The 81,973-nt window shown below is 44.3% G+C and carries 96 protein-coding genes and 5 pseudogenes; 35 read left to right on the plus strand and 66 right to left on the minus strand.

The window, feature by feature from the left end; all coding sequences use genetic code 11:
• The 17 genes and pseudogenes from AB204_RS20725 to AB204_RS02160 form a co-directional block, all read right to left on the minus strand.
• Positions 1-1,080, minus strand: a pseudogene (locus tag AB204_RS20725) (hypothetical protein); the annotation flags it as partial.
• Positions 1,080-1,529 (minus strand): hypothetical protein, encoded by a 450-nt coding sequence (locus AB204_RS22975; RefSeq protein ID WP_047961723.1) that lies wholly within the window; start codon positions 1,527-1,529, stop codon positions 1,080-1,082. The pseudogene AB204_RS20725 and the gene AB204_RS22975, both read right to left, overlap by 1 nt.
• A 216-nt stretch (positions 1,530-1,745) precedes the next feature.
• Positions 1,746-1,973, minus strand: a complete 228-nt coding sequence (locus AB204_RS22980; RefSeq protein WP_047961724.1) for a hypothetical protein — start codon at positions 1,971-1,973, stop codon at positions 1,746-1,748.
• A 57-nt stretch (positions 1,974-2,030) separates the two neighbouring features.
• A complete protein-coding gene (locus AB204_RS02095) occupies positions 2,031-2,480 on the minus strand; it encodes a phage protein NinX family protein (RefSeq protein WP_047961725.1) in 450 nt (149 codons plus the stop codon).
• A complete protein-coding gene (locus AB204_RS02100; RefSeq protein WP_047961726.1) occupies positions 2,480-2,815 on the minus strand; it encodes a nucleoside triphosphate pyrophosphohydrolase family protein in 336 nt (111 codons plus the stop codon). The genes AB204_RS02095 and AB204_RS02100 overlap by 1 nt, the downstream gene beginning before the upstream one ends.
• A gap of 42 nt (positions 2,816-2,857) precedes the next feature.
• On the minus strand, positions 2,858-4,885 hold the full coding sequence (locus tag AB204_RS20730; RefSeq protein ID WP_152671481.1) for a hypothetical protein: 2,028 nt from the start codon (positions 4,883-4,885) through the stop codon (positions 2,858-2,860).
• A gap of 8 nt (positions 4,886-4,893) precedes the next feature.
• On the minus strand, positions 4,894-6,306 hold the full coding sequence (locus tag AB204_RS02110) for a baseplate J/gp47 family protein (protein WP_047961727.1): 1,413 nt from the start codon (positions 6,304-6,306) through the stop codon (positions 4,894-4,896).
• Entirely contained in the window at positions 6,306-6,659 is a 354-nt protein-coding gene (locus AB204_RS02115) for a hypothetical protein (protein ID WP_047961728.1), read from the minus strand. Before AB204_RS02115 ends, AB204_RS02110 begins: the two co-directional genes overlap by 1 nt.
• 2 nt (positions 6,660-6,661) lie before the next feature.
• Positions 6,662-10,612 (minus strand): hypothetical protein, encoded by a 3,951-nt coding sequence (locus AB204_RS20735; protein ID WP_053067810.1) that lies wholly within the window; start codon positions 10,610-10,612, stop codon positions 6,662-6,664.
• A gap of 122 nt (positions 10,613-10,734) precedes the next feature.
• Entirely contained in the window at positions 10,735-11,568 is an 834-nt protein-coding gene (locus tag AB204_RS02125; protein ID WP_047961729.1) for a hypothetical protein, read from the minus strand.
• A gap of 11 nt (positions 11,569-11,579) precedes the next feature.
• On the minus strand, positions 11,580-12,299 hold the full coding sequence (locus AB204_RS02130) for a hypothetical protein (RefSeq protein ID WP_053067811.1): 720 nt from the start codon (positions 12,297-12,299) through the stop codon (positions 11,580-11,582).
• A 9-nt stretch (positions 12,300-12,308) separates the two neighbouring features.
• On the minus strand, positions 12,309-12,863 hold the full coding sequence (locus AB204_RS02135; protein ID WP_047961730.1) for a hypothetical protein: 555 nt from the start codon (positions 12,861-12,863) through the stop codon (positions 12,309-12,311).
• A gap of 3 nt (positions 12,864-12,866) precedes the next feature.
• The gene (locus AB204_RS02140) at positions 12,867-13,358 is read right to left on the minus strand and encodes a baseplate protein (protein ID WP_047961731.1); all 492 of its coding nucleotides are present in this window, start codon (positions 13,356-13,358) and stop codon (positions 12,867-12,869) included.
• Positions 13,359-13,370: 12 nt separating this feature from the next.
• Positions 13,371-13,946, minus strand: a complete 576-nt coding sequence (locus AB204_RS02145; RefSeq protein WP_084728505.1) for a hypothetical protein — start codon at positions 13,944-13,946, stop codon at positions 13,371-13,373.
• Between the two features lie 45 nt (positions 13,947-13,991).
• Positions 13,992-14,639 (minus strand): hypothetical protein, encoded by a 648-nt coding sequence (locus AB204_RS02150; RefSeq protein WP_152671482.1) that lies wholly within the window; start codon positions 14,637-14,639, stop codon positions 13,992-13,994.
• A 105-nt stretch (positions 14,640-14,744) separates the two neighbouring features.
• Entirely contained in the window at positions 14,745-16,322 is a 1,578-nt protein-coding gene (locus tag AB204_RS02155) for a hypothetical protein (RefSeq protein ID WP_047961732.1), read from the minus strand.
• Positions 16,323-16,372: 50 nt separating this feature from the next.
• Complete coding sequence (locus AB204_RS02160; RefSeq protein ID WP_047961733.1) at positions 16,373-18,169, minus strand: hypothetical protein; 1,797 nt, start codon at positions 18,167-18,169, stop codon at positions 16,373-16,375.
• A gap of 180 nt (positions 18,170-18,349) precedes the next feature.
• Between AB204_RS02160 and AB204_RS02165 the strand changes: the two genes are divergently transcribed.
• Complete coding sequence (locus tag AB204_RS02165) at positions 18,350-18,766, plus strand: hypothetical protein (protein ID WP_047961734.1); 417 nt, start codon at positions 18,350-18,352, stop codon at positions 18,764-18,766.
• A 204-nt stretch (positions 18,767-18,970) separates the two neighbouring features.
• Positions 18,971-19,246, plus strand: coding sequence for a hypothetical protein (locus AB204_RS02170; RefSeq protein ID WP_047961735.1), 276 nt, complete (start codon positions 18,971-18,973; stop codon positions 19,244-19,246).
• A gap of 68 nt (positions 19,247-19,314) precedes the next feature.
• Here AB204_RS02170 and AB204_RS02175 read toward each other — a convergent pair whose 3' ends face one another.
• The gene (locus tag AB204_RS02175; RefSeq protein WP_047961736.1) at positions 19,315-19,533 is read right to left on the minus strand and encodes a helix-turn-helix domain-containing protein; all 219 of its coding nucleotides are present in this window, start codon (positions 19,531-19,533) and stop codon (positions 19,315-19,317) included.
• A 293-nt stretch (positions 19,534-19,826) separates the two neighbouring features.
• On the opposite strand from AB204_RS02175, the gene AB204_RS02180 reads away from it, so the two are divergent.
• Positions 19,827-20,222: a helix-turn-helix domain-containing protein gene (locus AB204_RS02180; protein WP_053067813.1), complete on the plus strand. Its 396-nt coding sequence runs from the start codon at positions 19,827-19,829 to the stop codon at positions 20,220-20,222.
• Between the two features lie 229 nt (positions 20,223-20,451).
• Here the strand turns inward: AB204_RS02180 and lysC are convergent, their stop codons facing one another.
• From lysC to AB204_RS02210, 6 genes are read right to left on the minus strand one after another with little or no spacing between them, the layout of a single operon-like run.
• Positions 20,452-20,718, minus strand: a complete 267-nt coding sequence (lysC, locus tag AB204_RS24100) for an Rz1-like lysis system protein LysC (RefSeq protein WP_422645871.1) — start codon at positions 20,716-20,718, stop codon at positions 20,452-20,454.
• Entirely contained in the window at positions 20,627-21,079 is a 453-nt protein-coding gene (locus tag AB204_RS02190; RefSeq protein ID WP_047961739.1) for a hypothetical protein, read from the minus strand. The genes lysC and AB204_RS02190 overlap by 92 nt, the downstream gene beginning before the upstream one ends.
• An 8-nt stretch (positions 21,080-21,087) precedes the next feature.
• Positions 21,088-21,834 carry a hypothetical protein gene (locus AB204_RS02195; RefSeq protein WP_047961740.1) on the minus strand — a complete coding sequence of 249 codons (747 nt, stop codon included), beginning with the start codon at positions 21,832-21,834 and terminating at the stop codon, positions 21,088-21,090.
• 1 nt (position 21,835) lies between these two features.
• A complete protein-coding gene (locus AB204_RS23335; protein WP_047961741.1) occupies positions 21,836-22,120 on the minus strand; it encodes a PAAR domain-containing protein in 285 nt (94 codons plus the stop codon).
• A 2-nt stretch (positions 22,121-22,122) separates the two neighbouring features.
• Complete coding sequence (locus AB204_RS02205; RefSeq protein ID WP_084728506.1) at positions 22,123-22,965, minus strand: DNA adenine methylase; 843 nt, start codon at positions 22,963-22,965, stop codon at positions 22,123-22,125.
• A complete protein-coding gene (locus AB204_RS02210; protein WP_047961743.1) occupies positions 22,958-23,890 on the minus strand; it encodes a recombination-associated protein RdgC in 933 nt (310 codons plus the stop codon). Before AB204_RS02210 ends, AB204_RS02205 begins: the two co-directional genes overlap by 8 nt.
• 203 nt (positions 23,891-24,093) lie before the next feature.
• On the opposite strand from AB204_RS02210, the pseudogene AB204_RS02215 reads away from it, so the two are divergent.
• The 5 genes and pseudogenes from AB204_RS02215 to mazF all read left to right on the plus strand — a co-directional run.
• Positions 24,094-24,306 (plus strand): annotated as a pseudogene (locus AB204_RS02215) (type II toxin-antitoxin system HigB family toxin); the annotation flags it as partial.
• Positions 24,303-24,722: a helix-turn-helix domain-containing protein gene (locus AB204_RS02220; protein WP_047961744.1), complete on the plus strand. Its 420-nt coding sequence runs from the start codon at positions 24,303-24,305 to the stop codon at positions 24,720-24,722. The pseudogene AB204_RS02215 and the gene AB204_RS02220, both read left to right, overlap by 4 nt.
• A gap of 36 nt (positions 24,723-24,758) precedes the next feature.
• Entirely contained in the window at positions 24,759-25,010 is a 252-nt protein-coding gene (locus AB204_RS02225; protein ID WP_047961745.1) for a hypothetical protein, read from the plus strand.
• A gap of 150 nt (positions 25,011-25,160) precedes the next feature.
• The gene (locus AB204_RS02230; protein ID WP_047961746.1) at positions 25,161-25,406 is read left to right on the plus strand and encodes an AbrB/MazE/SpoVT family DNA-binding domain-containing protein; all 246 of its coding nucleotides are present in this window, start codon (positions 25,161-25,163) and stop codon (positions 25,404-25,406) included.
• Complete coding sequence (mazF, locus tag AB204_RS02235; RefSeq protein WP_047961747.1) at positions 25,406-25,738, plus strand: endoribonuclease MazF; 333 nt, start codon at positions 25,406-25,408, stop codon at positions 25,736-25,738. Before AB204_RS02230 ends, mazF begins: the two co-directional genes overlap by 1 nt.
• A gap of 114 nt (positions 25,739-25,852) precedes the next feature.
• On the opposite strand, the gene AB204_RS02240 is transcribed toward mazF, so the two are convergent.
• From AB204_RS02240 to AB204_RS02270, 7 genes are read right to left on the minus strand one after another with little or no spacing between them, the layout of a single operon-like run.
• Positions 25,853-26,461, minus strand: coding sequence for a baseplate protein (locus AB204_RS02240; RefSeq protein ID WP_072061375.1), 609 nt, complete (start codon positions 26,459-26,461; stop codon positions 25,853-25,855).
• Positions 26,454-27,434 carry a hypothetical protein gene (locus tag AB204_RS02245; protein WP_047961748.1) on the minus strand — a complete coding sequence of 327 codons (981 nt, stop codon included), beginning with the start codon at positions 27,432-27,434 and terminating at the stop codon, positions 26,454-26,456. Before AB204_RS02245 ends, AB204_RS02240 begins: the two co-directional genes overlap by 8 nt.
• The gene (locus AB204_RS02250; protein WP_047961749.1) at positions 27,418-28,218 is read right to left on the minus strand and encodes a hypothetical protein; all 801 of its coding nucleotides are present in this window, start codon (positions 28,216-28,218) and stop codon (positions 27,418-27,420) included. The genes AB204_RS02245 and AB204_RS02250 overlap by 17 nt, the downstream gene beginning before the upstream one ends.
• The gene (locus tag AB204_RS23340) at positions 28,205-28,945 is read right to left on the minus strand and encodes a hypothetical protein (protein WP_053067814.1); all 741 of its coding nucleotides are present in this window, start codon (positions 28,943-28,945) and stop codon (positions 28,205-28,207) included. The genes AB204_RS02250 and AB204_RS23340 overlap by 14 nt, the downstream gene beginning before the upstream one ends.
• Entirely contained in the window at positions 28,942-30,156 is a 1,215-nt protein-coding gene (locus AB204_RS02260; RefSeq protein WP_047961750.1) for a tail stability protein, read from the minus strand. The genes AB204_RS23340 and AB204_RS02260 overlap by 4 nt, the downstream gene beginning before the upstream one ends.
• Complete coding sequence (locus AB204_RS02265; RefSeq protein ID WP_047961751.1) at positions 30,149-30,481, minus strand: hypothetical protein; 333 nt, start codon at positions 30,479-30,481, stop codon at positions 30,149-30,151. The genes AB204_RS02260 and AB204_RS02265 overlap by 8 nt, the downstream gene beginning before the upstream one ends.
• A complete protein-coding gene (locus AB204_RS02270; RefSeq protein WP_053067815.1) occupies positions 30,478-31,131 on the minus strand; it encodes a hypothetical protein in 654 nt (217 codons plus the stop codon). The genes AB204_RS02265 and AB204_RS02270 overlap by 4 nt, the downstream gene beginning before the upstream one ends.
• A gap of 349 nt (positions 31,132-31,480) precedes the next feature.
• On the opposite strand from AB204_RS02270, the gene AB204_RS02275 reads away from it, so the two are divergent.
• The gene (locus tag AB204_RS02275) at positions 31,481-31,786 is read left to right on the plus strand and encodes a HigA family addiction module antitoxin (RefSeq protein WP_047961752.1); all 306 of its coding nucleotides are present in this window, start codon (positions 31,481-31,483) and stop codon (positions 31,784-31,786) included.
• A 52-nt stretch (positions 31,787-31,838) separates the two neighbouring features.
• Here AB204_RS02275 and AB204_RS02280 read toward each other — a convergent pair whose 3' ends face one another.
• On the minus strand, positions 31,839-32,582 hold the full coding sequence (locus AB204_RS02280) for a hypothetical protein (RefSeq protein ID WP_047961753.1): 744 nt from the start codon (positions 32,580-32,582) through the stop codon (positions 31,839-31,841).
• Between the two features lie 8 nt (positions 32,583-32,590).
• Positions 32,591-33,115, minus strand: a complete 525-nt coding sequence (locus AB204_RS02285; protein WP_053067816.1) for a dUTP diphosphatase — start codon at positions 33,113-33,115, stop codon at positions 32,591-32,593.
• 542 nt (positions 33,116-33,657) lie between these two features.
• On the opposite strand from AB204_RS02285, the gene AB204_RS21105 reads away from it, so the two are divergent.
• The 3 genes from AB204_RS21105 to AB204_RS02300 all read left to right on the plus strand — a co-directional run bounded on the left by AB204_RS21105 (position 33,658) and on the right by AB204_RS02300 (position 35,411).
• Entirely contained in the window at positions 33,658-34,188 is a 531-nt protein-coding gene (locus AB204_RS21105) for a helix-turn-helix domain-containing protein (protein WP_072061376.1), read from the plus strand.
• Between the two features lie 390 nt (positions 34,189-34,578).
• Positions 34,579-34,920: a hypothetical protein gene (locus AB204_RS02295; RefSeq protein ID WP_047961754.1), complete on the plus strand. Its 342-nt coding sequence runs from the start codon at positions 34,579-34,581 to the stop codon at positions 34,918-34,920.
• Positions 34,921-35,132: 212 nt separating this feature from the next.
• Positions 35,133-35,411: a hypothetical protein gene (locus tag AB204_RS02300; RefSeq protein WP_047961755.1), complete on the plus strand. Its 279-nt coding sequence runs from the start codon at positions 35,133-35,135 to the stop codon at positions 35,409-35,411.
• A 122-nt stretch (positions 35,412-35,533) separates the two neighbouring features.
• Here AB204_RS02300 and AB204_RS02305 read toward each other — a convergent pair whose 3' ends face one another.
• Entirely contained in the window at positions 35,534-35,830 is a 297-nt protein-coding gene (locus AB204_RS02305; protein ID WP_047961756.1) for a hypothetical protein, read from the minus strand.
• Positions 35,831-36,022: 192 nt separating this feature from the next.
• On the opposite strand from AB204_RS02305, the gene AB204_RS02310 reads away from it, so the two are divergent.
• Complete coding sequence (locus AB204_RS02310) at positions 36,023-36,202, plus strand: type II toxin-antitoxin system HicA family toxin (protein WP_047961757.1); 180 nt, start codon at positions 36,023-36,025, stop codon at positions 36,200-36,202.
• A 58-nt stretch (positions 36,203-36,260) separates the two neighbouring features.
• Positions 36,261-36,680: a type II toxin-antitoxin system HicB family antitoxin gene (locus AB204_RS02315; protein ID WP_047961758.1), complete on the plus strand. Its 420-nt coding sequence runs from the start codon at positions 36,261-36,263 to the stop codon at positions 36,678-36,680.
• Positions 36,681-36,885: 205 nt separating this feature from the next.
• On the opposite strand, the gene AB204_RS02320 is transcribed toward AB204_RS02315, so the two are convergent.
• On the minus strand, positions 36,886-37,311 hold the full coding sequence (locus tag AB204_RS02320; protein ID WP_047961759.1) for a hypothetical protein: 426 nt from the start codon (positions 37,309-37,311) through the stop codon (positions 36,886-36,888).
• A 100-nt stretch (positions 37,312-37,411) separates the two neighbouring features.
• Positions 37,412-38,464 (minus strand): tyrosine-type recombinase/integrase, encoded by a 1,053-nt coding sequence (locus tag AB204_RS02325; protein WP_053067817.1) that lies wholly within the window; start codon positions 38,462-38,464, stop codon positions 37,412-37,414.
• Between the two features lie 345 nt (positions 38,465-38,809).
• Between AB204_RS02325 and AB204_RS22210 the strand changes: the two genes are divergently transcribed.
• Positions 38,810-39,001, plus strand: a complete 192-nt coding sequence (locus tag AB204_RS22210; protein WP_152671484.1) for a hypothetical protein — start codon at positions 38,810-38,812, stop codon at positions 38,999-39,001.
• A gap of 114 nt (positions 39,002-39,115) precedes the next feature.
• Positions 39,116-40,021: a hypothetical protein gene (locus AB204_RS02335; RefSeq protein WP_047961761.1), complete on the plus strand. Its 906-nt coding sequence runs from the start codon at positions 39,116-39,118 to the stop codon at positions 40,019-40,021.
• 13 nt (positions 40,022-40,034) lie between these two features.
• Here the strand turns inward: AB204_RS02335 and AB204_RS02340 are convergent, their stop codons facing one another.
• Positions 40,035-41,549, minus strand: a complete 1,515-nt coding sequence (locus AB204_RS02340; RefSeq protein WP_235428010.1) for a terminase — start codon at positions 41,547-41,549, stop codon at positions 40,035-40,037.
• Complete coding sequence (locus AB204_RS02345) at positions 41,549-42,703, minus strand: hypothetical protein (protein ID WP_047961762.1); 1,155 nt, start codon at positions 42,701-42,703, stop codon at positions 41,549-41,551. The genes AB204_RS02340 and AB204_RS02345 overlap by 1 nt, the downstream gene beginning before the upstream one ends.
• A gap of 316 nt (positions 42,704-43,019) precedes the next feature.
• Between AB204_RS02345 and parM the strand changes: the two genes are divergently transcribed.
• Positions 43,020-44,201: a ParM/StbA family protein gene (gene parM / locus AB204_RS02350; RefSeq protein ID WP_047961763.1), complete on the plus strand. Its 1,182-nt coding sequence runs from the start codon at positions 43,020-43,022 to the stop codon at positions 44,199-44,201.
• 34 nt (positions 44,202-44,235) lie between these two features.
• Positions 44,236-44,763: a hypothetical protein gene (locus tag AB204_RS02355; RefSeq protein ID WP_047961764.1), complete on the plus strand. Its 528-nt coding sequence runs from the start codon at positions 44,236-44,238 to the stop codon at positions 44,761-44,763.
• Here the strand turns inward: AB204_RS02355 and AB204_RS02360 are convergent.
• From AB204_RS02360 to AB204_RS21110, 4 genes and pseudogenes are all read right to left on the minus strand, one after another.
• Positions 44,753-45,148, minus strand: a complete 396-nt coding sequence (locus tag AB204_RS02360; protein WP_047961765.1) for a hypothetical protein — start codon at positions 45,146-45,148, stop codon at positions 44,753-44,755. The genes AB204_RS02355 and AB204_RS02360 overlap by 11 nt on opposite strands.
• A 158-nt stretch (positions 45,149-45,306) precedes the next feature.
• The gene (locus AB204_RS02365; protein ID WP_047961766.1) at positions 45,307-45,681 is read right to left on the minus strand and encodes a helix-turn-helix domain-containing protein; all 375 of its coding nucleotides are present in this window, start codon (positions 45,679-45,681) and stop codon (positions 45,307-45,309) included.
• A 72-nt stretch (positions 45,682-45,753) separates the two neighbouring features.
• Complete coding sequence (locus tag AB204_RS02370) at positions 45,754-46,014, minus strand: type II toxin-antitoxin system RelE family toxin (RefSeq protein WP_047961767.1); 261 nt, start codon at positions 46,012-46,014, stop codon at positions 45,754-45,756.
• Positions 46,015-46,132: 118 nt separating this feature from the next.
• Positions 46,133-46,312 (minus strand): annotated as a pseudogene (locus tag AB204_RS21110) (DNA cytosine methyltransferase); the annotation flags it as partial.
• 472 nt (positions 46,313-46,784) lie between these two features.
• Between AB204_RS21110 and AB204_RS02380 the strand changes: the two are divergent.
• Both AB204_RS02380 and AB204_RS02385 read left to right on the plus strand, forming a co-directional pair.
• Positions 46,785-47,354 carry a helix-turn-helix transcriptional regulator gene (locus AB204_RS02380; protein WP_053067818.1) on the plus strand — a complete coding sequence of 190 codons (570 nt, stop codon included), beginning with the start codon at positions 46,785-46,787 and terminating at the stop codon, positions 47,352-47,354.
• Between the two features lie 156 nt (positions 47,355-47,510).
• A complete protein-coding gene (locus tag AB204_RS02385) occupies positions 47,511-47,951 on the plus strand; it encodes a hypothetical protein (protein ID WP_047961768.1) in 441 nt (146 codons plus the stop codon).
• Positions 47,952-48,134: 183 nt separating this feature from the next.
• Here the strand turns inward: AB204_RS02385 and AB204_RS02390 are convergent, their stop codons facing one another.
• The 4 genes from AB204_RS02390 to AB204_RS02405 form a co-directional block, all read right to left on the minus strand.
• A complete protein-coding gene (locus AB204_RS02390; protein ID WP_047961769.1) occupies positions 48,135-48,410 on the minus strand; it encodes a hypothetical protein in 276 nt (91 codons plus the stop codon).
• A gap of 4 nt (positions 48,411-48,414) precedes the next feature.
• On the minus strand, positions 48,415-48,678 hold the full coding sequence (locus AB204_RS02395; protein ID WP_047961770.1) for a hypothetical protein: 264 nt from the start codon (positions 48,676-48,678) through the stop codon (positions 48,415-48,417).
• Positions 48,679-48,809: 131 nt separating this feature from the next.
• Positions 48,810-49,352, minus strand: a complete 543-nt coding sequence (locus AB204_RS02400) for a hypothetical protein (protein ID WP_047961771.1) — start codon at positions 49,350-49,352, stop codon at positions 48,810-48,812.
• Positions 49,353-49,480: 128 nt separating this feature from the next.
• Positions 49,481-51,049: a DUF6973 domain-containing protein gene (locus tag AB204_RS02405; protein ID WP_047961772.1), complete on the minus strand. Its 1,569-nt coding sequence runs from the start codon at positions 51,047-51,049 to the stop codon at positions 49,481-49,483.
• Positions 51,050-51,511: 462 nt separating this feature from the next.
• On the opposite strand from AB204_RS02405, the gene AB204_RS02410 reads away from it, so the two are divergent.
• On the plus strand, positions 51,512-51,853 hold the full coding sequence (locus tag AB204_RS02410) for a hypothetical protein (protein ID WP_047961773.1): 342 nt from the start codon (positions 51,512-51,514) through the stop codon (positions 51,851-51,853).
• A 316-nt stretch (positions 51,854-52,169) separates the two neighbouring features.
• Here the strand turns inward: AB204_RS02410 and AB204_RS02415 are convergent, their stop codons facing one another.
• The 6 genes from AB204_RS02415 to AB204_RS02440 form a co-directional block, all read right to left on the minus strand.
• Entirely contained in the window at positions 52,170-52,379 is a 210-nt protein-coding gene (locus AB204_RS02415; protein WP_047961774.1) for a hypothetical protein, read from the minus strand.
• A gap of 190 nt (positions 52,380-52,569) precedes the next feature.
• Positions 52,570-53,154, minus strand: a complete 585-nt coding sequence (locus AB204_RS02420) for a Thoeris anti-defense Tad2 family protein (RefSeq protein ID WP_047961775.1) — start codon at positions 53,152-53,154, stop codon at positions 52,570-52,572.
• Positions 53,155-53,157: 3 nt separating this feature from the next.
• On the minus strand, positions 53,158-53,745 hold the full coding sequence (locus AB204_RS02425) for a VRR-NUC domain-containing protein (protein ID WP_047961776.1): 588 nt from the start codon (positions 53,743-53,745) through the stop codon (positions 53,158-53,160).
• A 366-nt stretch (positions 53,746-54,111) separates the two neighbouring features.
• Positions 54,112-54,381 carry a hypothetical protein gene (locus AB204_RS02430; RefSeq protein ID WP_047961777.1) on the minus strand — a complete coding sequence of 90 codons (270 nt, stop codon included), beginning with the start codon at positions 54,379-54,381 and terminating at the stop codon, positions 54,112-54,114.
• On the minus strand, positions 54,378-54,821 hold the full coding sequence (locus AB204_RS02435) for a hypothetical protein (protein ID WP_047961778.1): 444 nt from the start codon (positions 54,819-54,821) through the stop codon (positions 54,378-54,380). The genes AB204_RS02430 and AB204_RS02435 overlap by 4 nt, the downstream gene beginning before the upstream one ends.
• A 42-nt stretch (positions 54,822-54,863) precedes the next feature.
• Positions 54,864-61,601 (minus strand): SNF2-related protein, encoded by a 6,738-nt coding sequence (locus AB204_RS02440; RefSeq protein WP_053067819.1) that lies wholly within the window; start codon positions 61,599-61,601, stop codon positions 54,864-54,866.
• A 79-nt stretch (positions 61,602-61,680) separates the two neighbouring features.
• Between AB204_RS02440 and AB204_RS22220 the strand changes: the two genes are divergently transcribed.
• From AB204_RS22220 to AB204_RS02470, 6 genes are all read left to right on the plus strand, one after another.
• Positions 61,681-63,351, plus strand: coding sequence for a hypothetical protein (locus AB204_RS22220; protein ID WP_053067820.1), 1,671 nt, complete (start codon positions 61,681-61,683; stop codon positions 63,349-63,351).
• Between the two features lie 33 nt (positions 63,352-63,384).
• Entirely contained in the window at positions 63,385-64,416 is a 1,032-nt protein-coding gene (locus tag AB204_RS02450) for a hypothetical protein (protein WP_047961779.1), read from the plus strand.
• Positions 64,417-64,673: 257 nt separating this feature from the next.
• Positions 64,674-65,561, plus strand: a complete 888-nt coding sequence (locus AB204_RS02455) for a DNA-processing protein DprA (RefSeq protein WP_047961780.1) — start codon at positions 64,674-64,676, stop codon at positions 65,559-65,561.
• A 229-nt stretch (positions 65,562-65,790) separates the two neighbouring features.
• Positions 65,791-66,171 carry a hypothetical protein gene (locus tag AB204_RS02460; protein ID WP_047961781.1) on the plus strand — a complete coding sequence of 127 codons (381 nt, stop codon included), beginning with the start codon at positions 65,791-65,793 and terminating at the stop codon, positions 66,169-66,171.
• 62 nt (positions 66,172-66,233) lie between these two features.
• Positions 66,234-66,434 carry a hypothetical protein gene (locus tag AB204_RS02465; RefSeq protein WP_047961782.1) on the plus strand — a complete coding sequence of 67 codons (201 nt, stop codon included), beginning with the start codon at positions 66,234-66,236 and terminating at the stop codon, positions 66,432-66,434.
• 57 nt (positions 66,435-66,491) lie between these two features.
• On the plus strand, positions 66,492-66,881 hold the full coding sequence (locus AB204_RS02470) for a hypothetical protein (RefSeq protein WP_047961783.1): 390 nt from the start codon (positions 66,492-66,494) through the stop codon (positions 66,879-66,881).
• A gap of 466 nt (positions 66,882-67,347) precedes the next feature.
• Here the strand turns inward: AB204_RS02470 and AB204_RS02480 are convergent, their stop codons facing one another.
• Together AB204_RS02480 and AB204_RS02485 are read right to left on the minus strand one after the other, a co-directional pair.
• Positions 67,348-67,599, minus strand: a complete 252-nt coding sequence (locus AB204_RS02480) for a hypothetical protein (protein ID WP_047961785.1) — start codon at positions 67,597-67,599, stop codon at positions 67,348-67,350.
• 464 nt (positions 67,600-68,063) lie between these two features.
• The gene (locus AB204_RS02485; protein ID WP_047961786.1) at positions 68,064-68,267 is read right to left on the minus strand and encodes a host cell division inhibitor Icd-like protein; all 204 of its coding nucleotides are present in this window, start codon (positions 68,265-68,267) and stop codon (positions 68,064-68,066) included.
• A 645-nt stretch (positions 68,268-68,912) separates the two neighbouring features.
• On the opposite strand from AB204_RS02485, the gene AB204_RS02490 reads away from it, so the two are divergent.
• The 4 genes from AB204_RS02490 (at position 68,913) to AB204_RS02505 (ending at position 70,896) form a co-directional block, all read left to right on the plus strand.
• Complete coding sequence (locus AB204_RS02490; protein WP_047961787.1) at positions 68,913-69,845, plus strand: hypothetical protein; 933 nt, start codon at positions 68,913-68,915, stop codon at positions 69,843-69,845.
• Positions 69,846-69,976: 131 nt separating this feature from the next.
• Positions 69,977-70,195 carry a type II toxin-antitoxin system antitoxin CcdA gene (gene ccdA, locus AB204_RS02495; protein WP_047961788.1) on the plus strand — a complete coding sequence of 73 codons (219 nt, stop codon included), beginning with the start codon at positions 69,977-69,979 and terminating at the stop codon, positions 70,193-70,195.
• A complete protein-coding gene (gene ccdB / locus AB204_RS02500; protein WP_047961789.1) occupies positions 70,196-70,504 on the plus strand; it encodes a type II toxin-antitoxin system toxin CcdB in 309 nt (102 codons plus the stop codon). It abuts the gene before it with no gap.
• A gap of 38 nt (positions 70,505-70,542) precedes the next feature.
• Entirely contained in the window at positions 70,543-70,896 is a 354-nt protein-coding gene (locus AB204_RS02505; RefSeq protein WP_047961790.1) for a hypothetical protein, read from the plus strand.
• Between the two features lie 514 nt (positions 70,897-71,410).
• Here AB204_RS02505 and AB204_RS22670 read toward each other — a convergent pair.
• The 4 genes from AB204_RS22670 to AB204_RS02525 all read right to left on the minus strand — a co-directional run bounded on the left by AB204_RS22670 (position 71,411) and on the right by AB204_RS02525 (position 73,844).
• Positions 71,411-71,737 (minus strand): hypothetical protein, encoded by a 327-nt coding sequence (locus AB204_RS22670; protein WP_053067821.1) that lies wholly within the window; start codon positions 71,735-71,737, stop codon positions 71,411-71,413.
• A 123-nt stretch (positions 71,738-71,860) separates the two neighbouring features.
• The gene (locus tag AB204_RS02515; protein WP_152671485.1) at positions 71,861-72,190 is read right to left on the minus strand and encodes a hypothetical protein; all 330 of its coding nucleotides are present in this window, start codon (positions 72,188-72,190) and stop codon (positions 71,861-71,863) included.
• Positions 72,191-72,288: 98 nt separating this feature from the next.
• Positions 72,289-72,669: a hypothetical protein gene (locus AB204_RS02520; protein WP_047961792.1), complete on the minus strand. Its 381-nt coding sequence runs from the start codon at positions 72,667-72,669 to the stop codon at positions 72,289-72,291.
• Between the two features lie 728 nt (positions 72,670-73,397).
• Positions 73,398-73,844 carry a hypothetical protein gene (locus AB204_RS02525; protein ID WP_047961793.1) on the minus strand — a complete coding sequence of 149 codons (447 nt, stop codon included), beginning with the start codon at positions 73,842-73,844 and terminating at the stop codon, positions 73,398-73,400.
• Here AB204_RS02525 and AB204_RS02530 point away from each other — a divergent pair.
• From AB204_RS02530 to AB204_RS02545, 4 genes and pseudogenes are all read left to right on the plus strand, one after another.
• Positions 73,825-74,061, plus strand: coding sequence for a hypothetical protein (locus tag AB204_RS02530; protein WP_047961794.1), 237 nt, complete (start codon positions 73,825-73,827; stop codon positions 74,059-74,061). The genes AB204_RS02525 and AB204_RS02530 overlap by 20 nt on opposite strands.
• A gap of 172 nt (positions 74,062-74,233) precedes the next feature.
• A pseudogene (locus AB204_RS23350) lies at positions 74,234-74,743 on the plus strand (DNA adenine methylase); the annotation flags it as partial.
• A gap of 276 nt (positions 74,744-75,019) precedes the next feature.
• Complete coding sequence (locus AB204_RS23355; protein ID WP_047961820.1) at positions 75,020-75,271, plus strand: type II toxin-antitoxin system Phd/YefM family antitoxin; 252 nt, start codon at positions 75,020-75,022, stop codon at positions 75,269-75,271.
• On the plus strand, positions 75,268-75,555 hold the full coding sequence (locus AB204_RS02545; RefSeq protein WP_047961795.1) for a type II toxin-antitoxin system RelE family toxin: 288 nt from the start codon (positions 75,268-75,270) through the stop codon (positions 75,553-75,555). Before AB204_RS23355 ends, AB204_RS02545 begins: the two co-directional genes overlap by 4 nt.
• A gap of 368 nt (positions 75,556-75,923) precedes the next feature.
• On the opposite strand, the gene AB204_RS02550 is transcribed toward AB204_RS02545, so the two are convergent.
• From AB204_RS02550 to AB204_RS02585, 8 genes and pseudogenes are all read right to left on the minus strand, one after another.
• Positions 75,924-76,799 (minus strand): RepB family plasmid replication initiator protein, encoded by an 876-nt coding sequence (locus AB204_RS02550; protein WP_200898191.1) that lies wholly within the window; start codon positions 76,797-76,799, stop codon positions 75,924-75,926.
• Between the two features lie 357 nt (positions 76,800-77,156).
• A complete protein-coding gene (locus AB204_RS02555; RefSeq protein WP_047961822.1) occupies positions 77,157-77,660 on the minus strand; it encodes a TIGR02594 family protein in 504 nt (167 codons plus the stop codon).
• Positions 77,661-77,776: 116 nt separating this feature from the next.
• Positions 77,777-78,235 (minus strand): annotated as a pseudogene (locus AB204_RS02560) (hypothetical protein); the annotation flags it as partial.
• A 130-nt stretch (positions 78,236-78,365) separates the two neighbouring features.
• A complete protein-coding gene (locus AB204_RS02565; protein WP_047961797.1) occupies positions 78,366-78,749 on the minus strand; it encodes a hypothetical protein in 384 nt (127 codons plus the stop codon).
• A 2-nt stretch (positions 78,750-78,751) separates the two neighbouring features.
• Entirely contained in the window at positions 78,752-79,918 is a 1,167-nt protein-coding gene (darA, locus tag AB204_RS02570; protein WP_053067822.1) for an antirestriction phage head protein DarA, read from the minus strand.
• Complete coding sequence (locus tag AB204_RS02575) at positions 79,915-80,547, minus strand: defense against restriction DarA-related protein (RefSeq protein ID WP_053067823.1); 633 nt, start codon at positions 80,545-80,547, stop codon at positions 79,915-79,917. Before AB204_RS02575 ends, darA begins: the two co-directional genes overlap by 4 nt.
• Positions 80,547-80,975 (minus strand): hypothetical protein, encoded by a 429-nt coding sequence (locus tag AB204_RS02580; RefSeq protein ID WP_047961798.1) that lies wholly within the window; start codon positions 80,973-80,975, stop codon positions 80,547-80,549. Before AB204_RS02580 ends, AB204_RS02575 begins: the two co-directional genes overlap by 1 nt.
• Complete coding sequence (locus AB204_RS02585; RefSeq protein WP_047961799.1) at positions 80,975-81,280, minus strand: hypothetical protein; 306 nt, start codon at positions 81,278-81,280, stop codon at positions 80,975-80,977. Before AB204_RS02585 ends, AB204_RS02580 begins: the two co-directional genes overlap by 1 nt.
• Positions 81,281-81,973: the final 693 nt, after the last annotated feature.

Raw genomic sequence — 81,973 nt, forward strand, 5'->3', positions numbered from 1 at the left:
GGCGGCGGCAGTTTTGGCATCATTGACCTGTTTGTCTGTCTCGGCCCTGCTGTACGTCTCGCCCTTGCCGTAGGCCCCGACATCGGCGGCATTGGGTTTGGTGGTGGATGAATAGATCGCAGTCCATCCGATCCATTTAGCCCCGTTGTCCCAGGATTGTCGTACTGCGACTTGTCCATTATGGGCAGTGTAACGCTGGGCAATGACGCCATTGCTATTGTGTACTTCCAGAATACCGTAACCGTAAAACCCTGCCGGTGCATCGGCAACCGCCGCGATATTCTTAATTCCCACCTTGTAAAAACCGCTCGATAAGCAATGTTGAAATTTGCCCGTGTCATCAAGAAAAGCTACTTCCTGTTTTGACATCTTCCCCGATAACGCATTGTTCGTCGTTTCAGCAAAGTTTTTATTTCCGCCAAGCGATTTTGCCAGCTGGCCGAAGGTGTTTAAGCCATTAGGGGCATCACCAAGCAATGTTTTCCTGAGAATATTGACGGCTTTGGGATTGGCGGCAATCCCTTCATCATCACTGTCGATCTTTTCGCTTAATGTGATACCAACAGTTTGCGCCACACGATGTGAGGTATCAATCATGGCATGTGTCACAGCCTTAGCGTCCATAGGGACGTTAACACGGCATAACTCTAACTGATTGCCTGATATACCCTGAGAAACGTCTACCACGACGATATGAGCCGCGTTAAGCGTGGAGGATGAATCTACTTGGTTGGTGACTTTGCCAAATTCAAAATTGGCCTCCAGCGCAATGATGCTGGTTTTACTGGCCGGAACCGGAACAATGACATCTTTCACCTGTTGAATGGAAATCTGACTTTTACCGACGTTGATTGATGCTGCGCCCTGCCCGTCTTTCTCTGAGGCGGAGGTGATCATCACTGACAGTCCAGCACCCGCTTTGGGGTGAAATCCGGCATAAATACCTGCCCGTAAGATCCCTTTCAGCTTACGATTTAAGGCGCTTGATGTGTATGGCTCCAAATATTGTACATCGGCCAACAGTGGCAGGGAGCCGCTTTCACTGGAAAGCACGACGGCTTCATTGATTACCTGAGACATTAGGCTACCTTCTGCTCGATTGTCATTAATGCGGTAAATAATTTGCCCTTATGCAGCGTGTCTTGCTGACAGCACAACACACCGAAAATATTGCCTTTGTTATCCACCAGTGCCAGTGTGTTGAAATCAAAGGCTTTATCTTCAGGAAGATCGGCTTCAGGCAATGTCGCATTGATTGAGATGGTGCTACCGGATACGGTACAGATAAGCGAACATTCAGCGAATTTCTTCAGAAGATCTTTATTTGCAAAATCCAAGGGAATATTGGCAATATCCCAACCACCGGTCGGGTTGGCGGTGACCAGCGAGGAAGTACCAAACCAGCCTTTGGTAATTAAAAATTGGCCGTTAACACCGATTGCAGATTCAGCACGGCGGCTGTAGTAATAGTTCAGTAATTGACCTTTGTAGAGCTTTCCGTTTGATACGGAGGCGAGAGCATCTGCCATAAAACAACCTCATTCTGTGTATTTTACGGCAGTATATTGGAACTATAATTTCTCAATAAACCCATAGGGCATTCTGAGATAGATAGTGAGCGTTTTTTTCTGTAGGGTTTGACTGAGATACTGAGTTTTTGGTGAGTGTCGAGTAGTTGTTTTAGATTTTCGTAAAATAGTTTTTTATTCGATTCATGCAGGCAAAAATTATCCATCTAACCTCCGTTATATCCCTTCGAAAATAGCCTTTTCTTGCCATTTCAGTAGTTCATCCTCAGAGCATCGTTGGTAACACGGCGGCTCAACTTTTGATTTATAACCAGCCCACCAATACCAGCCGCTGCGGTGCTCTGCTGTACCACACCCTTTACAGAGGTGAACCCGACACATTTCTGACCACTGATAATTATGGCCTGCTGAATTGTTCAGTCGCTCAATCGCTGCTCTGGTCATCGTTATTTGCCCTCTGGTTCCATGCCTGAATAACTGTCAATTAATCCCCGCAGTTTTTTAACTTTCTCCCTCCATCAGTTCATCCGGTATCTCTACCTCGTCGCCTAACTGTGCAGCGACGACAGCACGACAGATGGCAATTTGTGGTGTGTCACCATCTTCAATTACACTTTCAAGCTCTTCGAAATTAAATATGTATGCCGACCACTCTTCACTGACTGAATTGAAGTTTAATTCAACATGGTGCTTCTCAATCAACGGCCCGCACCGCGCCCAATCGGTTGATGGTGAATACGGTTTTGATTCAGCTTCGAATTCAATATGCACGTCATTACACAATCCAACCGTGATAATCGGTTTTTCAAATGCTGCCTGTCTAACTCTACCATTACCAATCCATTTGTACTCATTATCATGGTGATTTACCATATAAATATCCATACCAACAGCCCTAGCCACAGCCCAGTCCAACGCCCGTCCCGTCAGTTCGCTTGTTTTGATTTTCATTAAAATGCCTTACCGCCAGTCTTGGTGCGATTCTCTCGTTTATGGTCTGCCCGGTGTCTGTTGTATGCTAACTTTTCAGCAATCGCGCTCTCGATGTCATAACCAAATGCCTCTGCATAATCTAAAATTCGAATCACTGCATCAGCCAATTCGACCTCAGACATAGGACGATGAGGCAAATGGTCGTCCATCAAATTTTTACGCTCTCCCTCCATTGCCTCGCTGATTTCTGAGTGAATTAAACAAAGTAACGTGCCTCGTTCTCTTGGATTGTCACACCAATCCGCATCAACATTTTGCTGGTGAATTTGCTGTTGTAATTCAGTTAGTTTCATCTCAAAAGTCCTTCTTGTGGGGTTTATTTGGTCTAGCGTTGACTAGATAAAGACGATCTTCACTATATCGTTAAATGAATGTAAACCATCGCTTGGCAGCTGCACTTCAGTGGTTCCCATCGGGAACTCATAACTGCTCATTTTACCGTCTGAGTAACTGACCAAACAGCCTCGCTGTCCTGTTGTTTCAAGGATGACCCGGCCGGATACTTCCCTAAGACGGGGATCACCCATAAAGACAGGCGGCGCGAGGACGTTGACATCAAGCGCCCACATGTCTAATGGCACTTCGTCCATTTTCATTTTCAAATGGGTAGTTTGGGCGTTGAATTCGACAGGTGCCATGTTGGATGAAAGTTCGGCACCCACTTGCATCTTGTTAACCGTGTCGCGTTTTTCCGGTACTGTACTGACGCGGACTTGCTTAGTCGAGTGTTTAAAACGGATGATGTCACTGCGATCATGCAGTTGAGCGATGTAAAACAGACGCGTTTCCGCCATGTTCAGGCGGGTGAGTGTCTGGAATTCGACCGGCGCTATCTTGGACGACAGTTCGGTGTTGAATCGCATTCTTTCAACCGTGTCACTCTTTTCCGGTATGGCGCTGATACGCACTTGTTCGGTTGTCCGTTCAAGGCGAACGGTATCCCGCTTATTATGTAGCTGTACCGCGTAGAAAAGGCGTATTTCCGTCATATTCAGGCGGGTGAAGGTGTTGAATTCGACAGGTGCGATGGTGGATGAGAGCCCCGTGTTAAACCATATACTTTCGATCGTCTCACTTTTTTCCGGTATGGCGCTGACACGTATCTGTTCAGCCATGTGTTGCAGGCGAGTGATATCGCTGTCATCTTTCAGCTGAATATTGGGTGAGAGCTGGGTGTTAAAGCGTATGCTTTCAACTGTGTCGAGCTTTTCTGGTATGGCGCTGATACGCACCTGTTCTGCTGTTTGCTTCAGGCGAACGGCATCGTTGTGTTCCGCAAGCTGGGATTCATAAAGAAGAAATTCTGGCATGACACAGTAGATTATTTTTTCTACCTGTGCGATCTGTTCAGCGGGAATAGGTAAACACGCCTTTTTCGCCCATGATGGAAATGAATAGCGTTTTATCCCTGCCCCTTTCAGTGACACAAGACACCCATAATGGCCTTCAGTGGATATCCATATTTTGTTATCAATGAGGATCAGCCGTGGATCATTTTGCGTGCCAAAAGGGACGGGAATAATAGGGGGCGTTTGGTGTAAATCTAACGCCCACGCATCAAGGGGCATTTCATCAAAGCGATGTATGCGCTGTTTCAGCGGGCGGATAATGGCGCTGATGGTCTGATTTGGCAGTCTTAACTGGCGGGTATATCCCGATAATGTGTTGGTGACATCCTGAAGTTTAAATTGCGCATCGATGAATATGCGGAGCTGTTTGAGGATCAGTAATTCCGCTTCTTCCGTGATGGTGAAGTAGAAAAAAAAATGAAAGCCGTTATACACGATTTCCAATGGAATAAGAGGCGCAATAACCTGATCAAATTGTTCCGTTAATCTTCTGAACAGCTTTGCCTGCTCTTTGTAGCCATATTGTTCATACAGCGTGTTGAGTGACAATTGGATTACCCCCCGCGAGGTCAGAAAAAACTCGCCATAGCGTGATTTGGCGGTTTCTACCAGCTCCTGCGGAAGAAACACTGTCCCATAGGGAAAGTGCTCTTGATCCAGAGGGGCCCATAAAGGCGTCCATTTGGCCGGCAGGTTGTTAAATTCCCGCCAAAAGGTGGAGGAAATGGGCCTTTCCGTGCCCTTAAAATGGATCTCATCAAGACGCTGAGAGAGCAAAATTGGTTTGCTTTTCTCGTTTTCCGTCCGAATGATGAAAAATTTCCCCAGCTCTGCGATGCGCTTATCCAGGTCTTCAGGGTGCATTGTAAAGATCGACTTCCTATTGGAAAGGCGCTCCAACAATGGCTCTACCGTTTTTTCTAAAACGGCTTGTAAGCTGTCTGTAAACTCACACCACAGTTTTGATTTTTGCTTTTCTGGTGTAAGCCTGTTCTTTAACCAATCCTTAATCATGTCTGGCCTTAATAAGCGATTTCGAACACTGAATTCTCAGTATCGAGATAGATAAAATCATTCAGCTGTTTTGCCTCCGTCATACCAATAACCTCAATGTTGAATTCAGCCAGTACATCCAACGATTCAACACAAGCCCACAGGTTATTGACCCGGATCTGTTCAAAATCACCGGCGCTGTTTGAATCAAAGCTGGTGGCATCGCGCCCGAACTGGGTATTTAACTGATCACGGATTTTGGTTTTTGCATCTGAAATAATGACGCTTTTGATAGCAACCCCTGTGAGCTTTATCGTGAAGGGCAGTTCGTTAGATTCGACATAAACGAACTTTTTGTTCAGCGCATTGGGAATGGATTCTAGGGCATCTAAAATTTCTTTTTTCAATGATCCCTGCGTTGATTGGGGCTTATGGCCACAAATGAAAATCGCGTTAATATTATTCAGATCCTTAATGCCGGTGGATTTTTCCTGTTGCTGCTCTCCCCAGATGTTAAGCCATGACGTGCCGACAATTTTTGACTTCAAATAAAATTTGTAGTCCCCACCCCAAACCACCTGATCGTCATAGGCAATGTAGTATTGAGCGCGGTTTCGGATTTCTTCCGTTGTTTCACTCCCTGCACCGTTGGTGATAGGGGTTGTGGTGATAATTTCTAAATTATTGGTGTAGGCAGAAAATGAATTCGACGGTATCAACTTTTGTCCTTCTACCAACGTGATATCCCCGGCACTGCACCAAACGTGAATATCGATGATACTGCCCTCTGGGGGTTTTTTCCCGATAGACCCATCGCCAAAGCGAATGCCTAATTGTTCTGTTGGTTTATAAAACAGGACGTAGTTTTGACTTGTCCCTGTTGCGAGGCGGAATTGCGGGTTTTCTTCCCATAATGCTTCGACACCATCAATGGTGACGTAGACGTCAATCTTCACGCATTCAGCGGTCAGATTTTTAGGCAGAATGACAGACGTAAAATCTTCTTCCAGCTGGACGTTTTTTGTGACTTTAACAATCTCCATCTGTTTAATATTGATATCTGTAATCGTTTCGCCAGCGGGGATATCTAACACATCCATGATCATGTATGGATACTGATGATCGGATAAGTAAGTCGAAAACGCCGGTAACTGAATGCGGTTGGATGTCTTATTTCGCACGGACGCTAACCCACTGCTGGGGGTAATTAATCGGCCTACATAGCCCTTATCTTCAGCGGCGGCCAAGATGGATGAACGTTTGGTCGCTGTTGAAATAAATCCCTCCGCTAAGGCGCGTTCAGCAAAGGTTTGCGCATAATAAATAACTTGTGCGCCAAAAATTACCATCATTTTGACGAACTGGCTGTTCGTGAAACGCGCCCACCAGCTATTCTGCTGAAGTGTTTCATTAAATTTGTCGAGTAAATCCTGAATAGTCATTAATTCCCCTTTTGCAGCCCAATCGTGACTGTACCGGTTTGTATTTGGAATGTGATTACATACATATCTATGGCATCGTTAGCGGGTGCGCAGCGTATCCCAGACAGGCTGATTTCGGGAACATCAGTCCGTAATTTGGAGATCAAACGATTCTCAATGAAGACGGCCACAAGCTGGTTGGTTGGCTCATGTTTGAATTCCACTAAAGGATTGCCCCACTCAGGTAAGCCATAAATACTCCCAATGGGAGTACGTAACCATTCCTCTAACCGTGCTGGCAAGGCTTCGCTTTCTCCTGACTTGAGGGTTAAGCCACCAGCATCGATACGTAGTAAGCAGTCAATCTCATTCATTCCTAGTGATTCCTGTCTCTGAGCATTTCGGATAGTGCGTCGTTTGCGGCACCCAGCGGAATATCGCTTCTCGGTGCTGGTTGCGCGGAATTCTCGGTTGTATTGGGGTCTTTTCCATTGTTATTTGCTTCTTTTTGAACGCCGATCAGTTTTTCGATAGACGCCGATATTTTTTGCAACTGGGTAAGCATGGCGCTATCTGTATTGCTGGACGATTTATCGCGTGTGACCGGCGTTTTTACCCCACTGGCAGCGAGATCCGTCACGGTGGGCAGACGACTGGGCATGGTCATGCTGACCGGTTGACGGACCGTATTGGCAACGGTATCTACCATTCCATGCACACCGCTATCAATTTGTTGGGATATAAAGCCCGTGAGGGGAGAAAATGCGCTAGTTTGGCTGTTATCCAATCCAAGTGTGCCTAGCATATCGTCAAGCATTCCACTGCTGGAAAAACCTTGTGTCATGCTCTTAGCGGTATCGGCCATGCTAGGCAAGACAATATCCGCTAACGTTTGTGAAAAACTGCCAGAAGCCGGTTTAGGTTCTGGTAACGGCTCATTTACATTCTTTGCCAGGGCAACTGAAATACTGCCCTTGTTAGCCGATGTTATGGCAGATACGGGGATATTTTCTCTGTAACTTTGTGTTTGTTCTAGCGGGTTGTAAGCCCGATTTTCGACACGTTTCGTTTTATGTGCCAGGGCAATCTGATCGGCGGGCAGCATGGCCGTTCGTAATCCGGCAGGCAGATTTTTCGCACTGGCATTCGCTGGGAGTGTTAACCCTGCATCCGGTCTATTCAGGCGAATACCGGCAACATTATTGCCTTCTAACACGTTAGTGATCTTTTCATCCGCGATATTACGCGCATCCTTGATACTGTCCCAATAGCCTGTTTTTTTATCATCCGACGTTTTAACATCTTTGGCTTCTTGGTGCTCTTGGTGCTCTTGGTGCTCTTGGTATTTTGTTTTTGATTCAGGTGCTGTCGTCGCCAGTGATGCGACAGACGCCATGTTTCCTTTCGCCTGAGCCGTTGTGCCTATGGTTTCAGGCGCACTAAATTGTTCACCTGAATGAATGGCTGTCAGCCCATTTTCTGCTCGTGCTTTGTTCACATGGGCCAATGTTTCTGGGCTAAACTTACCGACCCATGAATTGGCTGATTCGTCACGAGTACCGATTGCATTTTTGATAAATTCATCGGTTACTTGGGGGTTTCCCCCTTCAATGGTGGAAATAGCCCTGATCATCTTTGTCATGACTTCAGGGTTTGATAGATCCAGTTGCTGATCGGCTTTAACATCTAACGCGTTTGATAAATTGTCTATATACGCTTCGGTGTTATTTTCATTTTTGGGCGCATATTTAGTAATGATGGATTCAACGGTATTGAGTTTTTGATAACCGACCGCTTTTGACGTTCCGTTAGCATATGCCGTAATTTGATTGGCAAGCGCCCTCATGCCCTCTTCTGGGGTATCAAACTTAGCGAAAGTACGCTCGCCTTTTGCATTGGCATCTTCAAGGCGAGCGCCCTTCTGCCCGACATAGACCAAGTTACCAAAATTATTATTGCGGAAATTTCGGTTGCTGGCGTTTTTACCCCCAATATTCAAGCCGTCACCAAAATTATTTTGAAGCGGTGTAGTTGGAGACACAGTAGGCACTGTCTTACCATCTTGTCCCATTTCAGCACCAAGCAGGGGAATTTGATTGGCTAAACTGTTTACGGCCTGAGTTGTTTTGTCTGCGCCTTCAGTGATAGCCTGAACCAACTCAATATTTTCTGATTCGCTTTGTTTAAGCTGTTGTGCATCTTTTTTATTTTGGTCATCAGAAGAGAACAAATTAAGGACACCGGTCACTTTATTGTCTAATGCCTTAGCAATGTCACCGGCATCAAATGTCAATGCGTCGGACGCGCTGTCCATGCCCAGCCATTTAGCCCCATCCGCCAACAATCCGGCAGAGCCAGACACTAATCCCCCGAGATCAGCCACGTTTGCCAGGGCATACTCTGTTTTTTGACGGGTTGTGGCTTCCTGGCCGTCTTTTAGGCCAAAGGTTTCACGTTGTGCGTCGGTATCTGTAAAACCGTCATAGGCATCCCAACCTGCGCCTAAAACTGTTCCAACAACCGGAACCGCTTTAAGTGCTGTTTTGGCTGCGAGTTTTCCCGCTGCTTTGGCGGCGCTTTTTCCTGCCCCTGCTTTTGTCGTTTTTTCCGCACTGCTCTCTGCCGCTTTTTCCGCCCCTTTTGTTGCGGTTTTTTGGGTTGCATTTTCACTGATCTTATCTTCGGCACTGTCAAGGATTGCTTTGCCCGCCAGTATTGTACCCGTTGAACTCGCCACAGCAGCTGTTGTTTTTGCTGCACCTTTTCCTATGTTTTTTATGGTTTTTTTGTTTTTTGTTTTTGTTTTTGTTTTTGTTTTCTTTTTATCGCGCCCGTCAACGTCAATATCAATACCGCTGTCATCGGTGCCGCCGGATCTGAATTTGGATATCAGCGATTTGATTTTACCCAGCGCCAGCGCAGACAGAATTGCCGCCCCGAGTTTGCCCCCGATTTTTTTTCCGATGGCTTTGATCGCCAGCGCACTGAAGAGTGTCCCCAGAATGCCATCACCATTCTTCTCTTTATTCTTATCAACGAGATCTTCAAGCAGGCTAATGACCTTTTCATCATTGGCTTGCGTTAATTTGGTCTGTTCTTTGATAACTTTTGTTTGGTTGTTTTGGTCTTGTGCTGAGAATGCGTTGGCTGATTTCGTCTGTTTTTCACCACCTAATGCCGGGGCGGGAATAGAGGGACGGGTTATGGCGGCTTGTTTTGTTGCCGGCTGAGTTTTCTCACGCTTACCGTTAACCCAATCATGCAGTGAAACCACGTTATTGACGGCATTAGAGGTGACATTTGCGGCTTCTTTTCCCGCTTTCCAGAAAGAGCCACCAGCGGACCCCATAACATCTACTGCGCCCCCCTCCTTTGTGTCTGTCAGTGTCTTGCCTGACGCTCCCATTATCCCACCGAGCTTACGCAGAAAACCGGCCTGCATTTTCGCGTTGTCTTTTTTTTCCTGTTGCTGTGCTTTATTGGTTTTGAGTGATTCGTTTTTGTCTTTTGACGCAAAACGCCCTGAAGCTGTGCGGGGCTGTTCGGTTTTGTTGCCGCTATTGGGACGTGTAGAGGTTGCCGGGACAGTATCATTTCCCGTTTTGATATTTTTTGCGGCTACCGACGCGAGCGCTTTTTGGTTTCCATTTAGCGCCTTTTTGTTCGCCAAATAGGATTTCAATGAAACGGTGTTAGGGGGATTGTCAGTGCCATTATTTTTGTGTGTTGCTTGTTTGTCATTTGCGATATAAACATCGTTTATTTGATTATCGTTTGCCGTGCGTTTTGTTTTACCAACCGTTTGGTGTGCGCTTGGATAACGAACGTTGTTTATTTGCTTGTCGTTTGTGATGCGAACATCGTTTATTTGATTATCGTTTGCCGTGCGTTTTGTTTTACCAACCGTTTGGCGTGCATTTGGATAACGAACGTTGTTTATTTGCTTGTCATTTGTGATGCGAACATCGTTTATTTGATTATCGTTTGCCGTGTGTTTTATTTTACCAACCGTTTGGTGTGCATTTGGATGACGAACATTATCCGTTTGTTCGCTATTTGAGTTTTGCGTGTCGCTGGCTGGTGGTGCTTTTTCCGCCGCAATGAGTTTTAGGCCAAGAGAATTAGGCGGGTTTTTTTTTGATACGCTGCGTGATGGCCGGCTGATAATTAACCCATCGTCACCCGCATTGACCTTGCCGTTTTTGCTGAACAGATTGCGGATATCGGTTCGGATATCCGCAAGGGCCGATAATTCCGCATCACTGGCTTTTTCAATCGCATTGATGATGCGTTCCTGTTCTTGTAGCTTTAATGCTGTGTTGACCATGTAGTTATCACCATCACGTATTTTTCTTGAACTTTTCTTCTAGTGATTCATTCATCTTGAAGGCACGCCATTCAGGTAGCCTGTCTATATCACCGGTGGGCTGATTACCGTAAAGTGCCAGATTAGTTGTTAATACCAGCCATCCATTGAGATCTAAAGTCTGGAAAGAAGTTGTGATTCCGAAATGGGGTGTACAGCTGAGTGTATTGACTGGCCGTACCCTCCTTACCTGAATTAGGGCAAACATGTTTTGGTAGCAGCAGGTTAGCGACCCCTTTTTCAATTTTCATGGCGAGCCCATGAGCCAGGCGGCGATTCATCAGCTCAATACTGGCGACTAACGGTGGAAACTCCGTATCCAGTGCCATTTGTTTTATGAGTTCATAACGGATTTGGGCGGCTTTCATGAAGTCTTCCGGTTGTTCATGCAAATGAGCCTGGTGCGTTAATTCCATGACCCTGAGATTAATCAGTTCCTTGCGATAAGAAGGGTCATTCTGGGGTGGCAGGTTATTGCGTGCGGTTTCGAGGTGTTCCATTGCCCGACCATCTAATGGCTTCAATACCCAGTCTTTGGGTTGGCCGTTTACGGGAATAGAGACGGTTTCAAAGGCTTCAACGGTAAGCACGCCCGCTGTCATATCCAGTTCTCTTGCATCGTAGTCGTAATAATGGTCTTTTTGGCAATGGGAGCACACATAAGAAACAGTTAATGTCGTGTTGATTCTGGAATTACAGAAGATCCACCATAACGCGGTGCGCCGGTCTTGGGCCGTCCAAAGCGCAGCATCATGCTTATTCTCTCCACACTGAATTTCATTCAAATAACGCGTTGTCAGGGCTTCTTCCTGATCAGGATCAGTGCCACAATATGACATGGCATCGGCGACATCAGACATTCGGAACCGAATTTCCACATTGGGATTAGAGGGCAGGGGGAAATCAGGAATTTGCATACATAACCCATTTAAAATTTAATAATATTATTTGTGCTAACCGCCCCAGACGCTGCATTACGTAGGGCGCTACCCATGATTGATGTCGTGCTTGTTTCAATGGATGACATCTTAATGAAGGTCAGAGGGTAGGAAAGAAATTCTGTCACCTGATCACGGGCTCGCGTAGTTTCTCCGCGAGAAATCGGAAAGACGTCAAATTCACTCTCCAGCTCGATGCCGCCGCTTTGCATCACACGATATATGCGTATTCCCATCGCGTATTGAGACGGAAGATTGACGGTGCCATCTCCATTGGTGACACGATCTGCTCTTTCATCAAACCAATGCGCAATGGCACCCTCTTCGGAATCACGAACGGTAATCGTGATTGTGCCCGCTTCCCGGTGTGTGGGTTTGTTGAAAACGACCGCACCAATCTGTTTAGCCTCTGTTTCTATCGTGACGGAATCGTAAGTAATGTCTTTGACAAACATATCTAAGCCATTCAGTCCGTCCGCTTCGATAGCCCATTGCCAGCCTTGCGCGTAGCGAATACGCAGGGCAGAGTGGGCGATGGATTTCGCATGGCGAAGTTCATCACTTAGACTTCTCGTACCGCCCGCGTTGCCGGAGAGTATGGAGGTTGAACGTTCCAGAACTTTGCCAATAAAATTATTGCTTGCGGCTTTACCGAAGCTGGACAGGCTGTTGTAGCCTAGCGACTTTCCTACTCCGCTGAAGATCCCCATGTCGTCTCCTTACGGCATTAAGCTGGCACCGGTGATAATGGCTCTGTTGGACGACATTTTGTCTTCCAGATCAATTTTACGTTGATACAGCGTGGTTTCATCAGGAAGGTGACTAACATCAAGTTTGCCTGATACCGACACTCGCCGCTTACGTTCTGTGTTTTGAATATCGATCAGGCACTCCAGGTAGTTTTCCAGTACACCACAGAGGCTGGGGGGAATAACCCAATTATCTAAATCACAATCCCGCATATTGGCGAGATACACTAACGTCAACGGGTAGCGTTCACCGCCCAGTAAATCAAGCTGTAGCTGATCGGCATAAGGCTCGGCAAAAACGAGTGAGCTACGGTTATCAATGACATGGACTAACTCAAGATAATCATCAGGATAGGGCAGGGATGTCCCTGCCTCTTTCGCTAAATGAATCCGTTTAATGAGTCCTGCGCGATCTTGATATTCGGTCAGTGCCTTAACCAGCATCCCTTTTAGCGTGTTTTCTTCCACAACAAGGAGTGGCCTGAATCGCGTTTTAACAGAATCCAAGAGTTGCATCGGTGTCATTTATTATTCCTGCCAGTTGTACACAGCACGCATAGAAGGGCGAACAACCGCCGTAATATCTTCAGACGCCAGATCAACGGCGTCACAGTACAACTTCACCATTTCATATGAACGAATGGGATTGCCTGATCCACCATCTTTCGATTCACTGGCGAGGTAAATATCAATGTCGATATACGCTTTTTCCAACACCCATTCTTTGACTGCGGCCAACACAACGCCTTCAATGGTTTCTGCACACTGAAACTGAAATTCGCCCTGATTTCTAAATACGCCGTGCTGGTTGATTTTGATACCGGAAGGCGCATAATCCTCAACGTCTTCCCGGGTAAACTCCCCGAGCTGTGTAGTACGAATAAGGATAGAGAGGTGTTCGTAGCCTTTGATTACCATCCAATAATCCGCGCCGATGAGTCGTTCACCCGCCGCTTTGGATTGGTTAAAACGTTTTTTCAAAAACGCCTTATTCGCTTTACTATTACTGAATCCAGCCATTAATTAACTCCATCAAATAAACATGTAAGGAATTTCTGATCTGTTCTGAACCTGCATACCGGAGAGCGAAAGTGTCACCGTGTTATGTGTGTAATACCCCTCAGCCGTTTTAGGTGCATCGAGTTCGAAGTTTACTTCCTGAATTACAACATCAGTGAGTTTTAACCGGCGTCCTATATCGATCACCACGGGTTCAGGGCGTCTTCCTCCGGGCATTGCCACTCCCAACTCAGGCGAGGCCATTTGCAATAACGTCATAATGGCTGACTGGACCTCGATCTGAGCGTCTTGCTTCGCCATAAAATGCAAAGGCAGGGTGATTTGCGGTGGTTTTTGACCTTGCCAAACCATTAATGAGTTAATACGGGTGATGGAGGTACTGTCTGTCATGACCTGTGCGCCATTGGCGATAGTCGATATCCCCGCCATCGAACCAATGGAATCATTCTCGAAAGGTGATTCCCAGAGGGATTGTAGCGTTGCCGTCGCACCGTCACCGATATAGCCGACAACCATCGAGTCTTCGTTAGTAATATAAGCCTTTAAAAATGGACTGATACCATCCGGCATGACCGCACCACAAATCATGAAACTCCCCTTATACCACCAGCTAAAATGCGGGTGGCATCGTTGTTACAAACCCCGTTTTTTACGAACAAGGTTGGATTTTTTACGCGCTTTCTTGGCCGACGCGGTTTGGGCTTTCATGCGGGCTTTTTTCAACGCACTTTTTTGGGCCGCACTGAGGCGACGCGGACGCGGCTGTTTGCGGATCAACTTAACGACTCCGCCGCGTACGACCTTGATGCTGGCTTCCATCATTGCCCCTTCATCGCCACCGGTGACCGAAAACTCAGCAATGATGTTATCTTCGTCGTCTGGTGACACATCAATGGCAGAAAGAACGGCATCAGCGGCATCATCATCGGCGTTGTCGATCATGGCTGTTACGTCGCTTTGATCTGCGCCCATAGCCACTGCCGCATCTGCCATGAGCCCTAACCACATGTTGTAGTCGTCGATTTGCTCATCGGTCAGTGCTTCATCGTTATCTTGAAGAAGATCGGCCAGTCCCAGCGCAAATTCATCAAATGAATCGAAAGTGCCCTCGCCATTTTGAACCCAATCAATCACCGCTGCGGCGGCAATCCCGCGAGAGTCTTGTTCTGCCTTTTTGTATACAGCTTCCAGCAGCATATCCTCTGATGTGTTGCTATCCCCCATTGGGGACGCCGGTTGAACCGCGTTGCCAGCGATCTTGGCCTGATTGGACTCCATCATTGCCACCTGACCCACGGGAGTGGCGAATGCCCTCAAACGAGATGTCAGCAGCGCTCCGCGTGTGAAAAGACCTTTACTTATACTCATTTTTCCTCACCTACTTAATTACGGAATTAACACCGGTTCAGCTACGATCCGGCGTGATACACCGGTTGGACAGGCTTCGTATCTGATATGCCACATATCAAATTCATCCTGTGTGACGGTAACAACGTATGGCGCGGTGCCATTGGCCGCATTACGCGGTGCCACCAATGCTTCAGAGGCAACAAAGCGATCAAGCAGCTTAGGGATTTCCCTTTCTAGGCCACGTCGGGTAATGCCATCCGGTTCATGTTTCAACGCATTGCCGATGTCATAAACAAGGCGAGCAATCGCATTGAATGTGCTATTGACGTGCTGGAATCGGAGGTAGTTTTTCTTGGCATACGTAGTGAGTGCGTCATCGATCATGACAGAGCCATCGGAGGCAAAACCAACGGTATTGATCCCACTCGCTGCGTAGAGTTCGCGGTCAATGTCAGCCGCCGCCGGACGTGGCTTGATGTTTTGTCGGAGCAATACGCCGCGTGACTGCCCAGCGGGTGAGAGATGATAGCCACCTACGTCTGACACCATCGCAACACCTTTGGCTTTAGCGGTAAACGCATCACCAGATAGGCCATAAACGACCTGTGCACCGGAGAAAGTATCACGGCAGCTGTAAGGAAGATGGTAACGGCAAATATGTGCGTAACTACCAAATCCCTGTTCCTGAGCCGTTTTAATCGCGTCAGATGGCATAGACGCTGGTGGCAAATCGCAAAACATGTCTACACGAACATCATTAGCTAATTTAGCTAATTGGGACAGGGCGGTGCTGTCATAACAACCTAATGATAAAATGGCGGTGTAATTCACCATTGAAGCACTGAGCGCCTTGATCGCTTGCGCATACGCTTCACTGGTGATCTTGCTCATGTCACCGTCTGATCCGCCAACAAAAGGCTGATCTTCGAAGCCCTGATAGTAGTCTGGAAAACGCGATACACGACTGCCCATAACCGCACGTAAACGATGTGTGTTGTTTTCCAGGGCAATAGGTAAGTAAGCGGGTTGCCCCATATCATCAATAGCGTCAGGCTGAAGCGATACCTGAATCGTATCTAGTGTGTGTTGTTTACCAAAACTGTCTGTCTCTTTTAGCGTGAGGGTAAAAAAGAACCCTTTTTGGTTTTCATCCTTAATCAAGGATAACGTGCGATTGGCGGACGCATCACCGTCATTAACATAGATTTCGAAGAAAGAGTCATCGTTTAGTTCTATGTCATCACTGGGAGGTACATTTTTTGCGAAAGGGATCGCTTTGCCATATTCTCTTTCTTGAGCCACCCCAATGACCGGAATTCTCATGTTCGGCGTTTCGACGCGCACTATATAGCCATTACCCCCGTTTAACGCCTGATAAACATGGCGATACGGTTCAAAGTGTTGGCCTGCATGAGGATGGATCGGATCACCTAACACTTTTTGCAATGTATCCGGTGTGACGTATTGTACGGTGTTTGGTTTACCCCGTTTGGCAACAACCACACCGGCAAAAACGGATGATCCACCCGTCGCATTTGTAAATGTGGCATCCGCGTTGGGTGGCATAATGGCAACACCGGTGGCTTGACCAATAGCGAAAGGAATTTTATTCATTTGTTTGTTATTCCTTATGGCGCCATTTCTGGCGCCGTAATCAATGAAATTTAATCAAGGTTTTTTTTGTCGTTCTTTTTGTCGTTCTTTTTGTCGTTATCCACGGTTGTAGACGTCGCATTTGTCTGGCTTTCGCTATGACCATCGGTGATGAGTTTGCCGGTGAGCATATCGATAGCGCCAATCTTGGTGTTGGTTAGCGTGAGCTTGGTGAAATACTTCTCGCCGTTTCTGGGGTGAATTTCATTCACCGCTGAACCCCACAGTGTGGTGCGGTTGATCAGTGACGTTGTCGTTGGATGCACAAAGGGAATGGCAGGAACGGCATCACCGGCAACTAAACCGGCATCGCCGATATTGTCACCACGGCCGTAGAAGAAAATGTCGTTGGCAGAAAACTTACACCCTTCGTTGGACAGCTGTTCACAGACCGTTTCCGGCACTTCAAAAATACGGTATACGCCGAACAGCGTACCGATGAACTGAATGCGCGGAGACTGGACATAACCTTCAGCAGGTTTGAAGTAAGTTTCCGGCATAGATTTAATGAAGTTAGCCGCAGCCCCCCCCGCAAACCCGCCACGAATTCCCGTTTTTTTGGTACGGTTGGTCATTTGGGTGGATTCGTTCGTGATGGCCGATTTCAGCAACGCAACGTAGGAATCCCATTGCTGGGTTGTTGGCAAGGCAATATCAAATTCACTGCCGTGGATGGTATGAAAGACGATCTTGCGTAGACGCATCATGTCAATTTCATGGGATAGCCAGCTGCGCACGGCTGAGAATTGCATGGAAGCCAAATCCAGACCAAACTCCCGTTTAGCATCCATCAGCGACTGGATGGTGTGTTCCGCTGCCAGTACGTATTGGGACGGTACAACCGTCCATTTACGCATCCCGTGATTAACCAATGGGATCAGGTCGGCTTTTTTCTCAATATCAATTTCAAGCGCAACGGCTAACTCAGTCCCTTTTGCTGGGATATTGTCGCCATTAAATTCAACCGTGATCTCACCTTTGGCATAATCAATCGTGCCGGTGACGGAATAAGTCACACCGGAATGATCCTGACCGTCAAAGTAGACCTTGCCGGATTTGTTGTCACGGTCAGAACGTTTGCGGTTGACCATCAGCACCGTGCGACCCGCCCGGATAGGCATTCCCTGGCCTTCCTGAGTCTCAGCCAACTCGAATTTGAAGGACTTTTTTGTGCCATCGGGTTGCTGTTTATCGGGGAAAATATAGGTACGGCTCATTTGCGAGTAAACACCGGCAGACTGCATGTTCAGTTCGTCACCGATGTTATAGGAGCCAAATTTAGAACCCGCCACGTTGAAGACTTCATAGACGTTTGATTCGTCACGTTCGCACGGGACGAAAGTACAGGCATCGCCTGTGGAAGCGCCTAATGCCGTCGGCAGGATCAGCGCCGCAAAAAGCGCCTGACGCATAATACCATCGCTGGTGGACATATCCGCTTTGACACTTTCGAACATGGCGGCACCGACCCCTTCATGTTTCTCCGCCGCCGCTTCCAAGATCAGGCGTTCACACGCATGATGGCAGTTAGCAATAATTTCAGATGAGGGGTAGTGACCATTGCGATCACTGTATTCCGCCAGACTATCAGCCCAAGCACTAGAAACTTGTCCAACGTATTCAGCATTGACGCCTTCAAACATCGGGACAGTTTTAGCCGCAGCTAAGATACTATCGTAACGTTCTTGTGGATCGTCGATGAACACACCATCCCTGAACTGTGCATGTGCTGCGAACGAAAGGACTTGTGCAGCGCGTTCATTTACGTCTTTCTGACGCTCTTTGAATTCTTTAATATTATTACTCACCGTAATGGCCCTTTTCAGAGTGCGAAGATACGGGAGTCAGCTTTTCGACGTGCTTAGGATAGGTTAACTACAATATCCTGCCATAATCCTAACGCCGTGTTTTTTTGTATTTTTTCCAAAAAAAATCATTTAGAATTTTCAGCAGTTAGTCTAATTGAGTTAATAGTAAATAAGGAAATTATGAGCTATCGCGTTTACCTGACATATGACAACGGTCGCCAGAGTCATCTATACTTCACACGCGACAGAAAGGTGATCCATCAACATATTGAATCCGTGTTGACCGATGCTGATTTGCGCGAAACAGCGAAAGAAATTGTGCTTGAATACAAAAATAGGCTCTTGTTTAGCTTCAGTATGCGTGATGTGGACGATAAAACGATGGGGAAGATCCCTTGGCCGAAGTTGGGTAAGAAGCGCACCTTGAAAACCCCGAAAATTGCGTCTTTGTCGATGCCGACCCAGATGTATGCGTTCTTACAGGAAATAGGGGGAGGAAGTGCCAGTAAGGGGATTCAGGAGATGTGTCTGGAAAAAATGGGCGATAAAGCCCCGATGGATGACATGTTTTACCATTGGCGTGATAGTTCATCATAAGTGCGGGCCGTTAATGGATAAATACTGCAACATGCTCGGCATGGCTCAGGATCACAGCGGATTGAACCGACAGACAAATCTTCCAGCCTAAAATACCGGCTATGATAGAAATGCCCACATGATGATTCAGTTGGTATAGAGTTAACTTTCATGTGTTATATCTACAAAAGCAAATCAGAAAACAACAAAACGAAGGGGCTATAAATGGAAGACAGGCTAAAATTTAAAGCGTTTATTCAGAGACATGACCCAGAGTTCGTTGAGTTTTGGGATTGGAAGGCCGGTAATCTTCTTAAAGAGAAAGTCGAAGAGAAGATAGATCTATTAAGCCCAGGTGAAAAACACATGCTTAAATTTTATCTTGGTGTTTGGACGCGTGATAATGAATATAATTTCGATTTTATTCAAGCCATGCGTTACCTCGATGACAAACATTCCTCTGCTATTCGTGAATGGGTGAATAACCCGATCTGGCCTTAATAAGTTAGCTCAGGCTGAATCAGTCATATAGGGATCGGTTCCGGTAGGGGGCGATCCCGATTATTGCTTTATTTCTGAATCTTTCCCTCGTATCGACTCGGCCAGATTTCTGACGGATGCACGCCGATATGTTCTGCAATGAGCCGCTGGCCTTTCGGATAGCGACGGTGTATAGCATTTTGTAACGTCGCTGAACTCAAACCAGATCGGCGTGATAACTCAGATAAACTGATCCCTGTTTTGCGTACTGCGGCTACAATATCAGCGGGATGCCAATCACTCTTCATAATCAGCCCTTATTTTAGCGTCATTAATGAATATTCCAGAATAAGTGTAGCCAGTAACCGATAAAATGGTAAAACGCCCATTTCCCCGAACGCCGCCTAAAGATAATGTAGAGATAAAATAGGTTTAAACAGCAGGGAAATGCGAGTCGTTACCCATCGCATCTTGTTAAATTTTTCTGCCAAAAAGTCCATGAAATGAAAAAGGTCACATTGATATTATTTTCTACAATTGATATCTATAAAAGAGTAAATCGATAGTAATACCTTAATTTTAGGCAGTTATGGGAGATCTTATGGTTCATTCTATTTGTAGAAATGTAGGTGAACGTATCAGAAAACAGCGAAAAAAGAAGGGGGTAACAACCCAATATTTGGCTGAAAGAATGGGCCTTTCCCAACAGCAAGTAGCTAGGTTTGAGAAAGGGATCAATAAAATCAATGTGGGTTATCTTGCTATAATCGCCCGTGAATTAAATACGCCTATTAGCTGGTTTTTTTCCGATTGTTATGCTGACTTAGAAGATAAAGATTTCCCTTCTAATTTAGCAGGCAGTGAAACCAGTATTACTTCATATGAACTGGCGAAAGATGTAGAGCTAAAAGAACAAATTGATCAAATTTGGTCGAGATTAACATATAAGCAACGTCGAACTCTGATATTACGTTTGAATGAGTTACTCAATGACTAATATCGGTATTGCTGATTTTAGTATAAATACCAGTATTTATACTATCAGCATAATTCTACTCATAGACATTGACAACCGAATAATCCTAATCTCAATGAGTACTAAATCAGGAACAAGATTTAGTACTTGTAGACACAACGGCTAATCAGTGCGTAGCCAGAGCTTTATAGAAATTAGGGTTGTCTTGGATGATAGCTAACACCTTTGCTGCGAGTCCTGTCGGAGACAGTTATAGCTTCGCATTCATCTCATTTGTTCGTTGATTCTTACTATTACACTCTGCCAGCGACCGCCTAACTTTTTCCTTATAAACCACATTATCCCCCCAAAGCGCCGTGTTGTCGGCTGGTAGGGTACACATCACCGCTTTTATAGCGGGTGGTCGTTTAGTTTCCATCCGCTTTTCAACCACCATAACGCCGGTTGAAGTCGGCTGTGCGTTGGTGTTGCAACCGGATAATGTCATCAGGCATACGCTGATTAGCGCACTGAGCATGAGCCAGCATGGTTTTAAATTGTCTGATAGCACTATTACTTTCCTCTTGTTGCTGCTTAATTTCTTTCTCTAAATTTTTCTGAGATTCTTCTAATTCAATTAACCGGTTATCGCGTGCGGCAATATCACCATTCAGGAGGCGTATATTTTCATTTTGAGAACCGATAACGGTTTTTAGGCTGTTATTCTCATTGGATAATACAGAATTAGCCTTATTTAGCGCTGTAACACTCTTTGTGAGGCTTTCGTATTTGCTGTAGGCAAGATATCCGCCAAGACAGAGAGCACCCAGTATCATGCCAATGCAGCCGAATTTGAGTGATTTTACGGTAGAAAATGGACTCATCCCGCCAAGTAACATGATGGCTCCTATGACAATGCCGAAATGACAGATGCAGGCGTCACTGCTTTTAAGGCATCAACCATGACAGGGCTTTCAATCAAACCGGAAATGATTGAAACGCTGACGGCATCACTAAAGGATTTTTGCGCGTGATTGGCAGAATCATTAGCCTGAGTTGCTAATCGATTAATGGCCTCCGTTGCTTTATTCAGGCTGTCCAGCGAACGTGCTAATGCTTCGGCGGCGTGGTTAAGCCTGCTCGTCTGCTCGTCAGTCAGTCTTGAAACAAGACCACCAGCCCCAAGGCTATTAGCCAAGATTGGATTGATCTCATCCATTGCCGCCTTGATATCGCCAGTTTGGATGCCTGCAACAAGCTGGTTTTGTACGGTGGTGATTTCGGTATCAGCAATAGCCTCAATCAAATGAAATGGGGTACTGTCAGGTAAAAGGTTGCCTTTTAAATAACATGTCCAGCCAATCCGCATTTGGATCAATTGGGACGGATTTTGATAGCTATTGATTGCATTATGGAAAGCATTTGCCGCGTTTGCAGAAACCGTTAATTTGCCGATGGCATCAGTGATCTTGCTCAAGGCGTGAGTTACTGACGCTGGATAGGTCGTTTCCTTCTTCACGAGTTTACGAAGCGATGAGGCTTTTTCGATGGCACTGGCTGCTGTCGATTTGGATATGGTCAGTGCGGCTGGTGGGTGTAGTCCTTCAGCGCCCAACGCCCTGAATGCGGCGATTTGTTTTTCATTGTCTAACATATTAACTCACCTTAAAAGAAGCGTCCCCAGACACCACAACAGAGCCACACGAAACCGGATCATCAACACAACAAATGGCTTTCCCGTTCACCGTAAACCACGGTCTTGTGCTGATGGCTGTTCCATTATGCGTACTGTTACTATCAGAGTGATCAGGAAATACATTCCCGTCTACAAGCACAGGAATACCATTGATTTTTACCAGAGCTTCACCTTCAGATGAAGGGCGGGGCGGAAATCCACCGTGCCCGGAACAAATCGAATTCTGAGTACCAACGGCTGACATGTTTAACCTTCCATAAAACAAATGAGATCGCTTATTGCACCACGAGTTGCACTTTTACAACTTATCGTTCTGCGCGCATTGAGCGGATGTATTTTGAATCTCAGGGACTCGTACATTTCACGGATTTTTGGCGCTGAACTATTGGTCATGACGATATGCGCCCCACGTTGATGAGCATGAACCAGTTCGTTTGCCAGTGTGCATTGATCTTGGAATGTGAATCCACCCGCGACATAGTTTGTGAATCCGGTCGTGTCTGGCAGGGGTTCATAGGGCGGATCGCAAAATATCACATCTCCGGCCCCGGCACGGCGGATCGTGTCACTATAGTGGGCATGGGAAAATTCACAGCGGGGCGCAATGGAGGCAAAATGCGTTAGCTCCGCTTTAGGGAAATAAGGCGGTTTTTTGTAACGGCCATAGGCAACGTTATATTTTCCGTTTCGGTTATATCGGGTCAATCCGTTAAAACAGTGGCGGTTTAAGTACAAAAACGCCGCTGCCCGTTCCAATGATGTATAGCTCATGGCATTGAATTTTGCCCGCACATCCAGAAAGGCTTCTTGACTCTTGTTTTGCTTAAAAAAGCACTCTGCTTTATCGATCAGCACTTCATTGCTGGTGGTGGCTACCTGATAGAGATTAATCAGATCACGGTTAATATCTGCCAGTAGGTAACGCTCAAACCCCCCCGCATTCAGGAACACAGAGCCACCCCCGACAAAGGGCTCAATCAGGCGATTCCGGTGGGGCAAACGATGAAGGATTTGCTTGAGTACAGCATATTTTCCCCCCGCCCACTTCAGAAAAGGGCGATTGTATTCATTCACGGCTGGTTTACACATTGTCCTTCCCTGCATTCAGCAAGCCACCCATGGCATTAAAAATGATGTTGTAGGCAATGCGTAGCTCATTCACCATTAAGATGAAATCTGCGTATTCGCGGGATAACTCGTCTTCTTCAGCATTATTTTGCGTTGAAAATTCATCACCAAACTGGAGTTTTTTGAATTTGCATGAATCGGTGAGTTCTAAATCAAATCCGAATTGCGTCTTAACATGAATGCCAAGTGTGCAAACCTGACGGCCTTGATCTAACAGGATGGATACGGCTTCATCGTTGGTCAGCATATCTTCTTTGTTGAAACGGACTTCCCCATCGTCATAAATCAGATCGGCTTTTTTTATCTTTTCACTGAGGCGTAATTGGGCCGGAAGGGTATCCGCCTCTTTTAACCAGCCAGTCATCACCCGTTTAAATGGATTTGCGGTTGCAATAGGGATAACAGGCAGTGAGCCAAGTGTGCGGCGCAAAAGTGCGAGTACATGCTCCGCTGTACGGGGGGAGGTGGTATCTATTGAGATTAAACCGTTATCAATGTCAATCCATATTTGAAGGGTACTTCGCTTCGGGAATGCACGAGGTAACAGTTCCTGGATAACGTCATCTTTGATTTGAGCTATTTCAGTACGGCGTAACTTGCGACATTGCACAGACTCGAATTTATCACGCTTTGCATGAAGGTGTTCTTTGATAATTGCGGCTGGGAGGTCTTTACTCTCTCTCTCGGCCACAATAAGCAGGTTATTGCCGTGAACAAACATCGCTGGACGATCATCATCCATCAACCAGCCGATACGGGAAGCATCATGCGGGCCACAAGGAGAAAAAGCAAAATGCGGAATAAGGGCACGTAATTCATCTTCAGTGAGGTTTGGCACTTCTCGTGATAACTGGTAGATGAGCGCGTTTTTAAAAACCTTGAACATCAAAGTGATACCTATTTAGCCATTTGGGTATCGATTGTAACAAAAATAAAAAAGTATTTAGAATTTTGTGTAATGGTAAAACACATAACCATTTTCTTACAGTTTACATCTTGTAAACCATGACGCTCAGTGTTACAGTGTTTACATTATGTAAACGGAGTGGGTGGGTATGCACGTTATTTCCAAGGAGCCATTTGATAAAGAATTTTGATAGTCCTATGGAGCTACAAAAACTGTTTCCTCGCCTTGATAATTTTAAATACAGAAATAAATGGTGGGTAATAGACATAGGTGGGAACAACTTACGTATGATCGCCTATATCAATTTCACAAATAAACGCTTCTACGTTAAGCACATAGCCACCCACAAAGAGTATGATAAATTAACAAAGAAATATCGGGAGACAAAAGAATGATAAGAGAACCTGCCAAAGCCATTCAAGCAGCTACAGCCTTGGTTGCCGCTATTCCCTTTTTAGGAAATAGCGCTTCTGAAAATGACTACAGAGATGCGCTGGCAATGGTTGAATATCTCATCGAAAATGATGCTGAGAGTCCATTGATCGATATATTGGCTGCAAAAATAGCGGAGTATGAAAACAATAGCGAACATTTTGCTGAGTTTAACAAAGCAGTTGAAAATATGCCTACTGGCGTAGCTGCTTTGCGTGTATTGATGGATCAGCATGGCCTGTCGTACTCAGATTTGAAAAAAGAGATTGGCTCAAAATCACTTATCAGCCAAATTTTTTCTGGCAAACGCTCATTAACTATTGCACATATTAAGGCACTTTCCGAACGTTTTGATGTGAAGCCAGATATCTTTCTCTGAGAGAAGATAAGCCTTAAATAAGCAGGAGAAAAAATTATGACTAAAAATGAAAAGCAGTTTGTTGAAGATATGATTCGCCAGCGCGGTATAGACTTTGTGCGTATTGGCATGATGGTCGAGGTGTATGGTGATATTGGGACTATTACCGGTATGAATAGTAGTGCAAACCTTGATGTTGTTTTTGCTAATCAACAGAAATATGGCAAGCACTCGCATAACTGCCACCCTACAGCCAATATTAAATATTTTGATAATCAAGGTAAGGTCATTGCCTCTTATCCTGAATAAATCCCTATTAGCGGTGACTTCCCCCTGAGATTTTATTGTCGTTTTGCCGCCTTATTCAGAAAAAAATCACCGGTCGAGTATCGACAAAGTTGACACTTAAAATTACAATTGATAGTGTATCTTCATTGTTGATACATTGAGGGTTTAAAAATGGCACAAGTAGTCGTGAAAAAATGGGGCAACAGCCCATCAGTACGCCTTCCGGTAGCTATCATGCAAGCTGCCTCACTAAATGTTGATGATATTGTTGATATTGCTGTCGAAGATGGGCGAATTATTATTATTCCAGTAAAGGCGAAAGAGTATTCTCTCGATACGCTATTAGCCGGAATCACACCGGAAAACATTCATGAAAAAATGGATTTTGGTTTTCCAGTGGGTAAGGAATTGATCTGATGGTTTCTCGTTTTGTGCCCGATTCCGGCGATATTATCTGGATTGACTTTGATCCAGTGACTGGACACGAACAGGGAGGCCATCGCCCCGCAGTAGTGCTGAGTCCATTTGCATATAACAATAAAGTGGGGTTACTCCTCTGTGTTCCTTGCACCACAAAGGCAAAAAACTATCCTTTTGAAGTTGAACTGTCAGGAAGCCGTGATAGTGTCGCCTTAGCCGACCAAGTAACATGCGTTGATTGGCGAGCCAGAACAGTGACAAAGAAAGGTCATGTTAATTCTTCAGAACTGGAAGACATAAGAGCTAAAGCAAAAGCGCTTATCGGATAACGGGGTTTTTTATACCGGCTGACAAATGCGGGAGAAATAGGAGGGTTGACGCTCAGTGGAACGTCAACCCCTATCTGAATGGCGGGTAATGCTTCAATATGGGGTCATTAACTTTCATTGCGAAAAACTGAACGCGGGTGCTTTCGCTCTGAATCCCGCCGCACTCTCAACGATGACTTCCCCCTGAGATTTTATTGTCGTTTTGCCGCCTACATTCAGAAAAAAATCACCGGTAGCATGGTGGAATACATCACCGGCTTCATTCATCCCTATACACGCCCCGCTTGCCATATTGGTAATCGATATACCGCCACCAGCGGTATGGATAACAAGTAAGTTATTGCGCTTATACACGAAGTCTTTTGTGGGCGATAAAGCCGGCAGGGGCGGGGCACCTTCAACGGCTGGGGGGTCATAGGCTCCGCTTTGACCGGATGCTTCCGGGGCGACGTTCGGGATACCATTGGGGGCATCCTGTGCTGCACCGGTGATCATTGGGTAGCGACTGTCGCCCCCATAGGGAAACTCAACCCACACCAGATCGCCTGTCACGGCGGGGGTAAATGCACCGCCAATTGACAGGCGATACTCAGCCCACGGCAAAGCATCATCGGGCACACCCTCCCATAATGGTAACAGCTTCACTTTTGCTTTCATGAGCCCCGCTGGGTGCTCTGTAGCGACGATGATGGCCCGATGACTACCATAGATAGCATTATTCACTGGGAACCCCCAAAATCATTCTGGTGCTGTAGGCAACACGTTCTTCAAACTGCGTCACGCGCTCCACAATCATATTCTTGGGTATCGATTCATCAATGCGGTTATCAGGATCATAACGATGAATAACCACTTGTATGACGGAACCCGCCTGAATCGCGGGATTTCCCGCACATTCAATGTCTAACTTTGGGATCAGAACCCGCCCCATGTTTTGCAGTGTCCCTAATTCTGCATCAGATACCATTTTCACCGGCAGTGAAGCATCCCCGAATGAACGATAGCCATCCGTCATGGAATAACCGACATAACGATGCTGCTTTGACGCTGTAACCGCGAAATCTGAATTAAGGTTTCTCAGCTTTGTTATGCGGTACTTCGCTTGGGGATTGTTGTACTCGTATGTGAAAGCGGGTTTTGTTTTGATAAGGTTACTCATCGACTTCAAATGGATTTTACCTCTGGCCGTCCATGCCAACGCACCATGATCTTTTGCCACTTGTCGAACCAGGGTGGCAGGTTTTTGCCCCATGTTTAAATGATAGGTTCCAAGGCGGTTAAAGGGCTCAGTCACCGGCTTTAACCCTTTTGCCAGCGTGCGAATAATCTTCTCTGGTTCAGCATCGGCAAAAAAACGGGGAGTGCCGGTGGGGATCAGAAGAGTCCGCATAGCCGTAGAGATGCTGGTGATTGTCACGGTATCCATATTGAGTGGGGCAGAAACGATATAGAAATCCTCTTTAAATAATGCCTGTTCCCCTCCGGGATCGCCAAGCGTGACCGTGATCACTGCACCTTCTTTTACACCCATGTTATCCAGAACGTAGCCGGTCACATCACGGATATTCAGTAGTAAAAGTGGGGCTGCTAATTTGGCAATTTCTATATACGCTACGGAGGTGACAGATTCTCGCGGTAATACCTCACCGTTGATCTCAATAGTCTGTAAAAGAAACTGATTAGATTGCTGTGCCATGACTGTCTCTGCGTATTGTCTGTGGTGCGGTGGTGACGACGGTTTTCTCAATCTGTGGAACAACGGCATGTGCCATAATGATATCGGCCTGTACCTTTATACTGGCTTTGGCACCAAAAATGCGATCTTCCATGACAGGCAATGATACATCAGAAAAAGAAATTTCTCGGGCGGCATTGAACGCACATTCAATGTCCACCTCGGCATTGGCCATCTTTACTGACGCATGAAAGCTGGTGGCAATCATACTGGCAAAGTGGACAGCAATGGCATTACACAGGAGTGATAAAGGCTCTTTCTCTGCTGACAATACAAAAATATCGTAAACAAGGTTGACTGGATGTGCGTCTAACACCGCAATGATCGTATCGCCTTCAAAAACTTCCCCGTATCTGTCCCGCCTTATCTGCCTGTCGTTCGGCATCACATCATAATCCATCGTGCGGGAGAGATTAATCACAGGCAGGGCTTCAGGGTTGGCATATTTGTTATCTGACTGGCTTTTTCTACCGGCTTTCGCTTGTCGCATGGTTCTAATGAAATCTTTAATGTCGTCGAAACGGCCAAGCAGGACCTGATCGCTTGATGGGCGATTGATAAACTCGACGAACCCCTGATTATGCAGATCTGGATGATTAACTTTGAGCCCTTTTAGGCTTGATGCGATGTGATTCCCGACAGCAATATCAATGCCACGAAATCCACTGACTTCCCTTTCGCCAATGGGGTTCAGCTTCAGCGACTTAATACGCATTAAAATGTCGTGGCCTTCATCTTTGCTCATGGTCTGTCCCTAATGCTGACTGACTAAAATTTCTGGCCGGTATGCAGTAATAGAGTGAACCCACGGATGCCGTACCATACGTGAAAATACGTAGCACATACCAAAATCGGCGGGCTAATTGACCATCGGATAATTCTTCGTTCCATTCAAATATTGAGCCTATCGATACGCCTGTCGCGGCGGCTCTGATAACTAAAAAATCATCGATACCACCATCTTGATCGCCATCAGAATCAACGGCAGTAAATGATTCCCGTTCATCAGGACAGTCCAACACCTTCACTTTTTGAGGATCGGTGTATGAAAGTTCTCTTTGATGGTTATTGAACTCAGTGAAAACCGGTATCTCAAGGCCATCGTCATTCGCCTTTGTGGGGGCATCATCCCGGGGGCGATATAACAAAGCATCATAACTGTCTGGATCTTCCTCAATCATTTTTATCCAGTCCTGACGAACGAGATCATTGAGGGGCGTGTGCCCTCTGTATCGGGGGCTCAGGTTTAAGTCTGGCTCTCTTGTGGACAGGTGTTGTGGCAGAACGGCTTGCGCCGCTACGTCCTCATTTTCGACCAACGTCACGGTAGCGGGGGGCGGTGGCATATCATCTAAATCCACCAGCTCTGCATCCTGCGCTGATATGTGCGTGGTTGGCTGTAGCGGAGTGGAGCCCATTCCTGTGATTTCATTGTCTGGCCTCTCATCCAGCCATTCGTCATAGCGGCTCATGCGTTATTACCCCTAATCTGTTTTTTCATATACTCGTTAAATGCGGCTTCAGCTTGTTCTTGATCATTTCCTGACATAATGAGCGCATCAATGAAGGATTGTTTTTTCAGATTGAAAGCATCTTTCAGCTGCTGTTTTAACAGTTGTTCCTGGGCTTTCATTCGGTTGATTTGTTCCTGCTTCTTTTGCAGTTTTAAACGTTGTGAATCAGTAAGCCTTTTCGCTTTCTTCAGCTGTGAGCGTAAGGCATCAATTTTCTTCGGATCTTGAGTCAGTTTTCTTTCCAGTGCCTCCATGCGTTGTTGATAACGCCGGTATTCACTTTTTATCGCGTTGTGACTGGTTTTGCTTTTCCGGTTTCTGTTCAGTTGTTTTAGTTGCTCTTTCCCAAAAAACTCAGTTGTCTTTCTCTTATCATCCCCAAAGCTGGTGGTACGGGCATTTTTCTGTAACAGGCGGCCAACCTGCATTTGCCATGTTCCGGCCTGCATTCTGGTCATCGCATGAATAACGTGTTTACAGGCCACCCCTTTTAAGTTCGGGTTTCTGATTTTGGGGTAGATGTATTCTTTCGGGGGGCTAACCGCGAAATTCCCCGCTGTAGCAATATAGCGATACCAATAATGATGACGGCCACAATCGCAATCAAATGACACTCGGCCAGTACACAACTGACGTACTACACGGGCGGTGTTGTTTTCTTTTTTTGACAGGTCTTCCATCGCGGTATCCCATTCCTCAAAGCGGATCTTCACGCGGTGGTGTTTGTCTTCAGACTTGTCAGACGCAGTGACGCTGATAATAGCAACGTTGTGTTCCATACCGATAAATGAAGCTATTTTGATGCCTGATCCATCATCAACCGCATTATTTGCCCGCTTGACGTCAATATTGGTGCAATTCGCTATCAGCTGGATATAGGTAATTCCGGCGATGTTAGTATTGAATCCAGACCGAACTTTTTGTCGGTTTTTTTCAAACGCCTTAAGATCTTCTTTTGTGAAGAACGTCCCGTCGCGCTTCTTTCCCAAGGCAATAACATCATCAAAACTTTTATTTTTTAAAAGAGAAGGGGTGAGAAGCCGGGCAACCTTACGGCGGCGTTTGGCCTGCTGGTCGTTAGTGATTTGATTAAATAGCCGGTTAAATTCTTTTGGCATTAAACCATCAGTATCATACCGACCTGTTTCTGTGCGAGGAAAATTAATCATTCGTTACCTCCGGCGTGTCAGCATAGTGTCTGATCCTGTCGCGTATCCAGGCGGCAGAAGGTAAGGAGAGGTTATCGCCTATCGGCAGGGGCTCTAATTCGCTTTCATGACCGGCCACCAGCCTGACAACCCAACGTAACACGGAATTTTTATAAACCCGATAGGCCACCAGATCGGCCCTAAATTCCTCATCGGGTTTAATGGTGTATGAGATGTTACTCGCGTGGTCGTATAACTGAGACTGGGCGATAATTTCGCGGTGTAGATAAGCACGAATGATGGGATCAGTAATACAGCGGTCATCCAGTCGTGAATATTCACTCATAAGATCACCGTATTGTTATCAATGCGTGTGCCGGTTAATGTTGATGTGGCCGTTTCTTTTTCGGCTTTTTTGTCATAAGCACTGACAATATTAAAAAGCGATGTTAAGCGGGAAGGGGGCTCATCTACCGCTGCGGATTGCATGGCTTTAATGTACGCATCAGAGGCCACATTGTTGAACATGGTGCTGTAAACAACAAGCAGCATCAGGATATGTTCGGATGTAAGGGATTCCCAGTCAATACGATAGACAGGCTCACCCGCTGGATTGAATTCAACATCAATAAGGGATGGCGAGATCTCGTATAAGTTTTTTCCCTTGGGGGGATAAATGATACTGCCTTGCCGTTTCAGCTCATTATAGCGACCGGTTGCAACCACAATAACGGGACGGCCATCATGGTGTTTGTCGCTCAGCCTGACATTGATGGCCCCGATATGCTGAGCAATTTCGCCGCTGATCTCGTCCACCAACACCTTAAACCCGGCTCTTACCATTTTCGGAACATCTTTTGATAGCTCGTTCAGCATCGCTTTTCGTTTTGGCGGAAGTATTTTCCGGTCTTCCAAAATCAAATCACCCTCTTTAAAGACAGCACGTACCATAACGGTTTTTTTCATTGTGCTGATCACTGCAATTCTCTGAATCATAGTTCTCCCAAAAATAAAAAGGCCGCACTGGGCGGCCTCTGCTTTCAGGTATCTGGTTTCGCGCTGATATCAAAGTTATGCAATCGTCGAAAAAGCTAACCTCACCTTCCAGAACCGCCCTTAAGCGGGAGAAATCGTAGCGCAACGACATGTTCGACAGCAACAAAAAAACGCATTCCAACTTAAAAATAAAGTCTATTATTCAATATATTAGTGTAATTTACATTATTAACAATAAATGCCCGTTCAACGTTTAATCGTATTAATATGGTCTTGAGATATTGATATGAAATTACCCGTGTCGCAAGCGACGGGAAATTCAACCCAAAAAAGATTAACAGGGGGCGTTATGGATACAATTTTAAGAGAACCGACGACTGTGGGTGAAATGCTCTCAGAAGAATTTTTAAAGCCACTGAATATTACTCAGGCAAAATTAGGCGAGGCACTTAATCTTTCCCGCCCGCGCATTGCTGAAATTATCAATGGAAAACGCCGGATCAGCATCGAAGAGGCTGTAATGTTGGCAGCATTGTTTGAAACGGACTCTGACTTCTGGATTAACGTACAAACCAGCCATGATCGCTGGGAAGCGCGGCAGCTGATGGCTCAGAAAACCAGTGTCAAACCTATCACGGCATTATTGGCGAGATGACTTCAGCTGCTAATGAGGGGGCGCGTAAGTGCCCCCTTGATTAAGTTACTTTTCACAAAACTCCATCAATCGACTCTGACGCATTTTCCCGCTTGTATTCAGCCATCTGAACCACCAGCGCTAATTTGGCTTTTTCAACAGCCAGTCGCTCTTCCTCTTCAGGAACGCCTATCACGGCATATTGATCAAGTTCAGCAACGCGGACGCAATACGCCCAGAAAGAAGAATCTTGTTTGATGGCCTCGGCTGTTTGCGGTGAGATAAAGACCACATCATAGGTTTCCATATCCTGTTGAAAATACAGATAGGCGTTGCGGCCAATCCCTGCCTGCATTAAGCCATTATGTACGATGGCTTCTGTCATACTTTCGGATTGGGTCACACAGAATTCAGGAAGCTTGTGTTGAAAAGCCGTAGTGAAATTGATGCCGGTTGATGCCCCATTTGATGCAACGCGCCACTGTCCAACCAAATTGCCGTTTACCGTGACGACAGGATCAATAGTCATTGGGTACTCCCGCATGATGAAGCGCGTAAACAACTCGTGAGTCATAGGGTTGTAGCAGGAACAGTTATATTGTTTCGCTAATTCTTTTTCACGCGCCAAATCGTGATTTTTTGCGATAATCCAGCTTAATCCATTGGGCGCTTTCATCATGGCATCGCCTTCATTGGTCATGCCTTCGAGCTTAGAGCCTGCCAGTAATGCTGTGGCTATGTTGAGATCGAATGCGGAGTAGGTGCCTTCTTCACTACGATTAAGCGTAAAGTTATCAGCAAGAATATAACCGGTCATGAAAATCCTTATTTATCCGTTTTTGATTTTGTGTTCTTGCCGTTTTCAGCTGAACTGGTTTCAGTCTCTGCTGCTTTATCCGTATTCACAGAACCAGTTTCGGCACGTTCTGCAAATTTTTCCTCTGAGACATCCTCAAATGAGGCCCTCGTGACTTCTTCAATTAATCCCTGGGCAACCAACATGCCGTCTTTGACAGTCAGTGGGAATGCACCAGATTCAACAATCAATTTAATGATGATTTCATCACGATAATCAGAATCGACAACACCGACGCATTCCGCAGGGCGTGCATGATGTTCCTGTCCAAGGTCTTTACGTGCATAAATCTTCATGCAATACCCATCAGGTATCGCAACTTTTATCCCTGTCCGAATGATGTAGGCGAGGTGTGATCTTCCGTCGTCAATTGTGGTATATAACGTGCAATCTACAGCGGTCAGATCGAACCCAGATGCACCTTCAGTGCGATAGGTAGGGATAACGGCCTTGGGGTGTGTGCGGCAGATAATGACAGGGACATGCTTAGTCATGAGGGGACTCTCCTATTATGAAACGGCTGAATTCATATTAGAGTTGAGCTTTACTTTAAAAGTAAATTTCTATTTAGAATTTTATTTATATGTCTTGTTGTGAACTTAAGAAGTGTGCAATAACCCATCGGTAAGGATTACGGTTGCAATTATGAAAGCGCATTCTATCTTGTTTCGATGATTTAAATACACAGCCAATAATCGTGATCAAGATCGATCAACAGAGTATCAGGCGTACATTTAGGGTGAGATGAAATCAAAAAAATAGAAAAGCCGATGCTCACGCATCGGCCTCCTACTAATCGCACAAATCCAACCAAAACAGAGCATTTTTGCTGAATTATGGGATCAGGATACCATTAAAAAGTTGCTCTTTTCCAGAGATCTCTTGTCATGTGAATTTAATTTTTTCCTAGTTTAACTGTTTTATTTACATCACCAATAAATCTGCAAAGAAAGAACCTTGACTTTATTTCATATTATTCCTATTCCTATAATGGAAACTATTATCATAGCTATAAATTATAGAGAGTTTTATTTATATGATTGATGAAATCGATGTAAAAATAGGAAATAGGATTAGAGTTAAACGAAAGGAAATAAGGCTATCAGCACAAATTTTGGCTGAACGGATAGGCACGTCTCAACAACAACTATCTAGGTATGAGCGCGGAACTAATAAAATTGGCGCAGCTCACCTTGTTCAAATTGCAATTCAATTAGGCACACCAATTGGCTGGTTTTTTTTAGATGTTTATAAACATAAGATTAATAATCCCCTTAAATTATCTCTATCACAAGCAAAATTTGCGGCAATAGTAAGTGATTACCCTAATATTGCCGAATTCTGGAATTGGCATAAGCGTGAGATTGATTTAGATTTGTGGTCAAGAAAAAAGGATTCACTGAGTGTCAGTGAGAAAACATTAGCTAAATTCTTTATATTTGTTTGGACGAGCAAAAATAGCTGTAATTTTGATGTTTCGGATGCGGCAGTTTTCTTAGGCAAGCAAGAACGACAGTTAATTGCAAACTGGATACTTGAACCTTTTTGGCCTTCATCAGGGCCATAATCCGCGTTGTATGCAGCCGCTTCATATTTTAAATAGGCCGTGTTTGGTAAAGTCTGTGGGGTGTCTGTTATCTAGATCTCAATCACAATATCCCAAAATAACTACACTTTTCTTTAATTCATGTTTTTTTTAATAAGAAAAAGAGTAGCTAAAAAATTTTCTATTGGGTAGAATGTTCACACTAACCTACCTTCATGGGTTAGTCGAGGAATAGCAGCCTCGTTTAAATCATCTACAAACCACACTGGTAAAGTTTTTTTGTATTTACCAGTGTTCTAAGGCTTGGCCGAGTCAGCTCTCTATGGCGATTTGGCGGGAATAGATCCGTTTGTAGATGGGATCGACTGCTAAAATTCTCGTTAGATCGCCACCATCAGGGAGATTTTTTTGATGACAGTGCCAAAAGAGTTATTCAATCAAGTTGTCCAAACTGAAACCGACGTGAACTTCAATAGAATTAAGGCGTTGGTATTAAATAGATCCTCATCACAAATATGTAAGTTAGTCACTGATTCTGTTTCTGTCTGCGATTTAGCTATGGCTCTCGATTATTTTGTCTCTTTACAAAAAAAGAGAGATGCTAAAGATGATTTCGCATCTAAAGAACCAGGCTTTAATGAAAACTTCGATGACTTTTCAAAGACAATTAAAAATATTCGCCGGGCTCTTTGCGTTCTATCACCCCCTCCAATACCAGAAGAACCAGAAAAAAAACATCAAACTTTGAATTAAAATAATCCCAACTTTTTCTGGATAAATAGTAAGTTATTTATCAGTTTATTTATTTTTATTGCTCTTTAACTTAATTAAAATTAGGGATAATAAGCCCCTAATTACTGATTTCTCATCAGGGAATATTATTCACCGTCCATTACTACAATAATATACATCTAACCAACCCATTCCCCCTTCTCTGGGGGTTTTTTTTAGAAAAATAGTAGAAAATGACCTCACATATTAATAAAAAAATAAATGCGGGCTTGGCAATCAGAGAGCGCTTGGAAGAGTTAGATTGGGAATTTGATAATATTTGGAATATTGCCGATCAAATATGCGACATAATTTCATCATCTCAGAATGAGACTGGAGTAGGCATGGAATGTATTTTCATACTATTGACTGGATTAGGCGAAAACAATGTGTCAGAAGACATTAAATCTAAACAACAAACTATAGCATCATTAGTACTCAGCCAATTTAGTTCGAATAATTATAAGCATTAGATATGCTACCAATCATGCTTTAACAGTGACGTATTCTTCCATAAAAGAAATGGCTAATTTACATCCCCGTTTGCCATTATTAGCTACCCCATTTTGGCCTCTTAACCGTCCTGAAACCCCGATCAATTACTGTCTTTATCACAGATTTTCTTTGCTTGTTGCTTTCCATCAGGCGTAAGTTTGTATGCTAGGCGTAATGTTTTGGGATGGCGATATTGATTCAACATGCCTCTCTTAACCAAAGTTTGACAAGATTTGCGATAATTGCTTGCCGCTATCGTGTGTTGGGTGTTTTTTGCAACCATCTCGAAAAGTGCGGTTGCAGGGACAGGCAAATGATCCTTACCTTGCCGTTCATTAAGCCAGTAGAGTATTTTGAGCGTTTTTTTCTGAATATCAGAGATACGGTGGTCAGCCATGACGATTATCCTTATTCATATCAAGAATGAATAAGGATAATACCAAGAACAATAGAAAACAGCGATAGGTTATGTCAAAAGTGGTAAAGAAAACCGTTAGAGATTAAATAGAGTTATCGGGGTTATTTTTTTGTTGACTCGTGGAGTTATCGGGGTTATTATACTTCCCAAGTTAAACAGATAGGAGTTAATTTGAGAAGTGCGGATTTAATCAAAGAGGTTGAGAAAAGAGGGTGGGTGCTGGTGAGAATCAACGGGAGCCATCATCATTTTAAACACCCTGAACATAACGACCTGCTGACAATTCCACACCCGAAGCAAGAAATTAAAGTGGGATTGCTCAGGAAAATACAGAAACAAGTGGGGCTATAAGCCCCCTTATCTGCACCTGCACTAATCAAGTTCTTAAAAATTATTGGAGGAATATAACGTGTTATACCCTATTGCGATTGAAATCGGTGATGAGAATCACGCTTACGGTGTGGTTGTGCCCGATATATCAGGCTGTTTCTCTGCGGGTGATTCAATGGAAGAGGCAATAAAAAACGCTAAAGAGGCTATCACAGGGCATTTAGAGTTATTGGCCGAAATGAACCAACTCCCCCCTGAAGCAAACTCATTGGATTACTGGATCAAAGACGCAGAGTACGCAGGATGGGCATGGGCTGTGATTGAGGTTGATGTGGAACCGTACTTAGGTAAATCGACCAAATTCAATGTAACTTTGCCTGACTTGTTATCAAAAAAAATCGATGATCAGGTTAAAGCCAGCCCAAACCTGTACAAGAACCGTAGCCACTTTTTGCAAGTAGCTGCTTTGCATGAGTTGCAAAACGGTATTCAGCAATAACTATCATTTGATAATAGATTGAGTGCAATCTCTGCACGGATACAACAGGTAAAGACAGGGGGTTCTTCCACTGAACCCCCTTCATATTCAAAACCGTTTACTGTAGGCTCGCCCCCATCCACTATCAAATCAAATTGGTCGAGATAACTCAATTTCGCTATTATCTTGTATCCGTATAATTTGTTACGATGCTTAACACATCAGGTCACTTGATGATAGATTGAGTCCAATCTGCATTTTTGAGATTTTCCCACATCCTGTCGAGCGCTTCTGTTGGTGTTTTTCCTTCGGATATCACAGTAATTTCATGGTCTGGGCGCTGTTCTTCTCTAATCATTAAAAAACCATCTGGCTCTTCACTAATAACTGGCTTTTCTCTTTTTTCCAGAAATTTCGCCTGCCTCTCTTGCGCCAGCAAACAGGCAGAATCATAGTCTTTAGTAACCCCCAAACGAGAGGGACTACTCAAATCCCCCCCATTGAGACAATAGATCGCAATGGAGCCATCTTCCTGCGTTATCCCGTAAGGATGATCCCACCAACAATCCAGTTCATGTTTTGATCGTTTGTCGCTCGGCGTATCGTAAAAATGGTGGGGTAATTCGGGATCTAACGGGATTCGATTAGCCATAATTATGCCTTCTTAACCTATCAACGGTATAACGGTGTCGTATGTGTAAAAAACCGTAGCAAAAATTCGTTCATTATCAATGAGACTTACGCAAATAACATCAGTCAATTGCATCATATCGTCCCTCAACCAAATCAATCATCACGCTCTTTTCGGCCCGGAGATTGCGGGTATAGCCCACCACCGTTTCCGGTTTTTTCCAGGTGCCCTCGTGCATGATCTGGGCCAGCGAATAGTTCGCTTCCGTCATGTCCTGCGCGGCCCCGACCCGGGCACTGTGGCCGGTCCAGGTCGCATACCGGCCTTTATTGGCGGCCCCGGTCTTTTCCCCGTGCACCACCGTCCAGGCGGCCGCGAAAATCCGCTCCAGATTGGACAGCGATAACGGTTTGCCGTGCACGTTGGCCCGGTTCCCCCGGCGGACCGGGCAAAAAACATACGCGTCTGAATGCGCCAGCAAGTCGGCGGCCGTCAGCCACTGGATCAGACTGGCCGCCGCGCGCGGACTGAGCGCCTTGGTGATGCCGTAGCCGTCCATGATGGTTTTGGTGTGGCCGACGTTCAGCAGGAGGTGGCCGTCGGGCTGAAAAACCAGGTCTTTCACTTTCAGGCGGGCAATATTGGAAACACGCAACAGCGTGTTGTAAGCGACAAACAAAAACGCCCGGTTGCGCATGACCTTCAACTGATCAGAGTCTTGCCAGGCGGCATCCACCCGGTTGAGGTCGGCGATCCGAAACGGGATCGCCTGGCCGACCGTCTGCCCGCTGACCACAGCCAGGCGGCTGATTTTTTTCAATGTCCGTTGCACCTTCTGACTGTCACCGGCGGGGATCAGGCCCGCCTGCCGGTGCAGCATGTTCAGCATCCTGACATGGTTCTTGAGGGTGGACGGGGCCCGCCCGTTCTCATGCAACTCCAGCAGATAATCACGCAGGTAGTCCGCCTCCACCGGCAAATAGGCCCGGCCTTTGACAATACACCAGCGACACCACTGCCGGGCCACCTGCATCAGCTGCTTCCAGGTGTTGTCCGCAAACGCCTCCCGGTCTTTGACGAACGCATTCAGGTTGCGGATCACCTCGTCATTCAGATCCGGATTGTCCGGGATCAGTACCGCATCACGCCCCATCAGGGCCAGTCCCCCTGCCATCAATACACCCCTCGCTGTTTTGGTGACGCTACGTAAAAAGTGGGGCTAACGCCCCGCCATATTCTTCAGATTTCACGTAGGCGCATCCTTTGTTATTAATAAAAAAAGCCCGCGCTGAATCACGCCCCGTCATCCTAGCCCGCCGCCGCCGCCAGTCCGAGTGCATAGTAGAACATAATCCCCATTATGTACTATTAGAAAATTTTAGCGACTTCCGCCGCGAAGTCAAGCGGATGGGGATAGTGACCATAAGAAATAGAAGAATACAGATATAATCACGGCGATTTTTATTTAGCGCGGTACTTTTACCGCTTGGCCGTTCATCATCCCTTGGAAATTTAATACATGGATATTAGAGACTACACTACAGAAAATATCATCACTCTGGTCAACGAACTGCACCTTGATCCGCACGACTGCGCCCTGCCGCACATTCTGGCCCGTCATGTCTACACCCTGCGCGAGGCCACTCATGACGATGGCTCTCCCTGTGATTACAAAACCATTTTGGTTCATATGCTGAAAAGTTTGAAATAAAGCGCTATTCCGTCATTTTTAACAGGTAAATTCTAACTAAATTTTTATTACTTTTGTCAAACCTGATAAAGTTATAAATATGTATGTTTAAGATGTACCCTGTTAGGAGTAGTTATGGATGCTTTCAGTGACAGCATTTTTGAAGCAAAGTACAAAGAGTTTCTAAAAGTGCGTAGTGAATGGTTGAAGATCGTATTCAAACACGCGGTTTATACCGATATAAATACGCAGGGCGAGGCTTGCCGCCCTGTGGCGATACTGGCTGATCAGGAAGTGCTGCATGAGGTGGAAACACTGCTGCTGGCATGGCAACAGTTTGCTGCATTTGCCGAGCACAAGCGGGCCGCGGGTCTGTCTGCCGTCTCTTCGCAAATCTATTTGCCGGTACCCGCCATACTGAGGAATGTGAACAGTTTTACCATTGGTGCTTTTGAGTCCTCCGCCACCGTTAATTTTGTCCGCGAAGAGATCCTGAGAAAAATAGATAAGAAACTCAACCAGCTGCACAGGACGAAAAACAAAGACCATTTAACCATTACCGAACTGGAACTGGATAAGGAACTGATTGGCTTCTACCCGGAAGGGACACGCTTTCGCCGACGCACGACGGGTTACAGAGACATTGTGTTAGATATCGGCGGTGATGAATCTTATCGTGTTGGGGCGTATGGCGTTATCGTTGATGGTAACAGCTTAACGCAGCCCGATGCTTACGACATCAACACAGGTGATAAATACGCGGTGTCTGACAGCTATTATAACATGATATCGCCGGTACGGTGCTCGTTGTTTGCAGGATCTAGCCTGTATCTCATTGAGAAGATAGAAGAAGCTAAGCAAGCCCGCAATACCGTCTCCCGGCAAAAATTAAAAGAAAGCCGGAAGCAAACCTACCTCCGTCGAAGGGATCAAGATTTGCTTGATCAACAGCGGGCTCAACAAGAAGCCATACGCCTCAACAAAATTGCCGTGGAAAAACAGAAAGCACAACGCTATGGGCAACAAAAAAAGCGGGATTAATGCTTTTAGGCTGTCAGCTTTCATCGTCATAATCATCAAGATACTTCATGGCCTCAGAGCGGGTAGCGGCTTCTTCAAAACCGACATCTTCACAGGCCGGTACAAAATCACACAACATCCCAAAACAATATGTATCCCATCTATCCGGAGAGCGAATATTGAGTTTCGCTCTCATCATCTCTTTTTTCATGATCACCCAGCGCCCGTTCTCATCAATCTTGACCGGTATTTTCGAGGCTTGTTCTGATGTCTTGAGGCTTTTATCCAGGCGCATTCGGCCACTGCGGATCGCACGTTGCGCGGCCACATTTGCGTAGGCGCGTTGATTAATGTACCGGCTGCGGTCATATCTGCTGAACATCGGCTTACCCCACCGGATACGCTGTACATCGCGGCCACGACGCTCTAATACACTCGCCGTATCGGAACCGACGCCATCACTGTCTACCACGAGACTGATATTGGGGTAAATGGCCGGATCACACGTCAAATGAATAAACTCCCCAAACTCCACCGGATCACAGGAGCCATCCATTTCCAGCATTTTGTAGTTCACCAGACGGCGTTTATCGCCACGGGTGCCCGATATTTTGCAAAGATTCATAATGGACTTATCCCGGCCGTTACCGACGTCACACAGGGCAACCCATCCCCAGCCTTTTTCAAGGTGGATTTTACGTCTCGCGGCTCTGTCACATTCATCACGCCCTAACAGATAGCCGGTGACTGATTTAGGAAACTGGCCTAATACCTTGATCTGGTATTCAACACTGTCACGGCCACCGTATTCTGCCAGCTTCATTTTAATAAATTCAGGCTCAACGAGGGGGGACTCTTCAGAGTTCAGCATGATAGCCACATACAGGCCGTTGGGGTTATCAGGATGTCTGGCGAGGCTATGGTGCGTATCGTAGAAATACCCGCTGGGGCGCGTCGGCTGGGAAAGTAACAGGATGCGGTTATCTTTCTGAGTCAAGGCACCGGTGATAATACCAAAGGCTTTGTCTGATACTCCTGATGCCTCATCCACAATGTAAAACAGGTATTCCGCGTGTTCACCGGCCAAGGCTTCTTCGTTACCCAAACGAAACCCCTTGGGGATGACGGTCCAGACGCCTTTTCCCCCCACCGCGTAAAACGACGTATCCGTAATGACAAAGTAATTTTGCAGCCACGGGAACCGCCGGACACATTCATGCCAGTTGACCTTCAGGTACTTAAATATCCCCGTCATGACCTGCTGGATTTTGTTGGCAATGATGATCACACGGGCATTGGGATGAAACAGAATGAAACACAGGATCATGATACTGGTCATATCCGATTTGCCCGTACCATGCCCCGACGTCACGCTGGTTTTGCTGCCACCTTCCTGTACAGACTCAAGAATCAGATCTTGTTGCCATGTGGGGGTTTTACCAAACAGCTGTACCGCCGCCAGCCCCCAGTCGTACCGGTATTTGATCACCATATCCCGCCAACGGGGATCACTGACAACACTGCGTTGTTTTTTCTGTCGGGATGCCACTAACTTTCACCCTCATCATCATACATATCGCTGGTGGCTTCATAGTCATAATCCGGTTCTTCTTCTAACGCATCCAGCGACTCGCCTTCGCGCCCCTCGCCCTGACTATCCCGATCGCCATAACCGCCTTTATCGACAATGTCATCAACCAGCTGGCGCTTTGTCGCCAGATAGGTGTCCCGTCCGGCCTGCTTCTCCCGATATGCTCTGGCCTGCCTGTCCAGTTCGTCCGGATCAATGACTGCATTATCCACGTCCTCGCCCTGATCCTGTTTCATCTCGTGGCGCAATTTCTCCAATAAAGCGGCGGGGACCTTACCGCCTTGGGATTCGATGTAAGCCGCCGTTTGCAGGGCATCCCATTCATTTTCCTGCTGGCGTTGATAGGCGTTGGCGATCACCGTCGTTTCGCCCATCTTGGCCGCATGTTTTTCCTCGTCACGGCGGTTTTTCAGCCACCCCTGTTTCATTGACGTCATGGTGCGCATGAAATCGGTCATGGCATAGGAACAGTCGTTCAGCATCTTGAGCTGCTTAAACGCCGGATGCAGCGCCCCGTCGTCGGGATTAAATTCGGCTTCCTGTTTCTCAAGTTCTTCGATGGAGCGATCACGTATCCGTTCAACAAGTTCAAAGTGGGCTAATGCCCGTCGCATCAAATCCACTTCCAACACGTCGAAATAGCCCGCCTCCATCAAGGCGTCTGCCTGATCTAAATCAACACTTCTGGGGGTAGCGTACCGGCCATGTTTCATGGCCGCTTCATTCCCCACGGTCAAGCGACGTCCTTCCCCCCGGGATAATTTTTGATGTGTGATGATCGCCGCAGGCGAAATGATCATTTTCGCGTTCTGACTTTTGGCGCTTTTGGCCTGCGGATGTCGCTCGCCGCCCGTTTTCCTTCCCGGCTTAACACCCGTATTCACACGGAATTGCGCGGATTTTCCCTTTTCTTGTCCGGCCTTTTTTAGGGGAATGACTTGATCATGTGTTGCGGCATGATCATGATCATCTGACGGGGCGGGATTGGCCGAACGCAGATAGCGACGGGCGGTGTTGGGATTCAGGTTGTAATGTTCGGCATATTCACGGATGCTGATTCCATTTTCAGCGCGTAGCCTATTGAAATTAGATACGTGTTCCTGCCAGTTCATCCCTATCTACCAAAGTCAACCCTCAATGAATCTGATGATACACAAGCATTAATATGTTTAATTAACGTAATTTACTCCCGCCACCATGACCATTGACCATCATTTCTCCCCTTCCTCATCTCCATACCGGCCGCTATTTGTGCTTTCCCAAGATGTTCTTTAATCCTCATTTTTTTGCTTAGAAAAAAAATGAATAACGTTTGTTATCCAAATGAATAGCAAATACTTGATGTTTTCCCTTTAATCTATCAAACTTACTCACGCACAAATCTGACTTAAATGTCTTAATCGTTAATATCTAAAACAGGGAAATATCATGAAGAAGCCTACTGGCTCTGATAACACTGCTGTTCAAAAACCTGCCTTGGTCGCCGTCGATACGGATTCAGGCGACACGATGGTTGAACAGCCTATTTTAGTCGCCGTTGATGCAGGTTCCGGCAATATCGCTATTCGCTTTGAACGTAATGGGGAAATTGAAAATCACATCATTCCTGCACGGGTACGCCAAGGTAATGCTCAATCAATGGCGTTAGAAGCGGGAACCTCATGGGAAACCGAAGGGGATCACGGGGAAAATGTGGTATTTTCTGTTGTCAGTGGTGGTAACGACCTCGTTAATACCTGTGATCCAAACTACCAATCCAGTCCTGCACATCGTGCCTTGGTTATCAATGCACTGGCACAACTGGGGTTAGGCGGACAGGAAATTATTCTGGCGGACACGCTGCCGATTAATCAGTTTTACAGTGACTTGGGGAAAATTGACCAAAAACGTATTAACGCCAAGCGTAATAGCTTAATGAAGCGGATTAACAATGTCTCCGGCCAGTATAAAGCACCACACATTATTGACGTTATGGTCTACCCTGAAGCGGTTCCCGCCTATGTGTCAGCTTCCGTCACGCCTGATATGAAAGCCAACCCTGAACTTGAAGGCGCGGAGAGCATCATGGTGGTTGATGTAGGGCGGTTTACCTGTGATATCGCCGTGCTGGATAAAACTCACCAAATTGTGAGGCGAGGAACCTTTGAACACGGTGTCTATATGATGTTAGATCGTGTTCACGCGTTGCTTCAGGAAAACGCAGAAAAACTCAACATTGCTGAACCCAAAGAAATTCACCTTGAGTCCATTGATACATTTATCCGCCAAGGTTATATCGGTTCCCGTCTGAAATCAGCCGCAGACAAACGCATTAAAATTGATGAGATCGTCCAACAGGCGGCAGAGGAATTTGCTGAAATCATTCGAAATGATATTCGTAACGTTCATCGCAATCTGAGTGATATTGATGTGCTTATTCTGGTTGGTGGCGGTGCCAATTTGATAGGCGGCAAACTGGAATACCTTAAAAATTGTACAACAGAATGGGGATGTCCTGTCTATATCCCTGATCATCCTGAATATGCCATTGTTCGCGGTGTTCATATAGCATTTAAAAGAGATGCGCAGGAAATCATTAAGGAATGGCTGATTAAGGCAGGTACAAAATGAAAAGGCTAAGCTACTGGAAGAAAAAGGGGCTTAAATGTCATCTTTATTAGCCATTAAAGCGCAAGCACTCAACGAAGCAGGCATTGCTACCACAAAGTTTCGGGAAGATTATCAAAGCCTGACCGGTCATCACAGCAAACGGAAAATGATGATGAGCGCGATTCGTTGCGGCTACATTATCGAGAAAGCGGGGTTAGCGCCCCTGCTGTCACTGCTCGATACAGAAGCATTTTTCGCTGCTGATCAAAACACACGTAAGCAGATGGTCATGCGGGTGCTGGCGTTAAGTAATATGGAAGAAACCCCCACCACTCCCGTTGAGCCAGACATGACAACCGTGGAAATTGAAACACCACCCGCAACAGCAAAAGCGATAATTCAACCGGAAGAACCAGCGAATAACGGCACAGGGGCTCCGTCTGAGAATACCACCAGCATAATCAAACACGAGAAACGAGAGGATGGTTCAGCGACGTTAATTGAACGTTCAACCAATAAACAACCGCCGCCTTCAACGCTATCAGCAATGTCAGCACTCAGAGGAAACGTGACTAAGAAATAGGATCTATCATTCTTTTTCGGATCATGTCATCCCAAATCTTACGTAAGGCTGCATTCTGTAATGCAGCCTTGTTTTCATCGCCCTTCAGCCCACCAGCGGGAATCACTGTTTTTGAGAAATCAATGGATATGCCATGGCGCGGCTTAAAGTGGGCCTGTGTAATGTATTTCATTTCATATTTTCTTGGCCGAACACGGGTATCCATGAGGCAAACAATGTTTTTGGACGAACAAAACACGTTAAGTCGTGCGTAGACAAAATCCTTGTCTATTTTGACATGGGGGTAATAGCGGCGAATGGCATCCATGACCTCTTTGGCGGTCAGAGGGCGGTTTTCTCTCAGAAGCACATCTGCCAAATGGATATTGGAGATTTTTTCTTTCACGCTCTTTTCCAAGGAAATTCTAAATGATTTTTTATATTACATAAAAAGCAGAAAAGAAGAAGAAAATACCTTCAATTACAATAAGTTAATAATAAAATAGGCAGTGGTTATATAGACTAATAAGAAAAGGCCGCATTAAGCGGCCTCTGTGATTAATCTTAATCCAAGATTAATTGTGTCGGTCTACACGCATAAAACGCCGCCAATTTTTCCAGCGTAGCTTGGCGTGGACGTTCTGCTCTTTCAAATTGAGAGACGGCGGCTTGTGTAATTCCCAGCCTCTCGGCCACCTCTGTCTGTGATAAACGTCGATATATACGCCATGCTGCATGAAGTGTCACATCTTCATCAACCATAATACTAATGACGTCATGGGGAATGGTTTCATCATCATTAGCCCCCTTGGGGTAAGGGATACTGACGTAATCTTCATCACGATCCAGCGCTGCAAGCAAGCGTTCATACTCCGCAATAGGAAGTACTACAGCCTGCTTGTTGCCGTTCTCATCTGTAATAAACTGGATACCAGCCATATTATCTCCGATATTGTATTGGCCATAACGCGAATAGAGGAAAAAGCAGGCGGGTATTCCCCGCCGTGCCAGTCAATATGTCTTTGTTTGTCTCCGCTTAACTTCCTGCACTTCCAAAATCTTCGGCTCTTTACCTGAAAGCTCAAACAGAATTCGGTAGTCACCTACTCTCAATCTGTATTGAGTTTCCGTTCCCGTTAATTTTTTGATATCCAAATCCACCAGCGGAAAACCCGTAAGCAAACCCACTTTATTTTTGATTGCTTTCTGGTATCGCGTGTCGATCCTGACTAGCTGTTTGGTTGCCGCTTTAGACCAAACCACTTTGACCATCATTTCCCCTATTTTTAAAGAGCATCTCCGTTTTCAGGATAGGTGTAATATAAGCCTTATGGCTTATATTGTCAATATAACACTTATATTATTATAAGTATTTCGAATGCCCCATTAAAATTCGTTTCCCAATCCATGCCATCACAGGTACGGCCATTGAATTACCGATTGCCCGGTAACGATGACCATCGGGGCAGTCAGCCGTTGCCTTACCATTCCACGGAATTTGGGTGTGATTATCGGGGAAACCTTGCAACCGCTCGCACTCTACGGGTGTTAAACGGCGCACGGTATAACCGTATCGATTTTTATATTACAAGAAGATTGCGGGTCATTAATGCGTGGCTAGTCAATCAGTATAAACTTGAAGATCGGTAATGATTGTTGACAAATAATCTATAAATGGTTACTATTGTTACCGTTGGCTGGCGACTTTGGCCGGTTACGTTCTTTAACAAAGTGAGACTTAATTTAAAAGGAGTGTTATCTATCGCGTATCATAAAAATAAGGAGATCAATGCGGCAATTGCATATGCCGTGTCTCAAGGCTGGGCTTACATCAAACGGAAAGGAAAAGGCCATGCTGTAGGAGTTTTGCGATGTGGACGTGAAGATAAGTGCCACCAAAAATCAGTGTGGGGAACACCGGATAGCCCCCAAGACCACGCAAAAGATATAATCTCATTAGTGGATAAATGCAAATAATATCAAGGCCGTCAATCGGCGGCCTTTTTTATATCAGTCTCACATCTAATGATAGGAAAAAGGATATGAGAAAATACAGTTTTAGCATCGTGGTGGGTGGAAAGAAAATCACTACTGACGATGATTTGTTTGATATCTCAGACGCTTTGTATGAAGCAGGATGCAGCGACGCCCACCCCGCTGCATACAACGGTACATTGTACGTTAATTTTACACGCAACGGCGAAAATTACGCCAAATCAGTGTCATCTGCCATCTCTGATATTGAGTCAGTTTCTGGATTAACTTGTTTATCTGTAGATATTGGTGATGTAGTCAGTTTAAGTGATGCTGCTGAACTGGCAGGAACCACCAAAGCGGCGTTATCTCGATACAGTAAGGGGAGCCGTGGAGCCGGTGATTTTCCGACACCAATTCTACGCGTAGATAGCAGTCGCCCGTTATGGTCATGGGCGGATATTGCTGAATGGCTCGAAAAAAACCAGCTCATCGACAATGAGCTGGTGGAGCAAGCACGGATGACTGGAGCCATTAACACAGCACTGTCAATTCGAAACACTAATTCAATGGATACAGTATTTCAATTTCTGTACGCATTGAAATCCAATAATAACCACACAATAATCACGGCGTAGTTAACAATAATTCTTTTAAAAGATAAGTCTCACACATTCGGCCGTCTAAATGATGGCCTTTTTTTTTATTTCACGACACCTTCTGAAATTGAATATAAAATAACCCCTAACAAGGGTTATTTATTCAGTGTTTAAATGTAAATTTAAGGTGGTGTTATGGGAATTACAGAGAAAATAGCGACAGCATTTTGCACTCGTGAATCAAATCAGAACGTAGAACCTGATTTACTGGCACCAATAATCACAAAAGTAGTAAGCAGCTTTCCAGACACTCAACGCTTATCTGTGATAGTGAGTCTAGTGGGACTGAATAAGAGAAAATCTTATCGATTATTTATAGATATTCTCCATAATGGAGAGAGTTGTGTAAAATTTCAGGAAAATCCTTATGGTGATGAAGGAGAAGAATTCACTGTTGAAAACATCAGATTACCGGAGGATCAAGTTACTGCTATTTTTAGTGCCGTATTTGACCAGATAGAGTTCCCTGAACCCGGCATCTATGAAATAAAGGTGAAATTAAGAAATCAAGAAAAGCAAGTCATTGATGAGGACTCCTACTATTTTTATGTTTTGGATAAAAAGGATTACAAATAGGGAATTACGGAGCGGGTGATGTCCCAACACCCATTCTACGTATAGACAGTCACTGTCCATTATGGCCGTGGACTGATATTGCCAACAAATAATCTCATCGACAATGCGCTGGTGGAACAAGCACGGATGACCGGTGCTATTAACACGGCACTATCAATGCGAAACACAATTCACCTATACACATTAGAATCCAAGAATATTTAATCGATTATTTAATTCACGAATACGGTCTGATTCAGTTCGGAACGGTGGACACAGATCGTTATTAGCTTGATCCAATACATACATGCCAAACCATGTAATGCTATAAATACCATGCCGGTGATAACAAACAACGCCCAGTTCCGCTAATCTGTGCATAATTTCACGGGAAACATCGTACCCTTCTCCATCATCCGACGTCGCTTTAAAACGCCGTAATGCCGCCAAATCCTCTGGTTGCAGGTAGTTGATACTCATTCTTTTAGCTCTTCTGATATGACGCTGTAAATGTTGGGTTATATTCTTGCACGACCCTGAATACACCGAGAGATTTCCCCTCAGTAAATACCACGATATCAATCGGCCAGTAAGCTCCCCATCCCTCATGATTATCATTATAATCTTTAGCGCACATCTCAGCTAGATGCTTAGGGGACAGGACATCCGGCTTATCATTTTTCAGAGCGTATCGATCTGTCAGGTCATCAAAATTATTTTTGCCTACTACTGCATATTCGATTGTCATTCTAACGTCCCAAATCACATACCCAAATGAGTTATTAAATATTTTTATCTCTCTTAATACAAATCGTTTCCCCTGTGACGGCTTAAACGAATTCGGGTTATTTACGGGTTCTTCCACAGAACCCGATTTATCTAATCCACCCTCGCCACTTGATTTTCATTCGCATATGAAAACCAATAATAAGCTCTATTATCAGGCACTTTTTCCTTTTTCATCAAAACGTTTGCATTATCTTTTGATATGACGTAATACTTAATATATTTTTTTTCCTTTTTTCTAACATCAAAATTTAATACTAATGTTTTTTCGGAACCCGAAATATCAATATAATGCTCAAGATAAACAAGTTTGTTGTCTTTAACAAAGATGATTTTTGAAAATATATCTAAATCCCCATCAATTTTTAAGTTGATGAAACTTTCAACAGCTTTACGTTCAAATCCATTATCTATTACATACATGTAATCCCACTCAAATGGTGTGATGCTTTTCATATTGACAATACATTCATCATTAACATGACAATATTTATCAGTATAATCAAATATACCTTCAGCTATATTAACCTCCCTGCAACTGGACAAATAAAACACAGAGAAAAACATAATAAACAAAGTAACTAATTGACTTTTTCGCCCTAGCAAATAACCGTCTGGGTTAAAAACTATCATCATCGCCTCTCTCTACGTTGCCCATTCATATAAAAAAGTCGGCTTTTTGTCGGCGGTAGTATCGCGCTTAATTGCATATCCATGACAACCGAAAAAGCCGAGCTTAAATTTACATTATTTTTAAGTCGTTATCATTGATAATCGACAATGGGTTCTTTTCGCTTCCCAGCTGCTAACTGTTCGGGTGAAAAACCTTCATTATCACCTCTATCAAATTGACTCTTCATATAAGAAAATTGTTCATCTGAAATTTTCTCTTTCACCACTGAAAATCCAGAGGCATTCTCTTTGGCAACGTAGAGACCTTCTTTATGAAAATGGTTTAATATTGCTTTAGCCTGCTCTTTCATTGACGTATTGGCGTTTGCCATTCCAATTTGGCGACCTGTTCGGTTATTCAGCATATCAATCGTTTCATCAGCATCTGCGGACGTTTTGAAATGGCGAACACTCAAATCTAACGTGTCATATCGTTCATGTGCATCAGCCACACGAGAGGCTATTTCCTTACCGTATTTAGCGGTAATTGCAGATTGCCATAGTGTATGTCGAAAGGCATTAACCTGGCTACCCTCCCTGCGATCATTGTCCTGAAGTACTCCGTAAGGGTTTGTCTCACGCGATCCCTGCGTTGAAAAACGCAGTGCGCTAGTTGTCATATTCGTACTGCCTTGAGAAATCCCCCCTATATTGAAGACCTTGTCTAGGTTACTAACGGCAAACATGTATTGTTGTATGTCTCGCTGCAAATTAGTTTTCTTTCCCGAGAAAAAATCATATTGGTTTTTAACAAGATCTTTATGGTCGCTATTGCTAAAGTCACTTTTAAGAAAATCTGTAGTTAACTTACCAATATTTTTTACATATGTACTCATTTGACCAAATTTATCGAACTCTTTGACAAGTTCATCTAGTACGAAAATATTTTTTAATGTTGGAGCCATATTGTTATATAATTCTTTAATGGCTGAATTAAAATCCCTTTTACCCCATTGGGTACTCCTTCCAGTACCTTCCACACTACCCATATGGTGGTAAAAGTTATCATATTTTGATTTCCTGGATTCATTTCCATAAGCAAATATTTGTAATGTGGTTTGAGCATTAGATGATAAGCTCTTAAATGAACCTATTCTGTTATCTAGTAAATATCTATCTTCAAAAAGCCCTTTTAGATTATCCATGGTTGAATAAAACCGCTTACCTTCAAGCATAGATAAATGGCTCATCACAACAGGCGCTGTAGAGTTAAACATATTTTTGATATTTAATAATGGTTGAGTAAAATGGTAATCACTCCTCATTAGCGCGAATGTCTCACCATTAGGCTTATTACGATATTTGTCCAGTAGTCCCAATGCCTTATTTATTTCCTTTTCTATAAAAGGACACTGTTTTCTTGAACAAACTGGACATATTCCCTCCTTTCCATTAGCTTGCCAAAGTTTAGCCATATCATGAGCGCTAATTCCTCCACCTGGTGTGTAAAGGGCACCATCCGTTAGAGTTTCACGCGGCTTCGCATAGGAACCATACCCAATACCAGGAAAAATGTTAGGAGTAGATGGCATAAAACTAGATTTCAATCTGTTTAAAACGTCTCTCCCGCTGATTGTCGCCGGGATAATTTTAAGAATTCTCTTTCCATCCGCAGTATATGGAATACCATTTTCATAATATGCAATTAAATTATATGACATCTCTATATCCTTAACTTATTTATTTTCAAGATAAAATTAATCCCTTTATGAAAGGGGAAAAAAATTTACAGCAACTCTAATTTTAAAATCAATAAATAAAAATTATAAAAGCAAGTATGGAAATTATTTTTTGATAAATTTATTATTAATTTTAAAATATAAGAATTTCTTTTGGCAGTTCGTATCGTCGCCGCACTGGGAAGTACACCTTAGTTCTGAGTTCTGGTTACATCTCCAGGGTGCTTATGACCGGCGTCAGCTAGAAGACCAAGGGATCGTTTTATATGGTGAACATGATGATACGTTGCAGGCTACTTCAAATCATTAATAAATACGGGCTGTTATAACCCGTTTTTAATTTTGAAACTCAATAGTCTCAATTTCGATTTTTGATACGGATATATGATATCTTAAGTTAATTAATACACACCAGCGCACTCGGAAACGAAAAGAGGTGTAGTTATGGGGAAGGTACCTGGTTATTTCGTGGGTTATAGAAAGTTTGTCGTTGATCCAGACTGGCTTAGGGATATGAGAGAGAGGAATTGCCAGAAACGGCTTGAACGGTTCAAACAGTGGTCAAAGACGTGGATCACAGTAACGCGTCTCAAAGAGACAAGGCTTTGGACGGATTGGGCGATTAGGCAATGGCTAGGTCAACCGAAAAAACAAGGTAAATATAAAGTTTTTGCGGTCGCTGATGTCAAGGTAGCGGAGCGTAAAAAAGACTTTAAAGAATGGCATCAAAAAAGACTTGAAAAGAAGCAATCGACTGATAAATTTTTCGAACTTCCTAAATTATAAAAGAAATTTAGTCTGACGGAATTTTCGGCGGTTCCGGCTTAGAACCACTGATACACATTGTTATAAATTTCAGATGAACTTATCGAGGAAATGGGCGCAAAACCCCAATTCCAGCACAGTGCCAAAGGTTAAGTGGTTGGGATGCGTCCATTATTCTCCTATTCTCCTATTTTCCTCTTTTCAACAAATCTGGCAGATTGGCACACTTGATATTAGAGAATAAAATTCTAAACACTTTTTTATTTTTATGTGCTCGTTTCTGGTGTTGGTAACTGCGATGCACTTCCTTGATTAATGGCTGAACGCTCATCCCTGGTCATATCTCTTCACTCCATTGTTTTTCTGTCATTTTGCCCAAAAAACTCACACCAATAGTCGCTGAGTTAACGCGGATACCTAAACTCGTTTGCGCTTCCAGTAGCCTAAGATGTGTCATCCTTGGTGTCGCATGTTTTACGATCACCGATTGTGTCTCCAGTCCTGATTGACTGAATGAGACATTGAAGTAATAGAATTTCTTTGCCATTTTTAGAGTAAGATCCTAAAGTTACAATAGGACAAGAAGGTGGCCTTTCCCGAATATCTCATTTTTGTGGAGAATGCCAAGGCTGTTTGGCTAAAAACGGCGGTGAGACGCCATCAGCCCGTAAATCGATACGACGTCATGCAGGAGATCAGCGCCTGCCTCCACGCCATACTCAAAATACACCTTCCTGTTATGCACGGTATACCGCCCAATTTTCAGCCAGCTGATCCTGAACCGAAGGATTCCAAGGAATGGAAATGCCATCAGGCGCTATAAATAAAAACTCAGCCCGTTCATTTCTTTTTCGCTTATCACAGTGCAATCTCACACGCCCACCCGCCCAATTCATACGATAGATACTGTAATCACGCTGGATCATGAGGCTCAACGCTGAAGGGTAATCCATCAATCGGATATCAGAGACATCAGCGCTGTTTGCAGCATCACTTTTCTCTGATTTAGCCTGTAATTTATCCGCAAAAATATTGTTGATGATTAATTTTTGTTCCTCAGAGAGATAATGCGCATAATCAGACGTTGCCCTGTGGATCATCTTCCACAAATTTTTTATCCCACCTACAGCGTAATGAAGGTCGGCTTTATTGCTATTTGCACGCTTATATAAACTGATAGCCGTTACCTTTTTCCCTTCATTTTCAATATATAACTCAAGAAGGCAGACCATATAGTAAGCCACTTTCCACTTAGTTGAATCGCGCTTGATGGAAGGTTTATCCAATAACCATATATAAAATAGTTCTTTATTGAATTTCATCGGTTACTCCTTCCACAAATGATCATTTTTATGGGCGGTAAATGATGCCCCAGATTCCAGGCACCAGTATTGCGTCACCGCCTCTATTGCCTCGTGCTCATCATAGACAACAACACAGTAAAATCCCCCCTCAGATAACGTATTCAACCATTGTTTTTGCACTTCAGACGGTTTATTGGCCCCATGTTTAAATTCAAGGCGCATACCGTGGTAATCCCCCTTAGCAGTATCTAACGAAACATCGGGATACCCTTTTCTTTGTCCTTCTGCTCTAAGGTGTTCGCCTGTTTTTTTGTGGCGTAGCCCGCCGTTAGGCGTCGAATGCAGGCATTTGTAAATGTCGGGAGCATTCACCTCGCAATAATAAAAAAAGCGAACCTGAGCGTAATGTTCATGATTGCCTTTCAGCAACTCAGGATTCTTAGCTAACTTTTCCAAAGCGACAGCATGAGGGGAACGCGCTTTGTTATTGGGCTTGTCCCAACTTACAGGGGCGTTATTGGTGACGGACCTTTTACCCTTAGTGAGTTGCCCTTTCTTCTTCGTCCTTTCGCAGTAATCGCTATACCATTCTTCGGAAGCTCTCAGCATTCTCACTCCAACAACATTATTTCAATTCTAATCAGTTTCTTACTTTTTAACGGTGAGGTGACATACCAGCCGAAAAGGACAGAAGTCGTGGATTTTATCGAGGGGATCACACTCCATGTTCTGCATAATCAATCGCCAAACCAAAAAAAAACCGCAAATCAAGCGGTATTATTCAACAACTTAAAATTTCAAAGAGATTGTTTTACATGATAACAACCTATCGCTCATGACCCGCCTGATGGCGGGTTTTTGAGTGGATTTAAAACCAACACTTCAAGGTAAATTCTAAATGCTTTTTTTCTAACTTTGAAGGTAAATTCTAAACATTTTTTTTTAAACTTCAATGAGAATATAGAAATATTTCAATTAAATCATAGCGCTGAAATTTTCAGCATTCTTCTTTAAACGGTCGATATTGAAATCAATAATCTCATCCCATTCGGACATCCAGCATTCCCTTACCTGTCCAACTCTAACCCCATTAGAAGGTCGAACGATCCAGCACCAATTATTATGATGTTCCTTATCCTTGAGTTCGAATACTTGACGGGCGGAATTAAACTTCAGCATATACCCTCGCTTCGCAGCAAGGTCCGTCAGTTCCCCAAGTTTGTAGTACTTTTTAGTGCCGTTCACAATGCCCCCCTCAGTTGGATACGCGTTTCCATCTCTTCATCGTTGCTGAACCACAGATAAGGTTCAGTGTCATCAGACGCATCATGAATGTCAAAGGTATGGTCAGCGGAATAAACCAAGCCATTCTCAAATCGCTCATTTGAATAAAGGTGCGCGGCCACCACGATCAACGCCGGACGGCTCATGGTGTAAATAGCGGCAACATCCGCATCAACAAGGACACCAAAAGCCCTCTCTCCTTGCTCAACAATCAGTGATTTCACGCTCGGCCACCATGCACCAAAAGAACGGTACAATCTCGGCTCGGTTTTCAGTCGGGTAATCAGATTCGTGATGTAGAATTCCACATACGCTTTTTCTGGCTTTGTTCCGATAGCTTCAGCGAGTATAGACTCCAAGTGAGCTTCTGGAGGCTGAATAGTGTCAATTAATGTCGTCATCGATTTAAATGCGCCCCAAACAGGGCGCAACTCCAAGATTAATTATTCATGTCTTTGAATAACAGCTAAAATTTTATCCAGCGGATGTTCTTTCGAGATAAGCCACCAGCTACCGGCCAACTCATCGCTCGGATTACGGCCATTATAATAGGTGGCGCTGAAATCCACTTTCAGTTCGTCTTTTGCCTCAAACAGCGCACCATCTTTGCCCCTGATATCGTTAAAGCAGTAACAGCCATCGGGTGCATAGTCATAACGGTTAGCCCCTTTACCGCCACGAATAGCGGTGATGTTGGTTTTTACAATAATATTATTTTCCAACTGAGCGATCCGCATTTTTTGGGTTTCTTGTTCTATCTGGGCTTTTTCGGCGTTGGCTTTATCCACCTCCTCCTGAGAAATCAGGCCCGCTTTTAGCTTGATTTCATCCCAGCGTCCGACGCCATAACGTAATTTCTTATAACCCTGATTAATCTCCGAAAACAATCCATCATGCCGCTGAACGTTCAAGAAATGCGATTCGGTAATGTCGTGTTCTTCAATAATGCCCAAAGCAACAGCATCGGCAAAAAGAGTAGCGAAATTCTTATCGTATCCAGCTGTATTTTCAAAATAATTGTCTTGGAAAGACCGGAAATTCGAAGTTGGGAATGCCTGCACTCGTTCGACAACCGAAGCCAGACTGGAGTTCAGGGACGATTTAAACACCCGATATTCTTTATGGGCTGCCGCTTTACCCTGCTTGGCGACGGCATCGTTGAGACGAGCCACAATCACCTGACATTGTTCAGCAAACTCCCTGTCAAAATCAACCGTATTCCGGTACTGGCTGGGGACAGAAAACGTCCGATAACCAAAAGCATTCTTAATAAAATGACTGGCATCATACTGTCCGGTTTCCAAAAAATGCCGTAATTGTGCCGACCCAGAGCCAGACATATTCTCTGACTCACTGCCGTAGTTGCTTAACTTATCCGATATGTATTCAGCAACCAGTTCAGTAATCAATGACGGGCTGGCCGTTTCACCGTAGCTGTCGATGGCCGTTCTATAATCCGTGCCAAACAAGGCGATTAGGAATCCAATAGACGAAGCACGATAGGAACTCCCTCGGTAATGCTCTGCCACTTTCGATTTCAGTACCTCATCGTTGGCGTCGGGATAAACAATATTATCCGCATTCTCTCTCAACCAGTTTGAAAGCATTCCATTCAATTTATGGGTGTCAAAGCTCCCCTCTGTTCTGTAAAACACATCATAATCTTTCAATACCAGATCGCCAGATTTGAGGTAAGCATAAAATTGCTGTCGGTTAAGACGTGAGGCGACATCGCTAATACTAACCCCGCCAAACATCCACGTTTTCAGCACCAGCTCACTGTCAGAAAAGTCAGCTTCCGCCTCTAAAGACGTAACAAGCGTAGCCGCCGCATTTCTGAGTTGACCATTCTTATCATCACACCACAATTGATCGACCGTGGCGATACCGGTATCAATATTGATGGCCTTCACCCTGACCAAAAACTGGTCGAAGTAATAAGACCCCTCACGATAGGGCATCCGACAGTAATAAACCCGACCCGTACGCAACAATCGCTTATCTTTGTCCACATAATACTCGGCGGCGTGCTCTAAAATATCCGGTTCCACATCCAGATAACCGGCGTCAATCGCGTGTTTAATCTCCGGGCGTAAGCGTTTGATTAAGTTTTCAGACTGACGCATACGCACCAGCAAACGCTCCTGTTTGGTGATCGCATCCGTATACTTTGCAATCTGTTCCCGCAACATTTTTTGCGCGTCTGGCGACTTCGCGTGTCCGTCTTCCAGACGGGCTTTGTTATCGTCAATTTTTGCCTGATAATCCTTGATGGTATCTTCCACTGACTGCGAATCGCCCTTACTGGCGTGTTTCGCCTTCAGATAATTAGTCAGGTCAATTTCCGCCCGCTGTTTGGCTTTGGCCTTTGCCAATGTTTCCGCTTTTTCGATCTGCTCACGGCGCACCCGTTCACGCTCTTCCGGATCGGCGGCTAACAGTAAACGCATTTCCTCCGCATTATTGGCATCGGCATTCGCCATAATTGCCTCATCCGACGTCAGAATATCTTTGATCCAGTTGGCTTTGCGTTTCAGCGTGTCAAGGCGAAACTCATCAAATGACCCTTGCCCACAATAATAATACGCCTTAACGCTGGCACTACTGGAACCCACGCGCGCCCCGCGTCCGTTGCGCTGATTCAGTGAGGCCGGTGTCCAGGGCAATGTTAAGTGGTGCATTGCGGTGGTGCCGATATGCAGGTTAATTCCCACTTCTGCCTTCTTATTACAAATGATGATCGGCGTTCGGCCTTCATTGTAATCGGCGGCGATCTTTTCTAACCCGCCCAGTGACACGTCGTTCTGCGCGGCCACATACTCATCAAAAGCGGCTTTCTGCTCATAATATTTATTCAGCTGGTCGGGTGTCGCGTCTTCTTTCGGCTCTGCCGGGCGTTTGACTTTCTTCAGCTTCTTCGTATTGGATTTGGCTGCCTGCGCTACCGTCGTGGCGTTCAGAATACCGATGTCCTCCCGTTTCATGCCCAACGCCTGGGCGATAATGCGGCGCAATTTTTCATGCTGGGTTTTTTCATCCGAAAAGATGATTTGCTTACCGCCCCCTACCATACTTTTTTTCAGGTTGGCAATTAATTTGGAGTATTTTGGCGGAATGGGATGTGTAATATCATCTTCGCTCAACCCAAACATACCCAAACGTTGAATGACTTCCTTTTCATAGAGTTCAGAGACGACCAGAGCAACAAATTTCCCCTCTTCCCGCACAAGCGCCTCTGCGCTGGCGGTGACCGTTTCGTCATCGTCATCATCCGTATCCGTGACACTGAGGGGCAAATCATCCCGTAATGCGTTCACGGCGTTCAGATGCGATTTATCAAAACGGAAGGTGATTGTGCGATTATACAAATCCGGATCGGTACACACCCGGTCCATATCCCGGATAATCGCAAAAATAGAATCTTCAGGCTTTTCTTCGTACCCGTCGTATCTCGCATCCCGTTCTTTTTCTTCTTTGCTTTTTGATAAGGCGTCCGCCCGCAGGCGCAGTTCTTCATAAACCGCCTGCTGATATGCCGTCATGGGCACCGATTCAGTCTGAGGCACCACATCGGGGATAGCGACTTCATTGGAAACGTCCTTTGCCTCTTTTAAGGTCGCCCAGCGATGAAACAGGCCGCGTAACCCGTCCAGATTCTGGAACCCGACCAAGCCTAGTTTCGTTTCAATCTCACCCGATATCTTTTGCACCTGCACGGATTCGGTCATCCCGAACACCTTCACGAAGTCATCCGGCGTGTAGATCCCCATGCGTTGCCATTCCGCCATCGGAATGACATGCGACAGCATATTGAACGCATCAATCGGGCTGTTAACCAACGGCGTCGCGGTCAGCATCACGGCCCCACGACCATTGTTATTTTTCATCAGATAGGCGTTTTTGACGGCCATATCACGGGCTGACTTTGCCATGGCCGATGTCGGCAAATAGGCCAGCATGGACGCCTCACGCCCGGCGGCATAACTGTTACGGTAGTTATGACCCTCATCAATAATCGCGTTATCAAAGCCCATATCTTCAAAATAAGGGAAATCCTGCTGTTTCTGACTGCCGGTGTTACTGCCATCGGCCAGGATGCGGTTTTTCTTTTGCGCATCCTTGTGTTTTTGGCCGTCCAGATTGACGCGACCCGCTTCAGCTTGAGCAAACAGAAAATCATAGGCATTGTCCGTGATCGTCTCTTCCCGCAGCGGAATAGCCGCATACTGCTCTTTGGTCATGACCACCGCACGGTAGTTGGATTGCGGGATCAGGTTCATCCGCTCTTTAATCGTGGCGCTGCTGGCAATTTTAATCGCATTACGATACAGCGGTTCTCCCGTGTTCTTATCCAATTTCGGCTGGCCGTTCTCATCCAGTACCGGCACCTGACGATGATGGCCTTCATCATCAAGCACCTCATCCAGACCGACAAACAGAAAACTTTTCAGCGCCTCTTTGCTGTAGAACGACTGGGCTTCGTGATACCAGTTTTCCAATACCGCTTTCGGCACCACAATCGGGGTGCGTTTGCTGCGGCCATTTTCAAAATTGTAGGCTTCCAGGGCCATTCCGGTGGTGGTTTTCCCCAGTCCCGTGCCAAAGCCCAGTATGCCCCGGCCATCTTCGGAAAGTCGTCTGACTTCGGTATTCTGATAACCGAATGGGGTGCGTTTTCCAGAAATCCCACTGAGATTCAGGCTGGCGGCGGAATGCTCATACGGAATATACGCATTGAAGGCATCGTTATATTGCTGCACAAGACCGTCTATCTCATCATGCTGGCGGAGCCAGACGTTGAAATCCTCTTCTAAGCGTTTGATCCGTTCCAGATACACGGCCTCGTTCTGGCCGCGTGGCTTAATACCATTGAGGTAATTTTCAAGCTGATCGGCAAACCCGTCTTTGCCTCTGACGCGTTTATACTGAGGGATCGTCTGCCCCGTGTCCTTGTCTTTGGTCATGACGGTTTTGTGTCTGTAGCCGACAAAAACCCCATGCTTACCACGATAACTCAGATCAGAGACAAGCTGGCCTTCCTCTACCTCGACTTTCTCAATGTATTTCAGGGCGTCATAACCTTGCTCGTTTAAAAACTCCAGCATCAGACGGCGATCCATCCAACGCGAGTTCAGGGAGAAAGTGATGTTATCGACTTCCGTCCATTTACGTTTGTTCTTAATTTCCACCAGCTGGCGCAGATAGTTTTCTTTCACCGCCCCTTCACGGGTGTAAGGTAAAACGGCCAGAATCTGGCTGTTCATTAAACCAATATCGCCGCTGGTGGCTCTGTCCATCGGCAACACGTTACCGTCAGCGGAAATGGCAACGCCTTCTTTGTCGGCGAGCCATGCCAGCAACGCTTCATCATCAGCCGGTAATTCTCCGGTATAATGGGCGCGAAATGCCGCCAGCGTAACCGGGTCTAAATCGATTTGACTGAAGAGGTGGCGAATGACCGCTTCCGGATCGGTGCTGTCGTGAGCGTCCTGCACACCAATATCTAACGTGCCTTGTATCAGATCCGACAACTGCCCGTCTTGGGTCACACTCGCCTTGAACTTTAACCAGTCCGCCGCCCCGCTGCCGGACACATTGACACGCCGTCCATGATGGGGGTTCGCGCCCCGCGCCACCTCTTGGGTAATCAGCTGTTCGACCTCAGCGCGCCGCGTTTCCAGCTTTTCGCCCGCCGCACCGGAGGCCATCAGATCCTGCATCACCGCGATACGTTTGCCAATGACGGAGCCGCGATAGGCTTTTTCACGTACCGACGGCGGTTGCATCCGGGCAAACGTGATGATTGAACGGTATTCGGCGGGGAGTGTTTCGGGATAATTACTTGCAATGGCAGAAATCTGCTCAAAAGTGAGACTCAATAACCCTTCAGACGTAGATAAGCGCTCCGATAGCTCTTCATACGTTGTGACGCCGTAACGCGTTGGATCGAGTTTCGTGGCCTTTGCCCCGGCATCATACACCAGGCGGCCGGATTCCATCTGATACCAGCGACCATTGATAAACCGCTTTTCGCCCTCTGCCATCGGTGCAACATCCGGTTCTATCAGGTTGAGCGCGGCCCAATCAATGCGGGATTCAAACTTATGCGCAAGGTTACGCTTCATCTCACCCGCTGTTATCTGATCATTCTTCACCACCAGCCGTTTAAATTTGCCTGCACCTTCTATGCTGGACTCACCGTGCTGAAATTTTCGGCCTTCCCGCTCAAACCATTTCCCGGCAAGGTACGTCTCCCACAGCACATTCGCGGATTTCAACGCGGGTTCATCGGCCATCAGGATTTTTTCGGCCAGATCGACCGGATGCTTTCTGAGTACCCAGATATCCACGGCGGTTGCCGTGCCGTTCTCTTCAAACGTGCCTGACGGTAGACGATGTGCCCCTAAAAACTCCGCCTTACGTGAAACCTGTTCACGTAACTTGGTGTAGGTTTTTCCACTGGTCATGCCATAGGGAACCACAATGCAGGCCAATCCGTTCGGCTTAATTTTGTCTAAAATACGGAGAACAAAATACACCCCCACGTTTTTAACGTCTGAATACTCCGGGTCTAAATGGGCAAAACCGCCACGACTGGCACCAAAGGGCACATTACCCAGACAGCTATCAAAGTAATCATCAGGAGTATTGGAGGCGAGCTTTTCAAACGGGGAGATGGAAACCTGATCTTCAGGGTGCAGCAACTGATTAATCCGGCCTGATATTTCACTGATTTCGGTTGAAGTACAGATAACGCCTTTGGGTTTTGTTTCCTGAAATACGCCGGTGGCCGCTGAAGGCTCCAGCATATTGCCGGTATCAGCACCATAGGCTTTCATCATTTCCCACATGCCAGCGGCGACATGCTGGGGGGTGTAGTATTCATATTCAGAACCGCCAATCCCCCCCAATCCGGTATAACCTGCCAAGATCTGGCGCTGTTCGTCCGTTAGTGTATATCCATCAAAATCAGGCGGGAGTGAATCAAGCAAAGCAATCGCTTCAGCATTGGCTTGTTTTCTCTTTCTTTCAATACTGACCCCCGCTGATTTTGTAATGCCAAAGCTGGCCGGTGATCTTGTTAATGAGGCGGAACGGATAACCCTAATCAGTTCAGCAATGCTGGTCACACCTAAAAACAACGAAGGATCACTTTTTGTCGAGGTTAATTTATCGCCCAATGTTCACGTCTCTAAATAAAGGTTTACTAGAATCGCCAATTCTAATAAACCTTTAATTTATGACTGGCGGGGAATAACCGTGAAATCCAAAACGTCGTGGTCGCCAATAGACATTCTGCGCAAGTTACTGCCCGCTCATGCTGAACGTGATGACTTGCACGGCGTGCCTATAGCAGGCAGTAACGGGGCGATCGTTTCCCGTTCGGGGATCGCGCTATATAAAAATGATGATTCAGATGTGTTTACCTCCACCGGCGATGAAATTCATGCCAGTACTCAGCTTCCTGAAGAACGGTTATCGAAATACGCCATTTTAAGCATGATGGCGAAATCCCCCACCGTTGCCGCCGCACTGAATATCCACATTTCCAATGCGTTAAGCATGGACAAAAAATCCCGTTCCATCATCACCATTGAGCCCAAAGACACTGCGGATAATGAACTCAGTCAACGCTGTAAAGAACTGCAAGGCGATCTGGGTAAATTAATCAACGCAAACCTGCCCAATTGGGCCCGCATCATGACGGTGTTCGGTACATCATACATCCGGCCATATGCGGAAAAAGGGAAAGGCATCATAGCACTGGAAAGTGACTATCATACCCTGCCCCATTTTGTTCAGGAGTTTGTGCGCGGTGGTCAACTGGCGGGATTCACCGGCGATTTTTTACTGCACCCTGAAACCTATCAGCGTGTCATGGCGCAACCGTGGGATCTCATCACCATGAGACTACCAATATGGGTGCCCAGTTATGACAATCGGCCAATGATGTATGGCAGTAACGGGTTTAGCCTGCTCTCTTCCATCGACGCATCACCATTACGAGAAACCCAAAATTACGGTGCCAGCTTTCTTGAACATTCTTATGAGGCATTCGTCAACCTGTGTGATGCACTGAAGGCGCTCAAAGCCACCCGAAATAACGCGGCCAAAATTGACCGCCTCGTTGCCCTGACAACAAACACACTCGATCCCGTGCAAGCCGCCAGCTACACACGCTCGGTGACACAGGGATTAAAGCGGAATGCGGTCGAAATCCAGCGCCGCATGATGAACGGAAACGCCCTTCCCACCGTGATGAACCATGTGATCCCGGTCATGAGTGACGGGAAAGGCGGCATTGTGATTGATACCCAAACTATCCCTGCCGACATTACAGGGATCGAAGATGTGATGTTTCATTTACGCCAGCTGGCCGCGTCACTGGGTATCGATGCCACGATGCTGGGATGGGCAGATCAAATGAGCGGGGGCCTTGGTGAAGGCGGATGGCAACAGACATCAAGCAGTGCGGCTGAACGCAGTGATTGGATACGCCACGGTTGCGCGGAAGCGATTTATCGCATCATCGATATTCACTGTGCCTTCAAATACGGCAAGGTTTTTCCGCCCAATGACCGCCCCTACCAGATCACCTTTAATTCCCTGAATACGGCCATTCAGGAGCAACGAAACCGCGAACTCGATAGCCGGGCTAACTATTCTGCGCAGGTTGTGACCGTGGTCGATGCCCTGCTCAATAACCCGAAAATGAGTGGTTCAGACACATTCATGCAGTACACCTTGGCCGACACAATGGAAATCGATCCCGATACCGCTCAGGCCATGATTAAAGAATTCAAGGCCACTCAGGACGATAAAGAGAACAACGACATGATGGAATCAGTCCCATTCACCGGAGCTGAATTCGATATCGAATCCATGAGCCATGAAGAACTTAAAACTCTCTTCAAATTTATTACTAAATAACCTCTGTTGTGCCGACTTTTGAGGAAAAAAGATATGAATAATTTAATGACCGTCACTGACCGCTTTTCGGTAATTGACAACATTCGCAAACACACCCCACAGAATGCCAGAAACTATGTACTCAGTTCGGTTAAAGCATCACTGGAAAGCAACGAAGTTAAAGAACGCATGGCATTAGGCGAACTCTACGGTTTCTATGGACATAACCGGCGCGAAGAATATTACAAACGCACAGGAGAGTTACGACTACCTGAAACCAGTTTTATCATGATCGATGGAAAACCGGTCGCATTGGACAATGTACCGTCCAACAGAACGGTCGCGATTAACATCGACGATTCAGGTATTATTAGCCACTCTCAGGAAATATTAGACACGGATACTGGCCGAATTGTTAAAGGCATGGAACGCTCACGAGCTGGGGGTTGGAGTTGGGTCACTGGCGGGTCAGACAGCCCTTGGAAATCTGTAGTACGCCGTTTTTACGGTTTCGATTATGTCACTACCCCCAATTACATCAGCCTCGATCGTGAAATCATGATGGCGGAATCGGCATCAGACCGGCAAAGCCACATTGTCCTGGCATTCGTTAACTCAGGTTTTAGCGAAAGCGCCGCCATTGACCTCTCCGACCATTTTGAAAAAATGCGTGAACGCGACATGATGATCGAATCAGTAAACCGCGCCCAGACCGCTGAAGGGGAGTTGTTGGTTTTATCCGGTCGTTTATTGGAGCTTAACCAAAAAATTGAGGCACAGGATGCTATGCTGGAAGCTGTACAGCGAAACAATGACCTTCGCAAACGTTATCTCCAATCCGCAATAGACAAACTGCCGGTATTCCTTTCTGAAGAACAAAAAAACGCCATGTTACACATGGAAACGGAAGATGATTTACAGATCGTTGCCGCCATTTTCGAATCCGTCGGCAACGTTGATTTTGGCCGGCTTCCATTAGGCCAGATAACGGGCTATCAACCCGCTCCGCATAAACGGACTTCAAAATCACTCAGCCAAGCCCCTATTTTTTCGTTAAAGACGCCAAGGCCACCGAAATTTAGCTAAGGACACTGTATAGGGATTTCTGCCTCGCCTAATATTAGACGAGGCTCGTGTTAAGACTGAGGTAGTTATACTCGTATTTTGTCGGGCGTTTGATACGTATTTTTGATACTCATTTCACTTAAAACTATGGGCTATTTACATACTCATGTAAGCCTATCTCACGCATGACCATTGGTATACACTAAGTTAAACTCCCGTGATTGCTTTGCCATCTATCTGATACATTTGGCGATGTAAAATATGTAAGAGATGAATAAATGTTACAGTTTGATTTCGGTTCTTCGGATGCTTTTGAGCGAGTTATATCTCAGTTTGAAGAAATGGCTGCGTATGAGGCGTTGTGGTCTGAGAAAGGTGCGACATTTAAAACCATTGCAGATAAATTTAGGCAAGCTCCTAATACGTTGCCCTCAACGCTGGTTACAAAAAGTGTTCGAGAAGATTTTAAAAGGATGTTGAGAGAGATTTTTGAACTCTATTCGGTTGATAATTTAGGAATTAGAGTTCATGGAACTAATGAGTATCCTAAAAAATTAAGAGACGCTCAAAATCCAATAGAAGTTTTTTACTATCAGGGAGGGTGGGATCTAATAAATACTCGCTGCATTTCTGTTATTGGTTCTCGTGAAGTATCTGAGGAAGGGAAACGGAGAACAAGAAAACTGACTAATTACTTGGTAAATGATGGTTTTACAATTATCTCTGGATTGGCTAAAGGGGTTGATACTGAAGCACATAAAACAGCGCTTGCATTAGGCGGAAATACAATTGCGGTTATTGGCACCCCTCTTTCTCATTTTTATCCAAAGCAAAATATTGAACTGCAAAAATTTATTAGAAAAAACCATCTCTTAATTAGTCAAGTTCCGTTTAAATACTATCTGGATAACGATTACAGGACAAACAAATTGTTCTTTCCTGAACGTAATATAACCATGTCCGCATTATCAGAGGCTACGGTTATTGTAGAGGCTTCTGATACATCGGGAACGCTGACGCAAGCAAGAGCTGCGCTTAATCAAGGCCGCAAGTTGTTTATACTGGAAAGCTGTTTCAAAAACAGCTCAATTTATTGGCCTGCAAAGTATGAAGCCAGGGGAGCTATCAGAGTCAGAGATTATCAGGATATCAAGAATTACGTGTGAAAGAAGCGGGACTAAAAAATGGCATTAATAATACGCACAGATAACACCATAGCGCCCGTTGACAAAAAGCATTTCGTCGATAAAGGGTACTTCAAACTACTCGCATGACCCAAAGGATTAATCATTCATTTTTCAATCTATATTGACCTAATTTCTAGGTCATTATATAGTTAGTACATAGCAAGGGAAACATCCCGGCTTCAATCCGACAAACCAAGAGGATTCTACTATGAACAAGTCTCAAATTTTCTCATCCGCTCACAAAATAGCCAAAAACACAGTTGCAACTGTTGGCAACTACATGATTGCTTTCTCTCTGGCTCTGCGTGATATCTATAGCTCAATGAACAACACTGAAAAAAAATTGCTCTCCATGGGATTCAAGGCATGGGAACGTAACGGTCATCGCCGTATCTATATCAACATTGAGCGATTCGAAGAAGTTTTCGGATTGAAAGTCAGTTTCTATAAAACAGGTAATATCAGTTCAGCCAAATTAAATGGTGAGAAAATATCTAACTCCAAAGCCTGTGAGTTAATCCCACTGAAAGCGTTTTATGATTGCGTCAATAACGAATGGAACTGCGGCAAACTGAAACCAATTTTCTAATGCAACCGAGGTAAGGGGGTTACACCCGACCTACATCCAACAAACAACTAGAGGATTTTGAAATGACTACTATAACTATTAATACCTATGATGTTGCCGGGCGTTTCGATATGACAAAAGAAGAGGCCAGAAAATGTTTTCAACACGTTGAGACGTTAGCTATTGATGCTAACTATAACGTAGATTACACAGAATCCCTATATACAGATGAAGAAAGCGAGAGATTTGTAGAAAAAGCATTCCAAAGTTATTATCCAGAATAAATAAACCAATCCAAATGAAGCCCTGCGTCAGTGGGGCTATTTTCATAAGGCGAATCTATGGACAATCGAGAGAAATTAATAAAAGCTGGCGAAATGATTTTTGGCAGCCAATGGCAATCCCCCATGGCTCGCCTATTAGGGGTGGACTCTCGTGCCGTGCGTCGTTATGTCGCTGGCAATTCCCGCGCCCCCATGACCTACCGATTAGTCGATTCGTTAAAACAAAAAAAACAAGAAATTGACGAGGCCATTACGTTAGTCGAATCAGATTTAATATCAGGAGATTGCGTCACGCCAGAATTGATTGAATCGATTGTATCGCGATACACCTATGAGAACGATGATCATCGTCAACTGGCAGTGGATGCCATCAAGAAATCAATTTACGAAATGGTTTACCTATCAGACTTAAATCAGATAGCCAAAAAATACTCATCTCAACAATAAGAATACAGGAAAAGTCCCCGTCAATACGGGGAACATAAATTAATAATCAATAGAAATGAAAATAAAAGCGGTTCAACCCCGTAAAACGGGGAAAATAAGTTGATATCCACCAAAAAGACGAATAACAACGGTTCAACCCCGTTTCACGGGGAACATAAGTTGATATCCACCAAAAAGACGAATAAAGATGGTTCAACCCCGTAAAACGGGGAACGAAATAACAATAAAAGTGAAAATAATAACGGTTTATCCCCGTTTCACGAGGAACGCCATAATCATAAAAATGAAAGTGGAAATTATAACGGTTTATCCCCGTTTCACGAGGAACGCCATAATCATAAAAATGAAAGTGGAAATTATAACGGTTTATCCCCGTTTCACGAGGAACACCAAATTAATCAATTTGAAAATAACAACGACTTATTCCCAATTCCCATTTACATGATGAACAATTATATTATAGCTATTATTCTGATTTCATCCAACCAATTAACCCGTCACAAAATTCATCGAACTGTTGATCTGACATTGGCCTGAATCGGGGAACGGTTTCTGCGGTACTATTCCCTGATGCCTGTTTTCTGGCATCAACTGCCCGACCCCATCCGTCAATTTGAGATTTAGAATATTTCCCTTGTAAAATATCAAAAATCTCATTGCGATTAAGCCTCAATGCAAGACAGATTCGTCTGAGATTTTGATTATTTCTTACAGACATAGTGAATTACCTTTTCAACATAATCGAAAGAGCCTTTCTAGCTTAATTTTAGGCCTTTAAAGCAATCCCCGTAAGACGGGGAACATGAGTTGATAATCACTAAAAGTGAAAGCACTACCGGTTTATTCCCGTCGGAACGAGGAACGTTAAAAACGTAATAATCAAAATAATAACGGTTAATCCCAGCATGACTGGGAACGCATTTAATAATACACAGAAAATTAGTTAACTCAAATGCAAGTTAATTTTTTTTGACTCAAATCACTAAACCCCAGAGCCATTTGCTCTGGGATGGCAGTATGTTACCTCATCCAGTTTTAACTCTTCTTTGCCATCCATATCACCCCACAAAAACCATCAACACAGCGTGATTATAAATATTAAAAGTTAAAAATTCCGAATAAAGTCAGTATCTTTAGATAAAAATGCCAAGAAAGTAAAATGGCACTTTATTTCAAGGCTGATTAAGCATCATGCTGAATAGGTACGCAGCCACCATAAACAAGAACATAACGCGGAGCAAGAATGCGGCGGGCTTCATACAATGATTCGGCTTTGATGGTTATGCGCTCTGGGATGGATTTTTGGTCAGCACGCACCTGCGCATAAAACAGGAATTTATAGGATTTTGGGCGCAGGTGTGCGCAATGATAATTATGATTAATCATGATGGTAATCGCTCTGTAATGGTAAAAAAATCACCACCAGAGAGGTTCCAATCTCTGATTGGTGGTGAGCTGAACGGAGTTGGAACTACCGGCCATTACAGCTACGGCGATTACCGAGGCAAACACTAATCCGGCCAACCTTGCGGTTGCTCCGCCCCGCCCACCATAAATTGGATGTGCATAGGCATGACACAAAAAAAAGACGCAAGCGCGTCTGTGTCGCTGTAATGGTTATCGGGGTTCCAATCCCGACAGTAGGATTTACTACTGCCGTTTTAAAATACCCCTTTCCAACGGATCATGTCAACAAGCCATTGACGTTAAATAATAGGGTTAAAATAAAATTCTAAATGAAAATTAGTTTTTAACTAAACATTAATATTTAAAAACAATATGTTATATAACACATAACATAAAAATCTAAATAATAATTTATTTATCGTATTGATCTGAGAATCAGATCGCGTGTAGGATCGCCCTTGCTACACAGGCTCGACTATCACAACACTGTATTAAAATCCAGTTAAAAATGTATAGGCAAAAAAAAAGCGCCAGTTCATTGCTGACGCTCTTCTTTTCACCTATCGGTGGCACTTTCTTGTCGGCAAACAAGGAAGCAATAACAATTTAGATTGGAAACAAAACATGCAAATTTCACGGGATATTATAAACTCACGCAATCCATACATCAAGAAAAACGGACAAATTTCAGGCTATGGCCTGAGTTTTATTATCAACCAATTACCTATTGATGTTCTTTCCCGTCCAGCCAAACAAATCTTATCTGTCGTCTCTGGAGTGGCTTCATCTACATCCGAGTACAAAATCTACAAAACAAAACGCAACCTCAGCCTAGAATGTGGGACTTCCATTGCTACAGTGCGTCGCAATCTAAATAAAGCGGTATCCGCCGGCATATTGACGAAAACCTATGTGTTTGATCCCCATGTTGGTCAACAAGCCACAGAATACAAATTCACTGATTCATTTCTAACCGTTGCGCTGGACTGCATACAGGCCATAAAAGGGTATGTACGTAAGGATATTCGTAAAATTATCAATTGTGTTAGACAGATATTTCAGGGCAAGTTTAAATCACAAATGCAACAGATCCCCCCCGATCAAAATGAACAGGGTGCCCCCGATCAAAATGAGCGGCAAAGAGAAGTAAAGCCCATAGACCAAGAAGAAAAGAAAAAGAGTATTCCGGCGAAACCGGAACCATTTTCTGTCAGTGTAAAAACAAGCACAACAGCCCTTGCTGAACGGGCAAAAACCAAAGCGCTTGATTATGCAGAAAGCGAGAATATGAAACACGCTGAACGTCGTTCATTGAGAGAAAAGCTCAATAACCTCGTTAAGCGTCAAACATTTTTATGCGCTCGCACCTCATCACAATCCACCCGCAAAAATCAGGGTGCGAGTGCATCCTATCGGGATCGGATTGATAGAGAAGCTGGACAAGCAAGACAAGAGGCAGAATTGCGTTTTGCTGCGGCAAAAGAAAGCGGATTCGATCCATTGAATACCGTGCGCAATATCATGAGCATTCATTTTGGCCGTAAAGCAACTTCGTGATGAGACGCTATGTCCCCAGGCGAATGAGATAGAACGACTACAATCTGAAATCTGATAAAAATCAGGTTGACTTTTGCCTTCATCAAATACACACTTTTAATGTATACTTAAAGTGTGTATTTGAGGTTATTATGAAACACAGAGTTAACGTAACAGTTGATAAAGAAAATTATCTGATTCTGAGTTCCGCCGGTGTAAATATTTCAGGTTTGGTTAATGACGTCATGACCAGAGAAGCCCAACGAATCAAAGCTGAAAGCTGGAAAGCCGACAATCGCAAAGGGATGGAAGAAGTTGCTCAATTTATTGAACAATATGGCTCATTTGCTGATGAAAACAGGAACTGGTAAATGCAATTTGTTGTTTATCAATACAAACGGAGCGGAAGCCAATATAGCATGTTGGTTGATGTACAAAGCGACATCATTGAAACACCAGGAAGGCGTATGGTTATTCCTTTGGTTAAAGCGCATCATTTTTCAAACAAGGTAAGCTGGCATCTATTTCCCATCATACAAATCAGCGATGAAAATTACCGACTTTTAACAACAGAACTTTCAAGTGTTTCAGAAAGCGTAATTGGAGAAAAAATCACTGATGTGGGCCAATGGTCATCAGATATCAAAGATGCGCTTAATCTCTTGTTTTGGGGGATTTGACCTTATTTACGATTTTGTAGCACGACCATTGGTATAAGATGAATCTAAAAAAACTTTTTGCCGTTAAACGACCTTGCGTCAACTGCCCTTTTCTCAAAGAACAGGGTATTGCGTTGCACAAGGGAAGATTAGAGTCCATCAAGAAGGGGTTGTTAAAAGACGATCAGAGCGTGTTTCAGTGTCATAAAACGACATTCTCCACGGGGGGTTACTATGACGAAGAACATGTTTATCACGCTTCCGGCAAAGAGTCTTTCTGCGCTGGCGCAATGGGTTGGTTGATGTTGCAGGGTAGCCCCAATGTTGCCATGCGATTAGGTCACGTTTATAGACTTATCGATTTGAATGAATTGAAAATTACAGCCCAATCAATATTGGAATGGAAGGAGTAGTTATGGGCCAAGTAGGTAATTCCTAGAATAGGTAAAAACCATCTTTGCAAAAATGGTCTTTGCTTTTCGAGAGTGATGATTAAAAATTAGTAAAAAGGATCTTAAATAGATTTTTTATGTCGTTATGACCTCATTACAAGTTTTCTTTATGTGTTAAGTTAATATCTTATTATTTAAATTTAGATTTATGGACTAACGGGAACATTCGTGCAAAAACTTGCGGTTTGAAATTTTAATTCCTCTATGCTGCGTATTTTTTTGCAAAAACGGAGAGTTATGAGAATCATGAGTGATGCTTTTCACTATGCTTTATTCATGAATTACAATTATCAGAACTCATTCTCGAAATTATGTTCTCGATTGCTTTTCACTATGAAAGTTTTGATGATAAAAACAATACAGTAGTATAGTAGTCCAACAAACTTTCACACGTTGTTATATTGTGTCATGTGACGCCAACAACAAGATGAAACCGCAAGTTTCTGCACGAATGTTCCCGCTAGTCCAACCCTTATTATTTATCATCGCCTCCTTTTCCACCACGACCAGCAGAGCTGCCAATACCTCCTGCATTTCCACCATCACCACCTGCACCACCACCTTTACCTTTGCCTCCGTTTCCACCATGACCAGCAGAGCTGCCAATACCACCTGCATTTCCGCCATTACCACCTGCACCACCACCTTTACCTTTGCCTCCGTCTCCACCACTGCCAGCAGAGCTGCCAATACCACCTGAACTTCCGCCATTACCACCTTTGCCTCCAGCAAAACTAGCAACAGAAACAGAAAGCGAAAGTATTGCAACTAATAAAGCTGATATTAATTTTTTACTTTTCATAGGAAAAACCTCATTATTTTAAATTAATTAATATGGTATTATAAATAAACCCTTTTTCACTACAAAAAACTATTCTAATGCTCATTCCTTCCGTAATTTACTATAGTTATCATTTCCTCCATTTTAATCATCTCTACCTCTTCCACCATCACCACCGTTACCTGCACGCCCGCCAATGGAACCTCCATCCCCCCCTTTCCCTCCATTACCTCCTTTTTTTCCAGTACCAGCGTCCCCTCCTCTTCCACCATCACCACCCTTTCCTCCGACTATACCGCCCTTTCCTCCATCCCCGCCCTTTTTTCCATCCCCGCCATTTTTTCCAGCTTGGCCATCTCCCCCTTTCCCTCCATCACCTACTATTGCCCCTCCATTTCCTCCTCTATCTCCATTGGTTCCATTTCCGCCATCTCCAAACCAGCCTCCATCTTTTCCTATCACCGAGGCTGCCATTGAATTGCTTCCTGGAACAAAAAGTGAAAACATTGCGATAATAAAAATCGTTCTAAATTTTTTGCTTATCATAATTAATACTCCATATATTTATTGAGTTATATTGCATCTCCCCCTTTCCCTCCATTTCCGGCTTTACTACCAATACCACCTGCATTTCCACCATCGCCACCATTCCCCCCACCGATACCTTTACCTCCTTTTCCACCTTTACCTCCTTTTCCCCATAGCCCTCCATCTACTCCATCTACTCCGTCAGCTCCATTACTCTCATTAGTTTTATTATCCTTATTAGTTTTATTATCCTTATTTATCTTATTGTATTTGTTTTTATTACCAATTTTATTGTTTTCATTAACTAAAAGCAGTTCATTATTCTGAGATAATAATACTTTTGATGAACTGTGTGCATAAGAGATAGATATCATAAATATCGTCGATGCTAGTGATATTCTAGTTAAAATTTCTTTTTTGTTCATATATCAATTCCTTAAAAATTATTTTATTCAGATAAGAAAAAACTCAATTCCTTAAGATATGATAATGATATTCATTTTTATATCATTCTTTTTTCCATATATAATAGATTAAATATTATATTGTAATCATGTTTACTTCTGCTTTTCTTATTTGTCAATTCATTTTTCAATATAGAATAAATTAGAATAAATCGAGTTATTTATAAAAATATATTATGACTATCAGGTAATTGTTTTTTATCCATTTTGCCACCTGTTTTAGTTGATTAGTTAAACATAATCTAAACAGGAAATTGCACAAATTTAGAAACAGGGTTATTTTACTCTCCACGAAACACCACCAGATTTATACAAAATCTGGTGGTGTTTTTTAATTCAAATCTAAATAAGCCTGATCAGGAGGTGATAAGAGGTCATCACCTACAAAAGCTCTATCACGTTTTACTCACATTCATCATGGACGTACTGACACGTTGACCGTTATACGTGGAAATGCGATAAACGGGGCTGGTGCATTAGCCTTCTACCTGATAGTCGAACGATATATTACACAGACTGGATTTGTGTTCACATTTTCAATTGCCATAGGTGTCGCATTGTTGGTTACTTTCTTTATCCTTTTTTTAAAAAAAACTTCCTTGTTGAAAACAGTTATATTACGGATCATCAACATGATGACCTAATAATACGGGTTGGCTGAAATGGAATGCAGGTCGCTACAGGTAACATCATGGATTTTCACTAAATACCTGTCCCCATGTCACACCGTCAAAATCCCGGCATCTCAACATTAAAGTCATACCAAGTAACCCCACTTTGTCAAAGCCTAATTTCTTCCAAATGGGATAAGTTTGCATACTATTGATCTGCACTGTTTCAATAGGAAAATCAGAGTCTTCAATACAGGCTCGCAGAAACCCTTTTCGGCGATCCGGCTTTGGGAAAGCTGCAAACATAATAGAGTGGAAGAGTATATGTCCATTTTCGTCACGCCAGGCATCGGTGATCACCCCACCTTCAACATTCTCTACATAAATCAAATGCAACGTTTCAGGGTAAGATATCTCTAAGCGTTCATCACCAAAACCGTCACCATCCTGATTATAAATATCAACGATGCGTTGTGCCTTGCTGATAAAATCGGGATGCTTTCCCGTGATAACTTGTACTTTCATCAATCCTCCTGCAAAGGGTAACGGACGTATTTTATACTATAAGAGACAGGACAGAGAAACCATTAAACTTTTCTCTGCTCAATTCGGTGTTGCATTTCGTGAAGAAATAAACCTGATCCGTGAAATCATCCAACAATACCTACGTGAAGTTGCAGAACGTGAGGCACTTCACTCTATCCTGTATTCGGGTGATAGGATGGCAAAAATCAACCATTAACTGATGTTGATCTGGACGAATTTCTGTGAACTACAAAATTTGTAAGGAGTTCACATGAAAGAAAGCAAACGTCGGAGTCAGATTCATTCATTGTGTACCCAATTTGAGTTCTGGCAATTTTAAACGATCACGAATATATGAAACTCAAATGGAATCCAACGCATTGAAATACATGGGTAGTAAATCGCGCATAGCAAAATATATTGCGCCATTCATCCTAGATCATTTAACGACAGATGTTGTTTATGTTGAACCTTTTGCAGGTGGGATGAATATGGTTAGTCACATAAACAATTTTCACACGGGTACAGTTATTGCTGCTGATAGCCACGAGTATTTGATTGGAATGTGGATGGCTTTGTTATCTGGATGGAAACCACCAACATCAATATCGAGAGAACAATATTATGAAGTAAAAAACAATAAAACTGAAATCCCTCACTTAACTGGTTGGGTTGGTTTTAATTGTAGTTACGCGGGGAAATGGTTTGATGGGTATGCTGGAGTAACACAGACTAAAACAGGTATTCGTGATTATCAATCAGAGGCTATCAACAACGTTCAGCGACAGTTGACTAAATTAGATGGTGTAATATTACAGTGTTGCGATTACAGGGAATTAGATATACCCGATGGGGCTGTTGTTTATTGTGATCCTCCATACGCGAATACCACAGGATACCAAGATTCATTTGACTCAGTTGAATTTTGGGAATGGGTTCGTAAGTTATCTAATAGGTGTATCGTGTTTGTGAGTGAATATACAGCCCCAGAGGATTTTAATTGCATTTGGTCGTGCGAATTAATTAGTAGCATCAGTGCAAATCATCTATCTGGAACAACAACAAGATCAATCGAATCATTGTTTGTTATTAATAGAGATCGAAATAAAAGTAAGTGCCAGAGCACAAAAAATACAGAAAAGAAACTTGTTAACAGGTCTTATTGTGAGGATTTTATGGCAAACTTAATTTTAAGTGATACCAGTGCAAGTATTAGCGAATTAAAGAAAAACCCAATGGCGACAGTAAATGCTGGAGCGGGTTATCCTGTAGCTATTCTGAACAGAAACCAGCCTGCATTTTATTGCGTCCCCGCTGAACTCTACGAAATGATGCTTGATGCAATTGATGATCAAGAGCTTACCAGATTAGTGAAAGAACGTGAAAACCAGCCGTTAATCGATGTTGATTTGGACAAATATCTGTGATTTATAAGATAAAATTCAGGGAAGATGCGCTAAAAGAGTGGAACAAGCTAGATCAGACTATTCAGAAACAGTTCGCTAAAAAACTGAAAAAATGCTGCGAAAATCCACGCATTCCACCCTCTGAACTACGAGGTATGCCAGATTGTTATAAGATCAAACTCCGAGCATCTGGCTTTCGCTTGGTTTATCAAGTCATAAACGGACAGTTGATAATTGCAGTGATTGCTGTCGGAAAACGTGAACGTAGTGATGTGTATAGTTTAGCCAGTGAGCGGTTACGATAATCACTATCTCCATACAAATAGGCGCATATCATTGCGCCTATTTTTAAATGCGAACAGTTACCCACTACCCAATTAGAATACACTGGTTGCTGGCTTGACTCGCTAAGGCAGTGAAAGTGTACTCTAATTGGGTTTACATAAAGAGTCAGGTTAGGTGGTGTATTCTAATTGGGTTTAGCATAAAGAGTCAGGGTTAGGTGGTGTATTCTAATTGGGTTTAATAATAAGACACTGGTCACATAGCACACTCTAGTTAAGTAACTAAAACCAAATCAGCTTAAAAAGCAACCGAAAAAAATACAGTAACCTAATTAGGATACACCCAAAATTCCCACCAAGCCGTTTTACCCTTTTTGAATACACCACCATCATGGTTCTGGTTTTACAGAGATCAGCTTTTTATTTCTGTTATCTACGATATAATAGGTTTCATTATCTTTTCTAACAAAATTACCTGACAAAAAACCAATTGATTCAAGCTTTTGAATTCCAGTCTTAATTTTTCGGTTAGCTTCTTTTACAGAGGTATTTAATTGCAAACGTTCTCTGAGTCTCTCAAAAGATATAGGAATTGGTCGCTCAGGTAGAGCAACAAAATACAGGTAGAGACATTGAGCCACTTCAGCTCTAGGTAACTTTTCCAACACCTTAAGACTAACAAGAACCTGATAATCTAGACGATACAGATCCCACAAGTTTTCATCAGCCATTAAAGCCACTACGTCTTCAAATTCGTCATATTCGGCTCTTAAAAGCAGTCCTGTATGAACTCCTTTAGTAGTATTCTTTCGAAGAAATGAGAGGCTTTGAGACTGTATACGACCTAATGACTCACCAATCTGTCGTCTGAGATTTTTATCAAATCTGCGGCTTGGATATGCACAAAATTTAGCAAACTCACTGAACTTTAGAGTAATTTTATTCGATCTTGCGCCATAAGTGCTAAATGCTAAAACAATTCCACACCACACTTTAAAGTCAGTTTCTACGTTTAGCTTGTCACCACGGACACTTACGCGATCATAGCCTTCTTTCTGACAAAGCTCTAAGCTCCTGAGATCTTCAGAAAGATCCATTTCCACATATTTTGTCGAACTTCTTCTGCCAATAGGAGTAAAAACACCTGTTCTGAGCAACACATTTGGTTGCACGCTTGTCGTTGTATTACATGACAAAATTGGCATTTCAGCATTCAAAAATTCAGTTGACGGTAAGAATTGATTATCTTCGTTACTGTTATTCACAATTTAGTCCACATTTTGTTATTTCAAACCCAATTAGAATACACCCAGACACCCAATTAGAATACACCAAAAACCCAATTAGAATACACCAAAAACCCAATTAGAATACACCAGAACCCAATTAGAATACACCCGATTCACTCGTAAGCCTGATTATAAAAGGGCTGTAGATGCACGGGATCTTTTAAAGGTACTTTTGGTAGTTAAGGATCTTGTTATTGGATCTACCCTGTGGATTTGTGGATAACTGAAATCAGTCACCCACCAACCCCACACTATCTATCTATCTATTTAATTAATAATTTTTTATTATTAACTAAAAAACATATCTTGCTAGTGTATCGAATATGATATTACTTACACTTCACTCTCTGATTGACAGCCCACCATCAAAGAAAGGGATCTACAATTGACTGGCTCATTTAGCGGCCAACGATAACCAGACACTCTGGATCGTGGAAATGATCGGATATTGACTTCATCAGACTGATTGCCCCCTAAAACCATCAAATCGCCATTCTCAGCCACGCCAACGACAAAACCAACGTGACCCCCACCTGATCGTGTAAAAACGGCCACACAGCCATAATAAGGCTCTTTTAACGGCATCCCCCATTCAAGATAAGACCTAGCTGATTCAAATCGGCTTGAACGGATACCAACACGCTCAAACATGGCACCAACATATGCAGCACACCACGGCGTTTCATCATCACGGATACCGCCACGCTTGATATCTTTCCACCACTGCAAGATACTGGGATGATGTTGTTCACCTTTAATTTCATGTACGCCAAGATACTTATACCCTTCTGCAATCCATTTAGGTTCGTATTCTTTCCCTATATTTTCCTTCGTCATATCTTCCACCACAGTTAACAATGTTATAAAATTCAGAACGCAAGTTATCTTTGGGTGGCTTTTCTCATCATTTTTAAGTGAAAGGGCATTTAATGCCCTTTTTTTCATGTCGGCCAATTGCTGTCTCTAGCGAACTTGGCACGATCAACATCATCAAGACGAACACGCACCAGTACGGGACGTTCCATTTCTGCAATCAGGGCCCTGCTTAACCCATATGTATTGGCATTCTCTATCAGGTAATCTTTGTAATCGTCCGCGTTTCCACTGGCATAAGCCTTGACGATCCCCATGCTGCGGCCATTCCCGGATTCAACGATATTATCGTTACCAATAATTGGCGCACCATCACTTGATAAGTCTGAGTCGGCAAGTTGCTCTGGCTGTAAACTTTTTGCAATGGTGTTCACCTGTAATTTACTGGATAAACGTGTGCGATCCCGGGGTTGCAGTTCCTGTGGGTAGGCTTCGTTGATCCGCCCGTCCAGATGATTCGAGAGGATAAGGTCTGAGGCTTCCATGACATCAAATGCGGTTTTGACCTTATCTCCTTTGACGGTGTTCACGTATGACACACGGCCGTGTTCTGAATGACTGACGGCATGTGTAACCGGTGCTTCATTTTGCTGAACTGTGGCCGTCGTTGGTGTAATAGACATTGATTCCTCAAATGATCCGGGGCTGGTGGCTGTTTCTCATGTTGTTTTAGGCAGCTAACTGCTTGCCTGTTTTTTCCCACCAGCTATTCGCGCCGTCGCAAACTTGGGGCATCGTGATAAATGTCGTCACGTAGGGCTCAAGGCTTTCCAGGATAGTGATAAATTCATCGGTATTTTGTGTTACGAATTTTCCGGCCAGATAGTCGGCCACGATCTGGGGAATGTCCGTTGTTGCTGGTTCTGGATCGGTTGTCGTCTCGTCGGTTTGTTCCGTAGATACTGGCGACAGGCCATAACCCAACTTCTCCATGATGGCGGTGATCTCATCTTGGATATCAAGCTGGGTTAACGGATCAGCGGCGGCCAGTTTGCCTAACAAGTCCGATAACTGATCCTGAAGGTCTAAAATCTCAAGCGGGGACAATTTCATAATTATTGTCCCCCTGCCATAGCGGATTTGGCTACTGTCGCCAGCAGCCCTGACAGATGGTTAACTGCATCAGTGACAAGCTCGGAATTCTCTTCGTAGACAGTGGCGGCATTGAGCGCTGAAATGGCCGCGCGGGTTTTAGTCCTAATTTCAGCCAGTTCTTGAATATTGTTACTCTCAAGACTCGGCACTGATTTCAGAAATGTGATGGCTTCTGAAGCGGCCTTATCTACTTCGCTAGGCTCATCCTCGGTGTTGCCGGTATCATTGACAGAGGTTCCGGTAGTGCCTGTATCCGCTGGTGTTGGTTTATTTTCCTGTTGGTTTTTCAACTGCGCCAACAAACGGCGTAACTGATCGTTTATCACAACCTGTTTTTTTAATCGATTCTGTAGCCTAGAAAATTCATCTTTTTTTGTATCCATTCCCTGTTGTAGCTGATCACCCTTTTCAATCAACTCCACTTTTTGCTTCTCCAGCGCATCAGCTCGCTCAAGTTCTGCATCAATGTCTGCTTTTATCTTTGCTGCATTTGCAGCCTGTCGTTGAAACTTACTTGAGTTGCGTTCGATCAGGTTTGACAGAGACTGGCACACTTGGGGCAGTGAAATATCGCGCCCGTTAATTGGGGCGACGACATGAGAAACATCACGTTTGTTCAGCAAAAACCGAAACGCAGTGAGTACATCATCATTCTGAATTCGCCCGTTTCCGCTGGTTGGGCTGTGGAAAATGACAGAAACGCTTTGCCCGTCTGACAGGGGGATCTTGGCAACCATAACCGGAATATTACCGACTCTCCGAACACGGCCAATTTCCGCACCACCAATAGACGGCATTCCGTTATCCGTGTTTCCTGTATCGTTTGTACCGGCTAAAATCCCTGTTCCTGATAAACCTTGATTCAACTTGCGGATAAAGGCTCTCATGGTTTGTGATAATCGCATTCGGGTTGTCGTAATGCTCTCGAACATCGCGGTGTCACTCGATACGCATTCATGACCTAAGTAGCCGTGCTCTATTTCATCCAGCGAAACGCTTTCCAGCATTAAATCAGCTCCCATGCCGTTGAAAAGCTCATTGAACTGGCTATCTGTTGGCGTACTGAGCATAAAGTCAATTTTATCGATTACACGAATCGCATTTTTTACAGAGTAGTCAGCGGTCACAATGTTTCCTCCAAGCAGGCTATTTCTTCTTTCAGTTTTCGGGTTGTTGCCTGCTCTGAATTAAGAGCGGTACGTACATTTTCTAATTCAAACTGCACTTTTGAGAGAGTGTCTTGACGTTGAGAAAAGGTGCTATTTAACTTTGCGATGTCGGCTTCAAAAACACTGGCCTTTTCTTTCGCCTCCTGCAAGCGTTGTGCATTGGATTTTACGGCCGGAGCTTTGCTTTTTTTGGCTTCGTCTCTGTTTGCATTTGCCAGTTTTTTGGCTAACGAACTGGCGAATGCTGGTGCGGCGGCTTTGAATGCAGTGGCTATCTGTCGTGTCAGATCGGGAATGTTGCTGGGGGATGTGAAAGGAATAATTTTCCCATTTAACTTCAAGGCTAAAATGTCACCCGTATTATTGACCTGGATTGCCATTTCTTGGCCGTCTTCGGTGTGAAGTGAAAACGTCTTAGTCGGAATGCCGTCTTTCTTTCTGGCGGTTTCTGCGGGCACCAGTTTGACGATTTTACAATCGGCACTGGCAAGAGCGGTAGTCAGCTTTTTTAGACCTTTCTCATTAAGCTGATCATAATTGAGAACGGTATATTGTTTCCCGTTCTGGGACATTAAATTTAGCGCCATTACTTATCCCCTACTTGAATTGAGTAAGATTTCTGTCGATGACTTTGCACGGGGAAAAGCCGGTATAACGGATTCCAGCGGCAGTTACCATGTGTTACGCGAACGTGTAGTTCCCAAGCGCCAGATGTAAGGTATTTCTTATCAATCAGCAGGTATTCTTCGTTCACGCCTTTTTTGGAGATGTCTAAGGTACGTGCTTTGCCATTTATCACGGTTGTGGGGTTATTGGTGTCTCGAAGCCAATACTCAATCAGTGCCCCTTTTAAAGGGTGAACTTTGTTCTTAAACATCACGGGGAACGCCATTGCACGACCACGATCAGTTGAATCACCAATATTGAGGATAATGACTTGTTTGCGTTGAAAGAAAATTCGGTCAATTACTGCGACAGCCAGTGAAACCGTTGCAATCACAGACGGTGATAACATTATTTTTTACTCCCAAACTTATAATCAAATAGTTGAACTAATTTATTCTTTATGCCAGTAAGCAGCTCTTGTCCGTTATTGCTGGCACCGATGACGGCGATGAACATTAGCGGTTCATCCCATTGTTGATGCTGCGCGAGAAAATAAGCGACGAGTCCCGCACTTACTGACATGATGAGTTCAGTCAGCAAATCCATAACATCACCAGAAATCCGTTTTTCACGAATTCCTTGCAGATATACGCCAATGCCACTGAACACAGAAAAGGCAATAGCAAGTGCCAGTACTTCTGTTTCTGGTTGCACTTAGCACTCTCCCTTATTGGAAACATTGTTTCGGCAGGATAACAAAACTTTTCTTTAGGATTTAAATTGAAAACTGCTATTTTTTAGCAGGTTGCGGTTATTTGTTGGTTTTTAAATTAAAATTTAAGGTGCGATATTTTTATTAAAAAATAAATCGCTTCATTTTGTGTTTTTTATTTTTCATCTTATCTCTATTTAATTAATAATAAAGTGATACTTACGGATGATTAATTGATTTTTTTTAAAAAAAGGATAAAATGGTTTGGTTTCTTTCTGTTAACTTTTGCTTGGTTTGCTGTTAACTGAAGAATGTGCGGCCACGTTAAACTATCCTTGGTAGCGTTAAGCGAGTCCTGTTTCAAAAGGGACAACAGCACGAAAGCCAACCTTATCCGTTGGCTTTTTTGCTCTTATCTACCCAACCTTTTCCCATTATCCAATTCACGCATTTGCCATGCAAAATAGGTTGTATTTTGTTCTTGTTGCCGTTTATTCATATAATGTGGCATTGAGGTTATTTATTAATCATTAATGCAGGATAAAAGAACAAAAAACAATCTGATTTTTCCTGTTTTTTCGAAATATGGCTGTGAATTAGCATAAAAGATGAAGGCGAACAGGTCAGTATAAAACCTTGGTTTAACGGAAGCCCGCCAGAAAGCCCTGAACGCCGTTCCCCAAGGACGCAAGGTC

The sequence above is a fragment of the Xenorhabdus khoisanae genome, assembly GCF_001037465.1.
GTDB classification, from domain to species: domain Bacteria; phylum Pseudomonadota; class Gammaproteobacteria; order Enterobacterales; family Enterobacteriaceae; genus Xenorhabdus; species Xenorhabdus khoisanae.

Coding starts and splice junctions, on each gene's coding strand:
- AB204_RS02165 (WP_047961734.1), top strand. CDS start 18,350: ATGAGCTATCGCGTTTACCTGACATATGACAACGGTCGCCAGAGTCAT.
- ccdB (WP_047961789.1), top strand. CDS start 70,196: ATGCAATTTGTTGTTTATCAATACAAACGGAGCGGAAGCCAATATAGC.
- AB204_RS02155 (WP_047961732.1), bottom strand. CDS start 16,322: ATGAATAAAATTCCTTTCGCTATTGGTCAAGCCACCGGTGTTGCCATT.
- AB204_RS02460 (WP_047961781.1), top strand. CDS start 65,791: ATGAACAAGTCTCAAATTTTCTCATCCGCTCACAAAATAGCCAAAAAC.
- AB204_RS02370 (WP_047961767.1), bottom strand. CDS start 46,014: ATGGTCAAAGTGGTTTGGTCTAAAGCGGCAACCAAACAGCTAGTCAGG.
- AB204_RS02415 (WP_047961774.1), bottom strand. CDS start 52,379: ATGGCAAAGAAATTCTATTACTTCAATGTCTCATTCAGTCAATCAGGA.
- AB204_RS02205 (WP_084728506.1), bottom strand. CDS start 22,965: ATGTGTAAACCAGCCGTGAATGAATACAATCGCCCTTTTCTGAAGTGG.
- AB204_RS02385 (WP_047961768.1), top strand. CDS start 47,511: ATGGGAATTACAGAGAAAATAGCGACAGCATTTTGCACTCGTGAATCA.
- AB204_RS02390 (WP_047961769.1), bottom strand. CDS start 48,410: ATGAGTATCAACTACCTGCAACCAGAGGATTTGGCGGCATTACGGCGT.
- AB204_RS02135 (WP_047961730.1), bottom strand. CDS start 12,863: ATGACACCGATGCAACTCTTGGATTCTGTTAAAACGCGATTCAGGCCA.
- AB204_RS02465 (WP_047961782.1), top strand. CDS start 66,234: ATGACTACTATAACTATTAATACCTATGATGTTGCCGGGCGTTTCGAT.
- AB204_RS02425 (WP_047961776.1), bottom strand. CDS start 53,745: ATGCTGAGAGCTTCCGAAGAATGGTATAGCGATTACTGCGAAAGGACG.
- AB204_RS02345 (WP_047961762.1), bottom strand. CDS start 42,703: ATGAACTGGCAGGAACACGTATCTAATTTCAATAGGCTACGCGCTGAA.
- AB204_RS02125 (WP_047961729.1), bottom strand. CDS start 11,568: ATGCAAATTCCTGATTTCCCCCTGCCCTCTAATCCCAATGTGGAAATT.
- AB204_RS02140 (WP_047961731.1), bottom strand. CDS start 13,358: ATGGCTGGATTCAGTAATAGTAAAGCGAATAAGGCGTTTTTGAAAAAA.
- AB204_RS02195 (WP_047961740.1), bottom strand. CDS start 21,834: ATGTTAGACAATGAAAAACAAATCGCCGCATTCAGGGCGTTGGGCGCT.
- AB204_RS02480 (WP_047961785.1), bottom strand. CDS start 67,599: ATGTCTGTAAGAAATAATCAAAATCTCAGACGAATCTGTCTTGCATTG.
- AB204_RS02490 (WP_047961787.1), top strand. CDS start 68,913: ATGCAAATTTCACGGGATATTATAAACTCACGCAATCCATACATCAAG.
- AB204_RS02190 (WP_047961739.1), bottom strand. CDS start 21,079: ATGTTACTTGGCGGGATGAGTCCATTTTCTACCGTAAAATCACTCAAA.
- AB204_RS02575 (WP_053067823.1), bottom strand. CDS start 80,547: ATGGCGCTAAATTTAATGTCCCAGAACGGGAAACAATATACCGTTCTC.
- AB204_RS02115 (WP_047961728.1), bottom strand. CDS start 6,659: ATGAATGAGATTGACTGCTTACTACGTATCGATGCTGGTGGCTTAACC.
- AB204_RS02170 (WP_047961735.1), top strand. CDS start 18,971: ATGGAAGACAGGCTAAAATTTAAAGCGTTTATTCAGAGACATGACCCA.
- AB204_RS02325 (WP_053067817.1), bottom strand. CDS start 38,464: ATGGCAGGGGGACTGGCCCTGATGGGGCGTGATGCGGTACTGATCCCG.
- AB204_RS02365 (WP_047961766.1), bottom strand. CDS start 45,681: ATGGCTGGTATCCAGTTTATTACAGATGAGAACGGCAACAAGCAGGCT.
- AB204_RS02470 (WP_047961783.1), top strand. CDS start 66,492: ATGGACAATCGAGAGAAATTAATAAAAGCTGGCGAAATGATTTTTGGC.
- AB204_RS02565 (WP_047961797.1), bottom strand. CDS start 78,749: ATGAAATTGTCCCCGCTTGAGATTTTAGACCTTCAGGATCAGTTATCG.
- AB204_RS02300 (WP_047961755.1), top strand. CDS start 35,133: ATGACCTCACATATTAATAAAAAAATAAATGCGGGCTTGGCAATCAGA.
- AB204_RS02175 (WP_047961736.1), bottom strand. CDS start 19,533: ATGAAGAGTGATTGGCATCCCGCTGATATTGTAGCCGCAGTACGCAAA.
- AB204_RS02210 (WP_047961743.1), bottom strand. CDS start 23,890: ATGTTCAAGGTTTTTAAAAACGCGCTCATCTACCAGTTATCACGAGAA.
- AB204_RS02455 (WP_047961780.1), top strand. CDS start 64,674: ATGTTACAGTTTGATTTCGGTTCTTCGGATGCTTTTGAGCGAGTTATA.
- ccdA (WP_047961788.1), top strand. CDS start 69,977: ATGAAACACAGAGTTAACGTAACAGTTGATAAAGAAAATTATCTGATT.
- AB204_RS02555 (WP_047961822.1), bottom strand. CDS start 77,660: ATGACGAAGGAAAATATAGGGAAAGAATACGAACCTAAATGGATTGCA.
- mazF (WP_047961747.1), top strand. CDS start 25,406: ATGGTTTCTCGTTTTGTGCCCGATTCCGGCGATATTATCTGGATTGAC.
- AB204_RS02355 (WP_047961764.1), top strand. CDS start 44,236: ATGTCATCTTTATTAGCCATTAAAGCGCAAGCACTCAACGAAGCAGGC.
- AB204_RS02515 (WP_152671485.1), bottom strand. CDS start 72,190: ATGGCAGCCTCGGTGATAGGAAAAGATGGAGGCTGGTTTGGAGATGGC.
- AB204_RS02230 (WP_047961746.1), top strand. CDS start 25,161: ATGGCACAAGTAGTCGTGAAAAAATGGGGCAACAGCCCATCAGTACGC.
- AB204_RS02405 (WP_047961772.1), bottom strand. CDS start 51,049: ATGTCATATAATTTAATTGCATATTATGAAAATGGTATTCCATATACT.
- parM (WP_047961763.1), top strand. CDS start 43,020: ATGAAGAAGCCTACTGGCTCTGATAACACTGCTGTTCAAAAACCTGCC.
- AB204_RS02435 (WP_047961778.1), bottom strand. CDS start 54,821: ATGACGACATTAATTGACACTATTCAGCCTCCAGAAGCTCACTTGGAG.
- AB204_RS02505 (WP_047961790.1), top strand. CDS start 70,543: ATGAATCTAAAAAAACTTTTTGCCGTTAAACGACCTTGCGTCAACTGC.
- AB204_RS02450 (WP_047961779.1), top strand. CDS start 63,385: ATGAATAATTTAATGACCGTCACTGACCGCTTTTCGGTAATTGACAAC.
- AB204_RS02220 (WP_047961744.1), top strand. CDS start 24,303: ATGATAAGAGAACCTGCCAAAGCCATTCAAGCAGCTACAGCCTTGGTT.
- AB204_RS20735 (WP_053067810.1), bottom strand. CDS start 10,612: ATGGTCAACACAGCATTAAAGCTACAAGAACAGGAACGCATCATCAAT.
- AB204_RS02525 (WP_047961793.1), bottom strand. CDS start 73,844: ATGAAAGTACAAGTTATCACGGGAAAGCATCCCGATTTTATCAGCAAG.
- AB204_RS02095 (WP_047961725.1), bottom strand. CDS start 2,480: ATGAAAATCAAAACAAGCGAACTGACGGGACGGGCGTTGGACTGGGCT.
- AB204_RS22975 (WP_047961723.1), bottom strand. CDS start 1,529: ATGGCAGATGCTCTCGCCTCCGTATCAAACGGAAAGCTCTACAAAGGT.
- AB204_RS02305 (WP_047961756.1), bottom strand. CDS start 35,830: ATGGCTGACCACCGTATCTCTGATATTCAGAAAAAAACGCTCAAAATA.
- AB204_RS02410 (WP_047961773.1), top strand. CDS start 51,512: ATGGGGAAGGTACCTGGTTATTTCGTGGGTTATAGAAAGTTTGTCGTT.
- lysC (WP_422645871.1), bottom strand. CDS start 20,718: ATGCTCAGTGCGCTAATCAGCGTATGCCTGATGACATTATCCGGTTGC.
- AB204_RS02270 (WP_053067815.1), bottom strand. CDS start 31,131: ATGATTCAGAGAATTGCAGTGATCAGCACAATGAAAAAAACCGTTATG.
- AB204_RS02225 (WP_047961745.1), top strand. CDS start 24,759: ATGACTAAAAATGAAAAGCAGTTTGTTGAAGATATGATTCGCCAGCGC.
- AB204_RS02265 (WP_047961751.1), bottom strand. CDS start 30,481: ATGAGTGAATATTCACGACTGGATGACCGCTGTATTACTGATCCCATC.
- AB204_RS02420 (WP_047961775.1), bottom strand. CDS start 53,154: ATGAAATTCAATAAAGAACTATTTTATATATGGTTATTGGATAAACCT.
- AB204_RS02110 (WP_047961727.1), bottom strand. CDS start 6,306: ATGACTATTCAGGATTTACTCGACAAATTTAATGAAACACTTCAGCAG.
- AB204_RS02245 (WP_047961748.1), bottom strand. CDS start 27,434: ATGGCACAGCAATCTAATCAGTTTCTTTTACAGACTATTGAGATCAAC.
- AB204_RS02280 (WP_047961753.1), bottom strand. CDS start 32,582: ATGACCGGTTATATTCTTGCTGATAACTTTACGCTTAATCGTAGTGAA.
- AB204_RS22980 (WP_047961724.1), bottom strand. CDS start 1,973: ATGACCAGAGCAGCGATTGAGCGACTGAACAATTCAGCAGGCCATAAT.
- AB204_RS22670 (WP_053067821.1), bottom strand. CDS start 71,737: ATGAAAAGTAAAAAATTAATATCAGCTTTATTAGTTGCAATACTTTCG.
- AB204_RS02335 (WP_047961761.1), top strand. CDS start 39,116: ATGGATGCTTTCAGTGACAGCATTTTTGAAGCAAAGTACAAAGAGTTT.
- AB204_RS02145 (WP_084728505.1), bottom strand. CDS start 13,946: ATGATTTGTGGTGCGGTCATGCCGGATGGTATCAGTCCATTTTTAAAG.
- AB204_RS02380 (WP_053067818.1), top strand. CDS start 46,785: ATGAGAAAATACAGTTTTAGCATCGTGGTGGGTGGAAAGAAAATCACT.
- AB204_RS02520 (WP_047961792.1), bottom strand. CDS start 72,669: ATGAACAAAAAAGAAATTTTAACTAGAATATCACTAGCATCGACGATA.
- AB204_RS20730 (WP_152671481.1), bottom strand. CDS start 4,885: ATGATTAAGGATTGGTTAAAGAACAGGCTTACACCAGAAAAGCAAAAA.
- AB204_RS02580 (WP_047961798.1), bottom strand. CDS start 80,975: ATGTTATCACCGTCTGTGATTGCAACGGTTTCACTGGCTGTCGCAGTA.
- AB204_RS02320 (WP_047961759.1), bottom strand. CDS start 37,311: ATGGCTAATCGAATCCCGTTAGATCCCGAATTACCCCACCATTTTTAC.
- AB204_RS02100 (WP_047961726.1), bottom strand. CDS start 2,815: ATGAAACTAACTGAATTACAACAGCAAATTCACCAGCAAAATGTTGAT.
- AB204_RS23340 (WP_053067814.1), bottom strand. CDS start 28,945: ATGAGCCGCTATGACGAATGGCTGGATGAGAGGCCAGACAATGAAATC.
- AB204_RS02130 (WP_053067811.1), bottom strand. CDS start 12,299: ATGGGGATCTTCAGCGGAGTAGGAAAGTCGCTAGGCTACAACAGCCTG.
- AB204_RS02250 (WP_047961749.1), bottom strand. CDS start 28,218: ATGAGCAAAGATGAAGGCCACGACATTTTAATGCGTATTAAGTCGCTG.
- AB204_RS02395 (WP_047961770.1), bottom strand. CDS start 48,678: ATGACAATCGAATATGCAGTAGTAGGCAAAAATAATTTTGATGACCTG.
- AB204_RS02275 (WP_047961752.1), top strand. CDS start 31,481: ATGGATACAATTTTAAGAGAACCGACGACTGTGGGTGAAATGCTCTCA.
- AB204_RS02285 (WP_053067816.1), bottom strand. CDS start 33,115: ATGACTAAGCATGTCCCTGTCATTATCTGCCGCACACACCCCAAGGCC.
- AB204_RS23355 (WP_047961820.1), top strand. CDS start 75,020: ATGGCAAACTTAATTTTAAGTGATACCAGTGCAAGTATTAGCGAATTA.
- AB204_RS21105 (WP_072061376.1), top strand. CDS start 33,658: ATGATTGATGAAATCGATGTAAAAATAGGAAATAGGATTAGAGTTAAA.
- AB204_RS02150 (WP_152671482.1), bottom strand. CDS start 14,639: ATGATGGAGTCCAATCAGGCCAAGATCGCTGGCAACGCGGTTCAACCG.
- AB204_RS22210 (WP_152671484.1), top strand. CDS start 38,810: ATGGATATTAGAGACTACACTACAGAAAATATCATCACTCTGGTCAAC.
- AB204_RS02400 (WP_047961771.1), bottom strand. CDS start 49,352: ATGATGATAGTTTTTAACCCAGACGGTTATTTGCTAGGGCGAAAAAGT.
- AB204_RS02485 (WP_047961786.1), bottom strand. CDS start 68,267: ATGATTAATCATAATTATCATTGCGCACACCTGCGCCCAAAATCCTAT.
- AB204_RS23335 (WP_047961741.1), bottom strand. CDS start 22,120: ATGTCAGCCGTTGGTACTCAGAATTCGATTTGTTCCGGGCACGGTGGA.
- AB204_RS02260 (WP_047961750.1), bottom strand. CDS start 30,156: ATGATTAATTTTCCTCGCACAGAAACAGGTCGGTATGATACTGATGGT.
- AB204_RS02180 (WP_053067813.1), top strand. CDS start 19,827: ATGGTTCATTCTATTTGTAGAAATGTAGGTGAACGTATCAGAAAACAG.
- AB204_RS02295 (WP_047961754.1), top strand. CDS start 34,579: ATGACAGTGCCAAAAGAGTTATTCAATCAAGTTGTCCAAACTGAAACC.